The organism is Acetobacter sp. P5B1, from assembly GCF_018811985.1.
Lineage (GTDB): Bacteria > Pseudomonadota > Alphaproteobacteria > Acetobacterales > Acetobacteraceae > Acetobacter > Acetobacter cerevisiae.
Genome location: NZ_JACRVS010000006.1, coordinates 57,672 through 156,902 on the forward strand (window position 1 = coordinate 57,672; position 99,231 = coordinate 156,902).

Sequence of the window (99,231 nt, forward strand, 5' to 3'; positions counted from 1 at the left end):
GTGCCGGTCGGGCTGGCGTCTGTTGAGCAGGAAGCTGCCATGGTGCAGGCGGCGGGCAAAGGCAGCACGATCGCAAAAGGCAGTGTGGCGCAACTGGCAGCTTGGGGTGGCAGCGTGCTGGGCAGGCCGGTCCAGCCGCCGGATCTGTCTAATGCAGGTTATCAGCTTACAGGCGGCCAGCTTGTCACGACCGATCATGGTCCTGCCTGCCTGTTTTTCTACACGAATGAGCGTGGTGTCCGGCTCTCCCTGTTTGTGCGGCCGATGTATCGGGTAGACGTAACGGCCCCCATGCGGCCCATGCGGCATGTTCCCGGCTACCTCTGGGCGCAGGACGGGCTTGGGGTCAGTCTCGTCTCTGACGCACCCATTGCCGGCCTGCACCGGCTGGCCAATCATGCCCGCGATTTGATGGGAGAACCGAGCTGAGCCCCGGCCCCGCTGTGGCTTTCCCACCATCTTTTCCTATCTCATTGCCTCTCCGGTTCATTCAGGGGAGACAAGCGGCATCAGGCAGCGTATCGAAGCGCTTCATGATGTCTGATGCTGCTGCGAGGCTCCGGGTATGACCGCTCCATCCCCCCTGCAAACCCCTTCCGTGCGTGAACTGACCGTGCGCGGGCTGATTCTGGGGGCGCTGATTACCGTCGTCTTCACCGCCTCCAATGTCTATCTCGGCTTGCGGATCGGGCTGACTTTTGCCTCCTCCATTCCGGCGGCTGTCATTTCCATGGCCGTGCTGCGCGCACTGGGGCGCAGCACCCTGCTGGAAAACAATATGGTGCAAAGTCAGGCCTCGGCAGCGGGCACGCTCTCCTGCGTGTTCGCCACCTTCCCCGGCCTGATTATGACCGGCTTCTGGCACAGCTTCCCCTTCTGGCAGACGGCGGGCCTCTCGCTGGCCGGGGGCATTGCGGGCGTGCTGTTTACCATCCCTCTGCGCCGCGCTCTGGTGACGGAAAGCGCCCTTCCCTACCCGGAAGGCGTGGCAGCAGCGGAAATCCTGCGGGCCGGGGGCGAGAACGGGAACAGCAAAAGCCTCTCCGCCCTGATAGGCGGCAGCGTTGTCGCCGGACTCTTCTCCTTTGCCTGTAGCGGCCTGCAACTTCTGGCCGATACCGTGAGCGTCACCGGGGTTGCCGGGGCGGCTGTGTTCCGTTTTACCGGCGGCCTCTCTCTCGCCCTGCTCGGTGCAGGCTATCTGGTGGGGCTGGCCGGTGGGCTGGCCATGCTGCTGGGCTGCGTGCTGGCATGGGGCCTTGGCGTGCCCTGGCTGACCGCCCACATGCCCAACCCGGAGCATCTGGATGCCGCGGCCTTCGCCAACGCAATGTGGCTGCATAAGGTCCGGTTTATCGGGGCCGGGGCCATTGCCATTTCCTCCCTGTGGACACTAATCGAACTGATGGGCCCCGTTCTGCGCGGCCTGAGCAGCGTGTTCCGGGGCCGAAGCGGCTCCGTGGTACCGGATGCAGACCGTGACCTTTCCCCCCGCACCATGATCGCCCTGCTGGGTGTTACTGTTCTGATGCTGGGCGGCCTGTTTGCAGCCTTTCTGGCTCCTATGGCGCATGGCATCTGGCCCGCCGTGTGCGCTGCCGTGCTGTTCTGCGTTGTGTTTGGCTTTGTGATGGCCGCCGCCTGCGGCTACATGGCAGGTATTGTTGGCTCATCCTCCTCCCCCATTTCCGGCATTATCATTATTGCCGCCGTGCTGTGCGCGCTGATGATTCTGGGGCTGGAATCCCTCGGTCTGATGCCTGCGGAAATGATGGCAGACGGCCAGACGCTGGCGACCGGCTTCACCATCCTGCTGCTCTCCGCCATTACCGCGACCGTTGCTATTTCCAACGACAACCTGCAGGACCTGAAAACCGGACAGCTTGTGGGAGCATCCCCCTGGAAACAGGAAGTGGCGCTGATTGCAGGCTGCGTGGTGGGCGCTGCGGTCATCCCGCCAGTGCTCAACCTGCTTTATCAGGCTTACGGCTTTGCCGGTGCCCCCATGCCGCGCCCCGGCATGGACCCAGCCCACGCGCTGGCCGCCCCGCAGCCTGCGCTGATCGCCATGATTGCGAAGGGGATTTTTACGCAGTCGCTGGACTGGAGCATGCTTTCCATCGGGTTCGGGCTGGGCGCTGTGCTGATCGGGCTGGACCTGCTGCTGCGCCGCCGCCATCTGGCCCTGCCGCCGCTGGGTGTGGCAGTGGGCATCTACCTGCCCGCATCCGTGAGCGTCACGCTGGCAGTGGGCGCTGTTCTGGGCTGGGTGCTGAACCGCAAGCTGAAGGAACGCCGCAGCACGACCGGCGGCTTTGGTGAGGCCGACCGTCTGCCGGAAACCGTGACAGAACACGACGCCAGCATCGGCACCATGATCGCCTCCGGCTTTATTGTGGGAGAAAGCCTGATTGGCGTGGCACTGGCCGTGGTGTCCGGCGCGCTAGGCCGGGATGACGTCCTCTCCCTGGCCCCATGGCTGCCCGCCGGAACACCTGCCGTGCTGGGACTGGCCGCTTTCTGCGCCGCATGTTTCTGGTTCGCCCGGAAAGTGCTGCAAAAATAAAAGCTGGGCTTTCTCCTTGCATGAGGTATTTACACACCATTCCACATTATTTTGAAGAAAAGCTCCGAGGCTTACCGCATCCATGCCTGACAACCAGATAGATTCTTCGTATTTTTCATTTCAAACATTTTTCAGAATAGCTCTGTCGGGCGCAATTCTGCTCGCTCTGGGGGCGTTCATACCCTTATTTATCGGCTATTATATTCAGCATGAGGACCCGGCCTACTTGTGGGATTGGGGCGGCTATTTCAACATGTACCAAAATTTTGGCAACATGATCCGCCACAAGGAGCCATGGTTTTCAACGCTCCTTACAAGCATTCGCAATGATGACTACAATCTTTTCCCCATTTCTTTTCTTGCGCCTTTCTCACTTGTCTTCCAGAGCAGTCGCTTTGGATATGTATGTGGAATCAGCCTTTGTTACCTGATTCCCACAGCATTCATCTCTGCATTCTCCCTTCTTTCCATGATGTCTTATGACAAGAAACACTTCCATTTTCCTGTCACTGGGACATCCTTTCTGTGTGTCTTTGCATTTTTCCTGACGTTCTACCCGTTCTGGGCCCCCACTCTGCGTGGTCTCCCTGATATTGCAGGGCTTATTCCCCTCGGGTTAGCAACTCTCCTGCTGATGCGAAGTCATTTTCTCACAACGGCCTCCTGGAAAACGCTTGTTGCTTTTAGCGTTTTGGTCTGGTTGCCTTTTGCCCTGCGACGCTGGTACGCCTTTTCCATTCTGGCAATGCTTGCAGTTGCTTGTATTCTGGCTGTCTTGTCTGCTTTTCAGTCTGAAAACAGAAAGAAAGTATTATTCCACATTGCAAGAGCATATGGCCTGTGTGGAATAGCGGTGGGCATTTTACTGATTACTTTTCAGAACCACCTTGTTTTCAGAATTTTGCATACATCATACCAAGAAGCTTACGCTGGGTATCATATTGCCTTTTTAATGCAACTCCAGCTTCTCTATACAACAACGGGACCGTGTTACACGGCCCTGTTTTGGTGCGGCGTTTTTCTGGCCATCAAAAACAAAAATATCCCCATCTTGTTTTGTGCAAATACAGCCATCCTCACTTTTCTGCTTTTTTCACATACACAAGCTCTCGGCATCCAACATGTTTTGCCTATTTTTTTCTGGGCTGCACTCGTTGGCGGCTATCCGGTTCTATGCCTTTCCCGCATAGTCTCGGTCACTGGGCGCTCTCTGCTGACAGCAACACTCCTGGCTTACGGTCTCCTTGCGTCAGTCATCGTGTTCGTGCCCCAGGCTGATGGCCGCCTGCAAGGCGTATTCCCCCTCTTTTCAAAGGAACGCATTGCACCACTTTATGTTGAGCACATGTCGGAATACACTCGGCTTATCACGCGTCTCAAAGAGCTGACCAAAGATGGCGACACGTTTGCTGTATTTGCTTCCAGCGCCGTTCTGGCTGATAGCTTGCTCTATGAATTTGATCACTCGCTTGAAAAAAATCTCGTCTGGGCGTCACAGGTCGATGCGCGCGACCATCTCAACTTGAAGGAACTTCGTGCTGCTCTTGCCATTGTGACTGACCCACCTGTCACGCATCTCGCAAAAGGGTCTCAGCAAGTCATCACGCTCCCCAATGAGTGCATTTTTCATCAACACGATTTTGGAACCGCCTATCAGCAAGTCGCGGGGCCGTTCTCTCTGGCTGAAGGTCATAAAGCCTATATTTACCACCGGACTCGACCTCTCTCTGATGAAGATATCCAATGGATTCAGGAACAGCTGAACCACACCTACCCTACATGGAAATGGAACCGCGCAGCAGGGATGATTGAATAAAACACCTTCATAGCCCAATTCCAGAAATGATCTCCTGTTTTTACAGTTTTAACTTCCTGAAAGTGCTCCCTGATGCCGAATTTACTACGCCCTGCCCCACGTCTTGCGATTGTAGTCCCCTGCTACAATGAGGAAGAAGTTTTTGCTTACTGCCAGCAAGAACTGAGTGCGCTGCTGTACACTATGGCGCAGGCTCAGATGGTGCAGCCGGACAGCTTTTTGTTGTTTGTGGATGATGGCAGCCGGGACACAACATGGGAGCAGATCAAGACAGCATGTGAGACAGAAACCTGCGTGCAGGGCTTAAAGCTTTCCCGCAATGAGGGCCATCAGTCCGCTCTGCTTGCGGGGCTGGCCGCCGCAGCCCCGCAAGCAGACGCCATTGTCAGCATTGATGCCGACCTTCAGGATGACATCCAGACCATTCGCCGCATGGTTGAATGCTATAGTTCAGGGTATGACGTTGTGTATGGCGTGCGGGAATGCCGCCAGACGGATACATGGTTCAAACGTACCTCGGCGGAAGGCTTTTACCGGCTGATGGCCGCCATGGGGGTCAAGCAGGTTTTCAACCATGCAGACTTCCGTCTGCTCAGCCAGCACGCTCTGACTGAGCTCCTGCGCTATACGGAACGCAACGCCTATATCCGGGGCCTTGTGCCACTGGTGGGCTTTCCCTCCACAGAGGTGGCCTATGCCCGAGGCCTCCGCACCGCTGGTGAGTCCAAATACCCGTTGAGCAAAATGCTCGCTCTGGCCGTAGAGGGCATTACCTCCATGACCATCACTCCCTTGCGGCTAATTGCCACACTGGGACTCTGTATCTGTCTGCTCTCAGTAGCGGCGACATTTTATGTGCTGGTCAGAAAATTCAGCGGTAACACCGTTGAAGGCTGGCCCTCCATCATCCTATCCATTTTCTTCATGGGCGGCGTGCAGATGCTCTCTCTGGGCATTATTGGGGAATATGTTGGCAAGATTTATCTGGAGACCAAAAAACGCCCGCGCTTTCATGTGGAAAGCTTTCTACAAAGTCTAGAAAAAACTTCATCGCATTCATAAAATCAAAAAAAATGATAAGGATTACCTCGTGATACTTAGATATTTCAAAGAAATAACCAGAAAAAGATGTCATATAATGATATCTTCTATTTCATTTTTAATTTTATTACCCTTAGTTATTATAAATTTTCAACTTCAAAACCCAGATGATGTTTTGATAAGAAATTATGGAAGCTGGATTAACGCTTTCATGACGTATACGCCGCGAGATGGCAGGCATATTATCAGTTTCCTGAATGCTGGCTTGTTCCACCTTGGTTTTACATTCCGTATGTACCAAGTTTTTTGTAGTGCCACGTTTATTTTATCATTTATATATTTGATAAACTCAATTATTTCCATAACGAGAATTGATAAAAAACCATTTCAAAGCCTATTTTTTTCCATTTCTGCTATTTTATTTCCATTTATGTTTGATTTCTACCAATGGACATCTGCTTACCTGATTTATTCATGGGGCTTTGCATGCATTGCTGCTGCTTTTTCCTGCACCTCTCAATTTGAAGGTCCGGTTAAATTCCTGTTGTGCGGATCTTTAATCGCTCTTTCTGCATGTGCTTATCAGCCTTTAATTCTGCTCCCGTTTGTTGTGCTGGCTCTGTGTGCATTTTTCAAAGATATTCCGCCCAAACTGACTGCTATCCCATCACAGATCATACTTCTGCTGAGCAGCCTGATCCTTTATTTTTCCTATAATGAAATTTTCAAACGTCTGTGGGAAGTCTTCGCGCCCAAAGTCATTCTTCAACGAAAACTTTCGTTCCAGTCCATTCCATCAAATTTTTTGCAGAAATTTCATACAGAATTGGATATTTTTCTCTCACATGGTGCATACCATAATCTCCTTTACAAGCCATTGGCCTTACTGTTGCTCTGCATCCTCGCGGGCCTTGCTTTCATGGCGTTACTCAAATTTGATCTTAAACTGTGCGCTTATGCCTTCTTCTTGATTATCGTCATTCCAACGCCGATTGTTCTTCTCGAACCAGAAGGCTATTACTGGCCATCGCCCAGAATCAATTTTTATATAAACATGCTGTTTCCATTGGGTCTGCTTGCTCTCCTGCAAAATTTTCCTTTTAAAACGGCAGCCAGATACGGTCTGGGTGGCACTCTTGTGCTGATCACCGGGAATGCATTTTCCATTCTGCATCATCGCTGGCTACAGGACAGACTAGATGAAAAAGCCGCGCATACCGTTATGGAGCAAATCAAGGCACGTCCTGATCGGCCTCTTACAGTCATTATTGATCCAGCCCGTATTCAGAACTGGAGTTTCAATACGTATGAGTTGGGAGGAACCATCTTCTGGGCCTCTTACGCCATCCTCCCTTATATGAACGAATTAGCAAAAACGCATTTCGAGCAGGATCAGATTTCCTTCCAGAGGGATGATGGCAAAAGTTGTCCCCAGCCGCCCCTCACCCAAGTCGCACCTCATATCCTCTGCCCCACCTATAACTGAGAGGAGCAGAAATTTTTTCTGGTATCCTCAGACCTTCAGTGAAAACCTCTGTCCACACGTGGACAGAGGTTTGAAAAGCCGTCTCTGAGCACGCGCATAGCTTGGATAACGTGCGCCTTCATCTAGGTCTTTAGTAAGTCATAGAAAGATTAAACAGGAACGACCGGCCTACCGAAGGTGTTACGCGGTTGCTGAACAGGTTGCCGTAGTTCAGGCGGTTGGCGAGGTTGTAGCCGTTCATGGCTATTTTCCAGTTGGGGCCAAACTGGTGGGACACAACCGCGTCAAACTCAACGTTTGCCGGGACACGGGCCGTGTTGGCCGGGTCCAGAAACACGCCTTCACGCCAGGTTACGCCACCGCCCATAGTCAGGTTATAGGGCTTTTTGGGCGCAATTTCATACGTGGTCCACACGGTTGCCTGATTGCGGGGCACATACTGCACCTGCTTGCCAATATCCGCCGCAGTGCCGCCCGTCGTCTTGCTGTCATACTTGGCGTATGTGGCAATCATGTTCCAGTTTTTCAGGATCTGGCCGGACACACTCAGTTCCACACCCTGGTTGCGCTGGGTATCGCCAGAGTCCGTCACCGTCCCGGTGCTCGGGTCGGTCAGCATGGAATTACCTTTTTCCAGACGGAAGACGGAGGCCGTAAAGCCAATCCGGTCATGGAACGCGGAATATTTGGCCCCCAGTTCATACAATCTGCTGCGCTCCGGCTGAAATTTGGAATTCTTGGGAGACAGCGGCTCAGAACTGTTGGTGACGTAAAGGCCCATCGGCGTGGTGGATTCAGCCCAGTTGAAATACACCATTGCATGGTCGTTCGGCGTGTACATCAGGCTGACATTCGGGTTGAAGGTATCCTGCTTCTGGCCCAGATGCGTATCCGGCGTCGTGGCGACACCGCCCGTTGCACTATAATTGCTGCTCCAGTGGTCCCACCGGAAACCGGCCTTAACCGAGAACCACGGCGTCAGCCACGCCTGCTCGGAGAAGAACGCGCCAACATCCGTCGCAGCACTGGTTTTCCATTCCTTTTTGCCCACGCCGTTAGGAATGTTCACCAGATTGTTCGGGTTCAGGGAGCCCACACCCACATCCAGCCCGGGAACATAGGCCGTCGGGTTCAGCAGGCTCGCCCACTGGCGTGCTGAAGGATTGTTATACGCATAGTTCCGGCGGCGATCATAAATATGCTCAATATCCACACCGGCAATCATCTGGTGCTTGATGCCGCCTGTATTGAAGTTGGCCACCGCAGAGGACACGTTCTGCACCGACCAGTCATCCTGCTGGTACGGGTTAGGCCCACCGACCCCGCCAATACGGGAAACAAGAGCGGTTTCCGGGTGGGATGAGAAAAGAGCACTGGTGCAGGTCGCGTTACAGCTTTCCTGAGATGCCGAGAAATACCGGCTATACATCCCGCCGCGTGTATCATTGTAGACGGTAATGTGCGGGTTAACTTCCCACTTCAGGCGGCCTGTCAGCATATCAACGTTGGAATCATCCTGGTCAAACGTCGTGCCATACCAGGTGGTGCGCCGCACGCCATATTCCGTCACCGGTTTACCGTAGGAGGCCCCCGGCTTTGTCACCACAGGCACACCATAATCCGGAATGCGGTTATCCGTCTGATGGAAATACTCTATGGTGTAATTAACTTTTTTACCAAGACCAAAAATAATGGACGGCGCAATACCCCAACGATGGGAGTAGACGGCATCCCGCCCGACCATATCATTTTCGTTCCCCATACCGGTTACGCGCACGGCAATGGTATCGGTAATCTTATGGCTAAAATCGAGCGTGCCACGGTAATAAGCCCCGCTCCCGCCGGAGAAGCTGGCCCCGATATGATTCTGATCATTCGGCGTTTTGGTGGTGATGTTAATCGCACCCCCCGTGGTGCCGTTACCAAACACCTGCGAGGATGGCCCCTTGATGACCGTCACATGGTCATAATCAAAGGAATCGCGCGTATAAACACCAAAGTCCCGCAAGCCATTTTCATAAATATCATTCTGGGCGGCAAAACCACGGATGAGGAACTGATCGCCCGCCATCCCGCCTTCACCCTCACCCACGGACGCCGTAATGCCCGGCACGTTCTTGAGCGCTTCATCCAGTGACTTGACGTTCTGCTGCTGCATGAGGAGCTGCGGCACAACATCAATGGTCTGCGGCGTGTGCAGCACATCCTGCGGCATACGGCTGATGCCAATGGGCGTGCGCAGCGTGTTCATGGGGGAGGCCGTCACAACCCAGTGTTCGGACTCTGAGCCGTCATTTTCCTTAACCAGTTCCGGCCCCTTCCCTTTCGGGTTGGTCAGAACGGCCTGCGGCTGTGCAGCTTTTGTTGTCGCGGCTTTTGTAGCGTCAGCCGGTGTGCGCGGGGGCAGAACAGGCTCTTTTCCCGTAGCGTCATCCGCTGCCATGGCCGGGAAAGCCGAACCACATCCCAAAGCCAGACCAAAGGCCAGAGGCGCCGGGTGAAGGCGACGCCGAATAGTGTGTTTACTCATGGATGAAGCAGCCTGTTGCAAATTAAGAGCATGAAGATGCTTTGCCATAACAGCGGATGATAATGATTCGCAAATTCAGCTTGTGCATAGCAGTCCCGCTTACATCTTTTTGCGAGTCATCACTCAGCCGTAACGGGGGGCGTTATCAGGGGGAATTAAGGCTTTCTCCCCTCCCGTTTTACGATGCCCACATCGCATCTGCCATGCGGCGCACTCTTTTAAAGACTGCTGATAATTTCATTATGAAATTCAGAAGGCGTTATCAGAGCGCCTTAAAATCGGCACCCTCAGAGCAGACAGGAAGCATAGGCTCCGTGCCTTCGCATGCTCTCCCGGAAGGCCTCTACCACCAAGAAACATCCTCCTGCCGAATACAAAAAACTGGACGGCAGGGAGATATTAAAAACTATTTTATACTTCCTGAGGACACTTCATCACGCAACACCACTTACGCTCTTCTTGCAAGCACACTGGCATCACGCAGGGCCACAACATCCCCACGCATCTGTCGGCCACCGGCAAAGCCCAACCCAAGCAAAGCCAGCCCAGCCAGAAAACCAGCCCAGCCCCACGCCATGAAGGGCGGCGTAAAGCTGAACCGAATATCGGCATGCCCCGCAGGCAGGGCAATGCGCTCAAACAAACCATCCTCAACCGACGGCACCACGCTCTGGCCGTTTACGCTGGCTGTCCAGCCCGCCATCATCAGCTCTCGCCGGATGAGGAAAGACGGCGCGGCGCACTGCGTTTGCACCTCGGTCTGGGTGCGCGCCTGCACGCTGCATCCGGGGCCAGCCTCAAAATACGGGGCGGCATTGGGGAGGCGATACACGTCGGCTGTCGGGTCAGCATAAATCAGCTTCAGGCGGTTTTCCGGGGCCAGCGCCTCACTGCCCGGTAATGAGAAACCATGTGGCACCAATGCCAAAGCGACACCCAGTTTTTCAAAAACCTCCGGCCTTTTGGCCAGTGTCTCCGCCAGAAAGAACTGGCCGCCGGGGCGGTTGGGCGTAATGCCATCAAACGTCACCGCATCCACATCCGGGCCAAAATCATGCTTCATCCGCTCAACCCATGCGCTGGGCATGGGCACACCATTATGGTTGAGGGACGGCAGGCGAAAATACGCGCCGTAATTGGGGGCAATCACCCCCATCGTCACGAAACGCTGTAAACCCAGCTCCCGCTGCACGGTGTTCAGCAAAGGCGTATTGCGCGGCAACGGAGCGCGCACACAAAGCAGCGGAATACAGAACAACAGGAGCGCCTCGCCCAGAACGCCCGCGCTCACCAGCGCCACGCGTGCCCGCGCGGACCGCCAGCGGCCCCACCCCAGAAAACCCGCAGCACACAGCGCAACAACGCCACACCCCAGCAGAACGGACCCGGCCTCATACCCCCATGTTGGCACAGGGCCGTGGCTATAACCGCGCAGAGCGTCACGCGTCGGGCCGTTCAGCCGCCATGCGCCAAAGGCTGCCACTGCAAGTGCCACACTCGCCCACGCCACAGGCTTTTTAAAAACAGTCCGGATCTGCGTGGACGTAAACGCGGCAGGCAGACTGAACAGATCATCCAGCCCAAAGGCCGCCAGTAGAATAAGCGCGGCCTGTTCCGCCGGAAAACACAAACGATAGAAAATGGTGCGGCCCACACCGGGCAACAGATCCACCAGCCCGGTGATAATCGGCAGATTGGCCTGCTTGCCCATGCACACCAGAACATAACCTGCCAGCATCAGGCGCGCCGGGCGCTCGCGTTTGCCAAACAGGGCAACCAGCGCCAGCCAGGGCACCACCAGCCCGGTATAGCCGCCCATGGCCCACCATGCGCCAAACTGCTCTCCGCCCCCATAAAAAAACAGGCCGTTGATGTAGGGGAAAAGCGCCATAGCCCAACTGGCCTGCGGTAAAGCGGCGTCCAGCACACCTGCATGCGGGCCAATCCATGCGTCCCGCAGGAAGTCGGCAAAGGCTACCAGCTGCGGTGCTGCCAGCAAAAGGGCCGCAGCCCCACCGGCCATAATGCGCAAGGCATACGGCAGGCGCGTCGCAGCCGGTTGCTGCACCAGCCGCAACACCGCCCAGCACAAACCCAGCGTGCCGACCAGAAATGCTGTTTCCGGAAAGCCGGAGAGCAACAGATAGCCCAGCCCTACGGCCAGCCAGCCCCAGCCACCCACGCCGACATGCGTTCTGGCGCGCTCAATACCAAACAGCACCAATGGCAAAAAGGCCAGCGGCTGACTTGGCCCATCCGAAGCCCATGCATACGTGCCGTTAAACGCATAGAGCACTGCGCCCAGCAGAACGGCCCGCTTATCCAGACGCAAGGCCCGCAGAAAAGCGTACATCGCCAGCCCGGCGACAATCTGCAAGGCAATCTTCATCAGCAGCAAACCACCGGGAAAGCCCAGCAGCAAAACAAACGGCAGGAAGAAGGCAGCAGGCTGATACTCACCCGCCAGAGGCATCCCCACCCCGCTATAGGGGTTCCACCAGGGCAGGATCCCCTGCCGCCAGTCAGACGCCACCAGATGCCCCAGCGCCTGCACAATCACGCCCGCACAGCCATCAATCCAGCCGGGCAGACCGGGCAGCAGACCACCTTCCAGCCAGTCCCGGCGGGTGGTGGTCGCCACGGAAAGGACGGAAAGCGGGTCGGACGTCATCTGCCCGAACAGGGCGGGGCCGATCAGTTCAGGAAGGTGAACGAGAACAGGCAGCAGCACCAGCAGCGCGACGTGCCAGAGCGGCCAGCGACGCGACGCCGGGCGGGAAAAAGCGATATCCATAGCTCCACTTTAGCAAGAAGCGGGCCACTCTCCTACACAGCCCATCGCCTTTAATGATGCAGAAAGACCGGAATATTGGGATGGTGCAGCATATACTCGGTAACGCTTCCCATAATCCGGTTATACAACATGCCATGCTGGTAACCGCCCATCACCAGCAGATCGGCTTTTTCATCCTGCGCAATGTCCAGCAATTGCTGCGCCACGGCATCCGTCCCGTGCCGATGCGGCAGATGCGCACTTTCATACGCAATGCCGGGCAACAGATCCGGGGGCATGATTTCCCCTTCCGGGGAGAGAACCGTCACAGTTTCCGCGTGGGCCAGCAGCATGCGGGAGGCCGTAAAGGCCCTGCGGCAACACGGGGAATCCCGCCAGGCCATCAGCACCGTGCGCCCGCACGGGCGGTCCCAGAACGGCGGCACCAGCAGCAGCGGGCGATTTGTCTCAAAAATAGCAGACCGCAGCGCCCGGTGTTTTTGCTCACTGTCCCTGCGGTCGGGGAAGCTCAGGAGGATCAGCCCGGCATCTCTGCCATAGCCGTTGATAATCCGCTCCACGGCAATTTCCGGGTCCAGCCAGTTGACCTCCACAGCAGAAAGCCGGTCCGCCGGGGAGCCATATTCCTGCTCAAGCCACTGATGAAAGGTTGCATGCAGGCTGGCCGCCCACTCCCGCTGGTCCTGCCGCATGACAAAAGCGCCCTCATCGGTCAGCCCCATCGGGCCCCGGCCGTCATGGGGTGGCTCCCGGGCCGCAAGCACATCAATCCGGTCCCCTCCCACCTGTTTGATCAGGGATGCCGCGAGAGAGAGCAGGACCACAGCCTGATCAGGCTGGTTCAGGATAACGAGGCAGCGTTGCATAAAAACCGTCCTTCTTCTGTTCCGTCCCTGGCGCACAGACATGCGGCAGACGCGCTCTGCCTCATGGAGACGGTTCCGGTTCAAACCTCCATACGCCCAAAAGTTCCCGCTCAGCGCATGCCACCCTCTTCACCATTGCAAGTCTCGCAGGAAGGTGAAGAAAAAACTGCCCCTGCCCCCTCGCCTTTGGGGGAAAGATAAGCGAAAGTTCCGCCGGACCAGCTCTCCAGAGCCTTGTTTTTGAAAGGATAAAACACGCCGTGCTGCTGAACGTGATTGAACGGGGCCCCGACGTGTCCTCCGAGGCAACGCCTCTTCCCCCTGTTGTTCTGCTGCATGGACTGTTTGGCCGGGCCCGCAATCTGGGTTTTGTGCAGCGCCGGCTGGCCGCCACCCGCCGCACGCTGGCGCTGGATTTACGCAACCACGGGGACAGCCCCCACGGCCCCATGAGCTTCCGGATTATGGCGGACGATGTGCGGGAAACGCTGGAACATCATAACGCCCTGCCCGCCATGCTACTGGGCCATTCCATGGGCGGCAAGACAGCCATGATGCTGGCCCTGCGCCACCCGGAATGCGTGCATAGCCTGCTGGTGGTGGACATTGCCCCCGGCGAGGGTGGCTTTACCCGCATGGACGTACCGGCCGAACTGGAAACGCTGGACTTCCCCCCGCACTTAGACCGCGCCGGAGCCGACGCCCTGCTGCGCCCGCTGATCCCCAGTGAAGCGATCCGCCAGATGATGGTGCAGAACATGCGGCTGGGCGACAATCCCGGCTGGAGCATTGGCCTTGCGGATATCATGACGGCCCTGCCTACCATTATGAGCTGGCCGGACCTGCCACCGGGCACGCAGTATGATGGCCCGACCCTGTTTATCCGGGGTGAGATTTCTCCCTACATCCAGCCCAAAAACTACCCCGCCATGCGCCGCCTGTTCCCGCACTATACGCTGGAGACTATCAGCGGCGCAGGCCACTGGGTGCATGTTGACGCGCCAAAGCGGTTTGCGGAGCTGGTGGAGAAGTTTGCTAAAAACTAATAGTATTTCCCGTTTGCATTCCAAAAACATCGACAGAAATAAGCAACTCTCTCCCTCTATTGCTGCATTTAATTTGATATTTTATTTTTAACTTTCATGTTACTACAAGAATAACTCGGTTTAAATTCTAGTTATTACCTAATAAAATATTGACGATTATAAATACATAAGGCATTCAAGCCTCGATTTCCCTAAATACCAATTTATGGGAAATGAAAAAACTTGCGCTTAAACCTGAAGAATCAATTATGAACCATACCTATACTGGGAATACTTCTATTTCTTCTAATAACCATTCGGCCTCCGCGCCATCTCTTCCAGTATCAGTTCCGGTTCCAAAAGTAGCAGCAGCATCACGCTGGAGCTTTTTGCGGTCTCCGCTTTTTTTAACGGTTGTCGCCGTTCCAAATTTTATTGCCCTGACATACTGGGGGCTTATTGCCTCCCCGGTTTATCAGTCAGACGCCATTGTCATTGTCACAAATCCCAACAAGGATTCTGACAGCCTGACGTCCCTTCTGGCCGGGAATGCCGGGGCCTCCACATCAGGGGCATGGATCCTTAAAAATCGTCTTTTGTCATGGGACGAATTTAAATCCATTGATCAGAAATACCATATTGCCGAAACCTATAAACACGGCGATTTTGTCGCGCGGGCTGGTGGGCTTTCCAGCTTCTGGCGCACGGATGATATTGCTCTGTGGCATTATTACCAAAGCATGGTTGGCATCACGATTGATGAACAAACCGGCATTACTCAGGTGAATGTCAAAGGCTGGAATTCAAAAGATGCTTATGAAATCTCAAAAACACTCATTCAGGATGGTATCACCCACCTTAATCACCTGAATGAAGATGAAGATAACGATTTCATTTCATCCGCCACCCAAGAATCAGAACGCCTGCAAAAGCAGCTGGCAGAGGATGAACACGCCATTTCACAATGGCGGTCTCAGCATGGCTATTTAAGCCCTGTTTCTGACTACACCTCTCTGGCAGACCAGGCTGTGCAGCTCACGACAAAGCACATTGAACTGAACAGCCAGTATCAATCCATTGTCAGAAACGCACCGGGCAACCCTTCTGCGTCGTCTCTCAAGACGCAGATGAGTGTGATTGAAAATGCAAGTGCTGATGCGCGCACGGCATCTCAGGCCATCTTCCCGGTTGCGATTGAATATGAAACGCTGGATCTGAAACGGGAAACCGACAGCAAGCTGATGGTTGCAGCAGAAACTGCGCTACAGGAAGCCCGGATTAAGTCCGCACAAAACCACTACTACCTGAAAACAGTGAGTCATCCTTCTGAGCCTCATGCTCCATCGGGTCCTCAGCGCCTGAAATGGATTCTGCTTGTTCTCGTTATCAGTCTGATCCTGCGCGCGCTGCTCGCTTAAAAGCCGCTCTCTTTTCTTTCTGATTTCATTCGCACGGACCTGATATTCAATGACCAAATCATGGGCTCGCCTGAAAATTGCAGGCACGCTTGCTCTTTGCCTTGGAAGCACCGCTCTCCTGCCGGGCTGTTCTCTTCCTAATGCCGGCCCGCTGGCAGGAGAAATGGAAGATACAAAGGGCGTGGAGATCATTCCCGTCACGCCGGAACTGGCCCTGAGCATGACACGGCAGTTGCAGGCGGAAGAGCAGAGAAAACTGACGGATGCTCTAACAAAACTTGCCAATGCACCTCCCGTGCGAGACTACACGCTGCAACCCGGCGATACCGTCGATGTGGCCCTGTGGAGTTTTGCTGACGGTGCCAGCACTGTTCAGACGGCTCCAACTACGCCAGGACCGCAGGCTACAAAGCTTGGCAGCTTCCAGATTGATACGGCAGGCACAATTACTCTGCCCTATGCTGGCCGCATTGCCATTGCGCATCACACCCCCAATGCCGCGCGGGATATCATTGCCCACCGCTATGCACAGCTTGGGATTGTTCACGCCCCAGACGTGACAATTAACAGTTCTGCCAGCCAGAACGGTATTATCGTCACCGGGTCCACCGGGGAACCGAAAGTCCTCTCCTGGAACCCGGGGGGCATTACGCTTGCCCGCGCCATTACCCTCACGCTCGGCAACGGCACGACAACTCTGAGCGAAAACAGCGCGCTGGATACAAGCACAAATGCAATCAGCGTTGCCATCATCCGTCAGGGAGAGGAAGTCGACCTTCCCGTTCCTGACGCCCTGAACCGTGATATTCCGTTGCGCCCCGCAGATAAAATCATCATGCGCCGTGAACCCGCCGTGCAGGTTACCGTTATTGGTGGTGGTGTCTCGCGCGATGGGCTCTATGGTTTTTCAAAACCGCAGAGTCTGGAAGCAACTATTGCCGGTGCACAGGGTCTCAACCCGAACGCTGCCAACAGCACGCGTATTTTTGTCTTTCGGCAGCAGCCGGATGATCAGAAACCTCTGCTCTATATTTTCTCCTGGAAGGATGGCAACGGGCTGATTGCGGCACAACGCTTCCCGGTTCGAGATCAGGATATTGTCTACGTTGCGGAATCTCCCATCGTACCAATCTCGCGTGTTCTGAACACGATCTTCCAGATGGCTCTTCCTGCGACAATCGCCAGATAAGATATTCTTCATGGATTTTGCGCCGTATCTGACGCTTGCGGGGCTGGACGCATCTCAAGCCACACACGTCGCGCAGCACATCACCTCCTGGGATGAGCTACACGAATGGCTTGATGCGCATGCCCCGGAGGATACAACACCTCTGCCCCGGCGTACCTCCATTGGCACGCCCTTTATGGAAACATCCTGGAAAACGGCGCTAAAAAGGCGGTTTTCCAGATTACAGGAAGAAGGACAGCCTGTAGGGGAAGAACCGTTATGGCCAGCCGTTGTTGAACGGCGGAGACGGGTCTCTCTGATTACCACCCTTTTTCTGACCGTGTCGCTGACACTGCTTGCCGATGCCACGCTAACGGCAGAGCATATCACGCCCTTACTCAAAACGGCTTATCTGCTTTTATACAGCATCATGAGCTATTTCATGATTGCGACCTTTGCAAAACTTGCAATCGGATCCTGGCACGCTTTACGCGGCCCTGCGGGTAACCCCTGGCATCCCGCTCATAGTGCGACAGAACCACGGCCAGACACGCGGGTTGCCGTCCTGTTTCCTGTCTATCATGAAGACCCTGCACGCGTTGTGGCAGGGATGATCGCAACGGCACAATCCATTTGCCGGTATGCGCCAGACCACACACAGCATTATGAATTTTTCCTTCTCTCAGACAGCAGAAAGCCGGGCTACAGAATTGCAGAACTGGCAGCCCTGAATCAGGCTCAGGAAGCCTGCCCGGACATTTTGTTTCATTATCGGTGGAGAACATCCAACGATCACGCCAAGCTCGGGAATGTCATCGATTTTTGCCGCCGCTGGGGCAAAGTCTACGAATACATGCTGGTCATGGATGCGGACAGCCTCATGCAGGGGAACACCATTCATCAGCTCCTGCGCATGATGGAAGGCAACCACCGGCTGGGTATTCTGCAAACAAACCCGACCCCCATTTTGCGTGAAAGCTTTTTTGGGCGGATGCAGCAGTTTGCGGGAAGGCTTTACGGATCTGCCTTTTCCTACAGCCTGCAGGCCATGTACATGGGCCATGCCAGCTATATTGGCCATAATGCCCTCATCCGCACGCAGGCCTTTATTGACCATTGCATCCTGCCTGACTTGCCGGGCAAAACCCCATGGGGCGGCAAGCCTCTCAGTCATGATATTATTGAAGCCGCTCTTATGGCCCGTGCTGGTTATGAAGTCTGGTTTCTGCCTGACATGGGCGGAAGCTATGAGGAAATACCGGCTAATATTCTCGGCTTCCTGATCCGGGAGAGGCGTTGGATGCAGGGCAACCTGCAACATGCCCGTTTTTTGTTTCTTGAGGGTCTTAAACCGCTGCATCGGGAAAACTTCCTGAGTGGTTTTATGGGCTACATGTCAGCCCCCCTCTGGGCAGCATTTCTGATTATTTCTGCGGCGTCCATGGTGTCTTATCTGCAAACCGGACGCCTTGCAGAAGGCACGATTGCGCAGATTGAAGTGCCGTCCATCATGATGCTTGCGGCCTCTGTCGTCTTCCTGTTCTCACCGCGCATTCTGGCGATCTGCCTGAATATCAAACGGGAAAAATCCTATCTGTTTGGCGGCAAGAACAAACTGGTTCTTTCCACGCTGGCGGAAACAGTGTTCTCCTTCTTTTTTGCCCCGCTGATGATGGCGTTTATCTCCCGTTTTGTCTGGTTCTGGGTTAAACGAAAAAGTATTTCCTGGGGCACCCAGCAGCGCGATGATGAAGCCCTCCCCTGGGCCATCTGCTTCAGGCATTTCGGCTGGACAAGCGCTGTTGGTATTATCGCCACAGCCATCCTGTTCTATCAGCTCCAGAAAGTGCCAGCACAGGCTATCGCGCTGCTTTCCGTTGCATCAGGCCACTGGCTGCGACCGGAAAGCATGTTTATCTGGTTTTTCCCCATTCTGGCCGGACTGGGGGCAAGTGTTCTTATCGCCCGTGTAACCAGCCGCACCTTTCCGTTCCTGAAAAAAGCCGGATGGTTCATGATTCCTGAAGAAGTTATTGTTCCTCAGGAAATTACCGATATGGAACACTGGAATACGCACCTGATCGCCTCTATCCCTGATCCGGATAAACTTCAGGACTGTGTGCATTACGCGCTGATGGATCGCCTTTTCTACATCAAGCAGAGAGCCAGAACACGTTACAGGCCGCTTGTTGCTGAGGCCGTTCTGACTAAAATTTACAACGGCGAAAAATTGTCTGTCTCAGAATTCATGATTGCGCTTGGCGATACAGACTGCGTCGATGCCATGCACCGGATGTCCTGTGACGCATACGCTCAGTCCCCCTCCGCATTTCCTCAGTCGGGGTGAGATTTCTCCCTACATCCAGCCCAAAAACTCCCCCGCCATGCGCCGCCTGTTCCCGCACTACACGCTGGAAACCATCAGCGGCGCGGGCCATTGGGTGCATGTTGACGCGCCGAAGCGGTTTGCGGAGCTGGTGGAGAAGTTTGCTGAGCGGTGACTGAAAAGCCTCAGCAGCTCTTTCCTAATGTAACAAACGATGTGAACGGAGAGGCGTATCAATTTTTTGAAAATTGTTCTGTATAAAGCGCAACTTTTCTGCAGAAACACACAACTCTATATCAGAGGAAAAACCACTTCCTTCAGGACTAAAACTGGACGTTTCCCGACAGCTTTCAGAAACTTTTTTAACCCAGTTCTGATAGGACTGAGCAGTTCGAGATGTTTCTTTATTTGAATCAAAATGTTTTTCGATAATCCCATCAAAATAATAATTTATGTTTGATATACAGATATTCATATTCCGCTGATCGAAACGACACGTCCTGAGTGACATGTCCATACACGTATTTACACTGTTATCAGATGTATATGTCTCGCTAAGGCATTTATCTATTACAGTTTTATCTGGTGTGTGTTCACATCCGGACTCAAAAAAATCAGGCCTGCCGACTTTTTTTGAGTCCGGATAAAAAATGCAATCTTTTAAATGATCTCTGGTTACTTCAAAATGTATAGAAACAGGGAGAGATTTTTCGCGGTTATACCAGCGTCCTTCCAGACCAATAGACGTATAAAAACTAAGTGGAAGAGTGTTTTTTCCATTTGGTGGCTTGAAATGAAGGTCAAAAACTCCGCCACTCGGTTCGGATAAAATGATTTTCTGGTCTATAATTTTTATTTCCAAAGGAATTATTATTTTTTGAGAGACATAAGAGTAATGTGCCGCTATCGGATCAGTTTTATTCTCAAGCGTCATAATCATGACAATAGGGGAATCGCCAATCTTGCCCGTCATTCCCTCGTCATAAACTGTTTTCCCCATCTCCTCTGCATAAGAGACAAGAGGAAAAAGTAAAAAAATCATAGTTATAAAAAACGTGTATTTTATAATAATTCTAAATTTATAAGCCATTAAATCTCACCTTAATCCAAATAACGACCGTAGGCGGCTTTTAATTCATCTTCATGGTGTCGTGTCAGGGCTTCCAGGCAGGCAAAATGGGCTGGAGGACCACCTGAAGCACCATCGTAGAGAGCATACTCTGCATCACAAAAACTATTTTTATAAAGAACCCACGTTTTTTCCATCTGTTGCAGCTGTTCAAGATGGGATCCCGGCATCTTTTCCTGAATGTTCTGAACTGTTTGCTGCAAATGCATATCTGCTTTTTGACTCGCATTGAAAAGACAACTCGTAAATTTTACTTCCGGGCCCACTCCCCTGCATGGTGCACCAGGATCATTCATGTGTTGGGCATAAGCATAAATCGGCAGCGTCAAAAGAATGACGACGAATGTAAAAGCGCAGCTTTTTGTGACCATCTTCGGCGCTCCAAAATGTATCGGATCTCTCCAGTATGCCCCCATACTGCGCGACATATCAGAACAAACTCAAACTATAACGTTTTGTTGTTTTTTATGGCTTCTCTTCGCAGTGCGTGGCAGTCCACAAAGCAGGAACACTCGCCACTTTCTGCCCTCACAAGCGTAAGGGAGGGACGTTAAAACTTCTGCCCCCTCCCCCACTGTCCGGCCATCCTTTTCCCAGTCCGCAGCAAAGCGGCCACAATCACGGCAAAGCCCAGCCCCAAAACCCAGAACACAACAGCAAAGGCCGCATTGTCTGACCGCATGATTTCCAGACACAGGCTAGCGCACAGCAGCAAGATGCCGGTCCATTTTGCGCCTGCAGGGTGCAGGGAGATCAGGAAAACCCCACAAAATTGCAGGACGATATAAAGCCCGTCAGCCCCCATTCTGATCCGCCTTCATGGATCGAAGGGCAAGAACACAACAGCCTGCCAGACAAAGTGCGACGAGAGACACAGCACGCTCCACACCATCCGCCCAGGGCGCGCTGAGCAGCACGATACAGCCGGAAACAGCCACACCCAGACCGACAAAAATCCGCCAACCTGTCCGGGCAGGCACTACTACGGTTAACAGCAAAAGCAGAAACCATACAGCAAACACGACCTGTATCTCCCGCGTGGCCCGGTCAGCCAGCGTGACAGGCAGCAGGCGGTTAGCGAGAAAAAATGCGGCGAAGGCAACAGGCGTGCCCGCCACCATGCCGGCGTTAACGCGGTCAAGCAGGATAAGACGGACGCTATCCCCTCGGCGCAGGCGGCGTCTGATCCATAATCTCAGCCCGCTTCCCGTGACAATAAGAAGCAGAATACCGGACCCAAAATACAGCCAGCGGGTGGCAAGTGGTGCAAAATGCGCGACATGCAGCCCGTAGAGCACGGCAAAGGCCGTCACAACCGGACGTTGCTCATGCGTGTCAGCCAGCAGTTTTCCCGTTTTTCCATCAAAGCGCAGGACGTGGGTGCCAAAGGCAATCCGGTCATTATTGTCCCCCATAATGACGATGGTCGCAGCGCTGTCGGACGGGTTGTAAACATAGACCTGATTCATCCCCTCCGTTTTCAAACGCTCGGCCGCTTCTGCCAGAACCGAACCAATGGGGGCCAGTGTGCTTGCCGTGCCTGTGGGTGTGCGGGCGGACAGGGATGGAGCCAGAGCCGCCTCAAACGCAGAGGCGTCCCGGTAATGCGCCAGTCCGGCCCACGGCATCAGGAGAGTGCCGAGCGTGACCGCACCGGTCAACGCAATGGTGAGGTGGAACGGGAGCGCTGCAACCCCCGCCAGATTATGCGCGTCCAGCCAGCTGCGCTGTCCTTTTTTGGGTCTGAAGGTGAAGAAATCCAGAAAGATCCGCCTGTGCGCAACAATTCCTGTCAGCAGCACGAACACCAGCGCAAGGGCTGCAATCGCGGCAAGCAGACGCCCCCACGGGTAGGGCAACTGAAGTTCAAAATGGAACCGATAGAAAAAGTCTCCCCCCAACGTATCGCGGATCGTGTCGGGGGAGCCGGTCACAGGATCAAGCGCGCGTTGCAGAAATGCGCCGTTCTGATCCCATGCCGCCCAGCTGAACGGCGCGCGCGCTCGTGCCGGGGTGATGTACCATGCAGAGGACTGCGGGGCATGGCGGCTGAGCCAGCCGATGGCGGCCTCGGTCGCCTTGACCGGGTCCACCGGGCGCACTCCCAGTTCCGGGCGTGCCCAGAGGCTGATTTCAGGCCGAAACACGCTGAGCGTGCCGGACAGCGTGATCACATAGATCAGCCATCCGGTAAAAATGCCCGCCATATCGTGCACTTGCGTCATGGCGGCCCGAAAGCCGGTACGCACGCGAGAAAAGCCGACCATGGCGAGCACTGGCCAGCCGACCAGTGCGACAAAAATGCCGGTCAACACGGCGTTGACCGGCGATAACGGCAGACAAGACGCGGTCAAAAAACTCAGAAGCGCCGCACCGGCGTATGCAAGAAAGATGACCGCGGCAGATTTCACCAAGAAAAGCCTATACTACCCTGTGCGTTGCGTCGTTCCCCGTAATAGCAGAATGCCTGACCGTAGGACGCATACGCCATACAGTTGGAAACGAAGTGCTTGTCAAACAGGTTACGGACACTGGCCGAGGCCGTCCACCCATGCAGCGAGGGGGAGAGGTTAGACAGGTCATACCGGATGGAGCCATCAAACAGCGCATAATTCGGCACCCACACGCTGCCATTATCGCCCTCGCCACCATAGGCTTTGGCGGTGTAGCGCATGCCGCCCCCAAAGCCGAAGCCTTTCATGGGGCCAGACGGCATGGTGTAGAAGGCAAACAGTGAGGCATTCCCTTTACCGGACTGGATCAGCGGTTTGCCGGTTGAATCATCATGCACTTTCTGAACACTGACGGCGGCTGTCACCATCAGTCCCTTATAAACATCTGCATGCGCTTCAAACTCAAACCCATCAGAATGCACCTTACCGCTCTGCACGCTGTACGGCAGGCTGCCGACAGAGACGAGAACATTGGTCTGCTCAATATGGAAGCCTGCGGCAGTCAGCAGAACCGGCGTTCCCGGAATCTGATATTTCAGGCCTCCTTCAAGCTGTTTCCCGATGGAGGGGTCAGCCTGCCGCATTGTCTTGCCGCCATTGTCTGACACAAGGCCAGACTGCGGCTGGAAGGATGTTGAATAGCTGATGTACGGCGCAAGCCCGAAGTCAAAGTGATACAGGCCGGACGCGCGCCATGTAATCTGGCTGGAGCGCTGCCGCGTATCGGACCCGCTAAAACGCTCGATCTGATGAGACCGATACCAGTCATTCCGCAGGCTTCCGTTCAGCACCAGCCCGCCCCAGTGGATTTCATCCTGCCCATAGGCACCAATCTGGTGTGAATCCGCTTTATACCGGGCCGCCGCAGTCATGTCGGGAAACGTCATGTGGTAGTTGGGGTGCAGCACGTTCAGGTCCGGCGCATCACCCTCGCTGTAAAGTTCCCCCGCCTGCTGCCACATGTAATCATAGCCAAACATCAAGGTATGCCGCAGGGGGCCGGTGTTCACATGCCCTTTAAACTGGCTGTCAAATGCCAGATTGTGCACGTGCTCGTTGGTGCCGTAGGCATAACGCGGCACCGTATCCGGGCTGCTGTAATAGCCGGCATCATAGGTGCTTCTCTGATCTACCTTGATATCGTCGTAACGCCCGCGGGAGTTGAAGCTCCAGTCGTTATTGAAGCGATGCGAGAAGATATAGGTAAAGGAGCCGTGTTTCCGGTTGAATTTCTCAACCCCCACGTCTCCATCATAGAAGTTACGCGGCAGATAGCCGAAGGAGGCTCGTCTGAGTGAGCCTTCCAGCGGCACACCGCCATAGGTCCCGCTTTCCGGGTCATACTGGTAATTGCCCAGAATTGTCAGCGTGGTCGGGCCATCGCCCCCAAAGCTGAAAGACGGGCTGATGGAAAAGCGACGGCTACCCGTTTTGGACAACTGCGTGTGCTGGCCGTTCACTGTTCCATACAGACGGTACCGCACCGAGCCGTTGTCGGTCGCGTAGCCACCAACATCCGCATCCACACGGTACAGGTCAAACATGCCGCCCGTTGTGGTGACATCACCATAAGAGCGCTGCGCGGTTGGCAGTTTGCTGGAAAGAGCTGCAAGACCGCCGGGGCTGGACTGGCCATAGAGCGCAGAGGCCGGTCCTTTCAGCATTTCAACCCGGTCAAGCCGGAACGTATCGGTCTGCCCCACCGCATAGCCTGTCGGGCTGTCCTGCATCTTCAGGCCGTCAAGGAACGTGGGAACACTAAAACCACGGAGAAGGAACTGGTCATACCGCGTGCCAATGCCGCCACGCAGATCCGGCGTGATACCTGCCGTATAGCGCACCGCCTGATTGAGACTCAGCACGCCGCGCACATTCATCTCATTGCGGGTGATGACGGACACGGACTGGGCCGTTTCAATCAGCGGCGTATCGCTTTTGGTGGCGGACGATGCAGACGTGGAAAGCCGACGCCCCTGCACGTTGATAGCCTCAGCTGCCGCAGCATGCGCTGCCGACTTCGCCGCAGGCTTTTGCGAGGATGTTTTGACGGAGGACGACTTTCCTGCCGCATCCTTTTTCTCAGGTTCAGCGGCCAGAAGAGGCTGGCTGGCGCAGGCCACCCCCAACACGACGAAAAGACAGGCAGTACGAGACACGGCGTTCTTTCTCCCACGAAGTAGGAGCCGCTTACATGAAGATGCGAATTATTTGCAATATACCATTTGGCAATAATATGGCAGGCCAGCCCTGCATCACTGATTTGGGGGCCGCTAAAAAGCGGCACCCCCGCCCCCTGCCTGCCGTTAAAGCCCCAGCCCGTCTACTGTTTTTCCGGCAATATCCATCGCCACGGCTTCCGCAATACGGATGCCATCAATTCCGGCTGAGAGAATGCCACCCGCATACCCTGCCCCCTCGCCCGCAGGATACAGGCCGGGGGTGCTGAGGGACTGACCATCCGCGCCGCGCGGGATACGCAGCGGGGAGGAGGTGCGGGTTTCAACACCCGTCATAACCGCATCTTCCATCGCAAAGCCTTTCAGCTTGCGGTCAAACAACGGCAGCGCTTCCCGCAGAGCGGCGACAGCAAAGTCCGGCAAACAGGTGGACAGATCCGCAGGCGTCACGCCCGGCTTGTAAGACGGCACCACCGCGCCGAGTGTGGTGGACGGGCGGCCCGCCAGAAAATCCCCCACGCGCTGGGCCGGGGCTTTGTAGGACCGGCCTCCCGCTTCAAACGCCTTGCGTTCCCAGTGGCGCTGGAACGCCATGCCCGCCAGCGGATCATCCGGGTAATCCTCACCGGGGCGCAGATCCACCACCATGCCGGAATTGGCATTCCGTTCCGCACGAGAATACTGGCTCATGCCGTTGGTAACCACCTGTCCTTCTTCGGATGTCGCAGCGACCACGGTGCCACCGGGGCACATGCAGAAGGAATACACCCCGCGCCCGTTGCTGGCATGATGCACCAGCCGATATTCCGCAGCACCCAGCAGCGGATTGCCCGCGCTGGTGCCAAACTGCGCCGTATCAATCACGGATTGCGGATGCTCAATCCGCACACCAATGGAAAAGGGCTTGGCCTGCATCTGCACGCCTGCCTGCTGCAACATGGTAAAGGTGTCGCGCGCGCTGTGGCCGACGGCCATCACCACATGGTCTGCGGCAATCACCTCGCCCTCTGCCGTGCGCACGCCTTTAATACGGCCCGTGCCTTCATCCTGCACCAGACCGTCCACACGGGTTCCAAAGCGATATTCACCGCCAGCCGCTTCAATTTCGGCGCGGATATGCTCCACCATGGAAACGAGCCGGAACGTGCCGATATGCGGATGCGCCAGATACAGGATTTCTTCCGGGGCACCGGCCTTCACAAATTCTTCCAGCACCCGGCGGCCCAGAAAACGCGGGTCCCGCACCTGACTATAGAGCTTGCCGTCCGAGAACGTCCCGGCCCCGCCCTCGCCAAACTGCACATTGCTCTCCGGCGTCAGCACACCCTTCCGCCACAGCGCGAACGTATCCACCGTGCGTTCCCGCACCACCTTGCCGCGTTCCAGAATCAACGGACGCAGGCCCATCTGCGCCAGCGTGAGGGCGGCCATAAACCCGCATGGCCCGGCCCCGATCACGATGGGGCGCAGATAGCCCGGCTTGCTGGCCCGTGCTGCACCATCCGTCACCGGCGGACGCCAGGTCATCTCGGGCGCGATGTTCACATGCGGGTCTTTGGGGTGCGCGGCCCGGTAGCGCGCCAGCACGGCGGCCTCATCCTTCACGGCGCAATCCACCGTGTAGACTAGCATGATCGCGCTGCGCCGCCGTGCATCATGCCCGCGCCGGAACACGGTAAAACGCTCCAGCGCATCCGGCGCAATGGCGAGACGCGCGCGGATGGCGTCTTCCAGCGCTTCGGGGGGATGGTCCAGCGGAAGCCGCAGTTCGGTCAGTCTGAGCATGGCGCGACCTTTATCACATGTGATAGACAGTTAAGGGGCTTCCCTATGCCGGACAGCGTTCTGACGCAACGGGCACGCCTCCGCCAACCTGCAAGGACACGACATGTCTCAGCCGCCGTCCGCCTCATCAGGCCCGCACACGGACCATTCCGCCTGCACGGCGCATGACCACGATCACGCGCATGATGCCGCACACGGTCACTCAGGCAAAAACGCTCCGGCAGACACGCACAGCCATGACGATCATGACGCAGACCATGCGCATGATGACCATGACCACGATCATGACGGTCACGACCATCACCACCATGGGTTCGGGCATGCGCATGTGCATACCCCGGCCTCCTTTGGTTCGGCGTTTGCCATCGGGATTGCACTGAACGTTGTCTATCTGGGGGCAGAAGCCTTGTGGGGCATTCTGTCCAACTCGCTCTCCCTGCTGGCGGATGCCGGGCACAACCTCTCCGATGTTCTGGCACTGGCGGCGGCATGGCTGGCGCAGCATCTGTCCGCCAAATCCCCCTCCGCCCGCTTTACCTATGGGCTGCGACGCTCTTCCATTCTGGCGGCCCTCGCTAATGCTGTCATCCTCATGCTGGTGACGGGCGGCGTCGCATGGGAGTCCATCGAGCGGCTGTTCCACCCCGCGCCGGTGGCCGGCAAGACCATGATGATTGTGGCGGCCATCGGCATTCTGGTGAATGGCGGCACGGCCCTGCTGTTTGCCTCCGGCCAGAAAAACGACATCAATATTCGTGGGGCCTTCCTGCATATGGCGTCGGACGCCGTGACCTCTCTGGCCGTGGTGATTGCGGGCGGCCTGGTACTGCTAACCGGCCTGACATGGATCGACCCCGCCATCAGTCTTGCCATTTCCGTTGTGGTGGTGCTGGCCACATGGTCCCTGCTGCGGGATTCACTGGATATGGCGCTGGATGGTGTCCCCCGCTCTGTGGACCGGGACAGTGTGGAGAACTTCCTGCGCACCCAGCCCGGCGTTGCGGACCTGCATGACCTGCACATCTGGCCCATGAGCACGACGGAAACCGCGCTTACGGTGCATCTGGTCCGTGAGGCCAGCCTGCCTGCCGGCCAGACAGAAACCCTGCTGCTGCAAAACACGGTGGCAACCCTGCGCACCCGCTTTGGCATCGTGCACCCCACGGTACAGATTGAAAGTGCGGACTATCACCCGTCCTGCCATCTGGTGGACCCACACACGGTTTAAGCGGCTGCGTTTTTGGTCAAGGTCTGGTATCGCTCTGCCCATGCAGCTCCCTCTCCCCCAAAGTAACAAAAGCATCGCCCTGTGCAGTCTGGCCGTTAGTCTGGTTGCACTGGGGCTGAAATACGCCGCCTACGCCACCAGTGGCAGCGTGGCGCTGTATTCCGATGCGGTGGAGACCATCATCAATGTGGTCTCAGCCTTAGGGGGGCTGTGGGCGCTAAGCGTTGCGGAACGTCCGGCAGACCACAACCACACATACGGACACTATAAAGCGGAATATCTCTCCGCTGTGGCCGAGGGTACGCTGGTGCTGGTCACCGCCTTCGTCATCGGGCGCGAGGCCGTGGAAGGTTTTCTGCACCCGCACCCTACCGGCGCGCCTTATGTGGGTATTCTGCTCAACGCGGCCGCCACAGTGGTCAATCTGGTGTGGGGGCTGACCCTTGTGCATGCGGGGCGCAGCCGTCGCTCCCCCGCCCTGCAGGCAGGCGGGCAGCATGTGCTGTCCGATGTCTGGACCGGCGTCGGGCTGGTGGTCGGCATGTTGCTGATCCCGCTAACGGGGTGGATCTGGCTGGATGCCGTGCTGGCCGGGCTGATTGCCATCAACGTACTGCGCGTGGGCTGGGAGATGATGCGGGAGTCCATCGCAGGCCTGATGGACGAGGCCCCCGCCCCCGAAACGCTGGATGATATCCGCGACATTATCGCCACCAATGGACGCGGCGCGATTGAAGCGCATGACATCCGCACCCGCATTGTGGGCGCCATCACGTTTCTGGAATTCCATCTGGTTGTGCCCGGCAGCATGACGGTGGAGGAAGCCCACCAGATCTGTGACCGGATTGAAGCCGGTCTGCGCACCAAAATGGGCGATACGCTGGTGCATATCCATGTCGAGCCGGACAACATGGCCAAGCATGAAGGCATTGTGTTCTGGCCTCGCCCTGCAACCGAGTCCGCCGCGCCGGGAAAATCTGTTTAACGCGTTTTCAGTTTTACGATAGGTTTTGCCCGCCAGATCCGCGTTCAGCGTCCCGTTTTGCGCATATTACTCGGGGCTGACATGCATTTTATTAATACAGAGCGCGCATAAAACCAGACAATGCTTTCCTCGTTGTAAAGACGTGTTAGAACGCCTTACGTCTTCTCAGCCAATCAGGATTATTCATGTCTGCCAGCGTGCCCGTCACGTCCGCTCAGCTTCGCCATTTACGGGACCAGGCGAAGGCCGGCACGGTTAACTGGCGGCGGAAGCTGATCTATTGGTCCGGTGCCGTCATGGTGGGCGTGGTCGCCGTCACCTTCGCCTTTCTGGCAGATAAGGCGGCGGGGCTCCGCAACCAGATTATCGCCCTCAGCCCCTGGCTGATGCTGATTGTCACCCCCGGCGGGCTGGCCCTGTCCACATGGTTGACACGCACATGGTTCCGGGGCGCGCAGGGCAGCGGCATTCCGCAGGCCATTGCCTGCATGCATCTGAATGATTTCCGCATTATTGACAGGGTTCTGGCGCTAAAAATCGCGCTGGCCAAAATTTTCCTCACCTGCCTCGGGCTGCTCTCGGGCGGCTCTATCGGGCGAGAAGGCCCCACAGTGCAGGTCGGTGCGTCCATCATGCACACCGTCGGGCGCTTTATGGGGGTGCATGACCCCATCAAACAGCGTGCGCTGATCAAAGCCGGGGGCGCAGCCGGGGTGGCCGCTGCGTTCAACACGCCGCTGGCGGGCATTGTGTTCGGTATTGAAGAACTGGCTCATTCCTACGAGCAACGCACCAGCGGCACCATGCTGACCTGTGTGGTGATTGCCGGTGTGACGGCCATCGCCATGGTGGGGAACTACACCTATTTCGGCCATACCAGTTCCGTAGTGCCGGTGGGTGTCAGCTGGCTGGCGGTGCTGGCCTGCGGTGTGCTGGGCGGGCTGAGCGGTGGCTCTTTTTCTGCCCTGCTTATTCGTATCTCCCGTGGCGTTCCCGGTCGCATGGGCCTGTTCATTGCCCGGCACCCTATTTCCTTCTCCGCACTCTGCGGGCTGGTTCTGGCCATTATCGGCCTGCTCTCCGGCGGCATGACCTACGGCACGGGCTATGTGCAGGCGCGCGATATCATCATGGGGTCCGGGGATTATCCGGCCTCTTTCTTCGTACTAAAATTTCTGGCCACCATCGTGTCCTACTGTTCCGGCATTCCGGGCGGGCTGTTTGCCCCGTCCCTCTCCGTTGGTGCAGGCATGGGCGGCTGGGTGGCGCAATATCTGCCGCACACATCCCCCGGTGCTGTGGTGCTGCTGGGCACGGTGGCCTATTTTGCCGCTGTGACACAGGCTCCGCTGACCGCGACCGTCATTGTCATGGAAATGTGTGACAACCAGCAGATCACCCTTGCCCTGCTGGCCAGCGCCTTTCTGGCGTTTGGTGTCTCCCGCGCCCTGTGCAGCCACGCCCTGTATGGCGCGCTGGCCGTCCGCTTCCTGCGCACCGCAGATCCGCGCCCCAATTCGTCCTCATCCCCTTCCCCGGCAACCGACACCATGGGCCGCAACCAGTAAACTGCGCGGCCCACGGCGCAGCTTACTGGTGCGCCTAACCCGCCGGATTACTGCACCAGCAGGAAGCGACCCGCCACAACCGAGGTGGCAATCAGACCCACCAGCATTTCTTCCGCCATCAGGGAGAGATGCGTCACCCCCAGCCCATGCAGAAGCTGCAGGACAGCAAAAAAGAGAAGGCCAATACAGGCGCTCATTTTCAGGACTGTATAAGCGCCCAGCTTCAAGGGATTTTTGCCGGGTGGAACGCTACGCATGATCGGTCCCTCAGTGCTCTCTACGGGTAGGAAGACACGGACGCCCCGCATGGTCCTGCGCCATGCATCGCCTGCCTTCCGAAGACAGAAAGCAGGCTATCAAAAATCATTGCAATAACGCAACATGACGTTGCGCAGAATTGTGCCTGCTCGGCGCTTTATCAACCGTCAGCGGCCCGGCATGTCTGCACCGGACCGCTACCGCTGAACGTAAAAGCCTCTTCAGGACGCTACGCGTGCCTGTGCAGAAGCCTGCTGAAGGCGATACGGCCCACCGGCCAGCACCTCAACCATCAGCATTCCAAAGGCTCTGGACTTCCGCTCACCCAGAGACACTGCGGCATCGCCATTGGTCCAGCGTCCTGTCTGCCCGGCTTCCGCCGCGTGCCAGCCTGAACCGGCCAGCGTGCCCGCGGCTGGTTCCAGTTCACGGATGTCTGCCTTGTTGCCTTCCTGCAGCATCATGCGCCCGACCAGAACGCCCAGCATGCGCCGGTCATCCACAAACGGGCCAATGGTATCCACCGGACGGCTGGCACGGGAGACCAGACGGACAGCCTGCACATGCGGCGGCACGATAAAAATAGTCTGCCCGTTATGGGTGCGCACCTTGTTAATAACGGCACCGCTTTCCGTGACCAGATGCAGGTCAGGCTCTGTCGTCAGCGTTGCCGCATCCAGAGGCCGAGCCTCTTCAGCCTCGGCACCCCGCAGCATTTCCGCCCGCTGGGCCAGACGCTGGTGCAGGGGTTCTACTGCCTCGCGCGCCGTCATCAGCGGAGCCGCAGCATCATCTGCCCAGCATCGGGCCAGACCGGGGATACGCACCACAGTGCCTTCCTGCCGGAAACCGCGGCGGTTACCCGTGTCCAGATAGCTTTCAGTCAGCGCCCCATCCGCCATAATCACCGCATGCTGTGCGGTTTCCACATGGTAGTAGGTATAGGCGCGGATTGTCTGGTCGTAGGTAATGGTCTCACCATTCACCAGCATACGCACAGGCACAAACTGGCCATCCAGATACAGGCAATGTTCCGGGGTGATCAGCAGATCCTTGCCAGACACACCGTCTGCCAGAGCATCCTGACGCACACGCACCGGCCAGCCAGCTTCATCCAGCGGCAAACCAGAACGCACCTCGGCCCGCTTAGACCCAACCCATACAACCGGTTGCGCAACGGGCTTGCCGTTCTCAAACGTCAGCACGGTATCGCCAATCTGCACGTCTTCAACCGCGACTTCGCCCTCGGGGGTGCGCAGCAGAGTGCCTGGCAGGAAACAGACAGAACCCACAGCCTCAATGCTCAGGGAGGTACCATCGCTGGACACTGTCAGCGGGCCAGCACCGTTGGCAGAGTAGTCACCAACCGTAAAATTCTGCCCGGAGATGTTTACATCGGCAATTCTTTGCCCTTTGGCGTCATAAACAGTGATAACCTGAGAGCCTAAGGAGTTAGCAATGGAATAGGTGACTGGCGCTGCTGAAAGATTTTCAAAAGAAATAAAGTCCCTGGCAGCATCAAACCCTGTGATGGTCGTGGCGGAAAGATCCAGCAGCGTCCCACCGGCATTGGCGATGAAGTTGCCACCACCCTTGCCAAAATTGATGGTAGAACCGTTTAAAAGTCCGATGAGCCCACTGCCATTACTGAACGTGCCGCCATTGGTCATGTTGATCGTGGAACCAGACAGCGCTCCGGCGATGAGATTATTACCCATCGTCGCTTTGCCGCCATCCACATTCACAGTCATACCGCTCAGAGCGGAAACTGCTGTGGTAATAGTCGCCGTGCCGCCCACATAAATTGTCGCACCACTCAGCGCGGAAATGAGCGTAGTGACCGTCCCAGTCATCCCCGGCGGAATAACAAATGCGCCCCCACCAATCCCCAGAATGGAAGCAATGGAAAGTGTGCCACCATTCTGCGTGAGAACATGGCCAGCGTCGACATTCCCCAGATTGGTGACTGCTCCATCGGGGTCGGTAATCTTAACGGAATAGGACGTAATCACTCCAAAAATTTTATTGGGAGTGAGCGAGTAGACGACACCTGCATCATTTGTATAGTCGGCCATATCTTAATATTTCCTTAAGAAAAATCTTATGAACTGACTCTGTTATTTAAATAAAAACCTTTAAATACTAGTTAACGCCTTTGAGGCCGGGCACAAAAAAAGCCCGGCTTTATCACCGGGCCTTTTCTGCTGCTTAAATGGAACCAGAAGATGCGTTCAGAAGCTCACAACGCTGGCAGCCTCTGTTTTCTCCGGCACAAAATACGGGCCTGCATCCAGAATCTGGACGCTCAGCATCCCAAAGCTTTCCGATGCGCGCGGCGGCAAGGGCAGATAGGCATCGCCCATGGTCCAGCGACCAGGACCGTCTTCCGTTTCCGCCCAGCCGGAAAGGTCAGCCTCAGTCTGATGCGCCGTAACAGGCAAACCTGCGCCTGCCACCTGCAACACCATCTCCCCAACACGCACCCCAAGGGAACGACGATCATCCACAAAAGCCCCCTGCACATCACACGGGCGACTGGTGCGGGAGAGAAGCCTGACCGCCTGCACCTGCCCCGGCACCATAAACAGGGCCTTACCGCGCACTGTCCGCATGCATCGCAGCGTGCGTCCTTCGTCCGTCACAAGATAAAGGTCCGCGTCTTCCGTCAGCGCCGGAGGAGCTGTGACAGCCGGAAGGCCCATAGCGTCCGCGCGCGCCAGAATCTGGCGGAAAATCGGCTCAACACGCTCGCGCTCTACCATCAGCGGTGCCGCCGCATCTTCTGCCCAGCTCCGCGCCTGCCCGGCACTGATCCGCGATACCGTCCCATGCGGTCGGAAGCTGCTGCGGTTGCCCGTATCCAGATAGCTTTCTGTCAGCACGTTGTTGGCCATAATCACAGAATGCTGTGCGGTCTCGATATGATAGTAGTCATACGAGGTCACACTGCGGTCAAACAGAATAGAGTGGCCATTCACCAGCATCCGTGCGGGAATGAAACCGCCTTCAAAATACAGGCAATGTTCGGGCGTTACCAGCAGATCACGCTCCGGCACACCGGCGCTGATGGAATCTTTCAGCAGGCGGACAGGATAACCGGCTTCATCATCCGGCAAGCCGACACGCACATGCGCAGTTGTTTTTCCTGCCCATACAATCTGGCGTTCAATAAACTGACCATTTTCAAAAACGCTGATAGTCTCACCAACGCTCAGCTCTTCCACAGCACGCTCCCCGTCCGGGGTGCGGATCATGGAGCCGGCAAGGAAACAGGCACCAATATAGGTATTGCCGTTACTATACGTAATTTGCAGCGGGTTGAGCGATGAGTCCTGACTATCAATGCTGTTATAAGTGCCATCCGGCAACGAGGCACCTGAGGCCGGAGTGACCGCATATTCCGCAACAACTGTATTATTATCGGTTCCCCCATACAGGGTCACCACTTTTTGTGTTCCGTTGGAACTAATGTTGTAGCTGCTGATCGCCTGAACAGTGTTTTGAAGTTCAATCGTATCGCTTGCGGGATTGTAGTTGTTGAACGTCACCCCCTGCACGCCATTACTGGCCAGCAGACTGAGCACCTGATTATCCGCGTTCAGAACCAGCGTGCCGCCACCATCCTGAAAATTCACGGTGGCCCCGCTGAGGATATTGATCAACCCAACAGAGCCGGAATAGGTGCCGCCATACCCAATGTTAATAGTGGACCCAGTCAAAAGCCCCGCGACGAGGTTACCGGAGAACTGCGCCGTGCCGCCATAAATATTGATCGTATTACCGGCAAGAGCATTAACCAGAATATTAATATTGGTATTACCACCAATATAATAGGTATTCCCGCTGGCAGCATTCGCAACAATGGTAATACCACCCGTACTGCCCGGCATGGTGACGTATGTAGCGCCCAGCACATTCAGCAACGTGCTGATACCGTCGCTACCCGTAACAACATTGCCCGTCGGTGCAACGGAAAGCCCTAAAATTTCGATCCCTGCAGTCAGACCATTAAGAGTTTCGACCGTCGAGCCGTCACTTCCTGTAATGGCGACGTCATAGACGACTGTCCCCAGAAGAGGCGGGACGCCGACATTGGTTGATGTTGCAGTATAGGCGAGGCCTGACGCTGTCGTCCCACTATAGTTAGCCATAGTTGACCTCCGGATGCTTTTTCAAACACAACAAAAAAATGCCTTATTCTCGCATCGAATAAGGCTCTGCATTTATTTTTCAAAAAGCCTGATTAAATCAGGACTACTTTGATACACTTTCCATAACATCACTCACTCCCAATTCATCTTATGAATTTCTGTCCATATTTTTCACCTGTTTGTGAGAGTCTTATTTTTTGTTCTATATCAATGAGATAGTCTAGGTAATATCTGATATTCAGTTATAAAATAAGAATATATGCCAATCTAAAAATAGAGTCTCCTCAGAACGAATCGGATTTTGGATTCCCTGAATCAGACAATTGGTTCTTTTTTCCGCTCATAAGATGGTAAGAAAAAAGCATTTCATACGGTTTCTTAATGTTTAATTCCTGATTCCTTTTTCAGCCTCTTGCACGGCCCTTCTCAGCCCCCTCTCTGGCCCTCTGCGCTCTGGCCCCCTATATGAAGAGGCACGAATGTAATCTTAACGGAGGCCTGTCTTCATGTCTGATGCGTCCCTTACTTCCGAGCCTGCGGATACGCTGGTACCTGTTACGGTGCTGACGGGCTTTCTGGGTGCCGGAAAAACTACGCTGCTCAACCACATCCTGACGGCGGAACATGGCCGCAAATATGCTGTGGTGATTAACGAATTCGGTGAACTGGGCGTGGATAACGACCTTGTTGTCGATGCGGATGAAGAAGTGTTCGAAATGAACAACGGCTGCATCTGCTGTACAGTACGCGGGGATCTGATCCGCATTCTCGGCAGCCTGATGAAGCGCCGGAACAAATTCGACGGCATTATTATTGAAACCACTGGCCTGGCAGACCCGGCTCCCGTCGCGCAGACCTTCTTTGCGGATGAAGACGTCCGGGCCAAAACCCGGCTGGATGCCGTCGTGACGGTGGTGGATGCGCTGAACTTTCTGCAAACGCTGAAGGAAAGCCCGGAAGCCCACCAGCAGATCGCCTTTGCGGATGTCATCATCCTCAACAAGACCGATCTGGTGGATGAGGCCCAGCTTAAGGCCGTGGAAGACGCCATCCGCAAAATCAACGCCTTCGCACCCATCCACAAAGCCCAGAAAGGCAATGTGAAGCTGGCGGATGTGATGGATGTTGGCGGGTTTGACCTCCAGCGCACGCTCTCCACCACGCCGGACTTTCTGGAAAACACGCACCACCATCATGAGGAAGACGTGAACAGCATCTCCCTCTCCCTCAAAAAGCCGCTGGATGCTGGCCGCTTCCAGATGTGGATCGGCGCGCTGCTGCAGGAAAAGGGGGCCGATATCCTCCGCACCAAAGGTATCCTGAATTTTGAAGGCCAGTCCGACCGTTTTGCGTTTCAGGCTGTGCACATGATGGCGGATGGCAATGACATCGGTCCGTGGAAAGAGGGCGAAGAACGGGAATCCCGTCTTGTCTTTATTGGTCGCAACCTCAACCGGCCCCAGCTTCGGCGCGGGTTTGAAAGCTGCGCTGTCGCATGAGCATTCCTACCGAACTCCGCGGCCTGATTGAAAAGCGCGGGGCATCCCGCACGGTTGAAGGCCACATCACCGCTTGCGCCGCCTCCCGCGATAACATGCGCTTTGCTTTCACCACGGCGGAAGGTGACGTGATTGTCGCCCACCGGGCCGATCTGGCGGAACCAGCCAGCTGGGCTACCTACGCCGTGCATGATGGCGCTGCCCTTGCGCTGGCCCCGGATACAGACCCCGGCGGCTTTCTGACCGGCGGTGATGATGGCCGCCTGTGCCGTCTGGACATGCACGGGGAAATTGAGGAACTGGGCAAGACCCGTCGCTGGGTGGAGCATGTCGCCACCCATGTGGATGCCAAGGCCGCCTACATTGCCAGCGCCTCCGGCAAGCAGGTCGAACTGCGCGATGGCCGCGGTGAGACCGTGCTGAAAACGCTGGAGCACCCCTCCTCCGTGACCGGCATTGTGTTTGACACCAAAGGCAAGCGGATTGCGGCCTCCCATTATAACGGGGCCTCCGTGTGGTATACGCAGCCTAAAAGTGAGAGCGTACGCTCGCTTGAATGGAAGGGCAGCCATACCGGTATTGCAATCCATCCGGCTGGCGAGGCTCTGATCACCTCCATGCAGGATAATGACCTGCACGGCTGGCGACTGTCCGACGGACACAATATCCGCATGAGCGGCTACCCCACCAAAGTGAAGTCCATGTCCTTCTCCCGCACGGGAAAATGGCTGGCAACCAGTGGCGCAGATGTTGTGGTGCTGTGGCCGTTCTTTGGTGGCGGCCCGATGGGCAAACCCCCTGCGGAACTGCCGGGAATGGGCGGTGCGCTCTGCACCCGTGTGGCGTACAACCCGGAGCAGGAAATTCTGGCGGCTGGATTTGCGGACGGGTCTGTCATTATGATCGAACCGGAATCGCAACGGGTTCTGCCGGTCTGCCTGAACGGGGGAAGTGCTATCAGCGCGCTGTCCTATAGTTCGGACGGATGCCTGCTGGGATTTGGCACGGAAGAGGGGCTGATCGGCCTTGTGGATCTTTCCGCAGGCTAAGCGGGCATCCGCCTGCGTAAGAGACAATTGCGTGACCTCAAGAGGCAGTGTGTTGCGCAGTTCTGTTCCGCCGCCGATACTTGCGGAACACGAAAGGATAGTGACGTTATGAGTGATCGGTTTCGGTTGGTTATTGTAGGGGGCGGCATTGCCGGCCTGGCACTCGCCACACGGTTGGGAAACAGCATGGGCCGCTCTGGCAAGCTGGATATCACCCTGGTGGATAAAGGGTTCAGCCATGTCTGGAAGCCTATGCTCCACTGCTTTGCCGCTGGCACCGCGCGCAATGAAAATGACCGCATTACCTTTGTCTCCCACGCCGCCGGGCATGGCTTCCGCTTCTGCTATGGGGAAATTTCCCATCTGGACCGTGCCGCCCGCAGGCTGACCCTCGCCCCGCTGACAGAGCAGGATGAGGATGAAGTCATTCTGGAAGAGCGGCATGTGGACTATGACGCCCTGATTTTTGCCATTGGCAGCCGCGCCAACGATTTTGGCACCCCGGGCGTGAAGAACCACTGCATTTTTCTGGATAATGTGGTGGAAGCCAACAACTTCAACGAACGCTTCCGCCATGCCGTCCTGCAGGCCTATGGGCGCGGCACACCGCTGGATATCGCCATTGTGGGTGGCGGGGCGACCGGCGTGCAGCTGGCCGCAGAGCTGCACAAGGCGCTGGATATCGGCTCCCTGTACAACTTTACGCCCACCACACCGGAAATGCGCATTACCCTGCTGGAAGCCGGGCCGCGTATTCTGCCGTCCTTCCCGGAAAAAGTGTCCGAGGAAGCCCGCCAGCAGCTGGAAGCCCTCAAGATTTCCGTCCGCACTGGCGCCATGGTCAGCGGCGTGGATGAAAAAGGCTTTATCCTCAAGGACGGCTCCCGCGTAGATGCGCAGTTCCGCGTCTGGGCAGCGGGTGTGAAAGCCCCGGACGTTACGCGAGAAATGGACGGTCTGGAATGCGGCCGTGGCGGCCAGCTGGTGGTGAAACCCAACCTGCAAACCACACTGGATGACCGGATTTTTGCAGTCGGCGACTGTTCCTTTATTGCGGAAAGCCCCCTGCCCCCCACGGCGCAGGTTGCACGGCAGGAAGCGCACCATCTGGCAAAATATCTGCCGCAATGGATTTTGAACCAGACGCCGGTGCCGCCCTTCAAGTTCAACAACAAAGGCGCGATTGTTGCCCTCGGCAATTATAATGGCTGGGGCGCGTTTGCGGATGGCAAGACGTTTGGCGGTGGCGCACTGCATGGCCTGAGCGCCCGGTTGGGGCACACCGCTCTGTATCGCCAGCATCAGTTTGAACTCTACGGCGTCCCTCGCGGTGCGATTGCCTGCCTGACCGACTGGCTGGACCGCTTTGTCCGCCCGTCTGTGCGGATGGACTGAGGTTTTCCGCTCATACAGCGGCATGCCCTCTGTGTGAGCAACGCACCCGCTACGCTCCGGCGCACGGTGTCTCTCATAGCAACGCCCCCTGCGGTCCGTCACCACAGGGGGCGTTTGTGTTTTCAGGCCTCTCTGGCACAAACCCCGCTGGCTGGCGGTTTATGCCCAGATGATCCCGTTCCGGCTCCCGCTTCCGGGCCGCCCTCTCTCTGGGCCAACAGGGCCGGGCCTGCCTTACGCAGCGCCCAGACCGTGTCCCCCTCCCCTCCGGCCTGCGGCACCTGAAGGGGTCTGAAAATGCCTGCTCAGGACACCCGAGCAGGCAAACCAGAGACCTTACAGATAGCGGGCGGTGCCGTTATTCAGCTGGTCAATAAAGGAGTCACAGGTCATTTCCACGACTTCCCCTTTGGTGTTTTTCAGGCGCACCTTGCAGTCACCATCATTCATCGTGCCCAGCATTTCATAACGGGTGCCGGCAATTTCAACGCTCTTGTTTGTTTTAGCGGTCATGGTCTTTCCTTTCTGGAAAGCTAAATTTTCAAAACAGTCTCAGCCTGCGTTAATGGCAATATGCCGTTCCGCAGGTTTGCTTTCCGCCTTTTTGGGCAGTGTCACGCTCAGCACGCCATTTTTGAGAGATGCGCTGATTTTTTCGACATCCACATCATCCGGCAGCGTAAAGGCTTCCTCAAACGCAGCAAACTGACGGCCCGCCAGATGCTGTTTGACCGGGCCTTCCACTTCCGGCTTCTTCTTTTCACCGCGAATGCTCAGCACGCCATTGGCCGTACTCAGTTTAATATCGCTCTCGGCACAGCCCGGCACTTCCGTCGCCACAACATAGCCCGCAGCATTTTCCGTAATATCCGTGGCCCCCAGACGATGGGCAGGCGCACCGCTTTCCGGCACCTTGTAATCTTCAAAAAGGCGGCTCATCTGCCGTTCCAGAGCTGTCAGCGGGTCCGCTACACGAACATTGCCAACCGGAACACGCACAACAGGGGCACGACCGTTTGTTGTATAAATGGTCATCCGAACATCCTCCTTTTTCGCGCAGCGACCCCACAGGTCCCTCTACGCTTTCCAGAGGTAGTGTCTCCAGCTTTGCGCCTCCGGCCCTTGATCTAAATCAAATTCCAGCCCCTTGATGTCGCGCAACGGCAATGCGCTCACCTCATGCGGAGCAGCCCTGCACCTCCTGAAAACCTTTTATCATTTCACACCCTATTGAAACTCGCCTCTACGATTTCTCAATAGATGCTACAGCCCTCTGGCCTCAGCGCTTTCTTCCGGAGGCTGGCGGTATGCCTTGCTGCTGCCGGAGCCGCTTTTCAAGACAGGCTGGGCACAGGCACCCCATCGCAGCATCCGCAGGCAGAGGGACATCATGGGGTTTTTGCATACACCAGCACCGGGCGTCTGCCGTACAGGGGAACTCCGTTCCGCACTCTTCGCATCTCATGCGCAGCCTTGCTCCCCGTCCCGCGTTATCCTGTTTGCAAGACATCATAACGCGCCGCCACACGCTGCACAGCTCCTCTTTTGCCGCTATGCTACCCGTCAGGATTGCGCAACGCCGGAAGGGCCAGAGGGATGAAGCGGATTACCACACAACTACTGGCCTTCAGCTTGCTTAGCCTGCCACCCACCACGGCAGGTGCCGCTCCGGCTCCCCTTGCGCCCCCCGCTGCGCCGTCCCCCACACCTGCGCAAACCGCATCGTCCTCCCCCTTGGCCACAAGCGCCAGCACAGCAAGCCGCACAGCCGAACGCACCCCGGACACAGCCGCTTCTCCTACGCAAATGCCACAACCCACGCCGGACAATTACCGCCTGTCCGGCACACTCGGTCCGTATCCCATCGGGGCGACGCTCTCCGTTCGGCCCGACCAGACAGTAGCAAACGCGCATTATTTCTATGTAAAAAATCTGGTCGATATTCCCCTGTCTGCTCAGAACTCAGGAGAGCAGATGACGCTGAGCGAACCCGGTGGTGGCCGCTTCAGCCTGCATTTTGAAACAAGCGATAAAGACGCTCATGCCCCGCTCACCTTCCAGACCTCCACAGCACTGGCCGGAACCTGGATCAACGGCACAAAAACCTATCCCGTAAAACTGGATCTTGCCTCCATAGATCACCTCGCCCCCAACGCCCTGTATGAGGACGTCACAGACGCTCCCCCTGCGGTTTTCGAGGCTATGGTGCAACGCTTCCTGCGCAGCGTGCTGAGCGGCAACAAGGCAGAAACGGCAAAACTGATCTCATGGCCTTTAAGGGTAAATGCGGAACACGCCTTCACCCTTAAAACGCCCGCAGCGCTCTCCACATCATGGTCGCGGGTTTTCACGCCCTGTGTCCTCAACAGCCTGCGGGGCGCCATTCCGCATGAGATGTTTGTCCATAACGGGCAGGCCATGATCGCCAATGGCACGGTCTGGTTCGACGCTCATGGGGCGCGTGCGATAAACAGCTGCCCTTAACCCAGGGTTATCAGACCCCCTCATTATCGATTATTGACAATATTAGTTCCGGGTCAGCAACATGTTCTCACAGGATCATGCGCAAAATCGGTGCTCCAGAGACAACCGGCCCACTGCGCACTGATCAGAACAGAGACAGACCACGGAGCAGGGATTGACGATGGGCAAGCGTAACAAGGTTGTAAAAGAACGATATAGCAAGTCACTTTTGCTCTTTGGTACTGCTCTGGCAGGTCTGCTTTTTGATACAACTGCTGGCGCAGCCACGCCGTCCGCCGCTGGCACGAGCCCCAAAAAGCGCTCATCGCACACGGTTGCGGCCCACACACCGCCTGCTTCTGTTTCTGCACGAAAAGACCATACCGCGCCGCGCAAAAAGCGCAGCACAGGCCCTCTGGTCAGCAAAGATAGTGAGGAAGTCAACGTCAGCACGCACCGTGTTGCCAGTCATGGCGCAGAGGTCACCGTGAGCCGTAAGGTCATGGACCGGTTTGTTGCGGGCACCAACCCGATGCAGATCCTTGCCCAGACCACCCCGGGGGCCAACTTTACCTCCACAGATGCCTTTGGCCTTGATACCTACGCAAACACGTTTTACCTGCGCGGCTTTACGCAAATGCAGATTGGCGCAACCCTTGATGGCATGCCCTTAGGCACACAGGGTTTTATTAACGATAATGGTGTCTCCATCACACAGGCCATGATTCAGGATGACATTGGCGGCATGTCCATGTCTCAGGGGGCTGGCGCGCTGGACTCCTTCTCCGCCCAGAACCTTGGCGGGGCCATGACCTATACGTCCTCCGACCCCAAGGATAAGGCTGGCGGCAAAGTCAGCCAGACATTTGGCAGCTTCAATGCCTTCCGCACCTATGGTCGCGTTGATAGTGGCATCCTGAATTCCACCGGCACAAAATTCTATGCATCCTTTGCCCGCACCAAATCAGATTTGTGGAAAGGCCAAGGGTATCAGAGCGAATTGCAGGCCAATGCAAAAGTCGTGCAGCCTCTTGGGGACCGTGGCAAGATTACCGCCTTTTTTGGCTACGGTAATTTTACACAGGGCAATTACCTGTCCATGACCAAAAACATGTGGGAAAAGATGGGGCGTGATTCAACCTATCTGAAGCCCGATTACGAAAAAGCAAAACAGTGGGCTTATTATGCTCAATATACATCTGAGGTGCCACCGGGTTACGCAGGCGTCCTCTCCAATGATGAAATTGGCGACTACGCGTGGGATGCCGCCCAGTTACAGAGAAGCTACCTCTCCTCTGTCAACATGCACTACGACCTGTTTAAAAATGTGAAGTCTGACACGGTCGCTTACGGTAACGTCAACAGTGCCATCTATGGGGGCACCAACAACTTTGTCACCTCGCCAAGCTATGGCACGCCAAGCCTGAACGCAGATGGCAGCGTGTCCGGCGTCCCCATGGCGCTCGGCATGTCGCATGCGGCCATGCGCCGTCTGGGCTTTACGCAAAAATTCACCATTGAAGCCCCGCACCACAATAAAATTGAAACCGGTATCTGGTATGAAAACAACCAGTGGATTTATAATCAGAGACTTTATGAAGATGGCCTGACCTCTGCCCATAACTGGCTGTCTGACTTCAAGAGTGGCACAGGCCACACCTGGTTTGAGAACACCTTCAACACCAACACGTTCCAGTTCTTCCTGCAGGATCGCTGGACCATTACCCCTGGCATGACCTTTCTTGCTGGCTTTAAATCCCTGACCCAGACCACACACGGCGGCACAAAAGCCGATTATACCGATCAGCTGGCGGCTGAAGGCTGGAATACATATTACCGGCACCCTGTTAACGGGTCACTCACAGCCTCTGCGGCGTTCCTGCCGCACTTCAATTTTGATTACCATTTCCTCAGCCATCATGAATTCTACTGGGATATTGCAGAAAACATGCGGGCCTATGACTATTTTGCCCAAACAGGCGGGGACAACGCCTGGGGTGGGCTGGGCAATGCCAGCCGCCCCGCGCAGGTTGTGTTTGATGAAAGTAAAAAGGTTCTACGCCCGGAGCGCACATGGAACTACGTTGTGGGCTACCGCTATGACTCCCGCTTTTTCTCAGCCTCTGCTGATTTCTACCATACGGACTATTACAACCGCCTTGCCTCAATCAGTGAAGGCAGCGCCAATAACACGAACAATGCCTATCTGAACGTGGGCCGGGAAACCATGAATGGGGCCGACGTTCTGGCCACCATCCGCCCCATAGAAGGGCTTGAAATTACCAACAGCTTCAGCTGGAACAATGCCGAATATCAAAGCCGCTCCATTAATTACAGCGGACAGAATTACAACATTCGCGGCAAGCATCAGGTTTACTACCCAAAGTTCATGTATAAAGCCAACCTGAACTACACTTACAAACGGGCCATGTTTAACTTCAACGTCAACTATATCGGCTCCCGCCCGATGACGTATATGAATGATCAGAGCATCCCGGCCTACTGGCTCGCCAACATGAATTTTGCCTATAATTTTGGAAAAATTGGCTTTGCCCAGAACATGAAAGCGACTTTCGGCATCACCAACCTGTTTGATAAAAATTATATTGGCGGCGTTTACGGCTCCGCTGCCGTCACCGGGGATGATAACGCCAACCTGTTTGTTGCGTCCCCGCGCCAGTTCTTTGGTACCGTATCGGCAGAATTCTAAGGTTCATCACCCGGCAAAAGCCGGATCCATAGACGACACGGTTGTTTATACTCAGGGGTTCCATGTTCAAAAATATTCTTCTGCTGCTCTGCATGACTGCGCTTTCAACACCCGCCTTCGCGCAGGATCATGCAGCGCAAAATGCTGATATCGCCCCTGATATGCCTGCAAAATTTACTGTGAATACAGACAAGTTTGACTTCATCCGCCGGGATGTGATGATCCCCATGCGTGATGGCGCCAAACTGCATACCGTCATCCTTATCCCCAAATCCGCCCATAACGCCCCTATCCTGCTGACCCGCACCCCGTATAACGCCCAGCACATGACGTCTCAGGCAGAGAGCGGCACCATGCGCTCTGTGTTGCAGGGCTATGACAACATGCCGGACGTGATCGCGGATGGCGGCTATATTCGCGTAGTGCAGGATGTGCGTGGCAAATATGGCTCAGAGGGGCAGTATGTGATGAACCGTCCCCTCCGCGGGGCGCTGAACCACACAAAAGTCGACCATAGCACCGACACCTGGGACACCATTGAATGGCTGGTCCACAACCTGCCGCAAAGCAACGGCAAGGTCGGCATTATCGGCGTCTCTTACGACGGCTATACCTCCCTCACCGCCCTGATTAACCCCCACCCGGCCCTGAAGGTTTCCGTCCCCATGAACCCGATGGTGGATAGCTGGATGGGCGATGACTGGTTCCATAACGGAGCCTTCCGTGAAGAAATGCTGTCCTACATTTACAATCAGGATGCCACGGCGAAAAAAACGGCCATCTGGTGGGGCAACCAGTATGACAATTATGATCTTTTCCTGAATTCCGTTTCCGCCGGCGCGCTGGGGAAAGAACGTGGCATGGAGCAGATCGGCTTTTTCCGGCAGCTTCTGGCCCACCCGGCATATGATAGCTGGTGGCAGCAGCAGGCGATGGACCATGTGCTTGCGGACCTGCCGCTGAAAGTGCCAACGCTCCTCGTGCATAGCCTGTGGGATCAGGAAGATAATTACGGGGCCATCGCCCTTTACTATGCGCTTAAACAGAAGCAGGCAGACCAGCCAAACCTGTGGCTGGCGATGGGGCCGTGGAACCACGGCGGCGAGATCAAAGAAGCCAGCACGCTTGGCCCCATCAAACTTCCTTCCGATACCGGCCTGTATTTCCGCAAAAAAATTCTTGAACCCTTTCTGGCCCATTATCTGAAAGATGACGCCGTCCCGCTGCCGCAGCGCGTCTCCGCCTATCGCAGTGGCTCTGATGACTGGGAAACCAGAGAGGCCCTCCCCGCGCGGGATTGCACAACCGGCTGCACCACTCTGCATCTTACGGCCAAATATCAGCTTGCTGTAAACGGCTCGACCGAGACGTCCGGCTCTGTCAGTTATCTGTCTGACCCGGCACATCCGGTGCCGTATGTGCAGCGTCCGGTCATTACCCGAGGGGCCGCAAATTCCGCATGGGATAACTGGCTTTCAACAGACCAGCGCAATGCGGCGTCCCGCCCGGATGTGGCAACCTTTACCTCCCCCGTGCTGACGCAGCCGGTGGCACTCGACGGCCAGCCGCTTGTGCATCTGACCGCGACAACAAGTGGCACGGATGGCGATTTTGTTGTGAAACTGATTGATGTCTACCCGGATGAAGTGCCCGAACAGCGGGAACTGGGCGGCTATCAGCTTATGGTCAGCAGTGACATTCTGCGCGGGCGGTACCGTAAAAGCTTTGAACACCCCGAGGCTATTCCGGCTAATCAGGCCCAGCTTTACCAGTTCCGGCTGCCGATCATGAACCACACCTTCCTGCCCGGCCACCGCATTATGGTGCAGGTGCAGTCAAGCTGGTTCCCGCTGTATGACCGCAACCCGCAAACCTATGTCAGCTCCATCTTCACCGCGCCGCCGGAAGCCTATAAGCCCGCCACCATTACCATTGATACGGCAAAAAGCTGGCTTACGGTGCATACGGCAGACGCCGCCACACCGTAACGCTCGGCTAAAACCGGCTATTTAATGTCTTCAAATCGGATGTTCTGCACAGGGTATTTGTTCCAGTCCCGGTAATCAAAATGCCACCACTCAGCGGGGAGCTGTATAAAGCCTTCCTGCTGCATGGCGTCCCGCAGCAGATCCCGCGCCTTTTTCTGCTCTTCCGGCGCGTCCGGATAGTTGGAATAGGCACGGGGCGTCATTTCATCAAACCCGCTGGGCATGATCACCTGCTGCCCGGTTTTCAGGTCATATAAGGTCAGATCCACCGCACAGCCCCGGTTATGTCTGGACCCATGTGCGGGGTTGGCGACAAACTGGTGTTTGTCCGCAGGCGTTGCGTCCCAAAACAGTTTGGTAATAAACCACGGGCGATAGGCATCAAAAATTAAAAGCCCATAACCTTTTGTTTTTAAATATTCCGAGGCTCTGGCGAGCGCTTCCGCCGCAGGTTTTTCCAAAAAGGCGTGGGATGAGGAATAAACCGGCGTGCTGAGAAAATTCTCTGTCGTGGCATAGCGGATATCGAATTTGAAATCCGGCGTGAGTGTTGCAAGATCAACCAGATCCGGCGCACGCACTATCTTATCCTGCGCCGGGGGTGAGGCCGCAAGCGCCTCCCGCATTAAAACCTCAAGGGGTTTAACCGGCGTAATCCGAAAGACCATCGCAGCCTTGTCCTCCTGCGCACCCCAGGCGACTGGAGGGTGCATGACCAGAACCGCAAGAAAGAAGAGCTTTGATTTCTGCATGGCCGTTTCTTCAAGGGTTCATGATGAAAAACAAACTCTACCTTTTCACGCCGTTGAACGGAAGCTCTCACACTCCTTTCCCGCACGCGCACGCCTAAGAGTGCGCCACTTCCTTCCGCACGATCCGCCGCTGATCGTCTGACATCCCGCAGGCCTGTGGGGCATCCAGCGTCAGCAACAGGCGTGTGACGGGTTTTGCCAGCGCAGAAAGCGGTGGCGAACGATGCTGCACCGCCCCCTCCGGCTGCCAGCCCGGATAACAACCGCCCTTAAGTAACGCCACAGCGCCTGCCTCCGCCTGATACACCGCGGCCTCTTCCCCCAGATCCGCCACACGCCACTGCACCCCCGGCCCTACATAGGTGCACAGCAGACGCAGCACGACATGATCCACATGGAAGCGACGACAACTATCATGCGTAATCCGCTCCAGCCGGAAGCGCACGGCGTCCATCCCTGTCGCCGCGCAATAGCCGTCCACCAGCCCCAGCGCATCCTCCAGCAAGGCCCGTGTGGCCGGCGTAAAAACCGGCGCAAGTTCCTGCGCCAGCTCGTCCGGGGTGCCTGCTGTCAGGATCAGGGAAGGCCCCTCTTCAAGATAGGTCTGCGCCGCGTTTTCCAGATCCTGCCCCAGAGCACGGTCTGCGACCGCGATATGGCATGTGGGTTGCTCAATGGCCTGAAACGCAGCGTCTGGCGTGGGATAATGGAAGGATAAGGGCGTGTGCGGCATGGGGTTTCGCTTTATCGTGACGTTATGATATAACGTATCATATACGACATCGGAACCGCAATCCGAAGGAAAGAGCACCATGCCAAACCGGCTTCCTGTTACCGTTCTCTCCGGCTTTCTGGGAGCCGGAAAAACCACGGTCCTCAACCATATTCTGAACAATCGTGAAGGCCGCCGCGTGGCCGTGATTGTGAATGATATGAGCGACGTGAATATTGATGCCGATCTGGTGCGTGAGGGCTCGGACCTCTCCCGCACGGATGAAAAGCTGGTGGAAATGAGCAACGGCTGCATCTGCTGCACCCTGCGCGATGACCTGCTGACAGAAGTGCGTCGGCTGGCGGATGAAGGCCGGTTTGATTATCTGCTGATTGAATCCACCGGCATTGCGGAACCGCTGCCCGTCGCCGCCACGTTCTCCTTCCGGGATGAGGACGACCAGAGCCTGCTGGATATTGCCCGGCTGGATACGATGGTCACTGTGGTAGATGCGGTTAATCTGCTCAAGGATTACGCCTCCACCGACTTTCTGAAAGACCGGGGCGAGACCGCAGGGGATGCGGATGACCGCGCACTGGTGGACCTGCTGGTGGAGCAGATCGAGTTTGCGGATGTTGTCATTCTCAACAAGGTGTCCACCGCCACGCCGGAGCAGCGGGACGCCGCAAAACAGATTATCCGCGCCCTGAATCCGGATGCCGATCTGATTGAAACCGATATGGGCATCGTGCCGCTGGACCGCGTGCTGAACACCCACCGGTTTGACCATGACAAAGCCGAACAACACCCGCTCTGGTACAAAGAGCTTTATGGTGCCGCCGAGCATGTGCCGGAAACGGAAGAATACGGCATCAGCAGCTTTGTCTATCGCGCGCGCCGCCCGTTTATTCCTGAAAAATTCAAGGCCTTTATTGATACCTCATGGCCCGGCGTGGTGCGCGCCAAAGGGCATTTCTGGCTGGCAACACGCCCGGAATGGGTGGGCGAACTCGGGCAGGCTGGCGCACTGGTCCGCACGCAGGCCATGGGCCTGTGGTGGTGCGTGATCCCCACCCAGCACTGGCCGGAGGATGACGACTGGAAGGCGATGCTGGTAGGCAAATGGGACCCGGTTTACGGGGACCGCAGGCAGGAAATTGTCTTTATCGGCACGCCGGAAATGGATGAACCCGCCCTCCGCGCCGCTCTGGATGCCTGCCTTGCCCCGCAGGATACCGGGCGCTTTCAGCCAGAACTGTACGCCAACCTGCCAGACCCCTTCCCCGTATGGCGGCACCGCCAGCCGGAGGAGGAAGACGCCTATGCCTAAGGCCGAAACCTCTAACGAGCGCACGTTGCGGCATGACATGTGGCGGCGTTATACGGGGGATGACTGGCAGGCGTTTGACCAGCTGCCCTCTTTAGTCCGCCAGCGCGTGGCGGAACACGCGTATGATGCGTGGTCCGTTAACGTGCTGATTTTGTGGAAGCACTACAAGCGCACCTATGGCAACACGCTCCGCGGCCAGCGCGCGTTAATCCGCTATCTGGATTATTGCGAACGGCTGGAGCGGGAAGCCTTTGCCACCCACTACGCAGATCAGTACGGCACCCTGCTCCCGCATGATGCCGCACATGTCAGTATTCTGAGAGGTCAGGCCGTTACCTGAGCCTTCTCTAAAAACGCCTCAACCAGCCTGTTGAATTCAACAGTTTTTTCAAGCTGCGGCATGTGGCCCACCTGCGGCAGAAGATGCTTCACCACATGGTCGGGAGCATTTTTTGCCCCGGCCACCGGCAGGACTTCATCTGCCTCACCCCAGAAGAGGGTGACAGGAATACGGGCCGCATCCAGCACCGGGCGCAGGTCAATCGACTGCTGCCCGTTGGCAAAACAGGCGGCCTCAATGGTGCGCAGAGCCTCCCGCGCGCCATCCAGACGGCGGACGCGCAACACGTTATCCGCCATTCTGCGGCCAACCAGAGATTTGTCATGCACCAGAACCTGCAAGGCTTTTTGCATATCGCGCGTGCGGTCGGCTTCCACCATCTCCCGCAGGCTTTCCGCATTCACCTCGCGCTCCATGCCGGCAGGCGCAACCAGGGTAAGCGTCAGCACGGCGTCCGGGTAATCCCGCAGCAGAGCCAGCGCAATCGCCCCGCCCAGTGAGTGGCCCAGAATGTGCGCTTTTGGAATATCCAGCGCCTTCAGCAGTTCATACGCCGCCTCAGCCAGAACCGTAACAGACCCGTCGCCCACATCCTTGGACGATGCCCCATGCCCCGGCAGGTCAAACGCAATCACACGCTGATGGCGGGCCAGAACATCCTGATTCAGCATCCAGTTGCTCAGATCACCACCAAACCCGTGGATCAGCAGGACAGGCGCGCCGTCGCCCCGCCCGACATCACGCACATTCAGGCTATGCTCACCGACCGTAATCACACGCGGTTCCGCATTGGCGGCCTCGGCCTCTTCCCCGCCTTCTTCGTCAGTGTCGGCCTTGAAACTGGCAATAAACGCGTCAATCTCTTCGTCTGAGGCCTCCGCATCCGCCACCACCCCCAGCAGAGCGCCAACCGGCAGCGTCTCACCCGCCTGCGCAACCTGTTTGCGCAAAATACCGGAGGCCGGGCTTTCATACCCGCTGGTGATTTTGCTGGTTTCAATATCCGCCACTTCATCCCCTTCCCGCACGGTATCACCGGGGGAGAGGGTCCAGGAGGCAAGCTTGCCTTCCGTCATGGCCAGACCGAATTTGGGCATCGTCAGGGCTGTCAGGATCTTTGTCATTGTTCAGGCAACCTCACGCGTTTTCTGCATCATGACGGCTTTAACCGCCGCTTCAATTTTATCCGCATTGGGCATATAGAGGTTTTCCAGCGGGGTGGAGAACGGCACCGGTGTATGCGGCGGGACCACGCGGCGGATGGGAGCCTTCAGCGCGCCAAAAGCCTGCTCGGCCACAAGGGCGGAAATATCGCACGCCATGTTACAGCGCGGGCTGGATTCATCCACAATCACCAGACGGCCCGTATCTTCCACACATTCCAGAATGGTCTGCTCATCCAGCGGGAACATGGTGCGTGGATCCAGCACGGTACAGGAAATGCCCTGTTTTGCCAGACGGTCTGCGGCCTCGTTCGCCATACCCACCATGCGACCAATGGCGACAATGGTCACATCATCACCTTCACGCGTCAGGTTGGCTTCCCCAAACGGGATGGTATAGGCCTCGTCCGGCACTTCCTCGACGTCATCATACATGACCTTGTTTTCAAGGAAGATCACCGGGTCATCATCACGGATCGCTTCAATCAGCAGGCCTTTGGCTTCATAAGGAGAAGACGGCACCACAACCTTCAGCCCCGGAATATGGGTAAAGAGCGGATACAGCGCCTGACTATGCTGTGCGGCTGCATTAAACCCGGCCCCGTACATGGCACGAATGACCAGCGGTGTGCGCGCCTTGCCGCCAAACATGTAGCGGAATTTGGCAGCCTGATTCATGATCTGGTCGAGACAACAGCCGACAAAATCAACAAACATCAGTTCCGCCACCGGGCGCAGGCCGGTCGCCGCAGCACCCGCCGCCGCCCCGATATAGGAAGCTTCGGAAATCGGGGTGTCCAGCACACGGCTTTCCCCAAACTCGGTCAGCAGGCCTTTGGTGACACCCAGCACGCCGCCCCAGGCATCTTTCACGCCAGAGGAGCCGCCCTGCCCCCCGGCCACATCTTCACCCATCAGCACAACCGTGGGGTCACGCCGCATTTCCTGACGCAGGGCTTCATTAATCGCCTGACGAAAGCTCTTTTTGCTCATTGGTCTTTCCCCAAATACGTTGAGGGCAACAGGCGACATGCCCTCGCCCGAAATCCCATCAGATTTTGACGTAAACATCCGCCATCAGATCTGCATCTTCCGGCCAGGGAGCCTGTTTGGCGGCCTGCACGGCGCTCTCAACTTCGTCCGCCACGGCGGCATCAATGTCATCCAGCGCGCTGAGGTCCAGCAGCTTTTCCTGCGTGGCCCGTTCACGGAAGCTTTCAAGGCAGTCATGGTTTTTCTTGGCATCGGCCACTTCATTGGAGGCGCGATAGCTCATGGCGTCCCCTTCAAAGTGCCCATACCAGCGCTCCAGATGCACATGCAGCATGACCGGGCCTTTGCCGGAGCGGGCGTGGTCAATGGCATCACGCGCCGCGTCATGCACGGCGAAGAAGTCCGAACCATCACATTCCATATACGGCATGCCAAACCCGGCGGCGCGGTCCTTCTGGGTGCCCGCACAGGCGTAGGAAGACCCGGTGGCCTCGCCATAGCCATTATCTTCCACCACAAATACGGCCGGCAGATGCCAGGCAGATGCCAGATTAAGGCTTTCCAGCGTGGTGCCTTCATTCGAAGCACCATCACCATAAAAAGCCACGGCCACACCGTTATCTTTCAGAACCTTATGAGACAGCGCCGCTCCGCAGATCAGCGGCGGTCCACCGCCCACAATCCCATTGGCGCCCAGCATGCCTTTGGAAAGGTCGGCAATATGCATGGAACCGCCCTTCCCCCGGCAGACGCCGGTTTTGCGGCCATAAATTTCAGCCATCATGCCGCCCACATCCACGCCCTTGGCAATGCAATGGCCGTGGCCACGATGGGTGCTGGCAATGGTGTCCTGCTCCGTCAGATTGGCGCAGACCCCAACGGCGGAGGCTTCCTCCCCGCAATAGAGATGCACAAAGCCCGGGATTTCCCCGGTCGCAAATTCACGATGCAGGCGTTCTTCAAACACCCGGATGGTGCGCATGGCACGGTAGGACCGAAGCAGGGTCTCTCTGGAAATCTGCATAGACCACGTCCTTTTTTCTTTCTTGTGTGGCTGACCGAGGAAAGCTCCTCCCCAAACGCTTGCGTGCCATGCCCCGTTGCCGGCTGGCTCGGCAAAATAATACACCGCACGCATATGTGAATTTCTGTTTTGGTAACAAACCGCAGTCTTCCGCCCTTTTGCCTGACCGCCCTCCCCGGCCCTGACGCCAGCACTTTGCCCGCTCCCACGAATGGGCACGAAAGCTCTCTTTCGGCGTTCCCCTTCCGTGCTCCCCCCGGAGTCCCGCAACCCGCTCTCAGGGCAGAATCCCCTCCGCGAACTTCACCACATCGTCTGGCTTTCCGTTTTCCGTTGCCCTTTGCAGCAGAAAACCAGACGCGCCCCCTCCCCTTCGGCACCGCCGCGAGAGATCTCTTGCAATGCCCCGAACAAGAACATAACATGAACACCATGAAGCAAAGCTTGTCTGACCGTCTGGCCCTGCTCTCCGATGCCGCCAAATATGATGCCTCCTGCTCCTCCAGCGGCGCAGGCAAACGGGATTCTGCGGCCAGCAAAGGGCTGGGGTCCGTCAGCAACGGCATCTGCCATGCCTTCACGCCAGATGGCCGATGCATTTCCCTGCTGAAAATCCTGCTGACCAACTTCTGCATTTATGACTGCGCGTATTGCATCAATCGTTCCTCCTCCAACGTGCCGCGCGCGCGGTTCACGCCCGATGAGGTCATCTGGCTGACGCTGGAATTTTACCGCCGGAACTATATTGAGGGGCTGTTCCTCTCGTCTGGCATCATCCGCACGTCAGATGACACTATGAGCCAGATGGTGCGGGTGGCGCGGGAGTTGCGGCAGACGCACAAGTTCCGTGGCTATATCCACCTCAAAACCATTCCCAACGCTTCCCCCGCCTTGCTGGCGGAAGCCGGGCTGTATGCAGACCGGCTTTCCATCAATGTGGAAATGCCGACCGAGCACGGGCTGGCGGACTACGCCCCGCAAAAACATGCGTCAGAAATCCGCCACTCCATGGGCGAGATGCGCACGCATATCGACGCCGCAAAAGACCGCACCCTCACGGGCCGCAAAGCCCCGCGCTTTGCCCCGGGTGGCCAGAGCACGCAGATGATTGTCGGGGCTGATCAGGCAACGGACCGGGATATTCTCTCCAGCAGTTCCTCGCTTTACACGGGTTACAGGCTGCGGCGCGTCTATTACTCGGCGTTCAGCCCGATCCCCGATGCCTCGGCCATTCTGCCCGTCAAAGCCCCGCCGTTGTTGCGCGAGCATCGGTTGTATCAGGCCGACTGGCTTTTCCGCTTTTACGGCTTCCAGTTTTCTGAAATCACGGCAAGCCGCCCCGATGGCATGCTGGACCTTGAGCTGGACCCCAAGCTGGCCTGGGCGCTGGCAAACCGCGCGATGTTCCCCATCGACCTCAACCGCGCGCCGAAGGAAATGTTGCTTCGGGTGCCGGGCTTAGGCGTGCGTTCCGTGCAGGCCATTGTCGCCGCGCGCCGCCACCGGCAGTTGCGGCTGGAAGACCTCGCAAAGCTGAAAGTCTCCATCCGCAAGGTCAAACCTTTCCTCTACGCCACTGGCTGGTCCCCCGGCAGGCTGGCGGAACAGCAGAACCTCCGGCAGCTTTTTGTGCCGCAACCTCAGCAACTTGCTCTTTTCTGAAACGCGTTTTCTGATCATGGCCTACGGTTTTATCCTCGACGACCACACCTCTTTTTCCGCATGGCGGCCGCTGGCGCGCCAGTGCTTTCTGGCCGACCGTGCCCCGGAAGAAATTGAATGGCGCTGTGCCTCGGCAGAAACCACGCTGTTTGATACGCCGCTGGTCGCCCCCACGCCCAAAAATGGGGCACAGCCGCCTGTTTTGCGGAGCAAGTGCCTCGCTCTGCTGCGCTCCATTCTGCGCCATGCAGACCAGACGCGGTTTGCCCTCGCCTACCGCATTCTCTGGCGCGCGCAGACGGAACCGGCCCTCGCCAGCATCGCCACAGACCCGGACATTGCCCGCGCGTTGCACATGCACAAACAGGTGCGGGAAGATACGCATAAAATGACGGCCTATGTGCGCTTCCGTGAACATGGCGAGGCACAGAACGGCCGACGATCCTTTTACGCATGGTTTGAGCCGGACCATTATGTGTTGCCCAGCGTGGCCCCGTTTTTTTCAAAGCGATTTGTGGATATGGACTGGGTGATCCTCACCCCCAAAGGCTCTCTCGCATGGAATGGCGAGACCTGTGCCTTCAGCCCCACGCCCTGCGCCAAACCCAAATTGTCAGATGATATCGACCAGCTCTGGCAGACCTATTACGTCTCAACCTTCAACCCGGCCCGCATCAAGACCAAAGCCATGCTGTCTGAAATGCCACGCAAATACTGGAAAAACCTGCCGGAAACGCAGCTTATTCCGCAAATGCTGGCCGATGCACCGGCCCGCGTTGCCGCCATGGCCGCGCAACAACCCCGCCCGGCTCCGGCGTTTCACCACAAATTGCAGGAACGCCTGGCCTCTGCCGAGGGCCCTCCCCCGCGACGCCTTCACCGCGAGGGATAAGGATCGTCCGCCTCAGGGTACAGATGGCGGCGTGGGGTCTACTGTCAGGCGTTGCTTGCCGTTCATCAGCCGTTCGGCCTCATCATCACTGCCCACAGCGGGCGGTGAGCCGCGCAGCGGCAGGCGGGCCGTTTCCCGCACCGTCAGCATAGTGAGCGCGCCAATGAGTGCGGCCCCCATCAGATACCATGCGGGCATATCCAGCATGCCGGTCCGCTTCACCAGCCAGGCCGTCACCAGCGGTGTGGTGCCGCCAAACAGGGAAACCGAGACGTTAAACGCCACTGAAAGCGCTGTGTAGCGCACCGGCGTGTAAAACAGAGCCGGCAGTGTGGAGGGCATGGAACTGGTAAAACAGACCAGCGCCAGCCCCAGCAGCATCAGGCCACCAAAAATCTCGATGTCATTCCCACTGCGGATAAGGTGCAGGCTCGGAATAGCCAGTACCACCAGCGCCACACACGCACTGATGACCATCGGGCGACGGCCCAGACGGTCACTGAAATAGCCACCCAGAACATTCAGCGGCATCATCAGCACCATCACCAGAATGATGAGCAGTAGCCCCTTGCTTTCAGGGTAGTTGAGCGTGACCGTCATATAGCTGGGGATGTAGGTGAGCAGCATATAATCGGTCACGTTGAAGACCAGCACCAGCCCGATACATTTGAGCAACTGCCGCCAGTGGACCGTCAGCAGGTCGCGCCAGCCCGGCTTTTCATGCTCGCGCTTTTCGGCTTCTGCGGCATAGGCCTGAAAGGCTGGGGTTTCTTCCAGCCGGGTCCGCATATAGAGGCCAATCAAGCCCAGCGGTCCGGCAATCAGGAACGGGATGCGCCAGCCCCAGCTGACCATATCGGCGTCACTCAGCGAGAACTGGAGCGTCATCACTGCCCCGGCCCCGGCAATGTAGCCCGCCAATGTCCCGAACTCGAGCCAGCTGCCCATCAGGCCGCGATTTCGGTCCGTGGAATATTCGGCAATAAACGTCGCGGCTCCCCCATATTCCCCGCCGGTGGAAAAGCCCTGCACCAGACGCGCCAGCAGCAGCAGGATGGGCGACCACACGCCAATATGCCCATAAGACGGAATCAGGCCGATGCAGAACGTGCCCAGCGCCATCATGATCATGGTGACAGCCAGCAGTTTCTGCCGTCCGTACCGGTCCCCCATCGGGCCGAATACCGCGCCGCCAATGGGGCGGACCAGAAAGGCCACCGTGAACGTCGCGAAGGTGGCAATCAGCTGGAGGGTCGGGTCTGATGAGGGGAAAAACACCTTCCCCAGCGTGACGGCAATATAACCGTACACACCAAAATCGAACCATTCCATCGCATTGCCCAGCGCCGCGGCCCCCACGGCCCGCTTGAGCATATCAGTATCGACAACCGTAATATCGTCGGTCGTCAGGTGTTTTCGGCGCTTGAACCAGCCGAAATGCGCGTGAGAGTCGTGCTGGTCGCTCATGAGAAACAAACCCCTCCGCCTGTTTGCAGGTCTTGTTTACGAGGGGATTTTAGGGTGAATCTGTCACTATCTTCCTGTGTCATGCCCACATGAATACACAGCCATGCGCGGCATGTCGAAAAATGGGATAAAATTCTCCGGATGTGCCGTCCGTTACCTCGGATGATAATGGCGAGACAGTGCACTGACGTAAGAACAATCATTTTCAGTTTATCGAAACGTGGTGCGATACGCCCGAATTGTTTCGATCCAGCACAAAATTCTTTAATGGTTCTGAATTTTTTATAGAACACGCAGAAATATTATCGTGGAGAGCCTCGGTTTCTCTTTGAAGAAATAACCAGCATGACCTGTCGTTCTTCGAGCTTTTCGACAAACGGATCCGCCAAACCCCGGTATCACCCTGAACCATAGGTTAACAGGTCAGAACGATTTGGAAATCGACAAAACCCCATTCAGAATGGAATCGTAACAAATATGCGGTGAAGTTGCTTGTATCGCGATGAAATCATCTGCGGTCACCCAGGGCGACATACGGAGGCTGGTTGAATGAGCACTGTTCTTCTATCTGTTCGGTATGATCAGAAGAAATCTAAACAATATCCGTCCAGACCAGCCTTGCGAAAGGTTCTGCTCATTGGTGCCGCAGTAACGTTTGCTGGCTGGAACAGCGATGGCGCGAAAGCCGCCACCACAGCAGCGTCACATAGTTCTGCCTCCCCGGCCAAAAGCAAGAAGAAGAAAACCACCGCCAAAAAGACCACCACCGCCGCATCGTCTTCTGCCACAACGCCATCGGCGGCCACTGCTGCGCCCACTGGAACCGCAGGCACGACACAGACAAGTGCCACAAGCGAGAAGACCGACACCATCCAGAAGATGTCCGCTGTCACGAAGAGCAGCAAAAGCGAAGATGTGACCGTTACGGGCACCCGTCTTTCCCAGACGCGCCTGAGTAACGTCATGGCCGGTAGCACGCTGGACGCCAAGCAGCTTGCGGCCCGGGGATACACCAACCTTGGCCTCGCCCTTTTGCGTGAAAACCCGGCGTTTTCCGTCCCGTCAAACAGCCCCGTCGGCAGTCAGGGCTCATGGGGGGCCGGGCAGACCTTCAGTGGTCTGCTCGCTTTGGGGGATCAGCGAACCCTTACGCTGATTGATGGCATGCGTATGGTTGGTGGCGCGACAGCCTCACTTTATGGCGCAGGCAGCGGGTCGCAGGTGGATGTGGGCACCATTCCGACGTCGTTGGTGAAAAAGATTGATACCCGTTACGGGGGCGCGGGTGCAGCATACGGTGCCGATGCCGTGGCCGGTGTCGTTAACTATCAGCTTGATGATCATTTCAAAGGGCTTGATTTCAACGCACAGGGAAACTGGACCCAGAAACTGGATGGCGGGCAGGAAAAGGTTTACCTGAAATACGGCACAAGCTTTGACCATGACAAAGGCGGCATCGTCTTTGACGTAGAATATCGTAACGCGGACGGCCTCGTTTACAATGATCGCGCCAAAAGCATCGGCAGTGAAGCACAGACCTATCTGTGGCCGGCGCTGACAAGCGATTCACCCTATTATTATGTCCTGACCCGCAACGAGCGTTTCAGCCAGCTGAGCGCAACCGGCATCCCGCTTATCAATGGCAACCTGAATCCTTCGTCTTTCGGCAAAGCGTCTGGTGGTATCGCCGCTGCGGGCGGGGGTGTTTTGCAGTTCAGCCCGAACGGGCAATCTCTTGTCCCCCTGACAGGCACCGTCACACGCAGTAATTATTACACCGCTGGCGGGAACGGTCTTTCCTTTGAAAATTATGACCAGCTTTATACGCCGCAGAATTCTCTGAATCTGACAACGCTGGGACATTATGACTTCACCCCGCACCTGCATGCCACATGGCAAGGCTGGTACCAGCGCGGGCAGGCAAAGAGCTCCGTTAATCAGGGCCTGTATTATTCTGCCACGTTTGAAGGCAGTCCGCTGACGCGTGCTAATTTTGATGCTGACCCGCAGAGTTACGTTAATGGCAATCTGGTTTTAAGCACGGCCAACCCGTATCTGACATCGGCAGAACGAAGCACCATCATCAATTCCCTTAAGGCTGCCGGCCAGCCGACGGATACGTTCTACCTCTCTCGCGCCAACCAGGATTTTGGGGAGGGTGCCTTTACCACCACAAACCAGATGTATCGCTTTCAGGGCGGTCTGAATGGTGATTTCGACGCCATAGGCCGCCATTTCGACTGGAGTGTTAAGAGCGAATATAGCGAGTATCTCAGCAACACCAAAACCCTGATGGTGGATACCAACAACCTGATTAACGCACTGGATGCCGTAACACTTCCTGATGGCTCCATTGGCTGCGCGCCGGGTTATACCAACTCCACAGCCCAGACCCGGAGCGAGACCTGCGCCCCCCTGAATGTCTTTGGGCGTGGTCAGGAAAGTCAGGCCGCACTCAAATACATTACGTCATGGGTTAACCCCAGCAACACCAATAAGCAGCTTGACGTTCAGGCTGAAATTCACAGCACCATTCTCAAACTGCCCGCAGGAGATGTGCGCTGGGATCTGGGTTACGAGCACCGCTGGGAATCTTATGACTTCAATGCAGGCAGCATCCTGAATGGTGAAGTGCTGTCTGATGGCAGCCGCCGCCAGTATGGTGACGAAATTCCTACCCCCAATACCAGCGGGGCTTACGGCACGCATGAAGTCTTTGGGGAACTCGATGTGCCAATCGTGTCCCCGGACATGCATGTGCCGGGGGCTTATCATATTTCAGCTACAGCCAATGGACGCTACATTAACAACAGCATGACCGGCAGCTACTGGACCTACATGTTTGGTGGCAGCTGGTGGCCCACCAGAGATTTTGGCTTTAGCGGAAATTATGCCCAGTCGGTTCGTAATCCGTCCGTCACGGAACTGTTCTCCCCCACCAGCCGCGTCAACAGCATGGCCAGTGACCCCTGTGCTCAGGAAGATATTGCCAACGGCCCCAACCCTGCCGTGCGTGCAGCTAACTGTGCCAAACAGGGTATTCCGAAAGGCTTTGTTTCGAATATCGTGAACTACGGTATTTACGGAACTGATGGCGGCAACGCGCATTTGCAGAACGAGGTTTCCCATAGCTATACGGGGACACTGCATTTCATGCCGCATTTCATTCAGGGTTTGCAGCTGGACGCCTCTTTTGTTGATGTCACCATCAGCAATGAAATCGAGGATCTGGGCATCAGCGACATCATGAGTGCCTGCTATGATTCCGCCTCGTTCCCCAACAAATATTGCAGCATGTTCTCACGTGACCCTGACACCCATCAGGTGACGGATTATCGGGAAGGCTTCGTGAATATTGCCAATCAGCATATGCAGGCTCTTGAAGCAAAGCTGAACTACTACATTCCGCTGTCCCGCTTTGGCGAACGGTTTGTGAACTGGGGTGCGTTTAACCTTGGCGTAAACTACAACCACTACGTCAAGAATACGCAGACATTCCTGGGCGCGACCTACCCTCAGGTTGGCAGCACCAGCTCCCCCAAAGATTCGTTTACCGCTAATCTGGATTATGTGCGTGGCCCGCTTTTTGTGCAGTGGCAGACCATCTATTACGGCCCGTCCAAATTTAACGTGACCGCCAGTGAATATGCAGAAACATTTAACAGCCGCCCGGACTTCTTTTACTTCAATACGACAATTGGCTACAAAATCACAAAAAATCTTAACTTCAACTTCATGATGAACAACGTTTTCAATGCACTTCCCAAAGGTGTGGGAACAGTGGGCCTGACACGCTATTACGATGTCATTCTTGGCCGTTCTTTCCAGGCCTCAATCGGTGTCCACTTCTGATGTGACAAGCATAGGGTATTCTTTCTAAGAGCCTATGCGGTACGTCGATCTGTCTAAACTATTTGGCCGTTACAGGTAAAATTCCTGTAGCGGCCCAATTCGTTACAGCCGTTTCCGTGACATCAACGCGGGCTTGGATTTTCGTAATCAGTACGCCACCAGACCTTACGCCAACCCACACTAACGCCCTAGTACGCGCAGGAAATCCGTCCCCCAATAAAGCGCGGTTCTCCGGGGATGTAGAAGTAAGTTGTCGTGGCCTGCCCGCCGCTTTCCGCAAACCGGCGGTTGAGGATATTGCGGGCATAAACCGTGGCTTCCCACCGCCCGGAGGCGGAGCGAAAGGACACATGCGCCCCCAGCAGGAAATACGGCGGCAGACGGTAAAACCCGGTGCCGCCCGGTGTGATGGCCTGACTGCCGCGATACTGCCAGTCCGGCCCGAACTCCAGCGTATAAGCGCGCGCCAGCGGTTGCCGCCACTCTGCCGAGCCATTCAGTGTCAGCTTGGGCTGGCCGTTATCCACCCCGCTAAAATTATCGTTAATGGCTTTCCATACGCCATGCTGTGCGTAATAGGCGTTGGTCTTGGCGCGGTTTACCGTCGGGAAATCCTGAAAATTCCCCCGCTGCCAGCCAAGATTTTGCGTGAGATGCAAATGGCTGAACGGATGTGCCTCAATAGTGCCCTCAAACCCCCAGCTTTCGGACTTTGGCGCGTTGGTAATTTCGCTCAGCGGTCCGTAATTGGGGATCAGCACCGTGCCCAGAATCTGCTGATTGTGAAAATCGTTGTAAAACGCAGCACCATTGATGCGCAGCTTGTCCGGAATAGGGTCGGATTTGAAGCCCACTTCATACGTCAGCACCGTTTCCGGCTTAAACGGGTCAAGCTGTGCCTGAATCTGGGTATTGTTGGCGGTAAAGCCGCCGGGTTTGAAGCCCTTGCTCATTTTATAATAGACGAGCGCATGCTGGAGCATCTGCCAGGAGACGCCAACCTGCCCGGCAAACTGGTCAGACGTGGTGCTCTCACCGTGAAAATTCGTGGTTGCACCACCAAAAATCTGAGATTTCAGACCCGTGATAGAGCGTTCATCCCGCTCATGCAGCAGACCGCCCCAGATCATCACGCCATGCGGCAGGCGATAGCTCACATGCCCGAATTCTGAGAGACTTTCCTGATTCAGACCAAAATTGGTCGCCATCATATAGCCGCGTGCAGGCGTGTAGTCTGTATAATCAAAGAAGAACCGCTGGTTCATCCGCGTGCGCTGATAATGCGCGCCCACCACCCATTGCAGCTTGTCCTGCGTGTTGGAGGAATGGAGCCGGAGTTCCTGCGTGAATGTATTGGCATCAATCGTGCGATACGTATCTGCCTGCGAGAGTGCGGTGCCGTCCTGATCAGTATATTCGCCCTGCCGTTCCGTCTCGAACGCGCTGATGGCGCTGAGGGTCAGTGGTCCGAAATCATGGTCGATATGCAGGTCCGCACCCCAGAACTGGTTATGTTCACTCGGCTTGATCCCTGCCTTACGGCCAATCAGTTTTGCAAATTCCGGGCGCGACGACCACTCCGCCTGCTGCCAGGATGCCATATCCGGCAGAGGCTGCGTGCCGATCAGCCGATGCACGGGCACCGCCGTCACAACTTCGCTGTTATCCTGCGTAAAATGTCCGCCCAGCAGAATGGTCGTGTGCGCATCCGGCTTCCAGCGCAATTTACCGCGCAAAGCCCAGAGGTCCGCATCGCCCAGATGGTCGCCATTCAGCGGGTTGGTCTGCCAGCCGCCGCCATGCTGGGTCTGCCCGGCCAGACGGAAGCTCAGCCCACGCGCCAGCGGGCCGGAGACATACGCCTCGCTGCGGCTGCGGGCGTAGGAGGCAATATCCTCCGTCGCGCCAAAATGCCATGCGTCCGTGGGGTCATTGGTGTGCAGATGCACTTCCCCGCCCGTGTCGGACTGCCCGTGTTCCGTGCCCACCGGGCCGGGGGTGACACTCGCTCCGGCGAGGTCAAACATCATGCCGCTAGTCATGGAGGAATAGGGGAAGGCGACGTCATCCACATAGGTCAGGACGGGGGCCATATTGTTCTGCGTGAAGTCATTAAACCCCACCCCGCGCAGATAGAAATTGGTGGAAGCCGTGCCATTAATGCTCTGAATGGTCAGGTTCGGGGCCACCCGTTCCAGCCCGCGCAGCGTGACCACGCCACGCTCCGTCAGCCGCTCCGCCGTAATGCGCGTGGTAGCGTCCGGGATATGCTGGGCTTCCTGATACGCAAAATCATGCCGCCGCGCACTGACATCCACCGCCGTTGTCTGCCGCGCCATCACCGGGCCGGGCTTTGCCGTGCTGGCGTGCCGTACCGGGCCTGCACGATGATGGACCTTTCCATCAGATGCAGCCCCTTCAGCCTGCGCCGCAGCGCACCAGACAGGCATCATCCCCACCATGGTCAGCGCCGTGCTGAGCCTGCTCATCCGTCTGGTTACGCCCGCTTTACGGCGGGAGACAGCTTTTTGACCACGGTAGAAAATAAGACCACTCCTTCATGATCCTGAACCCGGCACGAAGAGACGGAGCCAGCCCTCCGCCCCCTCAGGCCAGTCAGAGAATGCAACGCGGGTGCCCAGCTTTAGTCACCCTGAAAAACAGCCTCCGTATGAAGGCTGCTCCCCCGCTCTTGCAAGCATGGAATGACTTTCAGGCTCTCTTTTCGCGCAACAGTCACATAAAGGCGTCACCTCAGAGCGGAAGCCTTAATAGCCTTTTGCGGGATCATACCGCAGGGGCACATCCCTCCCCTGCTCCAGTGCCTCAATAACAGACGCCACATACGCCGCCCGCGCGGGACGCGAGGAATCCGCTGCCGCGTGCGGGGTGATGATGACACGCGGATGCGTCCACAATGGCGAGGACGCAGGCAGGGGTTCCTTGTCAAACACATCCAGCACGGCCGTATGCAGTGTGCCGTCATTCAAGGCCCGCAGCAGATCGGCTTCCACCACCAGCGGGCCACGCCCCACATTAATCAACCCGGCTGGCTTGCGGAGCTGGGCCAGCACATCATACGTCACCATGCCGGTGGTCTCGGGCGTTTCCGGCAGCAGGCAGACCAGTGTGTCACACGCATGCAGAAAGCCGCTCAGGCCTTTGGTGCCCGCGTAACAGGTCACACCCTCCAGCGTTTTGGCATGCCGCGCCCACCCGGAAACCTGAAAGCCCGCACGCGCCAGCCGCATGGCCACCGGGGCACCGAGGCTACCAAGGCCCATCACCCCCACCTTCATCTCGGCAGAGGTTCGGGCAGGTCCAGTCTGCCGTGTCCAGACCTTATCCTGCTGGCCCACGCGCCAGGTGGCCGCATCCCGCAAAATGGAAAAGACGGCCCACAGCACGTAATCTTCCATCTGCAGGACGGGCTCCTCCCCGCCCATGCGGATCAGCGGCACGTTTTTAGGCCATGTCGGGTCACAGGTAATATGGTCCACACCCACGGCGGCACTCAGAATGGCTTTCAGATTGACCATTTTTGCCAGCCGCCCCGGCTCGGGCTTCCAGACCAGCGCGTAATCCACATGGGCGGGGTCCACCGTCGGGTCATCCCAGTCCCGCACCGCAAGCCGGGGCATGAGGCGGGCGAACAGGGCTTTCCATTCAGGAAGTGCTGCGGGACCTCCCTGCTTGATGACCAGACACACCATGATTACCGCTCCCCACTCTTTAACGATTGTCCTCGGCCAGCATACTGCCGCGTGCAGGCCAGGCACACCAGACTCAGCACCACTGTTCCCAGAAGATAAAAGCCAGGAATGGCTTTATCCTGAAAATAGGTGACCAGAACAGAAAGAATCATGGGGGTAAACCCACCAAAAACCAACTGCCCCAGTGCATAGCTTAACGCAATGGCGGTTGTCCTGTTGCGCGGCAGAAAAATCTCGGCAAACAGAGCCGGGACGGACGCATAATACCCGCAATAAACAGTTGTCACCAGAAAAGCCTGCACCAGCACAAGGTGCAGGCCGGACGGAAAGGCTACCAGAAAATGGAACAACGGCCAGGCCATCACACCGCCTGCAACCGCCATAACGGCCATCATGCCCCGCCGCCCGACTTTATCCCCCAGCAAGGCAAACAACGGCGGCAGAAGAATGGTCAAAATACCTGAGACCATTGTTCCTATAAAAGAGACAGAATCCCCCAGATGCAGCTGGGTTTTTGCCAGCGTGGGCATGTAGATATTCAGATAGCTTCCAGTGGCTCCAGCACTCACCAGCCCCATCCCCAGCAGCAGGCGCAAGGGCTCATGCCGGACAACCTCACGCACGGGCTGATGATTCTCCTGCCGTCTGAACTCCGGGGATTCATCACTGATCAACCGGAGCCAGGCCGTAAGCGGTCCCAGCACCATGCCAAGCGCAAACGGCAATCGCCAGGCCCATGCCAGAATTTGTGCCTCGCTAAATGCCTGATGCACCAGCCACGCCACCGCAGACGCCAGCGTGACAGCCACCCCACCGGCAGACCATTGCAAGCTGGAATACACCCCGCGATATTTTGGGCTGCGCTCCGCCAGCATGGTGGCCGCGCCGCCAAACTCACCGCCTGCGGCAAACCCTTGCAGCAGGCGGGACAACACTACAATCACGGGGGCCGCCAGCCCGATCGTAGCATAGCTCGGCACCACAGCCAGAAGGCCGGTCCCGACCGTCATCAGTAAAGACGAGAGCACCAGCCCCTGCCTGCGCCCCTTTCGGTCCGCATAGGAACCAAGCCACGCCGCCCCGATGGGGCGTGCCACAAACGCCACCCCAAAACTGCCAAGGCTCAGCAGAAGGGAAAACCCGGCCGTTGTGGCCGGGAAAAACAGGTGAGACAGGATGACGGCAAACAGACCGTAAAGAATAAGGTCATACCATTCCAGAACGCCCCCCAGCGTTGTGGCCAGCACAGAGAGCCAGAGACGGGCGTTGGAGGGCGCATGCGGCGTGTTTGTCATTCAGAACCCCGAGGTGAAGCTGACAAGGCCGGTAAAATTGCCACCGGTGATGTAGGTCGGTGCGCTTCCCTTGATAACAGTATGTCCGTCCGTGGCCAGCGTATTATGGGCATTGGTTGTCAGCCCCCATGCGCCGGACAGATAGTGGTTGTTGCCCAGATTGGTCAGGTTCAGCTGCAATTGCGGGCGTTTGAGGAAGAACACATCGTTAAACCGGTAGCCAATGCCCAGATTGGCCGTTTCATAAGAGGGAATTTTCTCATCATTCATGAAGGTAGAATATTCGGAACCGACATAATTGAAGGCGAAATTCCCGAACACATGCCCATCATCATAAGACAGACCAATGGAGCCGCTGAATTTGGGACTGAGCACTGCGACTTTCCCGGCCGTTGGCAGATAGGTACCATTGGAAGCGAGGTTATTATCCGTCGTGGCGTGCAGATACTGGCCGGAAAAATACGGCGTGAAGTGATGCCAGCGCGGCAGGCTGATTTCCCCGCTAATCCCGCGCGTGGTCTGGCCACCCCCGTTGAGCGACGTGGTAATGGTTGTCCCTTCCACCAGAGAGCTGCTGGTAATCTGCCGGTTGGTAAAATTGTAGTTAAAGAAAGAGAGAGACAGGTTGAAATACTTACCGTAATGCCGATAACCCAGCTCTTCCGCGATGGAATATTCCGGCTTCATCCCGCCTGTCACATGGCGTGACGTCATCTGCCCGGTAGAGGAGCTGAACATGTCCACAGATGGCGTAATGGCTGCGGCCTCACGGAAGGCCGTGGTGCCGTTAATATAGACCTGATCCCGCGGCGTAATCTGATAGCTGATCGCCACGCGCGGCAGAGGCTGCGCATCGCTAAAGCCCGTTGCGTAGGTGGCCCCGGGCATCAGGTTGGTTGCCGTGCGGGTAATCATGGCCTCCTTGAAACCTGCTGAAATTTTCAGGCGGTCATGCAACAGGGAATAGGTGTCCATCAGGCTCAGCGTGTTGGTCTGCTGAATAACGTGTGCATCCCACTGCTTCAGTGCTGCACCGGACGCCGTCAGAACAGGGTCCTGCCCCCACCGGCTGGCGTTCCCTGCGGCATCCGGCAGAGAATATGTCGGGTCTTCCGCATAATTGATGTAGGAATACCAGTAGCCAAACTGGAGGTCATTATGGCCTTTTTTCCAGTCCAGAACACTATTGATCCCAAAAGTGGATTCATGGAACGTATCATTGGACTGCGCCACCTGAGAAGACGCCGACCCGTCCGGAAACTGGAGCGGGCTGGCAGACTCTGCCCCCAGAAACGCCGTGTTCTGGTTGAGCGTGCTGCCGCCCTGCACCGTGCCATCCACATCAAAAATGTACGGCGTGACTGAAAGATTCAGCCCTTCCGCCAGCTTGAACTTCATCTGCACGCTGGCGCGCGCATGTTTCCATTCATACTGATGGAATTTGTAATAGTTTGTATTACTGCCGGTAAAATTCTTGCTGTAATTATAGTTTATGCCATAGGCATTCCATTGCGCCATGGTGGGGTAGGTATACAGGTTTTCCTGCACGTCATTATAGGACATGAAGGCGGAAATGCTGTTGCCATCTCCCCACTTCTTATTTGCCTTGAAGTCTATATGCCAGCGGTGCAGCCCACCCGGCCCACGCCAGTTGGACGCCTGCGTATCAGAAAAAGATGCAAAGCTGTGAATACCGGTATGGCCCCATTCCCCGCTATCCAGCCGCAGGAATTCACGCCGCATGTTGTTGCCGCCATAGGTGAGGTCTAGCAAACCGCCAAATTTATGGGACGGATCCCGCAGCTTTTCGCTAATTAGCCCACCCACCGCGCTGAAGGTTGGGGCCATCAGATCCGGCGCGCCGGGTGTTACCGTTACAGACCCGACATTTTCCGTATCCGCCCAGCCGGAGGACGTCGGAGAGTAGTAGAGAACGTCCGATGGGTTCATGCCTTCCAGTTCATAACCCAGTTCGTTCTGGTTCATCCCGCGAATGGAGACACTCATGCGGTCTGTCGCCCCCGTCGGGTCAGCCGAGGCCACCACAACCCCCGGCACATTCCGCAACAGAGTCAGCGCATTGGTTGCAGGGGCCTGTGCGGCAATATAGTCCCGTGTCACACCACTTTTTGCAAAGGGATCTGTTTGCTTCGGCATCATGCCGCCACCAGCGGAACGGCCAGAAACACCATTTGGCGTGAGGCCGGAACTGACCGTAATTTCTTCAGCTTTTCCCGCCATCAGGGGGCCCGCTTTCCGTGCCGGACGCACGGACGCAGGACTGGAGGAAGCCCGGCCTGTTGCTCTCACGGGCGTCCGCTTGCGCACAGTATCCTTACCGGTTTCCGCCAGTGCGGAGGCCGTATTGCCCGCCGCCAGAACCGCAACACAAAAAAGACTTACAGAATTTGCTGAAAGACGGCGCACATTACGTCTCCTGTCACAGGCCAAGGCGTTGTTTGTCTGGTCTGAGAGTGTGCCACGGTCCGCCCCCGCCGGGTCTTCGGTATACGGGGAACCGGCACCATCACACTGGCAATTCTTCATCCCAAATTTCGGTATACCGAGATTAGTCTTATCCGGCGCACGCCTGTCAATCATGTTTTGAAAACGGAACTATTAATTTCCGGCAACCCAACACAGAAAATCTGCACATACCCTTATGAGAAAAGGGTTTTATCTTTTATTTTCCAAATAATATAATATTTCCGCTACAGGATTCTCAGCTTTCCCAAAAAGCCCTCACCCCTGAAAATCTCCTAACTTTCTTTATGAGGAAGAACCCCAATCTGATTCTTCCCCCCTCACCCCAGCATCTTCACCGGCCTCCAAAAATCTTTTCTTTTCCGTATCTTTCAGGCCTGAATAACCTCAAAAAATTATTTCCTGTTTGTGATTTTATTCTTTTTAAATAGTCATATTTTCCAAAATTTAAATCCATTTCCTGTTCATAAAAGAGTCTGCTTTTCTACCCAGACTCATACAATTCAGCATACAAAAACTTCTTCCCAAGACTCACGCCAGCGTTTATCCCTATTTTCAGTATGCCGAAAAAGTTCTGCTCTTAAACGCTTTGCAACGGAGATTCTGGTCATCATGACAAAGCCGTCGTCTGCACCGCTCCATTATGATGTTATTCTGGCTGGTGGTGGCATTATTGGCCTGTGCACTGCGCTGTTTCTGCGCGAAAAAGGCCTCTCTGTTGCTGTTCTGGACAAAGGTCGCCCAGGTTATGAACAGTCCAGCCGCAACTGGGGCTGGGTGCGCACCATCAGTCAGGCCATGGAGGAACTGCCTCTGGCTGTCGCCAGCCGTCCACTCTGGCAACAATGGGCAAAAGAAGGCGATTTTGGCTATACGCGCTGTGGCCTGCTCTCCCTCGCGCAGGATAAGGAAGAGTGGAACACTCTGGAAGGCTGGCTGGCCGCCGCCCGCACGCATGGGTTTGATGCGCGTGAACTGGGCCAGCCGGAAATACACACCCTGCTGCCACAAAGCCGGGGCCAATGGGCTGGCGCGCTTTACAGCCCTGGTGATGGGCGGGCGGAGCCTGATCTCGCTATGCGTTTTCTGGTGCGCAAGGCCGAAGCCGCAGGCGTGACGATCCTGCCGGATACGGCGGTCAAAAGCATTGATATTCAGGGGGGCCGCGCCTGTGGGTTTGAAACAGAAACCGGACGCATCAGCGCCTCCGCCGTTGTGGTTGCGGCGGGCATCTGGTCCCGCTGGTTGTGCAAAACGGTTGATATTGTCTTGCCACAACTCAAGGTGATTGCCTCCGTTTTGCGCACGGAGCCTATGGAGGGCGGACCGGACCCGATTATCGCCTCATCCCGCTTTTCCGTGCGGAAACGGATGGACGGCGGCTATACGGTTGCCCAGCGCAATTCCTCCATCACATACGTCACGCCAGATTCTTTCCGCTTCATGCGGGAGTTCATGCCGAATTTTCTGAAACAGAAAAAACTGCTGAGCGTGCGTGTCGGCTCTTCCTTTGTGGAAGAACTCAAACAGGAACGACAATTCGGAAAAGGCCGCCCCAACCCGTTTGAACACTACCGCGCGTGTGACCCGGCCCCGGACCGCAAGACACTGGCCCGCACCATGCAACGCCTGCGGGAAGACATGCCGGTGTTTGAAAAAACCCGTGTTGCCGCCATGTGGGCGGGCGTGATTGATGTTGTGCCAGACGCCCTGCCCATTCTCTCCCCCGTTGCCCGCTATCCCGGCCTGTTTGTCGCGACCGGCTTTTCCGCGCATGGGTTTGGGGTGGGACCGGCTGCCGGTAAACTCATGGCCAATCTGATTGCCGGGGAGCAGGATACGCTCGGGCGCGAACATTTCACACTGGAGCGTTTTGGCTGCAATGGAGAAACCTCTGCGGGTCGCTGACCCGTGTTATTTCACCACAGCATGACTTTCAGATAAGAAGCCCTCATACTTGTCCCCCCGGAACCGGCTATGATGGACCAATGACTGACAGTCGCCCCTCCCTGACTGGTGAAGAGCTGTATACCGCCCTCCGCCGCGATATGATTGACAGCCGCGTGCAGGGCGGCACCGTCCTGCAGGAGGAGGAGATTGGCCGCCGCTATGGCGTAAGCCGTACGCCTGTGCGTGAAGCCCTGCAACGCCTGCATCAGGATAAGCTGATTGGGCGGAAGGGGCGGTTTTATGTTGTCGCCTCCCCGTCTCATGACAGCATCCGGCAGATTTACGAATTTCGTGAAGCGATTGAGACGGCCTCCGTCGCCCTGTGCTGCGAACGCGCGGATGAAGCCCTGATTGAAACCATTCAGGCCTGCCTGAATGAACAGGCCGAAGCAGGACACGCCAAACAGTTTTATGAGTTTGAACGGCTGGACACCCAGTTCCATGTGCTGATTGCCCAGGGCGCGCAAAACGAACTCCTCCGCCGTCAGCTTGAAATCAGTTATGACCAGATCTGGTTTTCCCGCGTCGGTAATCTGGTATCCCTGCCGGACTACTCGGTGGAAGAAACCCTTGCAGGCCACCAGCGCATTCTGGATGCCATCCGGCGCAGAGATGCCGGTGTCGCGCGGGCAGAAATGTATACCCACCTGCGCAGCGCCATTTTGCTGAGTGCCCGATCCCGCCCGCAAGGCCGCACATCAGCAGCCCCCCGCACACCCCGTAAAAAAAAGCCGGCCCCAACCTCGTAAAAGGTCGGAACCGGCTTTTCAAACCGCCCGGAAAGGCTGGCAGTCCTTTAAAAGACTGCCAGACCTACCGCGTTATTTTGCGGCGGCGTCATCCAGCGCATACGCGCGGATATAGTCACCAGAGCGGGTGCCAAGGCCACCGTGCCCACCGGCGGCAATCAGCACATACTGCTTGCCGTTGACGGAGTAGGACATCGGCGTTGCCTGACCACCAGCGGGCAGACGGTCACGCCAGATCACCTTACCCGTGGCAAGATCGATCCCGCGCAGATAGTCGTCAGCCGTTGCGCCGATAAAGACCATGCCGCCCTTGGTCACAACGCTACCGCCAATATTATACATGCCCGTGGGCAGCGGCAGATTGTTGTGGGTGCGGAAAGGCCCGGTGTCACGCGTGGTACCAATCGGGTGCTGCCAGATGATTTTCTTCGTCACCAGGTCAATCGCCGTCATGGTGCCCCAGACAGGCCCCTTACAGGGGATCTGCAGCGGGTTCAGCCAGGGGTTGGTGTAGGCCACATACGGGGTGCCGTAATCCGGCGAGATCGCCAGAGCGTTCCCCTTGGGTGTGGGTTCATTGCCGTCACCATTCCATTTGGGCAGAGCGCCGCTCTGTTCCAGTCCGGTGCGGTGGTCCAGCTTGATGCGGAACGGCAGGTAGCTGGCGTTGGCAAGCAGAACCTTACGAACCGGGTCAACCGTTGCACCCTGCCAGTCCACTACGCCGTAGAAGGCCGGATAAACAATGGTGGTTTTCCCAACGTGCGGGGGCGTAAACTGCCCTTCATACGCGGAGGATTTATACTGGATACGGCAGATGAGCTGATCCAGCAGCGTTGCCCCCCACATGTCCGTTTCTTTCAGATCCGGCGGGGTGAGAGAGGGCATGGCAACCGGGTACGGCTGGGTGGGAGACACATGGTCATCCGGTGCAATACCAGCTGTCGGAACCGGCTTTTCTTCAACCGGGTAGCCCGGAACAGGCTGGCCGGTACGGCGGTCGAGCACGAAGAATTCGCCACGCTTGGTTGCCTGCACCAGTGCGGGAATGTTTTCGCCATTCGGGCCGGGCAGATCAACCAGAGACGGACCAGCCGGAATGTCCATGTCCCACAGATCGTGATGCACGGTCTGGAAGGTCCATTTGCGTTCGCCGGTTTCAATATCCAGAGCAATGGTGGCACTGGAGGTTGCCTCGTCAAACGGGCGACGTGTGCCACCCCAGTTATCCGGCGGGGAATTCCCCGTGGGGATGTAGAGCAGGCCGAGTTCCGGATCTGCCGTATACACGCCCCATGCGTTGGGGGTGTCACGCGTCAGCTCGTCATTCGGGCCGGGCTTCCAGTTTTCCGGCGTGTGGCCAGCATCCCAGGCCCATGCCAGTTCACCCGTCATCGGGTCAAACGCACGGACAGCACCAGAGGGTTCAAAGTTGGCCTGGTTATCCATCACCCAGCCACCCAGCACCACGCGGTCTTTCACAACCAGCGGCGGAGAGGTGACGAAGTGGAAGCCAAGCGGCACATTGCCCAGATAGGTGCGCAGGGAAATGGACCCGTGATCGCCAAAGTCATCACACGGCTTGCCGGTTTCTGCATTCACAGCCACCAGACGCACATCGGCCGTGGGGGAGAAAATGCGCTTCGGGCAGGAAGTCTGAGCGCCTTCCGGGGCCTGATAATAGGATACGCCACGGCAGGCCAGATACACGTTTGCCGCCACATCCTTTTTGTCGGGATGCGGGTCATACGTCCATTTGATCTTACCGGTTGCGGCATCCATGGCCACAATCCAGCTGTGGGGCGTACACATATACAAGGTGTCATCCACCTTGATGGGGGTCACCTCAAGGTTGAACTCATGCCCCTGATCCGGGCCAGCCACAGCAGCTTCACCCGCGCGGGCGGTGTCGCCCGTCTGCGTCTGCCAGGCCAGCTTCAGGTGAGAGACGTTCTGCGGGGTGATCTGGCTCAGCGGAGAATACCGGTCCCCATGCGCCGTGCGACCGTAATAATGCCAGTCAGCATTGGCGATGTTGTTATCGGTCTCGGCAGTCGGGTCACTCGCGGCCATACGCTCGGGGGACAGGGTGCCGTTGATGGAATAGGACGTAAAGCAGCTTGCCAGCAGCACGACGCCGGTTACGGCAACGCTGCCCAGAAGGGCTGCTTTATCCGCCATCCAGCCGCGGCCCGTTGCCCATACAGCCGGAACCAGCAGCCACACACCAAACACCAGGAAGGTGATAAGACGGACTTCAAGACCCCAGATGTTCAGGCCCGTTTCGGCCAGCGCCCAGATAAGGGTCACCAGCATAAGGGCGGCATAAACAAGCGGTGCCGTCTTTGGCCGCACAAGGCCAAGAACGCCCGTTACAATCAGGACAAGACCGGCAAACAGGTAGAACAGCGAACCGCCAAGGAACGCGAGCTGCCCGCCTGCGATGACGAGGTATAGCCCCACCAACGCAAGCGCTACACCGGTTATAAGCCCTAATGACCTCGTTAAGGTCGGCTTCATTTTAACCTCACAATTTTTTATGCATTAACGACAGAATTTTACCAAAATCTTTATGATACCCTGTTCCTTTTCCTTCTCTGTCAGCGTCTCACTGTCCCTTGCTACTGATCATTCATTCAGACAAGCTTTAAATAACTTTTGTGTGATTTATAAAATGATCACCTGTTCGTGATACGCTGTCCTTCCTAAACATCTTCATTAGTGGATGCGACGTTCCACTACGCTGGCCATAAGCGCAGGCCGCGCTGTGTAGGATGTGTTTGAAACCGTTGCCAATTAAAAAGTATCAGTCCGTTATGCCCCGCTCCGTATTGTTCGCCCTTTTCAGCCCTCTCTCCCCGCGCAAAATCCTGTGCCCGACGGATATTTTTCCTATTCGTCAGGCTGCGTTCTTTACGATTCTGGCGGGGCTCTCCGGTGTTTCCACCGCGAAGGCGGCGGATATTCCTCTGGCTATTATCGGCCCGCATGAATACGATCTTCCGGTCGATTTCAAGCCTTTTAATGTTCTGGTCCAGTATGGGGACGGCAATGCGGCCGGATCGACCTATAACAGCCAGGGCGCACGCAAGGCACAGGGCGGCAGCCACACCTGGGCAGGCATGACAAAATACGTGCATTTCAGGAGTTTTGACGCCCTCCCCCATGTCGGCTTTGCGTTTGAAGTCATCCAGACCGAATCCTACACGCTGGCCAACGGCACCAATTATGGCGGGCTTGGGGGGACCATCAGCGGTCCGGCGGTGTGGTTCAAGCCCAATAAACACAGCACCTTCGGGATTCAGACCTTTTTACAAACCCCCAGCGGCACGCGGGACGCCCTCGCCACCCATTACTGGTCCAACCTTTCCAGCTTCATTTTTGACTATGAATGGAAGCATTTCAGCTTTGATGGTGATCTTGGCGCCATCGTCAACATGACAAAACACGTTGATGGGCAACATAGTTACACACCCGGCACAACATTCCACAGCAACCTGCGCTTCAGCTGGAAAGCCCACCGCGTGGTTGAACCCTTCCTGGCGTTTGACTGGCAGAATACTGCGGGCACGCGGGACCGCACCGTGCAGAACTGGATTGATAATTCCAGCAGCCGGGAGGTCGCCATGGGGGTGGGCGCCATGTTCACGCTGACCAAAAACATCAGCCTGACAACGCGTTATTCCCATAGCGTGGAAGGGCGGAACACGCCGGAAACCAACGCCTACTACATGAAATTCGTTTATCTCTGGTGAAAATCTCAGGGAACTACTCAAAATTCCCGTAAGATCCCACCGAGCAAGCTACTGTTTTCAAAAAAGAATTCAGACACAGCTTCTTTCTATCCGGACAAAAAGTTCATCATTGTTGAATTTAAAACCCTCAGTGAAAACTTTTATGTTTCACGAAATCTATCCGCCTCAAGAGACGACTCCGCTCTCCCCCTAATCTATCCCCTATCCCTCAGCGCGCTCTAAAGCTCCGTCCGTTTCCTTTTCTGCACGACGCATCTCTCTTCCTCACCCGCTGCTTTGCACCGTGTTGTGCATCGCGCCGACCCCGACCGCACGCATCAGGGCCGTTAAGGTTCTGACAGACAGACCGCACCCACCATTCCGTATCCCGGCACAATGGGCGCGCACCCCTTCAGTTGCGCCTCCACCCGGAAGCATGAGGCCATCCGTCCCTCCCTTCCCGCTGGCTGCAACCGCTCAGAAAAAGCCTCTCCGGACCGGCTCTGGCCCCGGAAAGCCAATTCATTCCGCAGGGTAGGCATTTCCGGCATGGCATGCTTTTATCCCCACACCGGAACAGTCTGTTCCACAAAACGACGGGGGAGGAGCTTCAGTTCCCGCCCCCGACCAGGATATAGGAAGATTTCATGACAGTGCGCCGTCATGCCAAATTGTCACGTCGTGTGGCTCTGCTTCTGTCTGCCGGCCTCGGCCTGAGCAGCGTTGCAGGCGTTGCCCGTGCAGACACCGCCCCGCAGGCCGCAGCCCCCACGGCTGTGCCCCCGGCCTCCTTTGGCACATGGGGTGTCGATCTTGCCGGGCGTGACACCGCAGAAAAGCCGGGCAACGACTTCTTCAAATACGCCAACGGCACCTATCTGGACCACCTGACCATTCCGTCAGACATGACCAGCTATGGCCCGTTCAACGCGCTGGCTGAACTCTCCCGCACGCGGGTGCAGAGCATCCTGAACGACCTCTCCGCTCACCCGGTCAAGCACCCCAGGAGCATTGAGGAAAAGCTGGGCACCTTCTACGCCTCCTTCATGGATGAAAAATCCATCGAGAAGCAGGGCACCAAGCCCATGAAGGGCGATCTGGACAGCATCCTGAAGATGCGCGACGCCAAAGCGTTCGCAACGCTCTCCGGTTCTGCGTCCACCAACTTTATGACGTCCCCGTTCTCTCTGGGCATCAACCCGGACGCCAAGGACCCGACCCGCTACGCGCTGGATGTGGATCAGGCCGGGCTGGGCCTGCCGGACCGTGACTATTATCTGAAGCCGGAATTCGCCGCCAAGCGCGCCGCCTATCAGGCTTACATCACGCAGGCGCTCACGCTGATCAAATGGCCGGAACCGGCAAACGCCGCTGCTGCCATTGTGGCGTTTGAAACCAAACTGGCCGAAGTCCACTGGGCCCGCACTGACCTGCGTGACCCGCAGAAAACCTACAACCCGATGACGGTGGCCGCGCTGGCCAAAGCCGCTCCGGGCTTTGACTGGGTTGCCTGGCTGACCGCCGCCGGCCTGCCGGCAGACGGGCTTGAAAACCGCACCGTGATTGTGGGTGAACCCACGGCCATTACGGGTGAAGCCGCCATTCTCGCCACCGCAGATATCGGCCTGCTTCAGGCATGGCAGGCGTTCCATACGGTAGAAAACGCCACCACCTACCTGCCGGACGCCTTCGTGCAGGCCCGCTTTACGTTCAACAAAGCCCTGTCCGGCCAGCCGGCTCTGCCCGTGCGCTGGAAGCGTGGCGTGCAGTCTACCAGTGCCGCGATGGGTATGGCGCTGGGCAAGGTCTATGTGGAGCGCTACTTCCCCGCAGAAAACCGCACCGCCATGCAGAAGCTGACGGGTGACCTGAAGGACGCCTTCCGCATCCGCCTCCAGCACAACACATGGATGAGCAAGGAAACGCGGGAAGCCGCCCTGCGCAAGCTGGAAAACTTTGAAGTTCAGGTCGGCTATCCCAACGAATGGCGCGACTACTCCACCCTGAACGTCACCAAGGGTGATGTCTACGGCAACGCCAAAAATGGCATTGCGTTTGAGTGGGATTACTGGCTGGCCCGTCTGGACAAGCCGGTGGACCGGAACGAATGGGACATGACGCCCCAGACGGTGAACGCCTACAACAACCCGCTGTTTGATCAGGTTGTGTTCCCCGCCGCCATCCTGCAGCCGCCGTTCTTCAACCCGCAGGCCGACGCCGCCGTCAACTACGGAGCCATTGGTGGGGTGATTGGTCATGAAATGACCCACTCCTTCGATGATGAAGGCCGTCAGTTTGACGAACATGGCCGCCTGCGTGACTGGTGGACCAAGGCCGATGCCGCCCGCTTCCAGAAGCTGGCTGATCGCCTCGGTGCGCAGTACGATGCGTTTGAAGTGCTGCCGGGCGTGCACGTCAACGGCAAGCTGACCATGGGCGAGAACATTGCTGACCTTGGCGGCCTGACGCTGGCTCTGGATGCGTATCATGCCTCTCTGGGCGGTCAGCCTGCTCCGGTCATTGATGGCCTGACGGGTGACCAGCGCGTGTTCCTCGGCTGGGCACAGGTCTGGCGCGAGAAGCTGCGTGACGACACGGTCAAAAACCTGATCGTGACCGACCCGCACTCCCCGCCGGAAGCGCGTGTGAACATCCCGATGCACAACATTGATGCCTGGTACAAGGCATGGGATGTCAAACCGGGTCAGGCCCTGTATCTGACGCCGAAGCAGCGCGTGAAAATCTGGTAATAAACCAGCTTTTAAGCACGAGCAGAAAGGGGGCGGCACCTTACGGGGAGCCGCCCTTTTTTTGGGCTCAGGCCGCCTGTATCCGCCGCTCCGGGCATGCCAGACCGCGGGCGCAACCTTGTTTCTGCGCCCTCGGTCCGCTAACCATGGAGAAAGAACGGTCACGCAACAGAGCTGCTGGAGCGGGGCCGGGGACCGACTGAGGTCATCCCCCGTCCACGAAAAAGAGCCGCCGATGCCTGACATGCCGAACCGCCTTTATCCCGCAGCGCCGCTGCCCGAGCAGCCGCCGCATACCCATGCCGCTCCGGCCAGCCCTGCCCAGACCCAGTCCGCACAGCAGAGTGCCGAGCCCCCAGAACCAGCCACAACTCTATGCCCTCCCACCCGCCGCCATGTGGTGCAGGGTCTGGGCACCGGTGCCGCCGCGCTGGCATTGGGCACGGTGGTTGCCCCCGCTGACGCGCAGGCCGCAGCGGACCACGCTGCACCGGGAACCGCCCCGTCCACACATCCAGCTCCGCCCATCCAGCCCAACACCCCACGCTTTTTCAGCCCGGCGGAATTTGCCTTGCTGAGCGCGGCGTGTGAGCGGATTTTCCCGGCGGATGCGCAGGGACCGGGGGCTATCGCGCTGGGCGTGCCGCACTTTATTGATGGGCAGATGGACACTCCGTGGGGCCGTGGGGAATTGTGGTACATGCAAGGCCCGCACCGCACGGACGCCCCGGCCAATCTGGGCTATCAGCTCCCCTACAGCCCGCAGCAGATTTACAAGGTGGGTCTGGCGGGCGTGATGGGATGGGTGCAGCAGACGCATCAGGCCGCGTTTGAAACCCTTGCGCCAGAGGTGCAGGACAGCATTCTGACCGCACTGGAACAGAACGCCACGCAGTTTGACGCGCTCCCCGCTGCCACCTTTTTTGAACAACTCCGGTCCGACACGATTGAGGGCGCCTTTGCCGACCCCCTCCACGGCGGCAACCGCCACATGGCGGGCTGGCTGATGATGGGCTTCCCCGGTGCGCGGGGCGATTACATGGACTGGGTAGACCGGTATGACACCCCCTACCCCTACGGCCCCGTTTCCATTGCCGGGGAGACTGCTGAGCATGGCTGAAAAAACGCTTCCCCCCGTGGATGTTGTGGTGGTTGGCAGCGGCTGGGCTGGCAGCATCATGGCCAAGGAGATGTGCGAGGCAGGCCTCTCTGTCGTCATGCTGGAACGCGGCAAGCGTCGTTCCACCGCACGGGATGGAGCCTATCCGTCCTCACTGGATGAGCTGGAAGGCGCGGTCCGTTACAAGCTGTTCCAGAACCCGGCGCAAACGACTGTGACAGTCCGCAATCGCTCGGATCAGGAAGCTGTGCCGTATCGTCGGCTGGCGGCGTTCCTGCCGGGTGCCGGTGTAGGTGGTGCGGGCCTGCACTGGACGGGCGTGCATTTCCGCGCGCCGCCGCAGGACCTCCGCCTGCGCAGTCATGTTATTGAGCGCTATGGCCGCAAGTTTATCCCCGAAGGCATGAACCTTCAGGATTACGGCGTGACGTATACGGAACTGGAACCGTTTTTTGATAAAGCGGAAAAAGTCTTCGGCACGTCGGGGGAAGCGTATACGGTCAATGGCAAAGCGACTGGCAAGGGCAACATCTTCGCACCTGACCGCTCGGATGACTTCCCGCTTCCGCCGCTGAAAGACGTCTATACCGCGCACCTGTTCCGCCATGCCACGACAGAGGCCGGGTATCACCCCTACGCCATGCCCGCCGCCAATGCGTCCCAGCCTTATACAAACCCGTATGGCGCGCAGATGGGGCCGTGTAACTTTTGTGGCTATTGCAGCGATTATGCCTGTTACATGTATGCCAAGGCGTCACCCAACGTGAACATCATGCCCGCCCTCCGGCGGCATGAAAACTTCACGCTCCGCAGCAACGCGCATGTCTTGAAAGTGCTGCTGGACTCTACGGGCAAGAAAGCCACAGGTGTTGTCTACCAGGATGCCGAGGGCAACCACATTACCCAGCCGGCCGGGCTGGTTATTCTGGCGGCCTTCCAGTTCCATAACGTCCACCTCATGCTGCTCTCCGGTATTGGCAAAGCGTATGATCCTGTCAGCAACACGGGCACGGTGGGGCGCAACTTTACCTATCAGAACATTACCAACAGCACGGTCTGGATGCCGCCCACGCGCAGCACGGACCAGTTTATTGGCTCCGCTGGCGGTGTTGCGATAGATGATTTCAACAGCGACAATTTTGACCACGGGCCGCTCGGCTTTATTGGTGGCTCGCCGTTGTGGGTCAATCAGGCCGGGGTGAAACCCATTGCCGGGGCCAAAGCCTCCACACCGGGCGCGCCGCGCTGGGGCAGTGCATGGAAAAAGGCGGCGATTGATACGTATCGCCACTCCTTCACCATCAATGCGCAAGGCTCCAACATGGCCTACCGCGATGTGTATCTGGACCTCGACCCCACATGGCGCACCAGCTACGGCCAGCCCATGCTGCGCATGACGTTTGACTGGAAAGATAACGACATCCGCATGAACCGCTACGTCATCAGCCAGCTTGCCAACGTGGTGAAAGCCCTTGGCGCGCAGGATGCCCATTACGGCATGCGGGAGCCGGGCAAACCGTTTGACGTGCGGGACTATCAGACAACGCATCTGTGCGGCGGTGCCGTGATGGGGGATGACCCGAAAACCTCAGCCCTCAACCGCTATTTGCAAAGCTGGGACGTGCCGAACGTGTTCGTCGTGGGGGCCAACGCCTTCCCGCAGGGCATGGGCTACAACCCTACGGGGCTGGTCGCCGCCCTCGCCTACTGGTCCGCCCACCATATCCGCACCCAATGGCTAAAGGGCAATGGCGGCCCACTGGTGGTGCTATGAGCCGTTTTGCAAACCCGCCCATGCATGCTGGCGCACAACCCCCAGTCCGTTCTGATACTCGAAAAAACCAACGTAAGAGCAAAAACTTTTCTGCATCTGTCTTGTCTGGTCTGGCACTTGCCACAATCCTCGCCACTCCGGTTTTTGCGGCGGCAGCACCGTCTGCCCCCTCAGGCGCTGACACTGGCTCAGACACCAGCGCAGGCGCTTCCACGAGCACGAACGCTCAGGATCTGATTACCAAAGGCCGCTATGTTGCCGCCGCTGCGGACTGCGCGGCGTGCCATACCGTGCCCGGCTCCGCTTCTTTTGCCGGGGGGTATGCGTTCCAGTTGCCTATCGGCACGCTGTATTCCTCCAACATCACGCCGGATAAAACCAACGGCATTGGCAACTGGACGGAAGCGCAGTTTGTCCGCGCCATTCGGGAAGGCGTGCGGCCTGACGGGGCAGCGCTGTACCCGGCCATGCCCTTCCCCTCCTACGCCCGCATGACGGACGAGGATCTGCACGCGCTGTATGCCTACTTCATGCATGGCGTGCAGCCGGTGGCGCAGGCCGTGCGACCTAATGGCATCCCGTGGCCGCTTTCCATGCGCTTTCCGCTGACGGTGTGGCGGTGGATGTTTGCGCCCTCACCCGATGCAGCGCGACAATCAGCCGAACGCAGCTTCCCCACCCCGGAACTGGCGCGGGGCGCGTATCTGGTGGAAGGCCCCGGTCATTGTGGCGCGTGCCACACCAAACGCGGCCTCGCCATGCAGGAAACCGCGCTGACGGCACAGGACGGCCCGCAGTATCTGGCAGGCGGTGCGGCAGTGGATGGCTGGACCCCGCCCTCTCTGCGCGGAGACCCCCGCACGGGTCTGGGCGCATGGAGCGTGGCGGATCTGACCGCCTTCCTGCGCACGGGCCGGAACATGCGGGGCAGCGCCTTTGGCAACATGGACACGGCAGTGCATCACGGCACGCAATATCTGACGGATGATGATCTGACAGCCATGGCCCGCTACCTGAAGGCCCTGCCCGCTGCCAATGGCGCAGAACAAAACTGGCAGACAGACCCGGCCGCCACGCGCGCCCTCCGCGCAGGCGGCAAGCTGACAAAGGGGCAGCGGCTCTATCTGGATAACTGCGCGGCCTGCCACCGCAGCACCGGCGCAGGCTACGCCCCGGCCTTCCCCCCGCTGGCGGGCAACCCGGTGGTGATGAATGCCGCGCCGGACTCCCTTATTCATATCGTTCTGACGGGTGCCACCCTGCATGGCACGCAGGGCGCACCCTCCGCCTTTACCATGCCGGGCTTTGGCAAACGGCTGAGTGATGCGCAGGTGGCGGCTGTCGTCACCTTTATCCGCCACGCATGGGGGAATGATGCCTCTGCCGTCAGCGATGTGGATGTGGCCCATCTGCGCAAGCGGCTGACGCCCTCCACCATGCAGAGCGCGCCACCTACCCCGATTGACCCGGCCCCGGCGCAGCCCGGCTCCGCCCCCAGGGCACCGGAACAGGATGTCTCGCAAGACACATCAAAGCCCGCAACAGGTCCGGTTCCCACAGGCCACCTGCCGCCAGAAGATGCATTACACAGCGCCCCGCAGCCTGCTATGAAAGCAAATTAGGATTCAGGGTGGCAACAATGCAGAAGCAATGGCAAAATAGCCGCTTCAACCGGTCAGCCACTGGCACGGTTTTTGCGGAGGAGAGATCCGGCACTTCATGACGGCGAAGCTCAGCCCTTCTTCGCGCAGGCGGGACGGGCAGGAACCACGACTGGTTTCCCCTTCCGCATCCGGCACCGCACGCGCTGCCACGCCGCCACCTGCCCCGCAGGATGGTGAACGGGACCGGCTGACTGCCTCCCCCACGCCCGTCGCCCGCCCGGCTTCCGGCTATCGCCGCGTAAAAGGCACCTCTACGCCGATTATCCGCCGGGAAGTTTACGCCGAGCCCACCATAGGCCCGGTGCTGACGGCCTCTGCCCTGGCGCATTTCCTGCTGCTGGGGGCCCTGCTATGGCAGGCCGCGCACCACCAGCCGCATGGCACACCGGATGGCCAGCAGCCCTCGCCAGTGGAAATGGTCTTCGCGCAGCCGCAATCCACCAGCGGCATGGTCGGCCCGCATTCTGATGAGGCCGGTGGCGGCAACTCCGGCAAGGCCCCCAGCAAGGCCGGGCAGGCTGAACCGACGCCGGCGGAAGGGCCGCCCTCCCCCACTGTGCCATCGGAAGAAACACCGGCCACCCCGCCGCTGCCGGAAGCGGATGACGGGTTGACCAAATCCGTGCCGCAGCCGCCCAAACCGGTGAAGGCCGCGCACCCGCCCTCCGGCCACAAGCCGCAGGCGCATGCGGTGCCGCGCCCCACGACGCACGCACGCCCATCCCAGACGCCCAGCCGCCACGCGGCCTCCCCGTTTGATAACCCGATGGACCTCTCCTTCAACGAGGCCCCGGCCCCGCGCCGCTCCCGCCATGGCAGACCGGGTGGTTCTGGCGGCCCGATTGACCTTTCCGTTGGCCCCGTGGTGGAGAACGGCCAGATTAACGCGCACTACACCTCCCGCACCTCCGTGCGGGGTGTGAGCGATGATTATGGTGAGCAGATTAACGAGTGGATTCAGCGCCACATGTACTACCCGGAAGAGGCCGCCCGAAACGGGGAAGAAGGCAGCTCCTCCGTGCATGTGGTGCTGGACCGCACGGGCCGCGTGAAGTCCGTCTACCAGACAGGCTCAGCCGGCTCCTACTATCTGGATGCCGCGACCTCCGGCATGTTCCGCGGCTCCCAGCTCCCGCCTGTCCCACCGGACATGAAGGGCAACCACTTTGATATTGATCTGACGATTAATTATATTTTGATTCGGCATTAGCCTAGCTTTTGGGAAATCTGGTCTCCCAGAGTGATTTTCCCGATCTGAAAATCTGAGGCTTTCTGACTTTATACGCCTCTAGAATATAGCAGTTTTGGTAGACAAATCCGTTTATATGCAAGCGTTTCCGGAAAGAAAGACACATGAAGTCATCCACGTTGACATGGGACGGCCCCAACAAAGAGCTGGTTAGAACGCTGGATGACTATTGCTACGGGGAAGAGGCTATTCCATTTGCCCTGATGCTCCAAGGAACATGGGGCTGTGGAAAAACTTGGTTAGTTGACGAATTTTTTAAGCAAAAGAAATTAAACCGCAAAAATGATAATGCTGCTGAATTTCCATTACGCGTTTCACTCTTCGGGATATCATCCGCCGCCGAGATCGGTGACGCTCTTTACGCCGAATTGCATCCAATTCTGGCGGGCAAACCCGGACAGGTCGGAAGCTTTGTTGTAAGAAGCCTACTAAAGACCACGTTAAAAATTGATTTAAAGGATCTTTCTGAAAAAAATGCAGGCAAAAACGGCGAGAGCATTACACTGGCTGGTGCAGAGCTGAGCGGCCGTGGGTCAGATGGGAAACCATCTCGCCGTATCATCGTTTTTGATGATCTTGAACGCGCTAAAATGTCTGCAACAGATATTTTGGCTGCAATTCACCCGCTTGTCAGCAGTGGGGAAAACCGGGTTATCCTCCTAGCTAATGAAGCAGAAATCATTGGTGAGGATAAAACCGACGCAGAGCTCTATCGACGCACCAAAGAAAAAACTATCTGCCTAACCCTTGAAGTAAAGCCAGATTTTAAATCGGCTTTTTCTTGTATAAGCTCGAAAGTTAAAGATACCACCTTTCAGAAATTTCTAGCCGAGCTAGGAAAGCGGCTTGAACCACTCACTGTTCAGACCGGTGCGCACAACCTGCGCTTGCTTTCGTTTTTCGTCCCTCTTGGAGAGACTTTATTTAAGGCCATCAAGCCAGCATACCGAACAGAAGATCATTATACGGCGCTGTCTGAACTTTTTATGCGCGTTTACATTGTGTTAATAGAAAATCGTATACATGGAGTAAAATTTGATATTTTAATGGGAATAATGAAAAGTCCTTTAAATATTTCGAAATTTTTAAAAAAAACTGATGAACAAGCTCCAGATCAGACGGATAAAAACCGAGAAATTATTAAAAATAGACTAAAAACGTATAATTACATGATCCTGTATTCAGGACTTATTTCGACAAATGATCTCGAATCACTCGTAATGCGGGGCGTTGTCCACACAGAATCCATTAATGCGGGGTTGGCTCTGGATAACCGCTTCACAAAGGAACAGGAACTACCCTCATGGGTGCGTGTATGGAACTATCCGCGCTCATCAAAACAGGAGGTAGACAATGCCGTCGCTGCATTCACGATTGACTTCAAAAATAGGAAATTTGTCGATCTTGATATGCTGCACGCGTGTAGCCTATATCTAACACTTCACCGGGTTGGTCAGAAGGGCTATGATGTAATAGACCCTGTTGAAAGCGCAAAGTCTTACATCAGGGATGTTTTTGCAAAAAGAACTCTCACCAGAGACAGAATACGGATGGCGGACGCCAATCCGTCCAACCTTTCCTTTTTTGCCCCTTTCGGCAAACAATTCAGCGAAGAAGGAAATACTGCTTTTAAAACAATTATGGAATTTTATTTTTCTGAACAAAAATCATGGTTGAATAGAGAACTCAGAATAAAATCTGCCGAACTTGAAAATATTCTGCAGGATGATTTTAAGAATTTTATATCCCTTCTATTCCGAGAGGGAGAAACACAAGCGATGTATGAGCACACGCCAATTCTGCAACATTTAAACGTGATGAAATTCTCTAATCAGATTATTAATCTTCCCGCAAATCGTAGAATGCATCTCATCTCATGCTTAAAAGAACGCTTCGACAGAACGATACATCGTGGCAATACGCTATATCCTGAATACGCTTGGTTTCATAAACTTAGCAAGGCTCTCGTAACTACTATCTCGCAATCTGACGGCTCACCTTTGTTCCGGGAAGGATTAAAGGATACAATCATGCATTTGTGCGATAGCGTCGAGAAAACCCCAGAAATTGAACCACCTAAGGTCTAACCATCACTGCGTGTATATAATTCACTACCTGCTAAAGCATAATGTGTGACTTGTTTCCAAGAATTACAGACTGACAGCAGAGTTGAAGGATATTAAATCTACTATCCCTTTCTCCCTTCAGTAATTACTCAACTCCACTCACAAAAAAGACGGCCCAAAAGGCCGCCTTTTCCAAACCATCAGGGCAGAACGGTTAGTAACCGTTCCCGCCACCCATGCCACCATTCTGCATGGCCGGGCCGCCCATGCCGGGGCCGCCGCCCTGCATGTTGCCGGAGCTGTTACCGTTGCGCCAGCCGCCGTTGCCGCCCTGCTGGCCATCACCACCGGGGCCGCCATGGTGCCCGCCTCGTCCACCGGGGCCACCCATGCCACCGGGCGGCGGCGGTTCACATGCAGCCAGAGCGCAGGTTGCCAGTAGGGCCGTCATCGCCAGAATGGGACGTTTCATGGGGTCTCTCCTTTGTGCATCACAAGTCTGTCACCCCCTTCAACCACACAACGCCGCACGGGTTCCCCTTAATTTTGCGGATGCCTCAAAAATCCAGAACCTGAGACAATGATCTTCCATTTCGACAGGACACATCTCTAAGGCGCTTAAATTGTAAATCCGGACATAAAATGTGCCTAGATTTTCTTCCAGAATTCAAACAACGCCTCCGGCAGAGAAAGCGTCAGCCGCGCACGGGTGCAGGCCACGTAAAGCAGATTGATTTCCTGATCACAGTTGTCCAGATCCCGCTTCAACCGGGCTTTCAGGCGCGGGGAGAGCGGGCCGTGTTCCTGCTCGGTTTTTCTGGCGCGGTCCTGAAACTGCGTGCGCCGCCGGCTCCATTCTTCGGGGGAGAGAAAGTCATCCAGCATGATGACGGCATCAAACTCCCGCCCCTTGGCCTTGTGCGCGGTAGAGCAGACCAGACTGACCTCATCCGGGTCGTCCCGATAAAGCGTCTGGATAGTGTGTATCTTTTTATCCAGCGTCTCTTTGTGTTTATCCACAATGCCAAACAATCTTTTGGCAACCGGGTCCCCGTCGCGGCCCTCTGCGGCATTTTCCAGCTCGCGCCATGTGCCGTATTCCAGCGCCGCGCCCTGCGGCTTTAAAGACGGCTGAAACTGGCGCTGATACAGGCTGTAGGCGGCCAGAATTTCCTGCACCATGTCATTCACCCCGCCCAGCACATGGAAGGGCCGGGTGCTGTCCGCCAGCCCTTCAAACAGCCGGACATTGGTGCGGGCCAGAACCAGCGTGTTGTGCTCCGGTTTAAGGCCCTTTTTATGCAGCATCACCCGGCTTTTCACCGCCGGGTTGCCGTGCAGGCTGTGCGCCGGTTTGCGGGAATGGTGCCCGAGAATGGCGTTGGCCATCCGGGCCAGTGGTTCACCAAACCGCCAGCTGCGCGTCAGCGGCAGGCACGGGCCTTCCAGGTCGCTAATGGCATCCACCGCACCGCGAAAAGCGTAGATAGACTGGTTCGGGTCCCCCACGGCAACAATCGGCAAGCCGGATTTTTTCAGGATGGAAATCAGAACGGGGTTCAGGTCCTGCGCTTCATCCACCATAATATAGTCGTAGCCGGTAATTTTCTGCTCACGCTCAAACTTCTTTAAATAGAGATCATGCGTGATGGGAAAATCATGTTTCTCAAGTGCCGCCAGATATTTGTAAGCCTGCGCCACAAACAGGCGGATCTCCCGGTTGCGCCCGCTGTCAGGCTCCGGGCAATGGGTGGCGGTAATTTTGGAACCTTCGCTGATGAGAAAATTGCTCAGCGTTTTCAGCACCGCATCCGCAGCCCCGCCGGACTTCATGCCCAGAACCTTTTCCAGCCGCCAGATATCCCGCACCAGATAGCGCCCCTGTACCTTGCGGTTCAGCTGCCCGATATTCAGGATGCGATAGGCGTAACTATTGGCGGTGCGCGCTTCAATCTGGTTGGAAAAGCGGGCGCGTGCCTCTTTGGCAATGGCAGTATTAAAGGCCAGATACAGCCCCCGGTGGCGCGTCCATGTCTTGCTGAACCATTCCAGCGTGGAGGTCTTGCCGCACCCGGCCCCGGCAATCACGCGAAAGCTGGCGGTGGGGGGCGTGTCCAGAATGGCGGTCTGTTCCGGGGTGATGGCAATCATCGCGCTTTTCTGGCCCTCATCTGTCAGCGGTGGCGCGCGTATAGCGCACTTTTTCGTGCGCAGATATGCCGCGCGGCGCAGAAAACCGTTCTCAGAGCAGCCCGGCTTTGCCGGCACGGTTGCACATCCGGCCCGTTCTCGCGTTAAGGTGGCAGGATAAATCTGGTCACCCCGTCACCACAGGAGACCCATGACACAGCCTGATATGCTCGCCCTCCGCGCCGCCGCCGGGACGGATTTTGAAGCCTTCACCACCGCAGCCGCCGCCATTGACCGCCTGTGCGCCCTGTATGATGAGAGTGCCCAGCGGCTCCACGCCGCCTTCCGCGCCCGGCAGGGCTGCCCGCCGGAGGAGGCGACTTATCCGTGTCTGGCGCTTGAACTGCCCCCCGGCACCCCCATACAGGGCCGCCCGCCGTTTGATGTTATTCTGGACCCCGGCTTTTACAGCACCACCATCACCCGCCCCGCCCTGTTCCGGGAGTATCTGCGGGAACAGATTGAGCCGCTGCTGCACCATTACGGCCAGCCGGTGCTGGTGGGCCGCTCCCGCCACCCCATCCCGCTGCCTTATGTTATGGAAGATGCCGTCACCGGCCTGACGGAAGCCGACCTGCGGCTGTTGCAGGAGCAGTTCGCCCTGCCCAATCTGCACGCCACGGATGACAGCATTGCCAACTGCGAGTTGCTGCCCGACGCCACCACACCGCGCCCGCTGGCACTGTTTACAGCAGAGCGCACGGATTACTCCCTCGCCCGCCTGCACCATTACACAGGCACCACACCCCGCTCCTTCCAGCGGTTTATCCTGCTCACCAACTATCAGCGCTATGTGGATACGTTCCGTGATTACGCCCGCGCGCAGGTGGATGCCGGGGGAGACTACAACGCGTTTATCGAACCCGGAGAGCAGATCTATACCGGCCCCGGCAGCGCCCCTGCGGACGCGCCCTCTGGCAGCCTGCCGCAGATGCCCGCCTATCATCTGTGCCGCCCGGACGGGGATGGCATTACGCTCATCAATATCGGCGTTGGCCCCGCCAATGCCAAAACCATGACGGACCATCTGGCCGTACTGCGCCCGCATTGCTGGCTGATGGTTGGCCACTGTGCGGGCCTGCGGCGTTCCCAGATGCTGGGGGATTACGTTCTGGCCCACGGTTATGTGCGGGATGACCACGTTCTGGACGCCGACCTGCCCACATGGGTGCCCGTGCCCCCCATTGCCGAGGTGCAGGTGGCCATGCAGGAAGCGACGTCACTCGTGACAGGCCTGCCCGAGTCCGCCATCAAGACCCGCCTGCGCACCGGCACGGTGATGACCACCGACAACCGGGACTGGGAGCTGCGTCTGGCGCATCTGTTCACCCAGATCAACATGAGCCGCGCCATTGCCGTGGATATGGAATCCGCCACCATTGCCGCCAATGGCTTCCGCTTCCGGGTGCCCTACGGCACGCTGCTCTGTGTGTCGGATAAACCACTTCACGGAGAACTGAAGCTGCGCGGCATGGCCAATGCGTTCTATCGTGAGCGTGTAAGCCAGCATCTGATGGTGGGCATCGAGACCATGCATTTGCTCAGGCAGCAGGGTGTGACCCGGCTGCACTCCCGCAAACTGCGTGGGTTTGATGAGCCCCCCTTCCGGTAACCGCCTGCATCACACATGCTGATTCTTTCTGATAAAGGGCTTTAATCTCATGCCTGCTGCTTCTGCCTCACAACTGCCGGAAGGCGTTCCCACCATCCGCGTCATCGCCATGCCGACCGACACCAACCCCGCAGGGGACGTGTTCGGCGGGTGGATCATCTCCCAGATGGATCTTGCCGCCGGCACCACCGCAGCCTTCCGGGCCAACGGGCGTGCCGCAACCGTCGCCATTAACGGCGTTGTCTTTCTGGAACCCGTGGTGGTGGGGGATGAGGTAAGCATCTACACCCACATCACCCGTGAGGGCCGCACATCCATGACCATCCATGTGCAGACATGGCGCCGCGCCCGCCACACGCACCTGACCTCCAAGGTGACGGAAGGCGACTTTACCTTTGTGGCGCTGGATGAAAACCGCCGCCCCCGCCCGCTGCCGCCCGCAACGCCCGGCAACTCGCCCAATAGCGCCCCCACGGTCTGAAAGCCTGCGGGGCTCCTCTGCCTGTCTTTTTTCTGTCATGGCATTCCGTCTCAGCGGGGAATGGTCTAGAGCAACAGTCTGGGCCATCTCGCGAATACGCGCACCGTGGGAAAGGCCAGACGGCTAACGGTTGTAAAGCAGCAGGACGGGAGACCGGCGCAGATGAAACATTGGCAGATTGACCAGCTACCCTGGGATAAATTTGACCCCTCCCGCGTGGACCCGCAGCTTGTGCCCGCCATCAAGGCGGCCGCCGTGGTGGAGCGCAACAGCGTGGACTACGCCATCTACCTGAACAACGTGTTTCATGATGACCCGGACTTCAAACAGGCGGCGGACCACTGGGCTGTGGAAGAAATCCAGCACGGGGACGGACTGGGCCGCTGGGCCATGCTGGCCGACCCGGAATGGGACTATCAGGCCGCCTTCCAGCGGTACCGGGACTTTTACCATATCCCGCTGGAAGTCGAAGAATCCGTGCGTGGTTCCCGCACCGGGGAACTGATTGCCCGCTGCATGGTGGAAACCGGCACGTCCTCCTTCTATTCCGCGCTGGCCGACGCGACGGATGAACCGGTGCTGAAAGCCCTGTGCAAGCAGATTGCCGCCGATGAATTCCGGCATTTCAAACTGTTTTATGACCACATGCACCGCTACCTGAAGCGCGAGCGCATCAGCACGCTCCAGCGCGCCCGCATCGCTCTGGGCCGGGTGACGGAAAGCGAGGATGATGAACTCGCCTCCGCGTACTACACCACCAACGAGCCGCCCTCCCTGCCCTACGACCACAATCGCTGCATTGCGGCCTACATGTCCCGCGCCATGAAGAACTATCAGCCGCGCCACCTGCGCCGCGTGACGAGCATGGTGTTCAAGACCATTGGCCTGACGCCGCACAGCAAAATTCAGGATCTGGCGTTCTTCATCACGGAAAAGCTGTTCTTCAGCCGCCAGCGTAAATTTGCCCGCGTGGCCGGGGTCTCCTGACCCCACGCCTGCGGCGTTATTTCATTGCAAAACCGTATTTTAACCACGAACCGCTGACAGAACCGTCTGGATTGTCCTCCCGCCAGACAGGTTCCTCATGCCCCTCCAGCCGCCCGAACCACCGCCGGTTACCCCCGGCCACCGCAACCGACGGATTGATCTGCTCCGCGGCATTGCCATTCTTCTGGTGCTGTTCCACCATTTTTGCATTGCCTATCCGCTGGGCCATTCGGCACTGGGCACGCTGCTCACGCCAGAGGGCGTGCGGGCCGTGGCCCGCAACGGCAATTATGGCGTCACGCTGTTTTTTGTCATTTCCGGCTTTCTGATTACCAGCAACACACTGGCCCGTTATGGCAGTCTGGCCGCCATCAAGGCCCGCACCTTCTACGCTTTTCGCATTGCGCGCATTGTGCCGTGTCTGCTGCTTTTGCTGGCGCTGGTCAACGGCCTTGCTCTGGCGGGCATTCCCATTTTCGCCACGCACATCCCCGGCCTGTCTCCCCTTGCCGCCATGATGCGGGCCAATCTGGCCGCCCTCACCTTCAGCATGAACGTGTTTATTGCGCAGTATGACTGGGCCAATTACGCGCTTGGCGTGCTGTGGTCCCTGTCCGTGGAGGAAGTGTTTTATCTCACCTTCCCACTGGTCGCGCTCCTACTGCGTCGCCAGCCGCTTATCATGCTGTTCTGGGCGCTGATTGCTGTGGTTGGTCCGTTTTACCGCATGGCGCATCAGGATGATGAATCCGGTTTCCTGTTTGCCTATCTGGCCTCATTCGACGGCATTGCCATTGGCTGCATGGCCGCCGTTGTGGCCACACACTGGCGGCTGGACGGGCTTGCAGCGCGCCTGCTTCAGCCAGTCGTGATTGCGGGCATGGTGGCGCTGTATCTCTGGAAGTCCATTGGGGCCACCAATATCTGGGGCGTTTCCGCCATGGCGCTGGGGACTGCGGTGCTGCTGATTGCCTCGGCCCACCATGAAAACGGCCCCCTCGCCACCCGCTCCCGCCTGCTGCGCGGCATAGAGTGGACCGGCCGCCTGAGTTATGAACTCTACCTGTTCCACCTGATTATTCTGGGCCTGCTCCGTACCATGCTGCCACGCGGCACTCTGCCCGATACCGGGTTTGAAAGGCTGGCTCTCCTGCCCGTCTTCCTCATCGGTTCCGGCCTGCTGGCCAGCCTCATCAGCCGCCACTTCTCTGAACCGCTCAACCGCACCCTGCGCCAGCGTTTAGGCCGCGTTCAAAAAACCTGCTGAATAAGCCTCTCAGAGCGCAACCTTTCTCTCAAACATCAGCGTTTCTTCATTCAGATACTGCGTGGTTGCAAACTGTGAAAATCCGTTTTTCTCTGCAATGCGGATTGAGGGTGTGTTGGCTGGAGCAATAATGCACACGGAGCGTCTATATGGCGTCTGTGTGTCCAGCCACGCGCAGGCGGCCTTCACGCCTTCCGTCGCAAAGCCTTTGCCGTGGCACCATGAGGCCAGAACCCAGCCTGCTTCCGGGATGCCATCCATGGACGGCGTGAGCCCGCGATGCGCCTCATTAAAACCGATCGTGCCCACAAAGCGGCCTGTCTGCTTTTCCCGCACCATCCAGAAGCCAAAGCCCATAATGCCCCACAGCCCTCTGTAATGCAGCAGCCTGCCCCATGTGGCGTTGGCGCTTTCCGGCTTGCCAGAGGTGTAGCGCGCGACAATCGGGTCCGCCCGCATGACGGCGAAATCCTCAAAATCCTCCCGTCGCGGGGCCTGAAACAGCAGACGATCCGTTTCCAGAGACGGCACTTCAGACATTCCTAAACCCTTTTCCCTCAGTCTTTCCGCATCACACATGCAGGGCGCATCGGCCTGATTTTATTCGTTCTCATCATTTAACGAATAACACTCCTTCTGCAATCACCCTTTTGTGCAGCCTGTTTCTTTGCCAACTGCCATGCAGCGCACACAACCCGCAACCGGGAACCCCTCCGCTGCCGGAACGTCAGTTTGTGTGAACCCTTAAAGCCGCTGGCCAGACAGACACATTCAGGCCGGATTTGTGGCCTGATGCGAAAGGACCTCCGCATGACTGACGAAACACCGGCCCCCAAACACAGCACCTACCGCCGCACCGTTCTGAAAATGGCAGGCGTGGCGGCAGCGGCTGGCACGCCCGTCTTCGTCAACCTTGCCGCGGCCCAGACTGTGAAAGAGAATGCTATGTCTTCCTCCCCGCTTAAAGACCCCCGCACCCTGTATCCGCATGCCCCGTTCAAAGCCCAGCCGCAGCCCTGGCCCGGCCTTGCCTCCAAAATGGACCCTCGGCCCGACCATGGTGAAAAAAGCTATGTTGGCAGCGGCAAACTCAAGGGGCGCAAGGCGCTGATTACCGGCGGGGATTCCGGCCTTGGCCGCGCCACCGCTATTGCCTACGCGCGGGAAGGCGCGGATGTCGCCATTAACTATCTGCCGCAGGAAGAAGCCGACGCTGCCGAAGTGGGTGATCTGGTCCGCAAGGAAGGCCGTAAGTTTGTCGCGCTGCCGGGGGATTTGCGGGATGAAGCCTTCTGCAAACAGCTTGTAGAAAAAGCCTTTGTGGAACTGGATGGTCTGGATATCTTCGTCAACTGTGCAGGCCGCCAGCAGACGCATGATGACCTTCTGGATGTGACGACAGAAGCGTTTGACTGGACGATGAAGACCAACCTTTATGCCCTGTTCTGGCTGACCAAAGCGGTTATTCCGCGCATGCAGCCCGGTTCCGCGATGATCTTCACCTCCTCCACCAACGCTTATGACCCCTCCACCAATATTCTGGACTACTCAATTACCAAGGCAGGCATTGCCAATTTTGCAAAAGGTCTGGCAAAGCAGCTTGTGAGCAAAGGCATTCGCGTCAACGCCATTGCCCCCGGCCCGTTCTGGACGGCGTTGCAGGTCAGCGGTGGCCAGACGATGGACAATGTCGAGAAATTTGGGGAAACCGTGCCCATGAAGCGCCCCGGCCAGCCGGTGGAACTGGCCCCGGCCTATGTGCTGCTGGCCTCGGATGATGCCAGCTACATGACAGGCCAGATTATTGGCGCCAATGGCGGCGTCGGCCTGCCATAAGTTCTCCGCACAGAATTTGACGACGCCCGGTATCGCGCTACTCTGCACCCTCCCATACCGGGTAAGGAGAAAAACGCTTCATGTTCAGCCACATCATGCTTGGCAGTAACGATATTGCCCGCTCCAAACGGTTTTATGATGCCACTTTGGGCGCCATGGGCTGCGCCCCTGCGGAACCCAACGCCAAGGGTCGTCTGGCCTATACGCATCGCGGAGGCCGACTGGTTATTACCAAACCGCTGAACGGCGAGCCCGCCACTGCTGGCAATGGCAGCACCATTGGTTTTGCCATGGCCAGCCCGGAAGAGGCCGACGCCTGGCACAAAGCCGGCGTTGCCAATGGCGGGGAAGCCATTGAAGACCCGCCGGGCGTGCGCCACACCCCCAATGGGGATCTTTATCTGGCATATCTGCGTGACCCGGACGGCAACAAGCTCTGCGCGCTCTACGTCATGCCTGCCAAATAACCCTGCTTTCCGGCAGCGGAAAGGTTAAAAACTTTAAGCCCGTTTTCTGACTTTATTTCTCAGGAAACGGGTTTTTTGTGTCTGCGCCTCAGCGGCACGTCCGCCAGAAGCCGCACAGAGTATGAAACATTTATGACAGATCTGGCAGTGCGCGCCATTTTGCGCACAGTGGGGGCCTGTTCACTTCCTTCTCCCGCATATGGAACCGCCGATCATGGTCCAGTTCAACCGCCGTACGTTTCTCTCGCTGACTGCGGGCCTTGCCTTTACCCCGCTCACGCGCTCCCTCGCCGCCGTGCCAAACCGGCCCCCGCTGCGCAAGCATGATCCGTTCACCTTCCTGTTCATTACCGACACGCACCTCCAGCCGGAACTGAACGCCAACGCCGGCTGCCACAGCGCCTTCCTGAAAGCCCGCGCGGTTCCGGCCGATTTTGCCATTCAGGGTGGTGACCATGTGTATGACGCGCTTGGCGTAAATGCAGGCCGCGCCAACATGCTAATGGATTTGTATAAGCGCACAGCAGATGACCTCACGCTGCCGGTGCATCACACCATTGGCAATCATGACTGTTTTGGCGTGTATACCAAAAGCGGTGCGCAACCGACGGACCCGCTTTATGGCAAGAAATATTTCGAGGACCAGTTCGGCCAGCTCTATTATTCCTTCGACCATAAAGGCGTGCATTTCGTGGTGCTGGATTCCATCGGCATTACGGATGACCGGATGTATGAAGGCCGGATTGATGCGCAGCAGATTGGCTGGCTGAGCCGGGATCTTGCCGCCCAGCCCAAAGGGACGCCGATTATTATCGTCACCCACATCCCGCTGGTGACTGCGATAGAAGATTACGACGTGCGCTCAACAAAGCCGGAAAAACATCACGGCATCAGTGTGGTAAATGCGTATGAAGTGCTGCCGCTATTCGACACGTATAACGTTATCGGCGTGCTACAGGGCCATACCCATATTGTGGAACGGGTGGAGTGGCATGGTGTGCCCTACATTACCGGTGGTGCAGTGTGCGGCAACTGGTGGCATGGCACACGGCTTGGCACGCCAGAGGGCTTTATGGTGGTGGATGTGGATAATGGTGTTTTGAAAACACGCTACGAAACCTACGGTTTTCAGAGCGTTGAGCCGAAAAACACCTGAAACAGAAAAAGCCGCCCCAAAGGGCGGCTTTTCCACACAGCAAATCTGCGGCCTAAAGCACTTAGAGTGCTTTAATGCTCACTGCAGATGTCTTGCCGTTACGACCAGCTTCGAGCTCGTAAGAGACTTTCTGGCCTTCGTTCAGAGTGTGCATGCCAGCGCGCTCAAGTTCAGAGATGTGAACGAACGCATCCTGACCACCATCTTCCGGCTGAATGAAACCAAAACCCTTGGTGGGGTTAAACCATTTTACGGTGCCTGTTGCCATAACAAAGGCTCCTTCACAAACAAATGCGGTCGTGCACAAAACACACACGAAATCATAACTTTTAAGGAGATATACCGAACGCAACACGCGCCGAAAACCCGGATAAAAGCACCCGCTGGCCACTGTGGTGCGCCTATCCGGGATGGAATGCAAGGGAATTCCGCATTCAGAGTAAAATCAATTATCAGTCATCCCCGGAACTTTGCCCATAGCCCGCAGATCCCAGCGGATTTGCAGGGGTTCACCCCCACGATACGCCCCCACATGAATATGCGGATTCCGCGCCACGCCATTATTGCCATCAATCGCCACAACCTGCCCGGCCGTCACGTGGTCACCCACCTTCACAACCGGCTCGGTCAGATGCGCGTAGACAACAGTCACACCGTCAGCCCGCTCAAACACCATCATGCTGGCAGGTGGCTTGCCCATGGTGCCGGGCGTGTTGGTCTCGGTGTTGAGGTGAATATATTTCACCACGCCATCAATCGGCGCATGCACTGGGGTGTGCCAGCCATACCAGTCGGTATTTTTCGTGCCGTCACCCCGATACATTTTGGCAAAGCCGTGGTCACTTTCAAAACCACCCACCACCATGCAGTCCGTACCCAGCGCATCCCCCGCACCGTGCAACTGGCCGAGCGGGTGCTCCGTGCAGGCATAGGGCTTCTCAAACAGGGGAGCCAGCGTGACCTGATGAATTTCTGCCGGATCATCCACCCAGCTTTCCAGCCCCGGCGGCAGACCCATGGCCTGAAGCTTCTGGTCCAGCCTGTGCCGCTGCTCAGCGGTGGGCGTTGCCAGAGCGGGCGCACTCAGGCTCCCCATTATCACCGCCAGCATCATGGCCCCGGACAAAACCTGCTTCATCACGCCTCTCATTCCGAATAAGAAATGAGATTGCCCCGCACACTCCTGCAACACAAGAGCAGGACCGGTTTTACCCCTCCATCTCCCCTTCCATATCACTCTGTTCCTCCGCCTGTGTCAGCTGCACATACTGGCCGTTCAGGTGCGTGGCGAGCAGGTGGCCGAGCGAGACCGCGCTGATGCACAGCAGGACAGACAGCGTGACATTAGCCAGCGCCCGCCCCCACGCCTCACTGCGCAGCAGGTCCAGCGTTTGCAGGCTGAAGGACGAAAAGGTGGTGTAGCCGCCGCACAGGCCCATCATGACAAACAGACGCGTGTTGTCAGAAACCGGGTAGCGACCGTCCGCCAGCGTGAGCGTGCTGAAAAAGCCGATGATGAACGACCCCACCACATTAATGCCCACAATGGTGCCCCAGGGCATCATGCGGCTGAGGGGGGCGGTCAGCATCGTCATCACATAACGCGCCAGCGTGCCCAGCGCACCGCCAAGCATGACCAGAAGACAGGAGGCAAAAGACATTCTCGGGCCTTTCATTCTGGCGGGCTTTCCAGAACGCCCGCCGTGCTGCGGCGGGAAAAAGACGCACGTCTCCCGCCAGATGGTTACGGCAGGAGTCATCAGCCCTTGCAAGGGCGGTTAAAGGGGGAACCCCATCCCCTTGCTGCTTTTATAGGGTGTTCGGCCCGCTGGCTCAATCGTCTCTTCCGGGCGCGCTGGCCATTAAGAATGCGCAGGGCTCCTCTGCCCTCCCCAAAACCTGTGCAAATGTACTTCCAACCCGCGCCGTTTTTTGCTTATTGCGCGAGAAGAAGCCGGAACATGCCGGTGTGCAAGAACACTCTTCTCTCACCCGCGGCTCGACCACCAGAACAGTACAGGCAGTATATGGACCCCAAAATTCTCTTCTCCGGCATTACGCTGGCTCTGGGGGCATTTGCCTCCTTCGCTATTAGTGATGCCTTCTCCAAGCTGCTTGGGGGACGGCTCGACCCGTTTGAGGTCGCCTTCTCCGGCGGGGTCTTCGGCCTGCTTCTTCTGCCATTTATCCGCAAGCCTGAGGAATCCTACCGCGACGTGTTCCGCACGCAGGAACCCGCCATGTGGGTGCTGCGGGCGGTGTGTACATTTGTGGCCACGGCAGCCAGCGTGGAAGCCTTCATGCTGCTGTCCATGCCCGAAGCGCTCTCGCTGATGTTCCTCATGCCGCTGTTTGTCACCATTCTCTCCGTGGTACTGCTCAAGGAGAAGGTGACCGCCTGGGCCTGGCTGGCCGTGGTGCTGGGCTTTATTGGCGTGCTGATTGTGCTGCGCCCCGGCGTGCGCGCCCTGCATTTTGGGCATCTGTGCGCCCTGATTGCCGCCGTTGCCAACGCTGTGAGCGTGATTGCCTACCGTCTGGCCGGGCAGGACAGCGCGCGGCTTTCCCTGTTTGGCTCCAGTCTGGTTGGCCCGCTGATAGGTAATGGTGTGCTGATGTGGGCGCACGCCACATGGCCGCACGGTGTCAGCACATGGGTTTATCTGTTTGGCTATGGCTTTCTGGCTGCCCTCGGCCAGTTGCTGATGATGATGGCCACGGCCCGCGCACCCGCCAACCGCGTTGCCCTGCCGCAATACAGTCAGATGGTATGGGGCGTGGCGCTGAGCTATCTGGTGTTCCATCAGCCGCTGGATGGCTGGACCTTTGTGGGTATTGTGGTTGTCACCCTCTCGGGCCTGCTCAACTGGATCCGCCAGCGCATCCGGTATGAACGCATGGCCATGAAGGAACGGCTGGAACGCATGCAGGCCAGAAAGGCCGCCAAGGCTGCGGAGAAAATTGCTGCCAAACAGGCCAAGGAAAAAGCCCTGCGGGACCGCCAGCAGGCCATTGCGGAAAAAATCGCCCCGACCAAATAAGTCGCGCTCCGCAAGACAGACCTCCTGACACAAAAAATGCCGTGCCCTTTTTAAAAGAGGCACGGCATTTTTATTTGGAACGCAAAGAGGCTTTTAGTTCGCCATCGTCCGATCGACCGCCAGACCGGCGGAGGCCTGACAGGTGGGCATCATTTCCACATGGTTGATGTTCACATGTGCGGGCAGTGCGAGAACCCACGCTACGGTTTCCGCAATATCGTCCGGCAGCAGCGGCTTGGTTCCGTTATACACGGCATCCGCTTTCTCTTTGTCGCCCAGACGCACTTCACTAAATTCGCTGCCGCCGCACAGGCCCGGCGCAATGGTTGTGGCCCGCACCTGCCTGCCCAGCAGATCACTCCGCAGGTTGCGCATAAACTGTTCCACAAACGCCTTGCTGGCCCCGTAAACATTGGCCCCCGGATACGGATACGTGCCCGCCGTACTACCCAGTGAAATCACGTGCCCGCTATTGCGCGCCACCATGCCCGGCAGCAGCGCACGGGTGATTTCCACAAGGCCGGTCACGTTGGTAGCAATCATGCGCTCCCAGTCAGAGGGTTGGGTTTCCCACGCCTTGCCCAGCCCGAGAGCCAGCCCGGCATTGTTCACCAGCACATCCACCTCCTGCCAGCCTTCCGGCAGCGAGGCCGGGAGCGCCTTTACTGCGGCGAGGTCTGTCACATCCAGCTTGAACGGCAGCAGTGCGGGGCCAGCCTCTTTTGCCAGCGCATCCAGCCGCTCCTGCCGGCGGCCCGTAGCAATTACGCGGTAGCCATCCTTCACCAGCCGCAACGCAATGGCATGGCCAAACCCTGCCGTGGCACCGGTGACGAGAACTGTCTTGAGGGGCTGTGTCATTGCTCTCTTCTCCATAAAGGGGGAACTCCGCCCATCATGCGTCAAAAGAGCGGAAACTGTCACGGGGAGACGGCAACTCTCTCATTTCAAACCGTCCACGCCACCTAAAAATAAAAATGGCTTTTTGTAATTATATAATAAAAAATTGGTCTAATTGTGTCATTCAGCGCAGAAATACAAAGATATTCTTATTCGATTCTCAGTGAATATAATAACTAACTATTGAGAACTCCATCTAAAAAATAATATTTTAATAAAAGACAACATAAATTTATCTATGTTATCAACAGATTAACTAATATTTAACTAAACGGTTAAGGCTATAAAACTTTTTTTCAATTGATTTTGGTTAGTTAAAAAATATTATTTTATTGTTTTAACAAAAGTAAGGAGAAAAAATAACTGCAAAATACAGAATCTAATTTTTCTTGTGTTTGATTTTTTCTGTTAGTTATTGAGACTCCATAACAAAACACTAGGGCCTGTTAGATCTTAAAATACTTCCTATATTGTATGGATTGAAGAAGGAGACGGAACAGGCACTTTCACTGATGAGACATGGGCGATCTGGGAACCGCTGATTGAGGCGGTTCGGCCAAGGGGCAAGACACCGCCCCATGATCTGCGGCGTACGATAGCAGCGATCTTCTGGCGTCATGAGAATGGTGCGAAATGGCGAAGTATCCCCGCTGAGCTGGGTCCGTGGTGGCGGGCGGCGCAGCTT

The 99,231-nt window shown here is 57.0% G+C and carries 76 protein-coding genes and 1 riboswitch (1 of these 77 cut by a window edge); of the genes, 43 read left to right on the top strand and 33 right to left on the bottom strand.

The features are described 5' to 3' along the window. The 5 genes from KP703_RS05425 to KP703_RS05445 all read left to right on the top strand — a co-directional run. Nucleotides 1-429: the 3' portion of an anti-sigma factor gene (locus KP703_RS05425; protein WP_215754043.1), read on the top strand. 327 nt of this gene lie to the left of the window's left edge; the window shows 429 of its 756 coding nt (coding positions 328-756); its start codon lies off the left edge, out of view; the stop codon is at nt 427-429. A gap of 136 nt (nt 430-565) precedes the next feature. Beyond that, a complete protein-coding gene (locus KP703_RS05430; protein ID WP_215754044.1) occupies nt 566-2,566 on the top strand; it encodes an OPT family oligopeptide transporter in 2,001 nt (666 codons plus the stop codon). Nucleotides 2,567-2,648: 82 nt separating this feature from the next. Continuing rightward, a complete protein-coding gene (locus tag KP703_RS05435; RefSeq protein ID WP_215754045.1) occupies nt 2,649-4,382 on the top strand; it encodes a hypothetical protein in 1,734 nt (577 codons plus the stop codon). A 72-nt stretch (nt 4,383-4,454) separates the two neighbouring features. Further along, nucleotides 4,455-5,444 carry a glycosyltransferase family 2 protein gene (locus tag KP703_RS05440; RefSeq protein WP_215754046.1) on the top strand — a complete coding sequence of 330 codons (990 nt, stop codon included), beginning with the start codon at nt 4,455-4,457 and terminating at the stop codon, nt 5,442-5,444. A 190-nt stretch (nt 5,445-5,634) separates the two neighbouring features. Next, nucleotides 5,635-6,909 carry a glucosyltransferase domain-containing protein gene (locus KP703_RS05445; protein WP_215754047.1) on the top strand — a complete coding sequence of 425 codons (1,275 nt, stop codon included), beginning with the start codon at nt 5,635-5,637 and terminating at the stop codon, nt 6,907-6,909. A gap of 130 nt (nt 6,910-7,039) precedes the next feature. On the opposite strand, the gene KP703_RS05450 is transcribed toward KP703_RS05445, so the two are convergent. The 3 genes from KP703_RS05450 to KP703_RS05460 all read right to left on the bottom strand — a co-directional run bounded on the left by KP703_RS05450 (nt 7,040) and on the right by KP703_RS05460 (nt 13,099). Further along, entirely contained in the window at nt 7,040-9,439 is a 2,400-nt protein-coding gene (locus KP703_RS05450; RefSeq protein ID WP_215754048.1) for a TonB-dependent siderophore receptor, read from the bottom strand. Between the two features lie 448 nt (nt 9,440-9,887). Beyond that, nucleotides 9,888-12,233, bottom strand: coding sequence for a hypothetical protein (locus KP703_RS05455; protein ID WP_215754049.1), 2,346 nt, complete (start codon nt 12,231-12,233; stop codon nt 9,888-9,890). A gap of 50 nt (nt 12,234-12,283) precedes the next feature. Beyond that, entirely contained in the window at nt 12,284-13,099 is an 816-nt protein-coding gene (locus tag KP703_RS05460; RefSeq protein WP_062143679.1) for a universal stress protein, read from the bottom strand. A gap of 260 nt (nt 13,100-13,359) precedes the next feature. On the opposite strand from KP703_RS05460, the gene KP703_RS05465 reads away from it, so the two are divergent. The 5 genes from KP703_RS05465 (at nt 13,360) to KP703_RS05485 (ending at nt 19,211) form a co-directional block, all read left to right on the top strand. After that, nucleotides 13,360-14,145: an alpha/beta fold hydrolase gene (locus tag KP703_RS05465; RefSeq protein ID WP_215754050.1), complete on the top strand. Its 786-nt coding sequence runs from the start codon at nt 13,360-13,362 to the stop codon at nt 14,143-14,145. A 368-nt stretch (nt 14,146-14,513) separates the two neighbouring features. After that, nucleotides 14,514-15,542 (top strand): hypothetical protein, encoded by a 1,029-nt coding sequence (locus KP703_RS05470; protein ID WP_215754051.1) that lies wholly within the window; start codon nt 14,514-14,516, stop codon nt 15,540-15,542. A gap of 49 nt (nt 15,543-15,591) precedes the next feature. Beyond that, on the top strand, nt 15,592-16,731 hold the full coding sequence (locus KP703_RS05475) for a polysaccharide biosynthesis/export family protein (protein WP_215754052.1): 1,140 nt from the start codon (nt 15,592-15,594) through the stop codon (nt 16,729-16,731). A 10-nt stretch (nt 16,732-16,741) separates the two neighbouring features. Continuing rightward, nucleotides 16,742-19,057 (top strand): glucans biosynthesis glucosyltransferase MdoH, encoded by a 2,316-nt coding sequence (gene mdoH, locus KP703_RS05480; protein WP_215754053.1) that lies wholly within the window; start codon nt 16,742-16,744, stop codon nt 19,055-19,057. Next, entirely contained in the window at nt 19,011-19,211 is a 201-nt protein-coding gene (locus KP703_RS05485; protein ID WP_373687442.1) for an alpha/beta fold hydrolase, read from the top strand. Before mdoH ends, KP703_RS05485 begins: the two co-directional genes overlap by 47 nt. A gap of 24 nt (nt 19,212-19,235) precedes the next feature. Here KP703_RS05485 and KP703_RS05490 read toward each other — a convergent pair whose 3' ends face one another. The 6 genes from KP703_RS05490 to KP703_RS05515 form a co-directional block, all read right to left on the bottom strand. Then, on the bottom strand, nt 19,236-20,126 hold the full coding sequence (locus KP703_RS05490) for a hypothetical protein (protein WP_215754054.1): 891 nt from the start codon (nt 20,124-20,126) through the stop codon (nt 19,236-19,238). An 11-nt stretch (nt 20,127-20,137) separates the two neighbouring features. Beyond that, the gene (locus tag KP703_RS05495) at nt 20,138-20,536 is read right to left on the bottom strand and encodes a lysozyme inhibitor LprI family protein (protein ID WP_215754055.1); all 399 of its coding nucleotides are present in this window, start codon (nt 20,534-20,536) and stop codon (nt 20,138-20,140) included. 179 nt (nt 20,537-20,715) lie between these two features. Next, entirely contained in the window at nt 20,716-20,970 is a 255-nt protein-coding gene (locus tag KP703_RS05500; RefSeq protein ID WP_215754056.1) for a hypothetical protein, read from the bottom strand. Continuing rightward, nucleotides 20,960-22,480: a PepSY-associated TM helix domain-containing protein gene (locus tag KP703_RS05505; protein ID WP_373687443.1), complete on the bottom strand. Its 1,521-nt coding sequence runs from the start codon at nt 22,478-22,480 to the stop codon at nt 20,960-20,962. The genes KP703_RS05500 and KP703_RS05505 overlap by 11 nt, the downstream gene beginning before the upstream one ends. A gap of 92 nt (nt 22,481-22,572) precedes the next feature. Continuing rightward, entirely contained in the window at nt 22,573-24,774 is a 2,202-nt protein-coding gene (locus tag KP703_RS05510; protein WP_373687444.1) for a TonB-dependent siderophore receptor, read from the bottom strand. Nucleotides 24,775-24,921: 147 nt separating this feature from the next. Next, nucleotides 24,922-26,580 (bottom strand): NAD(P)/FAD-dependent oxidoreductase, encoded by a 1,659-nt coding sequence (locus KP703_RS05515; RefSeq protein ID WP_215754057.1) that lies wholly within the window; start codon nt 26,578-26,580, stop codon nt 24,922-24,924. Between the two features lie 103 nt (nt 26,581-26,683). Between KP703_RS05515 and KP703_RS05520 the strand changes: the two genes are divergently transcribed. The 3 genes from KP703_RS05520 to KP703_RS05530 all read left to right on the top strand — a co-directional run bounded on the left by KP703_RS05520 (nt 26,684) and on the right by KP703_RS05530 (nt 30,361). Further along, nucleotides 26,684-27,808: a cation diffusion facilitator family transporter gene (locus tag KP703_RS05520; RefSeq protein ID WP_215754058.1), complete on the top strand. Its 1,125-nt coding sequence runs from the start codon at nt 26,684-26,686 to the stop codon at nt 27,806-27,808. A gap of 40 nt (nt 27,809-27,848) precedes the next feature. Beyond that, a complete protein-coding gene (locus KP703_RS05525; protein ID WP_062144220.1) occupies nt 27,849-28,793 on the top strand; it encodes a cation diffusion facilitator family transporter in 945 nt (314 codons plus the stop codon). Nucleotides 28,794-28,978: 185 nt separating this feature from the next. Then, the gene (locus tag KP703_RS05530; protein ID WP_062144217.1) at nt 28,979-30,361 is read left to right on the top strand and encodes a chloride channel protein; all 1,383 of its coding nucleotides are present in this window, start codon (nt 28,979-28,981) and stop codon (nt 30,359-30,361) included. Between the two features lie 47 nt (nt 30,362-30,408). Here the strand turns inward: KP703_RS05530 and KP703_RS05535 are convergent, their stop codons facing one another. From KP703_RS05535 to KP703_RS05545, 3 genes are all read right to left on the bottom strand, one after another. Further along, nucleotides 30,409-30,618, bottom strand: coding sequence for a hypothetical protein (locus KP703_RS05535; RefSeq protein WP_215754059.1), 210 nt, complete (start codon nt 30,616-30,618; stop codon nt 30,409-30,411). Nucleotides 30,619-30,840: 222 nt separating this feature from the next. Further along, nucleotides 30,841-32,694 (bottom strand): Hint domain-containing protein, encoded by a 1,854-nt coding sequence (locus KP703_RS05540; RefSeq protein WP_215754060.1) that lies wholly within the window; start codon nt 32,692-32,694, stop codon nt 30,841-30,843. 156 nt (nt 32,695-32,850) lie between these two features. Continuing rightward, nucleotides 32,851-34,770 (bottom strand): Hint domain-containing protein, encoded by a 1,920-nt coding sequence (locus KP703_RS05545; protein WP_215754061.1) that lies wholly within the window; start codon nt 34,768-34,770, stop codon nt 32,851-32,853. Nucleotides 34,771-35,276: 506 nt separating this feature from the next. On the opposite strand from KP703_RS05545, the gene KP703_RS05550 reads away from it, so the two are divergent. The 4 genes from KP703_RS05550 (at nt 35,277) to KP703_RS05565 (ending at nt 38,998) form a co-directional block, all read left to right on the top strand. Then, complete coding sequence (locus KP703_RS05550; protein ID WP_215754062.1) at nt 35,277-36,269, top strand: GTP-binding protein; 993 nt, start codon at nt 35,277-35,279, stop codon at nt 36,267-36,269. After that, the gene (locus tag KP703_RS05555) at nt 36,266-37,318 is read left to right on the top strand and encodes a WD40 repeat domain-containing protein (protein WP_215754063.1); all 1,053 of its coding nucleotides are present in this window, start codon (nt 36,266-36,268) and stop codon (nt 37,316-37,318) included. The genes KP703_RS05550 and KP703_RS05555 overlap by 4 nt, the downstream gene beginning before the upstream one ends. Before the next feature lie 108 nt (nt 37,319-37,426). Continuing rightward, a complete protein-coding gene (locus KP703_RS05560) occupies nt 37,427-38,713 on the top strand; it encodes an NAD(P)/FAD-dependent oxidoreductase (RefSeq protein WP_215754064.1) in 1,287 nt (428 codons plus the stop codon). A gap of 33 nt (nt 38,714-38,746) precedes the next feature. Next, complete coding sequence (locus tag KP703_RS05565) at nt 38,747-38,998, top strand: hypothetical protein (RefSeq protein WP_215754065.1); 252 nt, start codon at nt 38,747-38,749, stop codon at nt 38,996-38,998. 51 nt (nt 38,999-39,049) lie between these two features. On the opposite strand, the gene KP703_RS05570 is transcribed toward KP703_RS05565, so the two are convergent. Beyond that, nucleotides 39,050-39,226, bottom strand: coding sequence for a hypothetical protein (locus KP703_RS05570; RefSeq protein WP_167347350.1), 177 nt, complete (start codon nt 39,224-39,226; stop codon nt 39,050-39,052). 39 nt (nt 39,227-39,265) lie between these two features. Next, on the bottom strand, nt 39,266-39,748 hold the full coding sequence (locus KP703_RS05575; protein ID WP_062249169.1) for an Hsp20/alpha crystallin family protein: 483 nt from the start codon (nt 39,746-39,748) through the stop codon (nt 39,266-39,268). A 561-nt stretch (nt 39,749-40,309) separates the two neighbouring features. Between KP703_RS05575 and KP703_RS05580 the strand changes: the two genes are divergently transcribed. The 3 genes from KP703_RS05580 to KP703_RS05590 all read left to right on the top strand — a co-directional run bounded on the left by KP703_RS05580 (nt 40,310) and on the right by KP703_RS05590 (nt 45,874). Beyond that, nucleotides 40,310-41,197, top strand: a complete 888-nt coding sequence (locus KP703_RS05580; protein ID WP_215754066.1) for a hypothetical protein — start codon at nt 40,310-40,312, stop codon at nt 41,195-41,197. 160 nt (nt 41,198-41,357) lie between these two features. Continuing rightward, nucleotides 41,358-43,886 (top strand): TonB-dependent receptor domain-containing protein, encoded by a 2,529-nt coding sequence (locus KP703_RS05585; RefSeq protein WP_215754067.1) that lies wholly within the window; start codon nt 41,358-41,360, stop codon nt 43,884-43,886. A 62-nt stretch (nt 43,887-43,948) separates the two neighbouring features. Further along, nucleotides 43,949-45,874: a CocE/NonD family hydrolase gene (locus KP703_RS05590; RefSeq protein ID WP_215754068.1), complete on the top strand. Its 1,926-nt coding sequence runs from the start codon at nt 43,949-43,951 to the stop codon at nt 45,872-45,874. A gap of 17 nt (nt 45,875-45,891) precedes the next feature. Here KP703_RS05590 and KP703_RS05595 read toward each other — a convergent pair whose 3' ends face one another. Beyond that, nucleotides 45,892-46,626, bottom strand: a complete 735-nt coding sequence (locus KP703_RS05595) for a M15 family metallopeptidase (RefSeq protein WP_252353862.1) — start codon at nt 46,624-46,626, stop codon at nt 45,892-45,894. Between the two features lie 94 nt (nt 46,627-46,720). Then, a complete protein-coding gene (locus KP703_RS05600; RefSeq protein ID WP_215754069.1) occupies nt 46,721-47,359 on the bottom strand; it encodes a DUF1826 domain-containing protein in 639 nt (212 codons plus the stop codon). A 79-nt stretch (nt 47,360-47,438) separates the two neighbouring features. Here KP703_RS05600 and zigA point away from each other — a divergent pair, with 79 nt between their 5' ends. Then, a complete protein-coding gene (zigA, locus tag KP703_RS05605; RefSeq protein WP_215754070.1) occupies nt 47,439-48,668 on the top strand; it encodes a zinc metallochaperone GTPase ZigA in 1,230 nt (409 codons plus the stop codon). Next, the gene (locus tag KP703_RS05610; protein WP_062143019.1) at nt 48,661-49,008 is read left to right on the top strand and encodes a DUF6525 family protein; all 348 of its coding nucleotides are present in this window, start codon (nt 48,661-48,663) and stop codon (nt 49,006-49,008) included. Before zigA ends, KP703_RS05610 begins: the two co-directional genes overlap by 8 nt. Here the strand turns inward: KP703_RS05610 and KP703_RS05615 are convergent. The 3 genes from KP703_RS05615 to KP703_RS05625 are packed head-to-tail and all read right to left on the bottom strand — an operon-like array spanning nt 48,993 to nt 52,188. Next, the gene (locus KP703_RS05615) at nt 48,993-50,132 is read right to left on the bottom strand and encodes an acetoin dehydrogenase dihydrolipoyllysine-residue acetyltransferase subunit (RefSeq protein WP_062143016.1); all 1,140 of its coding nucleotides are present in this window, start codon (nt 50,130-50,132) and stop codon (nt 48,993-48,995) included. The genes KP703_RS05610 and KP703_RS05615 overlap by 16 nt on opposite strands. A gap of 3 nt (nt 50,133-50,135) precedes the next feature. Continuing rightward, nucleotides 50,136-51,164: an alpha-ketoacid dehydrogenase subunit beta gene (locus KP703_RS05620; protein WP_062143013.1), complete on the bottom strand. Its 1,029-nt coding sequence runs from the start codon at nt 51,162-51,164 to the stop codon at nt 50,136-50,138. 58 nt (nt 51,165-51,222) lie between these two features. Further along, nucleotides 51,223-52,188 (bottom strand): thiamine pyrophosphate-dependent dehydrogenase E1 component subunit alpha, encoded by a 966-nt coding sequence (locus KP703_RS05625; RefSeq protein ID WP_215754071.1) that lies wholly within the window; start codon nt 52,186-52,188, stop codon nt 51,223-51,225. Nucleotides 52,189-52,620: 432 nt separating this feature from the next. On the opposite strand from KP703_RS05625, the gene KP703_RS05630 reads away from it, so the two are divergent. Next, nucleotides 52,621-53,850, top strand: a complete 1,230-nt coding sequence (locus KP703_RS05630; protein ID WP_215754099.1) for a putative DNA modification/repair radical SAM protein — start codon at nt 52,621-52,623, stop codon at nt 53,848-53,850. Nucleotides 53,851-53,866: 16 nt separating this feature from the next. Further along, a complete protein-coding gene (locus tag KP703_RS05635) occupies nt 53,867-54,742 on the top strand; it encodes a TIGR03915 family putative DNA repair protein (protein ID WP_215754072.1) in 876 nt (291 codons plus the stop codon). 12 nt (nt 54,743-54,754) lie between these two features. Here the strand turns inward: KP703_RS05635 and proP are convergent, their stop codons facing one another. Then, nucleotides 54,755-56,209 (bottom strand): glycine betaine/L-proline transporter ProP, encoded by a 1,455-nt coding sequence (gene proP, locus KP703_RS05640; protein ID WP_062143005.1) that lies wholly within the window; start codon nt 56,207-56,209, stop codon nt 54,755-54,757. A gap of 549 nt (nt 56,210-56,758) precedes the next feature. Here proP and KP703_RS05645 point away from each other — a divergent pair. Then, nucleotides 56,759-60,061 carry a TonB-dependent receptor domain-containing protein gene (locus KP703_RS05645; protein WP_215754073.1) on the top strand — a complete coding sequence of 1,101 codons (3,303 nt, stop codon included), beginning with the start codon at nt 56,759-56,761 and terminating at the stop codon, nt 60,059-60,061. 188 nt (nt 60,062-60,249) lie between these two features. Here the strand turns inward: KP703_RS05645 and KP703_RS05650 are convergent, their stop codons facing one another. From KP703_RS05650 to KP703_RS05665, 4 genes are all read right to left on the bottom strand, one after another. Beyond that, a complete protein-coding gene (locus KP703_RS05650; RefSeq protein ID WP_252353863.1) occupies nt 60,250-62,550 on the bottom strand; it encodes a TonB-dependent receptor in 2,301 nt (766 codons plus the stop codon). Between the two features lie 279 nt (nt 62,551-62,829). Continuing rightward, nucleotides 62,830-63,774: a glyoxylate/hydroxypyruvate reductase A gene (locus KP703_RS05655; RefSeq protein WP_215754074.1), complete on the bottom strand. Its 945-nt coding sequence runs from the start codon at nt 63,772-63,774 to the stop codon at nt 62,830-62,832. 2 nt (nt 63,775-63,776) lie between these two features. Next, complete coding sequence (locus tag KP703_RS05660; RefSeq protein WP_215754075.1) at nt 63,777-65,069, bottom strand: MFS transporter; 1,293 nt, start codon at nt 65,067-65,069, stop codon at nt 63,777-63,779. Further along, nucleotides 65,070-67,616, bottom strand: a complete 2,547-nt coding sequence (locus KP703_RS05665; protein ID WP_215754076.1) for a TonB-dependent receptor — start codon at nt 67,614-67,616, stop codon at nt 65,070-65,072. Between the two features lie 549 nt (nt 67,617-68,165). Between KP703_RS05665 and KP703_RS05670 the strand changes: the two genes are divergently transcribed. Together KP703_RS05670 and KP703_RS05675 are read left to right on the top strand one after the other, a co-directional pair. Next, nucleotides 68,166-69,461 (top strand): FAD-binding oxidoreductase, encoded by a 1,296-nt coding sequence (locus KP703_RS05670; RefSeq protein ID WP_215754077.1) that lies wholly within the window; start codon nt 68,166-68,168, stop codon nt 69,459-69,461. 80 nt (nt 69,462-69,541) lie between these two features. Then, nucleotides 69,542-70,252, top strand: coding sequence for a GntR family transcriptional regulator (locus tag KP703_RS05675; protein WP_052403928.1), 711 nt, complete (start codon nt 69,542-69,544; stop codon nt 70,250-70,252). Nucleotides 70,253-70,324: 72 nt separating this feature from the next. On the opposite strand, the gene KP703_RS05680 is transcribed toward KP703_RS05675, so the two are convergent. Beyond that, nucleotides 70,325-72,772, bottom strand: coding sequence for a membrane-bound PQQ-dependent dehydrogenase, glucose/quinate/shikimate family (locus KP703_RS05680; RefSeq protein WP_062271875.1), 2,448 nt, complete (start codon nt 72,770-72,772; stop codon nt 70,325-70,327). Between the two features lie 296 nt (nt 72,773-73,068). Between KP703_RS05680 and KP703_RS05685 the strand changes: the two genes are divergently transcribed. After that, nucleotides 73,069-74,007: a transporter gene (locus KP703_RS05685; RefSeq protein ID WP_082779707.1), complete on the top strand. Its 939-nt coding sequence runs from the start codon at nt 73,069-73,071 to the stop codon at nt 74,005-74,007. Nucleotides 74,008-74,271: 264 nt separating this feature from the next. Here the strand turns inward: KP703_RS05685 and KP703_RS05690 are convergent, their stop codons facing one another. Beyond that, nucleotides 74,272-74,424 carry a hypothetical protein gene (locus KP703_RS05690; protein WP_215754078.1) on the bottom strand — a complete coding sequence of 51 codons (153 nt, stop codon included), beginning with the start codon at nt 74,422-74,424 and terminating at the stop codon, nt 74,272-74,274. 209 nt (nt 74,425-74,633) lie between these two features. On the opposite strand from KP703_RS05690, the gene KP703_RS05695 reads away from it, so the two are divergent. The 6 genes from KP703_RS05695 to KP703_RS05720 all read left to right on the top strand — a co-directional run bounded on the left by KP703_RS05695 (nt 74,634) and on the right by KP703_RS05720 (nt 84,630). Beyond that, nucleotides 74,634-76,736, top strand: coding sequence for a M13 family metallopeptidase (locus KP703_RS05695; protein WP_215754079.1), 2,103 nt, complete (start codon nt 74,634-74,636; stop codon nt 76,734-76,736). A gap of 235 nt (nt 76,737-76,971) precedes the next feature. Beyond that, nucleotides 76,972-77,856, top strand: a complete 885-nt coding sequence (locus tag KP703_RS05700; RefSeq protein WP_252353864.1) for a gluconate 2-dehydrogenase subunit 3 family protein — start codon at nt 76,972-76,974, stop codon at nt 77,854-77,856. After that, on the top strand, nt 77,849-79,630 hold the full coding sequence (locus KP703_RS05705) for a GMC family oxidoreductase (protein ID WP_215754080.1): 1,782 nt from the start codon (nt 77,849-77,851) through the stop codon (nt 79,628-79,630). The genes KP703_RS05700 and KP703_RS05705 overlap by 8 nt, the downstream gene beginning before the upstream one ends. Nucleotides 79,631-79,731: 101 nt before the next feature. Continuing rightward, entirely contained in the window at nt 79,732-81,252 is a 1,521-nt protein-coding gene (locus KP703_RS05710) for a cytochrome c (protein WP_252353865.1), read from the top strand. Nucleotides 81,253-81,349: 97 nt separating this feature from the next. Further along, nucleotides 81,350-82,504 carry an energy transducer TonB gene (locus KP703_RS05715; RefSeq protein ID WP_215754081.1) on the top strand — a complete coding sequence of 385 codons (1,155 nt, stop codon included), beginning with the start codon at nt 81,350-81,352 and terminating at the stop codon, nt 82,502-82,504. Between the two features lie 143 nt (nt 82,505-82,647). Next, the gene (locus tag KP703_RS05720) at nt 82,648-84,630 is read left to right on the top strand and encodes a P-loop NTPase fold protein (RefSeq protein ID WP_215754082.1); all 1,983 of its coding nucleotides are present in this window, start codon (nt 82,648-82,650) and stop codon (nt 84,628-84,630) included. A gap of 193 nt (nt 84,631-84,823) precedes the next feature. Here the strand turns inward: KP703_RS05720 and KP703_RS05725 are convergent, their stop codons facing one another. Beyond that, nucleotides 84,824-85,081, bottom strand: a complete 258-nt coding sequence (locus KP703_RS05725) for a hypothetical protein (RefSeq protein ID WP_215754083.1) — start codon at nt 85,079-85,081, stop codon at nt 84,824-84,826. Between the two features lie 176 nt (nt 85,082-85,257). Continuing rightward, nucleotides 85,258-86,877, bottom strand: a complete 1,620-nt coding sequence (locus KP703_RS05730) for a UvrD-helicase domain-containing protein (protein WP_215754084.1) — start codon at nt 86,875-86,877, stop codon at nt 85,258-85,260. 73 nt (nt 86,878-86,950) lie between these two features. Between KP703_RS05730 and KP703_RS05735 the strand changes: the two genes are divergently transcribed. The 4 genes from KP703_RS05735 to KP703_RS05750 all read left to right on the top strand — a co-directional run bounded on the left by KP703_RS05735 (nt 86,951) and on the right by KP703_RS05750 (nt 91,146). Further along, on the top strand, nt 86,951-88,411 hold the full coding sequence (locus tag KP703_RS05735) for an AMP nucleosidase (protein ID WP_252353866.1): 1,461 nt from the start codon (nt 86,951-86,953) through the stop codon (nt 88,409-88,411). Nucleotides 88,412-88,460: 49 nt separating this feature from the next. After that, the gene (locus KP703_RS05740) at nt 88,461-88,892 is read left to right on the top strand and encodes an acyl-CoA thioesterase (RefSeq protein WP_062248218.1); all 432 of its coding nucleotides are present in this window, start codon (nt 88,461-88,463) and stop codon (nt 88,890-88,892) included. A 162-nt stretch (nt 88,893-89,054) separates the two neighbouring features. Beyond that, entirely contained in the window at nt 89,055-89,879 is an 825-nt protein-coding gene (locus tag KP703_RS05745; protein WP_062144471.1) for a ferritin-like domain-containing protein, read from the top strand. Between the two features lie 97 nt (nt 89,880-89,976). Continuing rightward, the gene (locus KP703_RS05750; protein WP_215754085.1) at nt 89,977-91,146 is read left to right on the top strand and encodes an acyltransferase; all 1,170 of its coding nucleotides are present in this window, start codon (nt 89,977-89,979) and stop codon (nt 91,144-91,146) included. 9 nt (nt 91,147-91,155) lie between these two features. Here the strand turns inward: KP703_RS05750 and KP703_RS05755 are convergent, their stop codons facing one another. Then, nucleotides 91,156-91,686: a GNAT family N-acetyltransferase gene (locus KP703_RS05755; RefSeq protein ID WP_215754086.1), complete on the bottom strand. Its 531-nt coding sequence runs from the start codon at nt 91,684-91,686 to the stop codon at nt 91,156-91,158. Between the two features lie 270 nt (nt 91,687-91,956). Here KP703_RS05755 and KP703_RS05760 point away from each other — a divergent pair, with 270 nt between their 5' ends. The 3 genes from KP703_RS05760 to KP703_RS05770 all read left to right on the top strand — a co-directional run bounded on the left by KP703_RS05760 (nt 91,957) and on the right by KP703_RS05770 (nt 94,605). Then, on the top strand, nt 91,957-92,982 hold the full coding sequence (locus tag KP703_RS05760; RefSeq protein WP_215754087.1) for an SDR family oxidoreductase: 1,026 nt from the start codon (nt 91,957-91,959) through the stop codon (nt 92,980-92,982). Between the two features lie 80 nt (nt 92,983-93,062). Beyond that, nucleotides 93,063-93,449, top strand: a complete 387-nt coding sequence (locus tag KP703_RS05765) for a VOC family protein (protein WP_062144417.1) — start codon at nt 93,063-93,065, stop codon at nt 93,447-93,449. Between the two features lie 214 nt (nt 93,450-93,663). Beyond that, entirely contained in the window at nt 93,664-94,605 is a 942-nt protein-coding gene (locus KP703_RS05770; RefSeq protein ID WP_215754088.1) for a metallophosphoesterase, read from the top strand. Between the two features lie 61 nt (nt 94,606-94,666). On the opposite strand, the gene KP703_RS05775 is transcribed toward KP703_RS05770, so the two are convergent. The 3 genes from KP703_RS05775 to crcB all read right to left on the bottom strand — a co-directional run bounded on the left by KP703_RS05775 (nt 94,667) and on the right by crcB (nt 96,266). Next, the gene (locus KP703_RS05775; protein ID WP_043551757.1) at nt 94,667-94,873 is read right to left on the bottom strand and encodes a cold-shock protein; all 207 of its coding nucleotides are present in this window, start codon (nt 94,871-94,873) and stop codon (nt 94,667-94,669) included. A 177-nt stretch (nt 94,874-95,050) separates the two neighbouring features. Next, nucleotides 95,051-95,743: a M23 family metallopeptidase gene (locus KP703_RS05780; RefSeq protein WP_215754089.1), complete on the bottom strand. Its 693-nt coding sequence runs from the start codon at nt 95,741-95,743 to the stop codon at nt 95,051-95,053. A gap of 70 nt (nt 95,744-95,813) precedes the next feature. Then, nucleotides 95,814-96,266, bottom strand: coding sequence for a fluoride efflux transporter CrcB (gene crcB / locus KP703_RS05785; RefSeq protein WP_062144411.1), 453 nt, complete (start codon nt 96,264-96,266; stop codon nt 95,814-95,816). 82 nt (nt 96,267-96,348) lie between these two features. Further along, nucleotides 96,349-96,414, bottom strand: a riboswitch (Fluoride riboswitch). Between the two features lie 218 nt (nt 96,415-96,632). On the opposite strand from crcB, the gene KP703_RS05790 reads away from it, so the two are divergent. Continuing rightward, the gene (locus KP703_RS05790; RefSeq protein WP_197463935.1) at nt 96,633-97,646 is read left to right on the top strand and encodes a DMT family transporter; all 1,014 of its coding nucleotides are present in this window, start codon (nt 96,633-96,635) and stop codon (nt 97,644-97,646) included. A 93-nt stretch (nt 97,647-97,739) separates the two neighbouring features. Here KP703_RS05790 and KP703_RS05795 read toward each other — a convergent pair whose 3' ends face one another. Next, complete coding sequence (locus KP703_RS05795) at nt 97,740-98,507, bottom strand: SDR family NAD(P)-dependent oxidoreductase (RefSeq protein ID WP_215754090.1); 768 nt, start codon at nt 98,505-98,507, stop codon at nt 97,740-97,742. Nucleotides 98,508-99,072: 565 nt separating this feature from the next. Between KP703_RS05795 and KP703_RS05800 the strand changes: the two genes are divergently transcribed. Next, the coding region (locus KP703_RS05800) for a transposase (RefSeq protein WP_373687446.1) at nt 99,073-99,231 on the top strand (159 nt) is incomplete at its 3' end.

What these genes read in the sequence shown, in the direction of transcription:
- KP703_RS05450 (WP_215754048.1), bottom strand. Translation starts at nt 9,439, where the DNA reads ATGAGTAAACACACTATTCGGCGTCGCCTTCACCCGGCGCCTCTGGCC.
- KP703_RS05665 (WP_215754076.1), bottom strand. Translation starts at nt 67,616, where the DNA reads ATGAAGAATTGCCAGTGTGATGGTGCCGGTTCCCCGTATACCGAAGAC.
- KP703_RS05455 (WP_215754049.1), bottom strand. Translation starts at nt 12,233, where the DNA reads ATGGATATCGCTTTTTCCCGCCCGGCGTCGCGTCGCTGGCCGCTCTGG.
- KP703_RS05705 (WP_215754080.1), top strand. Translation starts at nt 77,849, where the DNA reads ATGGCTGAAAAAACGCTTCCCCCCGTGGATGTTGTGGTGGTTGGCAGC.
- KP703_RS05775 (WP_043551757.1), bottom strand. Translation starts at nt 94,873, where the DNA reads ATGGCAACAGGCACCGTAAAATGGTTTAACCCCACCAAGGGTTTTGGT.
- KP703_RS05650 (WP_252353863.1), bottom strand. Translation starts at nt 62,550, where the DNA reads ATGAGCAGGCTCAGCACGGCGCTGACCATGGTGGGGATGATGCCTGTC.
- KP703_RS05645 (WP_215754073.1), top strand. Translation starts at nt 56,759, where the DNA reads ATGAGCACTGTTCTTCTATCTGTTCGGTATGATCAGAAGAAATCTAAA.
- KP703_RS05500 (WP_215754056.1), bottom strand. Translation starts at nt 20,970, where the DNA reads ATGGGGGCTGACGGGCTTTATATCGTCCTGCAATTTTGTGGGGTTTTC.
- KP703_RS05695 (WP_215754079.1), top strand. Translation starts at nt 74,634, where the DNA reads ATGACAGTGCGCCGTCATGCCAAATTGTCACGTCGTGTGGCTCTGCTT.
- KP703_RS05535 (WP_215754059.1), bottom strand. Translation starts at nt 30,618, where the DNA reads ATGCGTAGCGTTCCACCCGGCAAAAATCCCTTGAAGCTGGGCGCTTAT.
- KP703_RS05745 (WP_062144471.1), top strand. Translation starts at nt 89,055, where the DNA reads ATGAAACATTGGCAGATTGACCAGCTACCCTGGGATAAATTTGACCCC.
- KP703_RS05690 (WP_215754078.1), bottom strand. Translation starts at nt 74,424, where the DNA reads ATGCTTCCGGGTGGAGGCGCAACTGAAGGGGTGCGCGCCCATTGTGCC.
- KP703_RS05590 (WP_215754068.1), top strand. Translation starts at nt 43,949, where the DNA reads ATGTTCAAAAATATTCTTCTGCTGCTCTGCATGACTGCGCTTTCAACA.
- KP703_RS05550 (WP_215754062.1), top strand. Translation starts at nt 35,277, where the DNA reads ATGTCTGATGCGTCCCTTACTTCCGAGCCTGCGGATACGCTGGTACCT.
- KP703_RS05635 (WP_215754072.1), top strand. Translation starts at nt 53,867, where the DNA reads ATGGCCTACGGTTTTATCCTCGACGACCACACCTCTTTTTCCGCATGG.
- KP703_RS05540 (WP_215754060.1), bottom strand. Translation starts at nt 32,694, where the DNA reads ATGGCCGACTATACAAATGATGCAGGTGTCGTCTACTCGCTCACTCCC.
- KP703_RS05630 (WP_215754099.1), top strand. Translation starts at nt 52,621, where the DNA reads ATGAAGCAAAGCTTGTCTGACCGTCTGGCCCTGCTCTCCGATGCCGCC.
- KP703_RS05685 (WP_082779707.1), top strand. Translation starts at nt 73,069, where the DNA reads ATGCCCCGCTCCGTATTGTTCGCCCTTTTCAGCCCTCTCTCCCCGCGC.
- KP703_RS05725 (WP_215754083.1), bottom strand. Translation starts at nt 85,081, where the DNA reads ATGAAACGTCCCATTCTGGCGATGACGGCCCTACTGGCAACCTGCGCT.
- KP703_RS05575 (WP_062249169.1), bottom strand. Translation starts at nt 39,748, where the DNA reads ATGACCATTTATACAACAAACGGTCGTGCCCCTGTTGTGCGTGTTCCG.
- crcB (WP_062144411.1), bottom strand. Translation starts at nt 96,266, where the DNA reads ATGTCTTTTGCCTCCTGTCTTCTGGTCATGCTTGGCGGTGCGCTGGGC.
- KP703_RS05530 (WP_062144217.1), top strand. Translation starts at nt 28,979, where the DNA reads ATGTCTGCCAGCGTGCCCGTCACGTCCGCTCAGCTTCGCCATTTACGG.
- KP703_RS05670 (WP_215754077.1), top strand. Translation starts at nt 68,166, where the DNA reads ATGACAAAGCCGTCGTCTGCACCGCTCCATTATGATGTTATTCTGGCT.
- KP703_RS05580 (WP_215754066.1), top strand. Translation starts at nt 40,310, where the DNA reads ATGAAGCGGATTACCACACAACTACTGGCCTTCAGCTTGCTTAGCCTG.
- KP703_RS05570 (WP_167347350.1), bottom strand. Translation starts at nt 39,226, where the DNA reads ATGACCGCTAAAACAAACAAGAGCGTTGAAATTGCCGGCACCCGTTAT.
- KP703_RS05770 (WP_215754088.1), top strand. Translation starts at nt 93,664, where the DNA reads ATGGTCCAGTTCAACCGCCGTACGTTTCTCTCGCTGACTGCGGGCCTT.
- KP703_RS05615 (WP_062143016.1), bottom strand. Translation starts at nt 50,132, where the DNA reads ATGACAAAGATCCTGACAGCCCTGACGATGCCCAAATTCGGTCTGGCC.
- KP703_RS05600 (WP_215754069.1), bottom strand. Translation starts at nt 47,359, where the DNA reads ATGCCGCACACGCCCTTATCCTTCCATTATCCCACGCCAGACGCTGCG.
- KP703_RS05490 (WP_215754054.1), bottom strand. Translation starts at nt 20,126, where the DNA reads ATGGCTTATAAATTTAGAATTATTATAAAATACACGTTTTTTATAACT.
- KP703_RS05760 (WP_215754087.1), top strand. Translation starts at nt 91,957, where the DNA reads ATGACTGACGAAACACCGGCCCCCAAACACAGCACCTACCGCCGCACC.
- KP703_RS05585 (WP_215754067.1), top strand. Translation starts at nt 41,358, where the DNA reads ATGGGCAAGCGTAACAAGGTTGTAAAAGAACGATATAGCAAGTCACTT.
- KP703_RS05460 (WP_062143679.1), bottom strand. Translation starts at nt 13,099, where the DNA reads ATGCAACGCTGCCTCGTTATCCTGAACCAGCCTGATCAGGCTGTGGTC.
- KP703_RS05720 (WP_215754082.1), top strand. Translation starts at nt 82,648, where the DNA reads ATGAAGTCATCCACGTTGACATGGGACGGCCCCAACAAAGAGCTGGTT.
- KP703_RS05765 (WP_062144417.1), top strand. Translation starts at nt 93,063, where the DNA reads ATGTTCAGCCACATCATGCTTGGCAGTAACGATATTGCCCGCTCCAAA.
- KP703_RS05740 (WP_062248218.1), top strand. Translation starts at nt 88,461, where the DNA reads ATGCCTGCTGCTTCTGCCTCACAACTGCCGGAAGGCGTTCCCACCATC.
- KP703_RS05675 (WP_052403928.1), top strand. Translation starts at nt 69,542, where the DNA reads ATGACTGACAGTCGCCCCTCCCTGACTGGTGAAGAGCTGTATACCGCC.
- KP703_RS05440 (WP_215754046.1), top strand. Translation starts at nt 4,455, where the DNA reads ATGCCGAATTTACTACGCCCTGCCCCACGTCTTGCGATTGTAGTCCCC.
- KP703_RS05595 (WP_252353862.1), bottom strand. Translation starts at nt 46,626, where the DNA reads ATGCAGAAATCAAAGCTCTTCTTTCTTGCGGTTCTGGTCATGCACCCT.
- KP703_RS05620 (WP_062143013.1), bottom strand. Translation starts at nt 51,164, where the DNA reads ATGAGCAAAAAGAGCTTTCGTCAGGCGATTAATGAAGCCCTGCGTCAG.
- KP703_RS05780 (WP_215754089.1), bottom strand. Translation starts at nt 95,743, where the DNA reads ATGAAGCAGGTTTTGTCCGGGGCCATGATGCTGGCGGTGATAATGGGG.
- KP703_RS05430 (WP_215754044.1), top strand. Translation starts at nt 566, where the DNA reads ATGACCGCTCCATCCCCCCTGCAAACCCCTTCCGTGCGTGAACTGACC.
- KP703_RS05495 (WP_215754055.1), bottom strand. Translation starts at nt 20,536, where the DNA reads ATGGTCACAAAAAGCTGCGCTTTTACATTCGTCGTCATTCTTTTGACG.
- KP703_RS05475 (WP_215754052.1), top strand. Translation starts at nt 15,592, where the DNA reads ATGACCAAATCATGGGCTCGCCTGAAAATTGCAGGCACGCTTGCTCTT.
- KP703_RS05555 (WP_215754063.1), top strand. Translation starts at nt 36,266, where the DNA reads ATGAGCATTCCTACCGAACTCCGCGGCCTGATTGAAAAGCGCGGGGCA.
- KP703_RS05545 (WP_215754061.1), bottom strand. Translation starts at nt 34,770, where the DNA reads ATGGCTAACTATAGTGGGACGACAGCGTCAGGCCTCGCCTATACTGCA.
- KP703_RS05735 (WP_252353866.1), top strand. Translation starts at nt 86,951, where the DNA reads ATGACACAGCCTGATATGCTCGCCCTCCGCGCCGCCGCCGGGACGGAT.
- KP703_RS05560 (WP_215754064.1), top strand. Translation starts at nt 37,427, where the DNA reads ATGAGTGATCGGTTTCGGTTGGTTATTGTAGGGGGCGGCATTGCCGGC.
- KP703_RS05655 (WP_215754074.1), bottom strand. Translation starts at nt 63,774, where the DNA reads ATGGTGTGTCTGGTCATCAAGCAGGGAGGTCCCGCAGCACTTCCTGAA.
- KP703_RS05750 (WP_215754085.1), top strand. Translation starts at nt 89,977, where the DNA reads ATGCCCCTCCAGCCGCCCGAACCACCGCCGGTTACCCCCGGCCACCGC.
- KP703_RS05715 (WP_215754081.1), top strand. Translation starts at nt 81,350, where the DNA reads ATGACGGCGAAGCTCAGCCCTTCTTCGCGCAGGCGGGACGGGCAGGAA.
- KP703_RS05515 (WP_215754057.1), bottom strand. Translation starts at nt 26,580, where the DNA reads ATGCTCAGACTGACCGAACTGCGGCTTCCGCTGGACCATCCCCCCGAA.
- KP703_RS05625 (WP_215754071.1), bottom strand. Translation starts at nt 52,188, where the DNA reads ATGCAGATTTCCAGAGAGACCCTGCTTCGGTCCTACCGTGCCATGCGC.
- KP703_RS05610 (WP_062143019.1), top strand. Translation starts at nt 48,661, where the DNA reads ATGCCTAAGGCCGAAACCTCTAACGAGCGCACGTTGCGGCATGACATG.
- KP703_RS05660 (WP_215754075.1), bottom strand. Translation starts at nt 65,069, where the DNA reads ATGACAAACACGCCGCATGCGCCCTCCAACGCCCGTCTCTGGCTCTCT.
- KP703_RS05700 (WP_252353864.1), top strand. Translation starts at nt 76,972, where the DNA reads ATGCCTGACATGCCGAACCGCCTTTATCCCGCAGCGCCGCTGCCCGAG.
- KP703_RS05435 (WP_215754045.1), top strand. Translation starts at nt 2,649, where the DNA reads ATGCCTGACAACCAGATAGATTCTTCGTATTTTTCATTTCAAACATTT.
- zigA (WP_215754070.1), top strand. Translation starts at nt 47,439, where the DNA reads ATGCCAAACCGGCTTCCTGTTACCGTTCTCTCCGGCTTTCTGGGAGCC.
- KP703_RS05520 (WP_215754058.1), top strand. Translation starts at nt 26,684, where the DNA reads ATGTCTCAGCCGCCGTCCGCCTCATCAGGCCCGCACACGGACCATTCC.
- KP703_RS05790 (WP_197463935.1), top strand. Translation starts at nt 96,633, where the DNA reads ATGGACCCCAAAATTCTCTTCTCCGGCATTACGCTGGCTCTGGGGGCA.
- proP (WP_062143005.1), bottom strand. Translation starts at nt 56,209, where the DNA reads ATGAGCGACCAGCACGACTCTCACGCGCATTTCGGCTGGTTCAAGCGC.
- KP703_RS05680 (WP_062271875.1), bottom strand. Translation starts at nt 72,772, where the DNA reads ATGAAGCCGACCTTAACGAGGTCATTAGGGCTTATAACCGGTGTAGCG.
- KP703_RS05795 (WP_215754090.1), bottom strand. Translation starts at nt 98,507, where the DNA reads ATGACACAGCCCCTCAAGACAGTTCTCGTCACCGGTGCCACGGCAGGG.
- KP703_RS05755 (WP_215754086.1), bottom strand. Translation starts at nt 91,686, where the DNA reads ATGTCTGAAGTGCCGTCTCTGGAAACGGATCGTCTGCTGTTTCAGGCC.
- KP703_RS05445 (WP_215754047.1), top strand. Translation starts at nt 5,635, where the DNA reads ATGACGTATACGCCGCGAGATGGCAGGCATATTATCAGTTTCCTGAAT.
- KP703_RS05525 (WP_062144220.1), top strand. Translation starts at nt 27,849, where the DNA reads ATGCAGCTCCCTCTCCCCCAAAGTAACAAAAGCATCGCCCTGTGCAGT.
- mdoH (WP_215754053.1), top strand. Translation starts at nt 16,742, where the DNA reads ATGGATTTTGCGCCGTATCTGACGCTTGCGGGGCTGGACGCATCTCAA.